This is a genomic window from Oceanobacillus sp. B139/18 (assembly GCF_055524595.1).
The window spans coordinates 865,072-980,414 of sequence record NZ_JBVFXI010000001.1; the positions used below are offsets into that span (position 1 = coordinate 865,072).

127 protein-coding genes and 1 other RNA gene (2 of these 128 only partly in view) are annotated in these 115,343 nt (G+C 38.9%); 100 read left to right on the plus strand and 28 right to left on the minus strand.

Going from position 1 to position 115,343, the window contains the following annotated elements:
* Positions 1-133: the start of a 3-ketoacyl-ACP reductase gene (locus tag ACZSMY_RS04145; protein WP_256704727.1), read on the minus strand. 590 nt of this gene lie to the left of the window's left edge; the window shows 133 of its 723 coding nt (coding positions 1-133); it begins with the start codon at positions 131-133; its stop codon lies off the left edge, out of view.
* A gap of 165 nt (positions 134-298) precedes the next feature.
* Here ACZSMY_RS04145 and ACZSMY_RS04150 point away from each other — a divergent pair, with 165 nt between their 5' ends.
* The 10 genes from ACZSMY_RS04150 (at position 299) to ACZSMY_RS04195 (ending at position 8,618) form a co-directional block, all read left to right on the plus strand.
* The gene (locus ACZSMY_RS04150; RefSeq protein WP_042534244.1) at positions 299-1,477 is read left to right on the plus strand and encodes a D-alanyl-D-alanine carboxypeptidase family protein; all 1,179 of its coding nucleotides are present in this window, start codon (positions 299-301) and stop codon (positions 1,475-1,477) included.
* Positions 1,478-1,671: 194 nt separating this feature from the next.
* Positions 1,672-2,025, plus strand: a complete 354-nt coding sequence (spoIIAA, locus tag ACZSMY_RS04155) for an anti-sigma F factor antagonist (protein ID WP_042534242.1) — start codon at positions 1,672-1,674, stop codon at positions 2,023-2,025.
* Positions 2,022-2,462: an anti-sigma F factor gene (spoIIAB, locus tag ACZSMY_RS04160; RefSeq protein WP_042534241.1), complete on the plus strand. Its 441-nt coding sequence runs from the start codon at positions 2,022-2,024 to the stop codon at positions 2,460-2,462. The genes spoIIAA and spoIIAB overlap by 4 nt, the downstream gene beginning before the upstream one ends.
* 10 nt (positions 2,463-2,472) lie before the next feature.
* A complete protein-coding gene (gene sigF, locus ACZSMY_RS04165) occupies positions 2,473-3,225 on the plus strand; it encodes an RNA polymerase sporulation sigma factor SigF (RefSeq protein WP_042534240.1) in 753 nt (250 codons plus the stop codon).
* A gap of 224 nt (positions 3,226-3,449) precedes the next feature.
* Positions 3,450-4,067 (plus strand): stage V sporulation protein AA, encoded by a 618-nt coding sequence (locus tag ACZSMY_RS04170; RefSeq protein ID WP_042534238.1) that lies wholly within the window; start codon positions 3,450-3,452, stop codon positions 4,065-4,067.
* Positions 4,045-4,473 carry a stage V sporulation protein AB gene (locus tag ACZSMY_RS04175; RefSeq protein WP_042534236.1) on the plus strand — a complete coding sequence of 143 codons (429 nt, stop codon included), beginning with the start codon at positions 4,045-4,047 and terminating at the stop codon, positions 4,471-4,473. Before ACZSMY_RS04170 ends, ACZSMY_RS04175 begins: the two co-directional genes overlap by 23 nt.
* Positions 4,474-4,594: 121 nt before the next feature.
* Complete coding sequence (locus ACZSMY_RS04180; protein WP_042534234.1) at positions 4,595-6,067, plus strand: spore germination protein; 1,473 nt, start codon at positions 4,595-4,597, stop codon at positions 6,065-6,067.
* A 219-nt stretch (positions 6,068-6,286) separates the two neighbouring features.
* Entirely contained in the window at positions 6,287-7,612 is a 1,326-nt protein-coding gene (gene lysA / locus ACZSMY_RS04185; RefSeq protein WP_042534232.1) for a diaminopimelate decarboxylase, read from the plus strand.
* Positions 7,613-7,666: 54 nt separating this feature from the next.
* Positions 7,667-8,098 carry a peptidylprolyl isomerase gene (locus tag ACZSMY_RS04190; RefSeq protein WP_042534229.1) on the plus strand — a complete coding sequence of 144 codons (432 nt, stop codon included), beginning with the start codon at positions 7,667-7,669 and terminating at the stop codon, positions 8,096-8,098.
* Between the two features lie 151 nt (positions 8,099-8,249).
* A complete protein-coding gene (locus ACZSMY_RS04195) occupies positions 8,250-8,618 on the plus strand; it encodes a GNAT family N-acetyltransferase (protein ID WP_042534228.1) in 369 nt (122 codons plus the stop codon).
* A gap of 48 nt (positions 8,619-8,666) precedes the next feature.
* Here ACZSMY_RS04195 and ACZSMY_RS04200 read toward each other — a convergent pair whose 3' ends face one another.
* Positions 8,667-8,759, minus strand: coding sequence for a YjcZ family sporulation protein (locus ACZSMY_RS04200; RefSeq protein ID WP_040981479.1), 93 nt, complete (start codon positions 8,757-8,759; stop codon positions 8,667-8,669).
* A gap of 167 nt (positions 8,760-8,926) precedes the next feature.
* On the opposite strand from ACZSMY_RS04200, the gene ACZSMY_RS04205 reads away from it, so the two are divergent.
* The 58 genes from ACZSMY_RS04205 to ACZSMY_RS04490 all read left to right on the plus strand — a co-directional run bounded on the left by ACZSMY_RS04205 (position 8,927) and on the right by ACZSMY_RS04490 (position 62,769).
* Positions 8,927-9,682, plus strand: coding sequence for a segregation/condensation protein A (locus ACZSMY_RS04205; protein ID WP_226894687.1), 756 nt, complete (start codon positions 8,927-8,929; stop codon positions 9,680-9,682).
* On the plus strand, positions 9,673-10,248 hold the full coding sequence (gene scpB, locus ACZSMY_RS04210; protein WP_193062193.1) for an SMC-Scp complex subunit ScpB: 576 nt from the start codon (positions 9,673-9,675) through the stop codon (positions 10,246-10,248). The genes ACZSMY_RS04205 and scpB overlap by 10 nt, the downstream gene beginning before the upstream one ends.
* 170 nt (positions 10,249-10,418) lie before the next feature.
* Complete coding sequence (locus tag ACZSMY_RS04215) at positions 10,419-11,444, plus strand: D-alanyl-D-alanine carboxypeptidase family protein (RefSeq protein WP_212928176.1); 1,026 nt, start codon at positions 10,419-10,421, stop codon at positions 11,442-11,444.
* The gene (locus ACZSMY_RS04220) at positions 11,437-12,027 is read left to right on the plus strand and encodes a nucleoside recognition domain-containing protein (RefSeq protein ID WP_042534221.1); all 591 of its coding nucleotides are present in this window, start codon (positions 11,437-11,439) and stop codon (positions 12,025-12,027) included. The genes ACZSMY_RS04215 and ACZSMY_RS04220 overlap by 8 nt, the downstream gene beginning before the upstream one ends.
* The gene (locus tag ACZSMY_RS04225) at positions 12,027-12,557 is read left to right on the plus strand and encodes a spore maturation protein (protein ID WP_042534219.1); all 531 of its coding nucleotides are present in this window, start codon (positions 12,027-12,029) and stop codon (positions 12,555-12,557) included. The genes ACZSMY_RS04220 and ACZSMY_RS04225 overlap by 1 nt, the downstream gene beginning before the upstream one ends.
* Positions 12,558-12,811: 254 nt before the next feature.
* The gene (locus ACZSMY_RS04230; RefSeq protein WP_042534217.1) at positions 12,812-13,546 is read left to right on the plus strand and encodes a pseudouridine synthase; all 735 of its coding nucleotides are present in this window, start codon (positions 12,812-12,814) and stop codon (positions 13,544-13,546) included.
* 66 nt (positions 13,547-13,612) lie between these two features.
* Positions 13,613-14,191, plus strand: coding sequence for a thiol-disulfide oxidoreductase ResA (gene resA, locus ACZSMY_RS04235; RefSeq protein ID WP_042534215.1), 579 nt, complete (start codon positions 13,613-13,615; stop codon positions 14,189-14,191).
* Positions 14,192-14,216: 25 nt separating this feature from the next.
* Positions 14,217-15,860 (plus strand): cytochrome c biogenesis protein ResB, encoded by a 1,644-nt coding sequence (gene resB / locus ACZSMY_RS04240; RefSeq protein ID WP_465147475.1) that lies wholly within the window; start codon positions 14,217-14,219, stop codon positions 15,858-15,860.
* A 36-nt stretch (positions 15,861-15,896) separates the two neighbouring features.
* A complete protein-coding gene (ccsB, locus tag ACZSMY_RS04245) occupies positions 15,897-17,087 on the plus strand; it encodes a c-type cytochrome biogenesis protein CcsB (protein ID WP_042534211.1) in 1,191 nt (396 codons plus the stop codon).
* A 196-nt stretch (positions 17,088-17,283) separates the two neighbouring features.
* On the plus strand, positions 17,284-18,000 hold the full coding sequence (locus tag ACZSMY_RS04250) for a response regulator transcription factor (protein WP_042534207.1): 717 nt from the start codon (positions 17,284-17,286) through the stop codon (positions 17,998-18,000).
* Entirely contained in the window at positions 18,000-19,754 is a 1,755-nt protein-coding gene (locus ACZSMY_RS04255) for an ATP-binding protein (RefSeq protein WP_465147476.1), read from the plus strand. The genes ACZSMY_RS04250 and ACZSMY_RS04255 overlap by 1 nt, the downstream gene beginning before the upstream one ends.
* Positions 19,755-19,959: 205 nt before the next feature.
* Positions 19,960-20,397 (plus strand): DUF4430 domain-containing protein, encoded by a 438-nt coding sequence (locus ACZSMY_RS04260; RefSeq protein ID WP_042534203.1) that lies wholly within the window; start codon positions 19,960-19,962, stop codon positions 20,395-20,397.
* A gap of 3 nt (positions 20,398-20,400) precedes the next feature.
* On the plus strand, positions 20,401-20,910 hold the full coding sequence (locus tag ACZSMY_RS04265) for an ECF transporter S component (RefSeq protein ID WP_042534201.1): 510 nt from the start codon (positions 20,401-20,403) through the stop codon (positions 20,908-20,910).
* 505 nt (positions 20,911-21,415) lie between these two features.
* The gene (locus ACZSMY_RS04270) at positions 21,416-22,150 is read left to right on the plus strand and encodes a YkgJ family cysteine cluster protein (protein WP_042534197.1); all 735 of its coding nucleotides are present in this window, start codon (positions 21,416-21,418) and stop codon (positions 22,148-22,150) included.
* Positions 22,151-22,190: 40 nt separating this feature from the next.
* On the plus strand, positions 22,191-23,228 hold the full coding sequence (locus ACZSMY_RS04275) for a YpbB family protein (protein ID WP_042536277.1): 1,038 nt from the start codon (positions 22,191-22,193) through the stop codon (positions 23,226-23,228).
* A 3-nt stretch (positions 23,229-23,231) separates the two neighbouring features.
* A complete protein-coding gene (locus ACZSMY_RS04280; RefSeq protein ID WP_042534196.1) occupies positions 23,232-24,770 on the plus strand; it encodes a RecQ family ATP-dependent DNA helicase in 1,539 nt (512 codons plus the stop codon).
* A 1-nt stretch (position 24,771) separates the two neighbouring features.
* Positions 24,772-25,338, plus strand: a complete 567-nt coding sequence (locus tag ACZSMY_RS04285; RefSeq protein ID WP_193062190.1) for a CPBP family intramembrane glutamic endopeptidase — start codon at positions 24,772-24,774, stop codon at positions 25,336-25,338.
* 10 nt (positions 25,339-25,348) lie between these two features.
* Positions 25,349-25,627 carry a hypothetical protein gene (locus ACZSMY_RS04290; protein WP_042534193.1) on the plus strand — a complete coding sequence of 93 codons (279 nt, stop codon included), beginning with the start codon at positions 25,349-25,351 and terminating at the stop codon, positions 25,625-25,627.
* Positions 25,628-25,895: 268 nt separating this feature from the next.
* Positions 25,896-26,483 (plus strand): genetic competence negative regulator, encoded by a 588-nt coding sequence (locus tag ACZSMY_RS04295; protein WP_042534191.1) that lies wholly within the window; start codon positions 25,896-25,898, stop codon positions 26,481-26,483.
* 152 nt (positions 26,484-26,635) lie between these two features.
* Positions 26,636-27,919, plus strand: a complete 1,284-nt coding sequence (locus tag ACZSMY_RS04300; protein ID WP_042534190.1) for a Glu/Leu/Phe/Val family dehydrogenase — start codon at positions 26,636-26,638, stop codon at positions 27,917-27,919.
* Positions 27,920-28,129: 210 nt separating this feature from the next.
* On the plus strand, positions 28,130-29,104 hold the full coding sequence (locus ACZSMY_RS04305) for a YpdA family putative bacillithiol disulfide reductase (RefSeq protein WP_042534188.1): 975 nt from the start codon (positions 28,130-28,132) through the stop codon (positions 29,102-29,104).
* 140 nt (positions 29,105-29,244) lie between these two features.
* A complete protein-coding gene (locus tag ACZSMY_RS04310) occupies positions 29,245-30,210 on the plus strand; it encodes an asparaginase (RefSeq protein ID WP_465147477.1) in 966 nt (321 codons plus the stop codon).
* 34 nt (positions 30,211-30,244) lie between these two features.
* Positions 30,245-30,922: a glutamic-type intramembrane protease PrsW gene (gene prsW / locus ACZSMY_RS04315; protein ID WP_042534185.1), complete on the plus strand. Its 678-nt coding sequence runs from the start codon at positions 30,245-30,247 to the stop codon at positions 30,920-30,922.
* A 426-nt stretch (positions 30,923-31,348) separates the two neighbouring features.
* Positions 31,349-32,107: a spore cortex-lytic enzyme gene (sleB, locus tag ACZSMY_RS04320; RefSeq protein WP_042536275.1), complete on the plus strand. Its 759-nt coding sequence runs from the start codon at positions 31,349-31,351 to the stop codon at positions 32,105-32,107.
* A gap of 16 nt (positions 32,108-32,123) precedes the next feature.
* Positions 32,124-33,467 carry a germination protein YpeB gene (gene ypeB, locus ACZSMY_RS04325; RefSeq protein WP_465147478.1) on the plus strand — a complete coding sequence of 448 codons (1,344 nt, stop codon included), beginning with the start codon at positions 32,124-32,126 and terminating at the stop codon, positions 33,465-33,467.
* 256 nt (positions 33,468-33,723) lie between these two features.
* Positions 33,724-34,410 (plus strand): (d)CMP kinase, encoded by a 687-nt coding sequence (gene cmk, locus ACZSMY_RS04330; RefSeq protein WP_042534179.1) that lies wholly within the window; start codon positions 33,724-33,726, stop codon positions 34,408-34,410.
* Between the two features lie 137 nt (positions 34,411-34,547).
* Positions 34,548-35,129, plus strand: a complete 582-nt coding sequence (locus ACZSMY_RS04335) for a lysophospholipid acyltransferase family protein (RefSeq protein WP_465147479.1) — start codon at positions 34,548-34,550, stop codon at positions 35,127-35,129.
* A 114-nt stretch (positions 35,130-35,243) separates the two neighbouring features.
* Positions 35,244-36,377, plus strand: a complete 1,134-nt coding sequence (gene rpsA, locus ACZSMY_RS04340) for a 30S ribosomal protein S1 (protein ID WP_042534177.1) — start codon at positions 35,244-35,246, stop codon at positions 36,375-36,377.
* Positions 36,378-36,569: 192 nt separating this feature from the next.
* Positions 36,570-37,466, plus strand: a complete 897-nt coding sequence (locus tag ACZSMY_RS04345; protein WP_465147480.1) for a YIEGIA family protein — start codon at positions 36,570-36,572, stop codon at positions 37,464-37,466.
* On the plus strand, positions 37,467-37,652 hold the full coding sequence (locus ACZSMY_RS04350) for a capping complex subunit for YIEGIA (RefSeq protein ID WP_465147481.1): 186 nt from the start codon (positions 37,467-37,469) through the stop codon (positions 37,650-37,652).
* Between the two features lie 177 nt (positions 37,653-37,829).
* Positions 37,830-39,140 (plus strand): ribosome biogenesis GTPase Der, encoded by a 1,311-nt coding sequence (gene der, locus ACZSMY_RS04355; RefSeq protein WP_042534171.1) that lies wholly within the window; start codon positions 37,830-37,832, stop codon positions 39,138-39,140.
* A 14-nt stretch (positions 39,141-39,154) separates the two neighbouring features.
* On the plus strand, positions 39,155-40,195 hold the full coding sequence (locus ACZSMY_RS04360) for an NAD(P)H-dependent glycerol-3-phosphate dehydrogenase (protein WP_042534169.1): 1,041 nt from the start codon (positions 39,155-39,157) through the stop codon (positions 40,193-40,195).
* 57 nt (positions 40,196-40,252) lie between these two features.
* Entirely contained in the window at positions 40,253-40,513 is a 261-nt protein-coding gene (locus ACZSMY_RS04365) for a stage VI sporulation protein F (protein ID WP_042534167.1), read from the plus strand.
* Between the two features lie 507 nt (positions 40,514-41,020).
* On the plus strand, positions 41,021-41,227 hold the full coding sequence (locus ACZSMY_RS04370) for a DUF2768 family protein (RefSeq protein WP_306432738.1): 207 nt from the start codon (positions 41,021-41,023) through the stop codon (positions 41,225-41,227).
* A 13-nt stretch (positions 41,228-41,240) separates the two neighbouring features.
* A complete protein-coding gene (locus ACZSMY_RS04375; RefSeq protein ID WP_084612976.1) occupies positions 41,241-41,963 on the plus strand; it encodes a hypothetical protein in 723 nt (240 codons plus the stop codon).
* A gap of 754 nt (positions 41,964-42,717) precedes the next feature.
* Complete coding sequence (gene spoIVA, locus ACZSMY_RS04380; protein WP_042534158.1) at positions 42,718-44,196, plus strand: stage IV sporulation protein A; 1,479 nt, start codon at positions 42,718-42,720, stop codon at positions 44,194-44,196.
* Between the two features lie 344 nt (positions 44,197-44,540).
* Positions 44,541-44,813 carry an HU family DNA-binding protein gene (locus ACZSMY_RS04385; protein WP_040981409.1) on the plus strand — a complete coding sequence of 91 codons (273 nt, stop codon included), beginning with the start codon at positions 44,541-44,543 and terminating at the stop codon, positions 44,811-44,813.
* A gap of 175 nt (positions 44,814-44,988) precedes the next feature.
* Complete coding sequence (gene mtrB / locus ACZSMY_RS04390) at positions 44,989-45,210, plus strand: trp RNA-binding attenuation protein MtrB (RefSeq protein ID WP_040981406.1); 222 nt, start codon at positions 44,989-44,991, stop codon at positions 45,208-45,210.
* A 397-nt stretch (positions 45,211-45,607) separates the two neighbouring features.
* Complete coding sequence (locus tag ACZSMY_RS04395) at positions 45,608-46,375, plus strand: heptaprenyl diphosphate synthase component 1 (protein WP_042534156.1); 768 nt, start codon at positions 45,608-45,610, stop codon at positions 46,373-46,375.
* 18 nt (positions 46,376-46,393) lie between these two features.
* Positions 46,394-47,101: a demethylmenaquinone methyltransferase gene (gene menG / locus ACZSMY_RS04400; protein WP_193062180.1), complete on the plus strand. Its 708-nt coding sequence runs from the start codon at positions 46,394-46,396 to the stop codon at positions 47,099-47,101.
* A gap of 39 nt (positions 47,102-47,140) precedes the next feature.
* Positions 47,141-48,112 (plus strand): heptaprenyl diphosphate synthase component II, encoded by a 972-nt coding sequence (gene hepT, locus ACZSMY_RS04405; protein ID WP_042534152.1) that lies wholly within the window; start codon positions 47,141-47,143, stop codon positions 48,110-48,112.
* A gap of 96 nt (positions 48,113-48,208) precedes the next feature.
* Entirely contained in the window at positions 48,209-48,655 is a 447-nt protein-coding gene (gene ndk, locus ACZSMY_RS04410) for a nucleoside-diphosphate kinase (protein ID WP_042534150.1), read from the plus strand.
* A 70-nt stretch (positions 48,656-48,725) separates the two neighbouring features.
* Positions 48,726-49,499, plus strand: a complete 774-nt coding sequence (locus tag ACZSMY_RS04415) for a CheR family methyltransferase (protein ID WP_465147482.1) — start codon at positions 48,726-48,728, stop codon at positions 49,497-49,499.
* A gap of 188 nt (positions 49,500-49,687) precedes the next feature.
* Entirely contained in the window at positions 49,688-50,857 is a 1,170-nt protein-coding gene (gene aroC / locus ACZSMY_RS04420) for a chorismate synthase (RefSeq protein ID WP_042534146.1), read from the plus strand.
* A complete protein-coding gene (aroB, locus tag ACZSMY_RS04425; RefSeq protein ID WP_042534144.1) occupies positions 50,858-51,934 on the plus strand; it encodes a 3-dehydroquinate synthase in 1,077 nt (358 codons plus the stop codon).
* Complete coding sequence (gene aroH / locus ACZSMY_RS04430; RefSeq protein ID WP_042534142.1) at positions 51,931-52,305, plus strand: chorismate mutase; 375 nt, start codon at positions 51,931-51,933, stop codon at positions 52,303-52,305. The genes aroB and aroH overlap by 4 nt, the downstream gene beginning before the upstream one ends.
* A gap of 3 nt (positions 52,306-52,308) precedes the next feature.
* Positions 52,309-53,403, plus strand: a complete 1,095-nt coding sequence (hisC, locus tag ACZSMY_RS04435; protein ID WP_042534140.1) for a histidinol-phosphate transaminase — start codon at positions 52,309-52,311, stop codon at positions 53,401-53,403.
* 13 nt (positions 53,404-53,416) lie between these two features.
* Positions 53,417-54,520, plus strand: coding sequence for a prephenate dehydrogenase (locus ACZSMY_RS04440; RefSeq protein WP_042534138.1), 1,104 nt, complete (start codon positions 53,417-53,419; stop codon positions 54,518-54,520).
* Positions 54,521-54,539: 19 nt separating this feature from the next.
* Positions 54,540-55,829, plus strand: coding sequence for a 3-phosphoshikimate 1-carboxyvinyltransferase (gene aroA, locus ACZSMY_RS04445; RefSeq protein WP_465147483.1), 1,290 nt, complete (start codon positions 54,540-54,542; stop codon positions 55,827-55,829).
* Between the two features lie 113 nt (positions 55,830-55,942).
* On the plus strand, positions 55,943-57,202 hold the full coding sequence (locus tag ACZSMY_RS04450) for a tetratricopeptide repeat protein (RefSeq protein ID WP_465147484.1): 1,260 nt from the start codon (positions 55,943-55,945) through the stop codon (positions 57,200-57,202).
* Between the two features lie 42 nt (positions 57,203-57,244).
* A complete protein-coding gene (locus tag ACZSMY_RS04455; protein WP_042534132.1) occupies positions 57,245-57,793 on the plus strand; it encodes a ReoY family proteolytic degradation factor in 549 nt (182 codons plus the stop codon).
* A 557-nt stretch (positions 57,794-58,350) separates the two neighbouring features.
* Entirely contained in the window at positions 58,351-58,809 is a 459-nt protein-coding gene (locus ACZSMY_RS04460) for a DUF2487 family protein (RefSeq protein WP_042534130.1), read from the plus strand.
* Positions 58,810-58,957: 148 nt separating this feature from the next.
* Positions 58,958-59,470, plus strand: coding sequence for a QcrA and Rieske domain-containing protein (locus ACZSMY_RS04465; protein ID WP_042534127.1), 513 nt, complete (start codon positions 58,958-58,960; stop codon positions 59,468-59,470).
* 6 nt (positions 59,471-59,476) lie between these two features.
* Positions 59,477-60,151, plus strand: coding sequence for a menaquinol-cytochrome c reductase cytochrome b subunit (gene qcrB / locus ACZSMY_RS04470; protein WP_040981375.1), 675 nt, complete (start codon positions 59,477-59,479; stop codon positions 60,149-60,151).
* Positions 60,152-60,166: 15 nt separating this feature from the next.
* Positions 60,167-60,946, plus strand: a complete 780-nt coding sequence (locus ACZSMY_RS04475) for a menaquinol-cytochrome c reductase cytochrome b/c subunit (RefSeq protein ID WP_042534122.1) — start codon at positions 60,167-60,169, stop codon at positions 60,944-60,946.
* An 88-nt stretch (positions 60,947-61,034) separates the two neighbouring features.
* Complete coding sequence (gene lhaT, locus ACZSMY_RS04480; protein WP_042536273.1) at positions 61,035-61,613, plus strand: lipoprotein heptaprenylglyceryl N-acetyltransferase LhaT; 579 nt, start codon at positions 61,035-61,037, stop codon at positions 61,611-61,613.
* Positions 61,614-61,784: 171 nt separating this feature from the next.
* Complete coding sequence (locus tag ACZSMY_RS04485) at positions 61,785-62,039, plus strand: sporulation protein YpjB (protein WP_042534119.1); 255 nt, start codon at positions 61,785-61,787, stop codon at positions 62,037-62,039.
* Positions 62,040-62,094: 55 nt separating this feature from the next.
* Complete coding sequence (locus tag ACZSMY_RS04490) at positions 62,095-62,769, plus strand: zinc metallopeptidase (protein WP_042534117.1); 675 nt, start codon at positions 62,095-62,097, stop codon at positions 62,767-62,769.
* Between the two features lie 549 nt (positions 62,770-63,318).
* On the opposite strand, the gene ACZSMY_RS04495 is transcribed toward ACZSMY_RS04490, so the two are convergent.
* On the minus strand, positions 63,319-64,185 hold the full coding sequence (locus tag ACZSMY_RS04495; RefSeq protein WP_042534115.1) for a YitT family protein: 867 nt from the start codon (positions 64,183-64,185) through the stop codon (positions 63,319-63,321).
* Between the two features lie 223 nt (positions 64,186-64,408).
* Here ACZSMY_RS04495 and ACZSMY_RS04500 point away from each other — a divergent pair, with 223 nt between their 5' ends.
* The 11 genes from ACZSMY_RS04500 to nth all read left to right on the plus strand — a co-directional run bounded on the left by ACZSMY_RS04500 (position 64,409) and on the right by nth (position 75,680).
* Complete coding sequence (locus tag ACZSMY_RS04500) at positions 64,409-64,762, plus strand: nucleotide pyrophosphohydrolase (protein ID WP_042534113.1); 354 nt, start codon at positions 64,409-64,411, stop codon at positions 64,760-64,762.
* Positions 64,752-65,549: a 4-hydroxy-tetrahydrodipicolinate reductase gene (dapB, locus tag ACZSMY_RS04505; protein ID WP_193062176.1), complete on the plus strand. Its 798-nt coding sequence runs from the start codon at positions 64,752-64,754 to the stop codon at positions 65,547-65,549. The genes ACZSMY_RS04500 and dapB overlap by 11 nt, the downstream gene beginning before the upstream one ends.
* A gap of 33 nt (positions 65,550-65,582) precedes the next feature.
* Entirely contained in the window at positions 65,583-65,984 is a 402-nt protein-coding gene (locus tag ACZSMY_RS04510; RefSeq protein WP_042534109.1) for a methylglyoxal synthase, read from the plus strand.
* A gap of 15 nt (positions 65,985-65,999) precedes the next feature.
* Positions 66,000-67,136, plus strand: a complete 1,137-nt coding sequence (gene bshA, locus ACZSMY_RS04515; RefSeq protein ID WP_465147485.1) for an N-acetyl-alpha-D-glucosaminyl L-malate synthase BshA — start codon at positions 66,000-66,002, stop codon at positions 67,134-67,136.
* A gap of 4 nt (positions 67,137-67,140) precedes the next feature.
* A complete protein-coding gene (locus ACZSMY_RS04520) occupies positions 67,141-68,328 on the plus strand; it encodes a CCA tRNA nucleotidyltransferase (RefSeq protein WP_042534106.1) in 1,188 nt (395 codons plus the stop codon).
* On the plus strand, positions 68,304-69,284 hold the full coding sequence (locus ACZSMY_RS04525; protein ID WP_193062175.1) for a biotin--[acetyl-CoA-carboxylase] ligase: 981 nt from the start codon (positions 68,304-68,306) through the stop codon (positions 69,282-69,284). The genes ACZSMY_RS04520 and ACZSMY_RS04525 overlap by 25 nt, the downstream gene beginning before the upstream one ends.
* Positions 69,285-69,315: 31 nt before the next feature.
* Complete coding sequence (dinG, locus tag ACZSMY_RS04530; protein WP_465147486.1) at positions 69,316-72,120, plus strand: ATP-dependent DNA helicase DinG; 2,805 nt, start codon at positions 69,316-69,318, stop codon at positions 72,118-72,120.
* 141 nt (positions 72,121-72,261) lie between these two features.
* Positions 72,262-72,777, plus strand: coding sequence for a hypothetical protein (locus ACZSMY_RS04535; protein ID WP_042534101.1), 516 nt, complete (start codon positions 72,262-72,264; stop codon positions 72,775-72,777).
* Positions 72,778-72,875: 98 nt separating this feature from the next.
* Positions 72,876-74,168 (plus strand): asparagine--tRNA ligase, encoded by a 1,293-nt coding sequence (asnS, locus tag ACZSMY_RS04540; RefSeq protein WP_042534100.1) that lies wholly within the window; start codon positions 72,876-72,878, stop codon positions 74,166-74,168.
* A gap of 161 nt (positions 74,169-74,329) precedes the next feature.
* Positions 74,330-75,022 (plus strand): DnaD domain-containing protein, encoded by a 693-nt coding sequence (locus ACZSMY_RS04545; protein ID WP_256704712.1) that lies wholly within the window; start codon positions 74,330-74,332, stop codon positions 75,020-75,022.
* Between the two features lie 4 nt (positions 75,023-75,026).
* Complete coding sequence (gene nth / locus ACZSMY_RS04550; protein WP_042534096.1) at positions 75,027-75,680, plus strand: endonuclease III; 654 nt, start codon at positions 75,027-75,029, stop codon at positions 75,678-75,680.
* A 62-nt stretch (positions 75,681-75,742) separates the two neighbouring features.
* Here the strand turns inward: nth and ACZSMY_RS04555 are convergent, their stop codons facing one another.
* Together ACZSMY_RS04555 and recU are read right to left on the minus strand one after the other, a co-directional pair.
* Positions 75,743-78,688, minus strand: coding sequence for a transglycosylase domain-containing protein (locus ACZSMY_RS04555; RefSeq protein ID WP_465147487.1), 2,946 nt, complete (start codon positions 78,686-78,688; stop codon positions 75,743-75,745).
* Positions 78,689-78,705: 17 nt separating this feature from the next.
* Positions 78,706-79,284: a Holliday junction resolvase RecU gene (gene recU / locus ACZSMY_RS04560; protein ID WP_042534094.1), complete on the minus strand. Its 579-nt coding sequence runs from the start codon at positions 79,282-79,284 to the stop codon at positions 78,706-78,708.
* Between the two features lie 715 nt (positions 79,285-79,999).
* Here recU and ACZSMY_RS04565 point away from each other — a divergent pair.
* The 6 genes from ACZSMY_RS04565 (at position 80,000) to ACZSMY_RS04590 (ending at position 83,344) form a co-directional block, all read left to right on the plus strand.
* Positions 80,000-80,215, plus strand: a complete 216-nt coding sequence (locus ACZSMY_RS04565; protein WP_042534092.1) for a hypothetical protein — start codon at positions 80,000-80,002, stop codon at positions 80,213-80,215.
* 117 nt (positions 80,216-80,332) lie between these two features.
* Positions 80,333-80,695: a DUF1798 family protein gene (locus tag ACZSMY_RS04570; protein WP_042534091.1), complete on the plus strand. Its 363-nt coding sequence runs from the start codon at positions 80,333-80,335 to the stop codon at positions 80,693-80,695.
* A 34-nt stretch (positions 80,696-80,729) separates the two neighbouring features.
* Positions 80,730-81,122: a cytidine deaminase gene (locus tag ACZSMY_RS04575; protein ID WP_042534089.1), complete on the plus strand. Its 393-nt coding sequence runs from the start codon at positions 80,730-80,732 to the stop codon at positions 81,120-81,122.
* Positions 81,123-81,334: 212 nt separating this feature from the next.
* Positions 81,335-81,649: a cell division regulator GpsB gene (gene gpsB / locus ACZSMY_RS04580; protein WP_042534087.1), complete on the plus strand. Its 315-nt coding sequence runs from the start codon at positions 81,335-81,337 to the stop codon at positions 81,647-81,649.
* A gap of 57 nt (positions 81,650-81,706) precedes the next feature.
* Positions 81,707-82,092: RNase P RNA component class B (rnpB, locus tag ACZSMY_RS04585), an RNA gene on the plus strand.
* A gap of 121 nt (positions 82,093-82,213) precedes the next feature.
* Positions 82,214-83,344 carry a THUMP domain-containing class I SAM-dependent RNA methyltransferase gene (locus ACZSMY_RS04590; RefSeq protein WP_042534085.1) on the plus strand — a complete coding sequence of 377 codons (1,131 nt, stop codon included), beginning with the start codon at positions 82,214-82,216 and terminating at the stop codon, positions 83,342-83,344.
* 72 nt (positions 83,345-83,416) lie between these two features.
* Here the strand turns inward: ACZSMY_RS04590 and ACZSMY_RS04595 are convergent, their stop codons facing one another.
* The 5 genes from ACZSMY_RS04595 to ACZSMY_RS04615 form a co-directional block, all read right to left on the minus strand.
* On the minus strand, positions 83,417-83,566 hold the full coding sequence (locus ACZSMY_RS04595) for a hypothetical protein (protein ID WP_175297064.1): 150 nt from the start codon (positions 83,564-83,566) through the stop codon (positions 83,417-83,419).
* Positions 83,567-83,584: 18 nt separating this feature from the next.
* Positions 83,585-85,258 (minus strand): b(o/a)3-type cytochrome-c oxidase subunit 1, encoded by a 1,674-nt coding sequence (locus tag ACZSMY_RS04600; RefSeq protein ID WP_413465434.1) that lies wholly within the window; start codon positions 85,256-85,258, stop codon positions 83,585-83,587.
* Positions 85,239-85,772, minus strand: a complete 534-nt coding sequence (locus tag ACZSMY_RS04605) for a cupredoxin domain-containing protein (protein WP_193062169.1) — start codon at positions 85,770-85,772, stop codon at positions 85,239-85,241. The genes ACZSMY_RS04600 and ACZSMY_RS04605 overlap by 20 nt, the downstream gene beginning before the upstream one ends.
* A gap of 18 nt (positions 85,773-85,790) precedes the next feature.
* Positions 85,791-85,901: a cytochrome c oxidase subunit 2A gene (locus ACZSMY_RS04610; RefSeq protein WP_084612974.1), complete on the minus strand. Its 111-nt coding sequence runs from the start codon at positions 85,899-85,901 to the stop codon at positions 85,791-85,793.
* A 487-nt stretch (positions 85,902-86,388) separates the two neighbouring features.
* A complete protein-coding gene (locus ACZSMY_RS04615; RefSeq protein ID WP_042534079.1) occupies positions 86,389-86,589 on the minus strand; it encodes a cold-shock protein in 201 nt (66 codons plus the stop codon).
* A gap of 439 nt (positions 86,590-87,028) precedes the next feature.
* Between ACZSMY_RS04615 and ACZSMY_RS04620 the strand changes: the two genes are divergently transcribed.
* From ACZSMY_RS04620 to cls, 12 genes are all read left to right on the plus strand, one after another.
* Positions 87,029-87,982, plus strand: a complete 954-nt coding sequence (locus ACZSMY_RS04620; RefSeq protein WP_465147488.1) for a thymidylate synthase — start codon at positions 87,029-87,031, stop codon at positions 87,980-87,982.
* A 36-nt stretch (positions 87,983-88,018) separates the two neighbouring features.
* Positions 88,019-88,510 carry a dihydrofolate reductase gene (locus ACZSMY_RS04625; RefSeq protein ID WP_193062167.1) on the plus strand — a complete coding sequence of 164 codons (492 nt, stop codon included), beginning with the start codon at positions 88,019-88,021 and terminating at the stop codon, positions 88,508-88,510.
* Between the two features lie 86 nt (positions 88,511-88,596).
* Entirely contained in the window at positions 88,597-88,800 is a 204-nt protein-coding gene (tatA, locus tag ACZSMY_RS04630; RefSeq protein WP_042534073.1) for a twin-arginine translocase TatA/TatE family subunit, read from the plus strand.
* A 35-nt stretch (positions 88,801-88,835) separates the two neighbouring features.
* Entirely contained in the window at positions 88,836-89,006 is a 171-nt protein-coding gene (gene tatA / locus ACZSMY_RS04635) for a twin-arginine translocase TatA/TatE family subunit (protein WP_040982187.1), read from the plus strand.
* 71 nt (positions 89,007-89,077) lie between these two features.
* Positions 89,078-89,833, plus strand: a complete 756-nt coding sequence (tatC, locus tag ACZSMY_RS04640; RefSeq protein ID WP_042534071.1) for a twin-arginine translocase subunit TatC — start codon at positions 89,078-89,080, stop codon at positions 89,831-89,833.
* Positions 89,834-89,845: 12 nt separating this feature from the next.
* Positions 89,846-90,070, plus strand: a complete 225-nt coding sequence (locus ACZSMY_RS04645) for a YozE family protein (protein ID WP_193062166.1) — start codon at positions 89,846-89,848, stop codon at positions 90,068-90,070.
* A 274-nt stretch (positions 90,071-90,344) separates the two neighbouring features.
* Positions 90,345-90,857 carry a VrrA/YqfQ family protein gene (vrrA, locus tag ACZSMY_RS04650; protein ID WP_212928186.1) on the plus strand — a complete coding sequence of 171 codons (513 nt, stop codon included), beginning with the start codon at positions 90,345-90,347 and terminating at the stop codon, positions 90,855-90,857.
* A 122-nt stretch (positions 90,858-90,979) separates the two neighbouring features.
* Complete coding sequence (msrB, locus tag ACZSMY_RS04655) at positions 90,980-91,939, plus strand: peptide-methionine (R)-S-oxide reductase MsrB (RefSeq protein WP_256704707.1); 960 nt, start codon at positions 90,980-90,982, stop codon at positions 91,937-91,939.
* Positions 91,940-91,981: 42 nt separating this feature from the next.
* The gene (locus tag ACZSMY_RS04660) at positions 91,982-92,185 is read left to right on the plus strand and encodes a DUF6501 family protein (RefSeq protein WP_042534067.1); all 204 of its coding nucleotides are present in this window, start codon (positions 91,982-91,984) and stop codon (positions 92,183-92,185) included.
* Between the two features lie 140 nt (positions 92,186-92,325).
* Entirely contained in the window at positions 92,326-92,565 is a 240-nt protein-coding gene (locus ACZSMY_RS04665; protein ID WP_017796848.1) for a 4Fe-4S dicluster domain-containing protein, read from the plus strand.
* 137 nt (positions 92,566-92,702) lie between these two features.
* Positions 92,703-94,220 carry an FAD-dependent oxidoreductase gene (locus ACZSMY_RS04670; RefSeq protein WP_276540056.1) on the plus strand — a complete coding sequence of 506 codons (1,518 nt, stop codon included), beginning with the start codon at positions 92,703-92,705 and terminating at the stop codon, positions 94,218-94,220.
* A gap of 162 nt (positions 94,221-94,382) precedes the next feature.
* Complete coding sequence (gene cls / locus ACZSMY_RS04675) at positions 94,383-95,840, plus strand: cardiolipin synthase (protein ID WP_042536270.1); 1,458 nt, start codon at positions 94,383-94,385, stop codon at positions 95,838-95,840.
* 43 nt (positions 95,841-95,883) lie between these two features.
* On the opposite strand, the gene ACZSMY_RS04680 is transcribed toward cls, so the two are convergent.
* Positions 95,884-96,159 carry an acylphosphatase gene (locus tag ACZSMY_RS04680; protein WP_042534065.1) on the minus strand — a complete coding sequence of 92 codons (276 nt, stop codon included), beginning with the start codon at positions 96,157-96,159 and terminating at the stop codon, positions 95,884-95,886.
* Positions 96,160-96,307: 148 nt separating this feature from the next.
* Here ACZSMY_RS04680 and ACZSMY_RS04685 point away from each other — a divergent pair, with 148 nt between their 5' ends.
* Positions 96,308-96,796: a GNAT family N-acetyltransferase gene (locus ACZSMY_RS04685; RefSeq protein WP_042534064.1), complete on the plus strand. Its 489-nt coding sequence runs from the start codon at positions 96,308-96,310 to the stop codon at positions 96,794-96,796.
* A gap of 173 nt (positions 96,797-96,969) precedes the next feature.
* Here ACZSMY_RS04685 and ACZSMY_RS04690 read toward each other — a convergent pair whose 3' ends face one another.
* The 10 genes from ACZSMY_RS04690 to ACZSMY_RS04735 form a co-directional block, all read right to left on the minus strand.
* On the minus strand, positions 96,970-97,347 hold the full coding sequence (locus ACZSMY_RS04690) for a hypothetical protein (protein WP_042534063.1): 378 nt from the start codon (positions 97,345-97,347) through the stop codon (positions 96,970-96,972).
* A gap of 4 nt (positions 97,348-97,351) precedes the next feature.
* Entirely contained in the window at positions 97,352-98,155 is an 804-nt protein-coding gene (locus ACZSMY_RS04695) for an LAGLIDADG family homing endonuclease (protein ID WP_212928189.1), read from the minus strand.
* Positions 98,156-98,274: 119 nt separating this feature from the next.
* Positions 98,275-99,360 carry a tyrosine recombinase XerS gene (gene xerS / locus ACZSMY_RS04700; protein WP_042534061.1) on the minus strand — a complete coding sequence of 362 codons (1,086 nt, stop codon included), beginning with the start codon at positions 99,358-99,360 and terminating at the stop codon, positions 98,275-98,277.
* Positions 99,361-99,718: 358 nt separating this feature from the next.
* Positions 99,719-100,117, minus strand: a complete 399-nt coding sequence (locus ACZSMY_RS04705; protein ID WP_465147489.1) for a VOC family protein — start codon at positions 100,115-100,117, stop codon at positions 99,719-99,721.
* 314 nt (positions 100,118-100,431) lie between these two features.
* The gene (locus ACZSMY_RS04710) at positions 100,432-100,593 is read right to left on the minus strand and encodes a hypothetical protein (RefSeq protein ID WP_175297063.1); all 162 of its coding nucleotides are present in this window, start codon (positions 100,591-100,593) and stop codon (positions 100,432-100,434) included.
* Positions 100,594-100,745: 152 nt separating this feature from the next.
* Positions 100,746-101,240, minus strand: a complete 495-nt coding sequence (locus tag ACZSMY_RS04715; RefSeq protein ID WP_465147490.1) for a hypothetical protein — start codon at positions 101,238-101,240, stop codon at positions 100,746-100,748.
* A complete protein-coding gene (locus ACZSMY_RS04720) occupies positions 101,241-101,534 on the minus strand; it encodes a hypothetical protein (protein ID WP_465147491.1) in 294 nt (97 codons plus the stop codon). It lies immediately after the preceding gene.
* Positions 101,535-101,567: 33 nt separating this feature from the next.
* Entirely contained in the window at positions 101,568-103,583 is a 2,016-nt protein-coding gene (locus ACZSMY_RS04725; protein WP_465147492.1) for an ABC transporter permease, read from the minus strand.
* Positions 103,576-104,343 carry an ABC transporter ATP-binding protein gene (locus ACZSMY_RS04730; RefSeq protein ID WP_465147493.1) on the minus strand — a complete coding sequence of 256 codons (768 nt, stop codon included), beginning with the start codon at positions 104,341-104,343 and terminating at the stop codon, positions 103,576-103,578. Before ACZSMY_RS04730 ends, ACZSMY_RS04725 begins: the two co-directional genes overlap by 8 nt.
* A gap of 123 nt (positions 104,344-104,466) precedes the next feature.
* Positions 104,467-105,225, minus strand: coding sequence for a sensor histidine kinase (locus ACZSMY_RS04735; protein ID WP_465147494.1), 759 nt, complete (start codon positions 105,223-105,225; stop codon positions 104,467-104,469).
* A 91-nt stretch (positions 105,226-105,316) separates the two neighbouring features.
* Here ACZSMY_RS04735 and ACZSMY_RS04740 point away from each other — a divergent pair, with 91 nt between their 5' ends.
* Complete coding sequence (locus ACZSMY_RS04740; RefSeq protein WP_455725395.1) at positions 105,317-105,985, plus strand: DNA alkylation repair protein; 669 nt, start codon at positions 105,317-105,319, stop codon at positions 105,983-105,985.
* 252 nt (positions 105,986-106,237) lie between these two features.
* Here ACZSMY_RS04740 and ACZSMY_RS04745 read toward each other — a convergent pair whose 3' ends face one another.
* Positions 106,238-106,792, minus strand: a complete 555-nt coding sequence (locus ACZSMY_RS04745; protein ID WP_465147495.1) for a cysteine hydrolase family protein — start codon at positions 106,790-106,792, stop codon at positions 106,238-106,240.
* Between the two features lie 162 nt (positions 106,793-106,954).
* Between ACZSMY_RS04745 and ACZSMY_RS04750 the strand changes: the two genes are divergently transcribed.
* A complete protein-coding gene (locus ACZSMY_RS04750; RefSeq protein ID WP_332093688.1) occupies positions 106,955-107,392 on the plus strand; it encodes an Lrp/AsnC family transcriptional regulator in 438 nt (145 codons plus the stop codon).
* A 119-nt stretch (positions 107,393-107,511) separates the two neighbouring features.
* Here ACZSMY_RS04750 and ACZSMY_RS04755 read toward each other — a convergent pair whose 3' ends face one another.
* The 6 genes from ACZSMY_RS04755 to ACZSMY_RS04780 form a co-directional block, all read right to left on the minus strand.
* On the minus strand, positions 107,512-108,711 hold the full coding sequence (locus ACZSMY_RS04755) for an alpha/beta hydrolase fold domain-containing protein (protein WP_465147496.1): 1,200 nt from the start codon (positions 108,709-108,711) through the stop codon (positions 107,512-107,514).
* A 491-nt stretch (positions 108,712-109,202) separates the two neighbouring features.
* Positions 109,203-110,234, minus strand: a complete 1,032-nt coding sequence (locus ACZSMY_RS04760) for an NAD-dependent formate dehydrogenase (RefSeq protein ID WP_212928196.1) — start codon at positions 110,232-110,234, stop codon at positions 109,203-109,205.
* 370 nt (positions 110,235-110,604) lie between these two features.
* Positions 110,605-110,967 (minus strand): Na-translocating system protein MpsC family protein, encoded by a 363-nt coding sequence (locus ACZSMY_RS04765; protein WP_042534049.1) that lies wholly within the window; start codon positions 110,965-110,967, stop codon positions 110,605-110,607.
* Positions 110,968-111,097: 130 nt separating this feature from the next.
* Positions 111,098-113,716, minus strand: coding sequence for a DEAD/DEAH box helicase family protein (locus ACZSMY_RS04770; RefSeq protein WP_465147497.1), 2,619 nt, complete (start codon positions 113,714-113,716; stop codon positions 111,098-111,100).
* A 120-nt stretch (positions 113,717-113,836) separates the two neighbouring features.
* Positions 113,837-114,934 carry a flavin monoamine oxidase family protein gene (locus ACZSMY_RS04775; protein WP_465147498.1) on the minus strand — a complete coding sequence of 366 codons (1,098 nt, stop codon included), beginning with the start codon at positions 114,932-114,934 and terminating at the stop codon, positions 113,837-113,839.
* Between the two features lie 134 nt (positions 114,935-115,068).
* Positions 115,069-115,343, minus strand: partial view of a TetR/AcrR family transcriptional regulator gene (locus ACZSMY_RS04780; protein WP_465147499.1) — the 3' portion only. Its footprint extends 289 nt past the window's final position; 275 of the gene's 564 nt are visible here — the last part of the coding sequence; its start codon lies beyond the right edge, outside the window; its stop codon occupies positions 115,069-115,071.

Here is a 115,343-nt window from a genome sequence, read left to right on the forward strand (position 1 = left end):
CCAGCTTTTCCTGGTTTCTGGCAATTAAACCTAGATGAACGCCTTCTTTTGCTAATTGGCGCGCAGTCGCTTTGCCAATTCCGCTGCTTCCGCCAGTTATATAAGCAATTTTTCCCCTGATATCTTGACTCATTTCCAAAACTCCCTTCTTTATCCCAATTCTCATCCTAGTATAGATGAGAGTTTGCTGAACAACAAAAAAGATGCTCTCTCCTTCATTTGTTAATCAAAAAAATAGTATGAAATAGCGTCAATATGGAAATCCTAACAGTATTATTGTAATTTGGAGGGAAGCAGTATGAAGAGACGAATCTTATGCATGATTGGATTACTTATTGGAACGATATTTTTTAACTATTCAACTGTTTTAGCGAATGAAGAGAACAAAGAAGAAACAAAGTTAGCTGAGGATGCGTTATCCAGTGTTTTAATCGAACAAAACACAGGCACCGTATTGTTTGATAAAGATGCGCATGAACAATTACCGCCAGCCAGTATGACTAAAATAATGACCTTGCTTCTTATTATGGAAGCTTTAGAAAAAGAGGAAATCTCCAAAGAAGACATTGTTGTCGTCAGTGAATATGCTGCTTCAATGGGAGGGTCACAGGTATTTTTGGAGGCAGGGGAAGAAATGTCAGTTGATGATCTGATAAAAGGAATCGCGATTGCTTCCGGAAATGATGCCAGTGTTGCCATGGCAGAGAAGATTGCTGGAACAGAAGAGGAATTTGTCCGGGCGATGAATAAAAAAGCGGAAGAACTTGCGTTAGAGAATACTCATTTTGCGAATACAACCGGGCTGCCGGCAGCCGATCATTATAGCAGCGCCTATGATATGGCAGTAATGACGAGAGAATTATTACACTTTGAAGATATCACAAATTATACATCCATTTACGAAGATTATTTACGACAGGGGGAGGAAAATGAGTTTTGGCTGGTAAATACAAATAAGCTGATTCGTTCATACCCGGGGGCAGATGGCATGAAGACGGGTTATACAAATGAAGCAAAGTATTGTCTTACAGCTACAGCCAAACGCGATGATATGCGGGTTATCGCTGTAGTTATGGGAGCAGAAACGCCTAAAGAACGTAACAAAATGATATCCGGATTAATGGATTATGGATTCCAAAGCTACAAAACAGAACAGCTTTTTGCCAAAGAAGAAACTGTGATGGAGCTCAACAAAATAAAAGCAGACCCGCATCATTTTGATATTGTTACTGAACAGAGTGTGCATACCCTGCAGAAAAAAGGGCAGGAAGAAGCAGCTGTCACAACAGAAGTTTCCATTCAGGATAATTGGGAATTCCCAGTTAAAAAAGGCACCGTGGTTGGAGAGCTCACCGTCAAAGAAAATGATGAGCCTGTATACGCTACCCCGCTTATTGTGAACGAGGATATCAGCGAAGCATCTGTTTTAGAATTAGCAAAACGTACCATGCAAAAAATGGTGAAAGCAGCCGATTAACACGGATTTCCACTTCTTTTGTCGAGTAGCAGGAAATAGTCATTTGTTTAGAGAATACACTAACTAAGGACGTTCCGAAAGTCTGTAAAAAGAGCTTGAGAAAGAAATTTCCTGTTCTCTTTCCCGGACTTTCTGAACATGTATTTTAAGCAAAAACACAACTATTTCACAACAAAGAGGAGGAGCATTTGCACATGGGATTACAAACAACATTTGAAGTAAGAGGCGATGTGCTGATTGTACGTATGGAAGGTGAGCTGGATCATCATGAGGCAGAAGGATTGAGAGATACGTGGAAGGATTGGATTTATATGCATTCCATTAAACATATCATCTTGAATCTAAACGGAGTTAGTTTCATGGACAGTTCTGGGCTGGGGGTTGTTTTAGGACGTTATAAAGAAATTGTTCAATTGGGAGGAGAGATGGTTCTTTGTTCTGTGTCTCCTTCACTGCATCGTCTATTTGATATGTCAGGCTTTTACAAAATTATACGTTTAGAAGAAAATGAAGAACGCGCACTTCAAGGCTTGGGGGTGACATCATGAGAAATGAAATGTCTTTTTCTTTTTCAAGTATCAGTGAAAATGAGGCTTTTGCCAGAGTTGCTGTCGCATCTTTTATCACACAGCTGGACCCGACAATGGAGGAATTAACAGAAATTAAAACCGTTGTTTCGGAAGCAGTGACAAATGCCATCATTCATGGCTATGGAAGCGAACCGCATCATAAGGTATATATTGACTGCGTTCTATACGATGGAGAAATAGAGCTGACCATCCGTGATGAGGGACAAGGTATTTTAAACATTGATGAAGCAAGGGAACCTTTATATACATCAAAGCCAGAAATGGAACGATCCGGCATGGGTTTTACGATTATTGAAAATTTCATGGATACCGTGGAAGTCATTTCTGCTCCTGAAAAAGGGACTTCCGTTTATATGAAAAAGCAATTATCCAAATCAAAAACGGTATATAATTAAGGTCTCTGTCGTGAATATTCATAAAACGGAGGAAAGAGAGCAGCTTTCCAATGAGCAGGTAAAGAAAATGATCCGGTTAAGCCAATCCGGTGATAACGAAGCAAGAGAAGAGCTGATCCGCCGAAATGTCCGGCTTGTCTGGTCTGTTGTGCAGCGATTTGTTAATCGGGGATATGATCCAGATGACTTATTTCAAATTGGGAGCATTGGGCTGATTAAAGCAGTGGATAAATTTGATTTATCCTATAATGTTAAATTTTCTACCTATGCCGTTCCCATGATTATTGGAGAGATACAACGTTTTATTCGTGATGATGGCAGTGTGAAGGTCAGCCGATCTCTGAAGGAGATGGGGAATAAAATCCGCCGCAAACGGGAAGAAATGTCGAAAGATTTAGGTCGTTCTCCATCTGTAAATGAGCTGGCAGAAGCTTTAGAGCTGGAACCAGAAGAAATTGTACATGCACAAGAGGCGGCAAAATCACCCCAATCCATTCATGAAACGGTCTATGAAAGTGATGGAGATTCCATTACTTTATTAGACCAAATCGCGGAGCAGGACTCCAGATGGTTTGAGAAATTATCCATTCAGGAAGCCGTACGATCGCTTACTGAACGGGAAAGGTTAATTATTTACCTACGATATTATAAAGACCAGACACAGACCGAAGTGGCTGAAAGGCTCGGAATTTCTCAGGTACAGGTATCTAGACTGGAGAAAAAGATTTTAGAGGATATGAAAAAAAATATGGATGCAGGCTAAGAGGAAAGCTTATTTGTGTGACTCACACAGATAAGCTTTTTTTCGTTCAATTGTATTTATCGCAGTGTAACTAGCTGGGACTAGGACTGCGATTATTCCTCACATCGAAGAACTTTTGTAAGACTCCCGCTGAGTAAAGCCTTGTTTTACATTTAAGGCTTATATTTTGTTCTCTTTTAACAAATACTATTGGTTAAGGAAATGAAGATAAGGGTGAGTTAACCATGGCAGAGCTTGTATATATAAGAATGCGGAAAAAAATAGTCCTAGAAACATGGCAGGAGCTCAAACTAAAAGATATTGCTTATATATCCACACAGTCAAACAAAAAGGAATTATTGGAAGATACGTCGATTTACCGCCTATCCAAAAAAGATAAAAATATCTTGGTAATTGACAGCTTTTTGGTAATTGATCACCTTACAAAGGAATATTCCGATATTGAATTTCAGCTGCTCGGACCGGAACAAACGCTGATACAAATTGAACCGCGTAAAAAAGCAACCCATCCTTTGGTTCTTACATTTGTCTGGCTGCTGCTGTTTGTCGGATCGGCAATGACTATTATGAACTTTCATTATGATGTAAGCATGCAGCCCGTCCAGCAAAAACTGCATTTTCTCCTGACTGGCACCGAAAATGAGTATCCTTTATGGATTCAGATTCCTTATTCATTAGGTCTCGGCGTAGGAACCATTCTTTTTTTTAATCACTGGTTTAAAAAAAGATTTAATGAAGAGCCAAGTCCGCTGGAAGTAGAAATTTTTAATTATCAGCAGGATTTACAGCAGTATATCAATACAATGGAAAATGAATTGAATGATCCAAGAAATTCTTCTTAATATCCTGCAAATTTTTATTGGCTTCAGCAGCGGGGTTGCAGTGGGTGCGGGTTTTGTTGCTTTTATTACGGTATTGGGGATTATTCCGAGACTGATTCAATTAAGCAAGACAGAGAAATACATCAAAGTTTATGGAGCGGCAGTTATTATTGGGTTATTAATCGGGACTTATTTCTCTTTTGCTCCTATTTCCACATCACAATCTGTGTTTGCATTGATGCTATGGGGATTATTTCATGGCATTTTTAACGGAATGCTTGCTGCAGCATTAACAGAAGTATTAAATGTTTTCCCGATTCTCTCACGGAGGATAGGTATGGACGGCTATGTGATTTTATTTATGATGGCCCTGATGCTGGGTAAAGTATTTGGTTCGCTGTTTCAGTGGGTTTATTTTGTCCGGTAAAATACAGCAGGTTTTTTATCCAAAATTATTAATTCTTGATAATTTAAGCTTCCAAACAAGAAGCTGAGACGCAAAACAGTTTTGCTTTTCCAATATAAGCTGACAAACAGAAGGTGATTACATGCAGACAGATAAAGAAAAAAAGAGCCCAATCTCTCCTCATATTGATGATATCTATGCGTATATGAAAAAGAGGGTAGGCTTAGAAAAATCGTATGATTTGGGCTACAGGGAGACAGTCGTCCTGAATCAGCGTATCCAGATGTACTATGTAAATGGTCTTACGGATACCTCCGTTGTACAACAGATTTTAAGAGTAATGGTTGAAATCAATGATAATGAATCAGAAAGTGACAAGATTGGAAAAATCATTGAAAACCGGCTGGTCCATCAGCAGGTAGAACATGTTCAAACAATGGATGAAGCAGTTGATGAAGTACTCAGCGGTCTGATAGCTGTATTTATTGATGGAAAAGAATATGCACAAATTATTGATGTGCGTAATTATCCCGGAAGAACTCCAGAAGAACCGGATACAGAGAAAGTCATTCGTGGATCAAGAGATGGGTATACAGAAAATATTGTAGAAAACACAGCGCTCACCAGAAGACGCTTGCGGGATGAAAGTTTGCGGAATGAAATGATGAAGGTTGGCGAACGTTCGAAAACAGATGTTTGTATCACCTACATTGAAGATATAGCTAATCCGAATTTAGTAAAGCACTTAAAAAATCTGATTGGAAAAATTCAGGTCGATGGTATGTCGATGTCTGATAAATCATTAGAAGAATTTTTACTGGTTAAAAAATGGAATATATATCCGCTGGTTCGATATACAGAGAGACCAGATGTAGCGACAAGTCATTTATTAGAAGGTCACGTCATTATATTTGTCGATACTTCTCCCAGTGCCATTATTATTCCAACAACTTTTTTTCATCACTTGCAGCATGCGGAAGAATATCGGCAAGTGCCGACAATCGGTACATGTATTCGTTTTATTCGCTTTCTTGCTGTGCTGGCTGCATTATTTCTTTTGCCGACCTGGCTTCTGTTTGCGGTTGAACCGTCTTTGCTGCCGGATAAATTAAGTTTTATCGGGCCCAATGATGAAGGGAACATTCCAATAACCGTTCAGATTATTATTGCAACGATAGGGATTGAATTCTTAAGAATGGCAGCGATACACACCCCGACTCCTTTATCCACAGCGATGGGATTAATTGCAGCTGTTTTAATTGGGGAAATAGCGATTGAGGTCGGATTGTTTTCGCCAGAGGTTATTTTATACATTTCAACGGCTGCTATTGGAAATTATGTGACACCAAGTTACGAGTTAAGTGTTGCGAATAAGGTAGTTACAATTATTCTGGTCCTTGCGGTAGGATTATTCGGTTTTCCCGGCTATATGATTGGAATCACCCTTTATATATTTTTTATTGTTCAGATCAGATCGATGAGAACGCCGTATATGTGGCCTCTGCTTCCTTTTAACTTAAATGCAATGAAACAAATTATATTTCGGATGCCGGTTCCGAATAACAAACATCGCCCGAGTATTGTACATCCTCGTAATAACTATCGCCGTCCTTGAAACGATTATTCAAAAAGACAGGGGCATGATCGGTTTCCAGTTACTTGCCGCCTGTAAAATGGAGGGACTGCGAAAAGGAAATACAGCAATCCCTCAACCTTTGTTTATGACAGCTTATTGATTGTTTCATCTCCTTCTGGCTGAAGTATTGTTTTTTGCTTTCATTATTTACTGTCTTGTGATAAAGTATTTAATTATTTAAACAATGGGGGAAAAAGAATGATACTTGATGCACACCCCTTTACCGTCAATACAAAGGGACATTTAGAAATTGGTGGTGTGGACACCATCGAATTAGCAGAAAAATATGGAACACCTTTATATGTCTACGATGTAGAAATGATCCGAAAGCATGCCAGAGCTTTTGTACAAGCATTTCGTGATGCTGGAATTACCGGAAGGGTTGCTTATGCGAGCAAGGCCTTTTCAACTATTGCGATGCTACAGGTTGCCAAACAGGAAGGACTATGTCTAGACGTGATTTCTGAAGGTGAATTATATACAGCACTTCAAGCAGAGTTTCCTGCTGAAAGAATTCATATGCATGGAAATAATAAGAATGAAAAGGAAATCGCGATGGCTGTGGAGCATGACATCGGCTGTATCGTGATTGATAATTTTCATGATATTGCACTGTTGGACCAAGAGCTTATCAAACAGGAGAAAACGATGGATGTGTTATTCCGGGTAACCCCTGGTGTGGAATCAAAGACGCATAAATACATTATGACAGGGAATGAAGACTCTAAATTTGGGTTCGACCTGCAAAATGGACAGGCAGAAGCTGCTCTTAAGAAGGTGTTGGGACATCCGAGAATCCACCTGAAAGGCCTTCACTGTCATATTGGTTCACAAATATTTGAAACAAATGGTTTTCGAGCAGCAACGGCTATCCTTTTTGCTAAGCTGGAAGATTGGAAGCAGAAATACAAATTTGAAGCGGATGTGTTAAATTTAGGTGGAGGATTCGGCATTCGTTATACCGAAGATGACCAGCCGCTTCCGCTGGCGGAATATGTGAAAGATATGATTGACAGCGTGGAAGAAAATTGCGATAAATATAAGATGAAATTTCCAGAGATTTGGATTGAGCCCGGCCGCTCCATTGTAGGCGATGCAGGAATTACGTTATATACAATCGGATCTAACAAAAAAATTCCTGGTGTGAGAGAATATTATTCCATTGATGGCGGGATGACAGATAATATTCGCCCTGCACTATACCAATCAAAATATGATGCGGTGATTGCAAATCGTCCGGAAGCCAGTCCGGAAAAAGAAGTTTCTATTGCAGGGAAGTGCTGTGAATCTGGCGATATGCTGATTTGGGACCTTCCAGTGCCGCGTATTGAAGATAAGGATATCCTGGCTGTATTCTCGACAGGAGCGTATAATTACTCGATGGCAAGCCATTACAATCGTTTGACCAAACCTGCTGTTGTGTTTATTGAAGAAGGGCAGGATCACCTTGTCGTCAAGAGAGAAACATATCAAGATATTGTTAAAAATGATCTGTCTTATGATGGGATAAAGAGCTTTACTTGAACGGAATAAGTGGTAAAATAAAGTATAATTGTTTTTAGAAGGAGATTTGCTGAAATGAAAAAAGGTTATATCGAAATGGAAAATGGAAATAAAATTGAATTTGAATTGTATCCAAATGAAGCGCCGGGAACTGTAGCTAACTTTGAAAAATTAGCGAATGAAAAATTTTATGATGGATTGACTTTTCATCGCGTAATCCCCGGTTTTGTCAGCCAGGGCGGCTGTCCAGTCGGTAATGGTACAGGTTCTGCGGGATATACAATCAAATGTGAAACAGAAGGGAATCCGCATAAACACGAGGAAGGCTCTTTATCTATGGCGCATGCCGGAAAAGATACAGGAAGCTCTCAATTTTTCATTGTTCATGAGCCGCAGCCGCATTTAAATGGCGTTCACACAGTTTTTGGAAAAGTGACCTCCGGTGTTGAGCTAGCAAAAGCAATGTCTAACGGAGATGTAATGAAAGAGATTCGTGTCGAAGGATAACATTATATTTCTCGCTTCATCGTTATCGTTGTTTTTACTTAAATTTTAAAATGGTGCTTTTCATTATATTGGAAATGCGTTATACTTTCAGAGTAAATACTGATTAAAATTTAAAAGGATTACCATACAAGAAATTTAATGAGGGGTAATTATGTTAATTCGCTTTAAAAGAAACTTAGAAAAAATTGCTATGGGCTTATTATCATTTATGCCTGAGGAAAAAGATGTAAAAAAATTGCAAGAAACGATTCGTGAATATGAAGAAAATGAAGATTTGCATTTACATTTGTGGAAAGAAGGCGATGATGTCCTCGGAGCAATCGGCGTACAAATCGTGGATGACAATCAATTGGTTATTAACCACCTTACCGTGAATCCATCTCATCGGGATCATGGAATCGGTTCACGAATGATTGCTGAGATTCATCGTATTTATTCAAATAAATACGAGATTGTGCCCTCTGAAAGTGTAAAAGCCTTTTACGAGAAAGCAAAGGATGATGATAAAAGCCAACCCTGATACGGGTTGGCTTTTCATTCGTTGCAAAGTCTATTTATTTCAAGTATTTTAGTACCAAGCTGCTCCTACAATTACTAATAAAATAAATAGTACAACGATTAAAGCAAATCCACCTGCGTAACCACCAGAATAACCACTCATTTTATTTCCTCCTTTTTAGTTCAATCCATAAATGTTTTGTGCTAACATTTATATTACGTTATAACTTATGTAAGCTGAGCAAATAGTGTATGGGCTTTTGCAATTAAATTATTACTTTTTAAAGTAAATGATGCATTGTTTTGGTCAGCTTGAGAGGAATTACAGCGATGATTCAAGGATATGAAGTTAAATTAGAAAAATTTGAAGGACCATTAGATTTATTGCTTCATTTAATAAATCACTATGAAATCGATATTTATGACATTCCGGTTGCTCAGATTACACAACAGTATATGGATTATATTCATACGATGCAGCATTTGGAATTAAATATTGCCAGCGAATATCTGGTAATGGCTTCTACCTTGCTGGCGATCAAAAGCCAGATGCTTCTTCCCAAGCAGGAATTCGAAGAGGAAGAGATGGATGAAGCATATATGGAGGATCCCCGTGAAGAACTGATGCAGCGTTTAATTGAATATCGAAAATATAAAGAAGCTGCGGAAGCATTAAAAGAAAAAGAGGCGAAAGAGCAGCAGGTCTATACGCGCTCGCCAGTTGTTTTTGATTTTAAAGATGTTCTGCCTGAAAATGTGAATGCAGGGAATGCTTCTGTTTTTGATATGATTGGCGCTTTGAAAAAAATGATGCAGCGAAATCAATGGAAAGAGCCGCAAGATACCGTTATCGAACGAACGGAAATACCGATAGAAAAACGGATGGATGAAGTACTGCAGCAGGTTAAAAGCAGTAAAAATGGCATTACATTCTATGCTTTATTTCCTGTTCCTACGAAATCATATATCGTATCCACTTTTGTAGCTGTTTTGGAATTAATGAAAAAAAGAGAAGTATATGCAATGCAAGAAAATCATTTTGAAGAATTATATGTTTATAGCATGGAGGAGTCATCGTGGAATTAGATTATTTAAAAGGGGTTGCGGAAGGCCTGTTATTTGCCGGCGGTGATGAAGGAATAACCGTGAGCGAGCTGAGCAATGTCCTTGATGTTTCCTTAGATGAGGTTCGTCAAATTGTAGATGAGCTTCAAACAGATTATAAAGAACAGAATCGGGGGCTGATGATTCTCAATGCTAATGGGATGCTCAGCTTAACAACCAAACCGGTTCACAGTGAATATTTTAAGAAATGGGTTATTCAGCCCAAGCCAAGCAGGATGTCTCAGGCTGCGTTAGAAACATTGGCAATCATTGCTTATCAGCAGCCGATCACACGGACAGAAATCGATGAGATACGGGGTGTCCGCAGTGAAAGACCTTTGCAAACCTTAGTATCCCGGATGTTAGTAGAGGAATGTGGAAGAAAAGAAACAGTCGGCCGCCCGACTCTTTTTAGAACAACAAAGGAATTTCTCACCTTTTTTGGTTTGTCTACGCTTGAAGAGTTACCGGAATTAGAAACCTCCTTAGACTCTGAAGCGGATGCATCCGATGTTGATTTATTTTTCGACCAGTTTCCGAACGAGTAAATAACAAGACCTTACAGATAAGTGATTCCCGCTTATCTGTAAGGTTTTTTCGTCCCCAATATACATAATAGCTTGTTCCTCACATATAAATAAACAAGAAGCATGTTATGACTGGCTGGCAGACAAGGAGTTAGAAATAATGCAGTGTTTAATGAGGAGGAGCCAAGCTGATGCGTTTGTTTATATGGATAATTGTCATTATCATTAGTTTTTTATCATTCCCAATTCATGGACATGCTGCGGTAAATGTATCCGCACAGCATGCTATTTTAATTGAACAGTCCTCAGGCAGAGTTTTATTTGAAAAAAATGCAGAGGAACCAGCTTCAATAGCAAGCATTACTAAAATAATGACTGCAATTATTGCTGTGGAGTCTGGAAAAATGAATGAACAGGCGACGGTTTCCAGAAATGCCATTTATACAGAAGGCTCATCAATTTATCTAGAGCAGGGCGAAAAGATGAAGCTGACAGATTTAGTGTATGGACTGATGCTCCGTTCAGGTAATGACGCTGCTGTAGCAATTGCGGAGCATGTTGGCGGAAGTGAAGAAGGATTCGTCTATTTAATGAATGAAAAGGCTAAATGGCTGGGGATGGAGAATACACACTTTGATAATCCACATGGGTTAGATTCTGATACACATTATTCAAGCGCTCATGATATGGCGATTCTCATGCAATATGCAATGGAAAATCCAATTTTTCAAGAGATAAGCGGGGAAACCAGTTATTTATCGGAGAACAGGACGTACCACTGGCAAAATAAAAACAAGCTGCTGACCTATTTTTATGAATATTGTACTGGAGGGAAAACAGGGTACACCAAGCAGACAGGCCGGACGCTTATTACCACTGCGGAGAAGGATGGAATGGAGTTAATTGCAGTAACACTGGATGCTCCAAACGACTGGCAGGATCATATTTCGATGTTTGAATGGGGATTTGACCAGTTTGAAATGAAAGAAATCGATATGAACGGGGAAACGATAACAAATAGGGAGACAACAAAAGATACTGTCCAGGTACCGCTTTATAAAAATAGGCATGATGACTGGGCAAAGGATGTTTATCTCGAACAAAACCGGCCGGCGCTTCAGACAAGTAATGCGCATCACGTGCATCATGAGGAAGATTTGTTGAGTGAGGTAATGCATGTATTTCATTCGATAATAAGGTGGGATGCAAATGATTAATTGGATTTGGATCTGCATGGCTGCCATTGGAATTATTTATGCAATGTTTTCAGGCAATATGGAAGCGGTGAATGAAGCTATTTTTGAAAGTGCCGCACAGGCGGTTACGTTGGCTATAGGATTGATTAGTATCCTGGTATTTTGGCTGGGCATGATGCGCATTGCGGAAGAAGCGGGTATTTTACGGGGACTTGCCAAAATTTTTCGTCCGCTTATTTCGAAAATATTCCCGGAAATACCTAAGGATCATCCGGCGTTGGGCTATATTTTATCTAATTTAACTGCAAATATGTTTGGGCTGGGCAACGCTGCTACCCCTTTAGGAATTAAAGCAATGGAGGAAATGAAAAAACTAAATAAGCATTCAGAAACAGCATCTCGTTCAATGATAACTTTCCTTATTTTAAACACCACCGGACTGACACTAATCCCCACAACGGTTATTGGTATCAGGATGCAATACGAATCTGCTTCTCCTACTGAAATTGTCGGAGTGACGTTATTGGTTACCTGTATTGGTACCATTGCCGGACTGATTATTGATCGGTTTTTTTATTATAAGAGTACGTGGAGGAAATCATGATGGGGTTTATCAGTGTAATTAGTATTTGGATGATTCCTTGTTTTATTTTGTTCATTATGATCGCGGCAAGCATGAAGAGATTACCGGCATATGATTTGTTTGTGGAAGGAGGAAAGGAAGGCGTAAAAACAGCTGTTTCTTTACTCCCTTTTTTAGTAGGAATGATTACTGCTATTTCGATATTGCGCAGCTCCGGGGCGTTAGATGCGTTTGTAGATATATTATCTCCTCTGCTAGCCTTTATTGGTTTTCCAGCAGAAGTTTTACCCCTTGCACTCATCCGCCCAATCTCCGGAACTGCAGCGTTAGGGATGACAACTGAAATCATTGCCACCTACGGGCCGGATTCTTTTATCGGGACAATTGCTTCGGTTATGCAGGGAAGCACGGATACTACCTTATATGTACTTACCATCTATTTCGGTGCAATCGGTATTAAAAAAATTCGTTATGCACTGCAGGCAGGATTATTAGCTGATTTAATTGCTATACTTGCAGCTGTATTTCTTGTTACAATGATGTTTGGGTAAATAATCAGCTGAAGTGGAAATACCTTTTCCCTAAAATTATACTTTCCTAACAGATAAAATAAGGCTATGATGAAGATATGTGAAAAAATATCTTTATCATAGGCTTTCTTATTTTTGTGAAAACAGCAGATTATTAGGTATAACAAGTGAAAATAGTATAATATAAGAAAGCGATACATGGATTGGAGCTCGGATATCAGTTACAGTATGTTATCCATTTTGGGGAAAATAAAAGAAAAAGATAGGAGATTTATATGTCAAAGCATGAAGAAAGATTACAAAAGGTTATTGCTCAAAGCGGAGTGACATCCAGAAGAAAGGCTGAGCAATTGATTCTTGATGGAAAAGTAAAAGTAAATGATCAAATCGTTACAGAGATGGGGGTAAAGGTAACCTCCCAGGATAAAGTAGAGGTAGATGGGGTTCCGCTAGAAAAAGAGGAATTTGTATATTATTTGCTGTATAAGCCTAGAGGGGTCATCTCCAGCGTGAAAGATGATAAAAATAGAAAAGTAGTTACCGATTTTCTTCCGGAAGTCGAAGAACGCATTTTTCCGGTTGGCCGGCTGGACTATGATACATCAGGAATATTACTGTTAACGAATGATGGGGAATTCGCTAATCAGCTGATGCACCCAAGTAAAGAGATTAATAAAGTGTATGTAGCAAAAATCAAAGGTATTCCTCATAAAAAGGAATTGTTAAAATTACGGAAGGGTGTTGTATCTGATGGAGAGAAATTAAAAGCCGTCGATGTTCATATGCTTTCCAATGACAAAGAAAAGAAAACTTCCATTATTGAATTGACGCTGCATGAGGGCAAAAACAGACAGGTGCGAAGAATGCTGGAAGCGATTGACTTTCCAGTAATGAAACTGAAGCGTGAGCAATATAGCTTTTTGACACTGCACGGATTAAATGCCGGTGAATATAGAGCACTCACGCCGAAAGAAGTCAATCAGCTTCGGAATATGTCCACAAAATTGTAAGATAATATTCAAATTTAAACGCTTTAGTCAATGTTATAATGAGTTGGGAAAGGGGGACGGAAAACTATGAGCAGGGAAGAAAGAGATATTCAAAAACAAAAAAAGAAACGAAATCGCTTCATTTTTCGTTCTTCTATATTAGTTGTGTTGGTTGGCGCAGTCATATTTGCACTATTTTCAAATTCAAAGGACGAGGATGAGATATACCGTGCAGGCGACGCTGCTCCTGATTTTCAATTGACTCAAGTAAATGACGCAGTTGATGAAGATGTTACACAGCTCAGCGATTTCGAAGGCAAAGGGGTTATGCTAAACTTTTGGGCAACATGGTGCGGACCGTGTAAAGACGAAATGCCGTATATGCAGGAATTATATCCGAAATACAAGGAAAAAGGCGTTGAAATTGTAGCAGTCAGTCTAGATGGAACCGAATTAGTTATTGATAATTTTATTGAAGATTATGGGTTGACTTTCGCTATTCCGCATGATACAAATTCGGATGTCAGAGACTTGTATCGAATCAGGCCGATGCCGACAACCTTCTTCATTAATCCGGATGGTACGATAAATGAGGTTGTCCAAGGAGCTTTGACATTAGAAAGATTAGAGGGGCATTTAGACGCAATCACACCGGATGCATCATGATAATCCATGAGAATGGGGGCAGACAATGAATAAAATAAAATGTGAATGCGGCCACATGAATCCTGAAGGTACCGTATTATGTGAAGCGTGCGGAAAACCGGTAGAGGGAAATCAGCATATCGACGGAAATGATGATAAAAAACTGTTGAATATGCGATATGATGGCAGTGCCCGCCGTTCACAAACATATCAGAAATCAATCATTGATAAGATTTGGAGTTTTTTCTCTTCTGTAAAAGTAGGGGTATGGCTGATTGTTTTAGCGTTAATTGCCTCGATTATGGGTACGATTTATCCGCAGGAACAATTTATCCCGCAGGATGCTGTATCAAGAGACCCTGCCATTTTTTATGAAGAAACGTATGGTATTTTAGGGTTGATGTATTATCAGTTAGGATTCCATCATATGTACAGTTCTTGGTGGTTTATCACTTTAATCGCGTTAATAGGTATTTCGCTGGTCATAGCCAGCTTAGACCGTTTTGTTCCGCTATACCGGGCATTAAAACATCAGAAGCCTAAAAAACACAAGAAGTTTTTATCCAGACAGCGATTATACAGTGAATCAGCTAATGCAGCTGATGCGGATGTAGACAAGCTGGTAAAGAGTTTAAAGAATTCCAGATATAAAATAACAGAAAAAGATGGCCATATATTAGCTGAGAAAGGCCGGTTTTCAAGATGGGGTCCTTACGTAAATCATATTGGTTTAATTATTGTATTAATTGCAGCTATTTTGCGTACGACACCTATCATGTTCTCTGAAGATTATATATGGCTTCGTGAAGGGGAGCAGAGAGTTATTCCCGGCACAGATAACCAGTATTACATAGAGAATAAAGACTTTATTGTGGAAACACACAATGGAGAAGGAGAAGACGGTTTTCAAGAGGGATCTGTTGATGATGAAATTGCAACGAATTTCCAGACCGATGTTGTTATTTATGAAGCAACGAATGCGGATATCGTTGGTGCTGAACCGGAGCTGGAGCCAATTCTTGATTACTCAATCCAAATGAATAATCCGGCAAAATTTGATGGATACACCTTATATCAACAAGGTTATCAGTTAAATGAATTTGAAAATATGACTTTTTATATTCATGAAGAAGATGATGAAACGCAAGAATCTCTAGGCTCTTTCACGATTGACTTAACTAATCCAGACCGGGTGTATGAATTAGACAGCGGTTTCCAGGTAGAGTTAACGAATTATTATCCAGATTATATTATGACGGAAGAAGGAACACCGGCTTCAGAAACAGACTATCCCAGAAATCCGGCATTTGTAGTGACTGTGTATCCTCCTGATTCAGAAGAAGGAGAGGTCAGCTTTCTTGGAATTGGCATGAATGTAGATGCTACAGGAGAGAACCAATACAAAGTAGCAATTGACGGTGTGGAATTCAGGGATGTCAGCGGTATTACAGTTAGTTCCGATCGGACGCTTCCTTTCTTTTTAATTGGTGCTATGATCTTTATGATTGGGGTTATTCAGGGAATGTACTGGCAGCACCGGCGTATTTGGATTAATAAACAAAAGGACAATACACTGCTTCTCGCAGCTCATACAAACAAAAACTGGTTCGGACTCAAACGTGATATTGAAAAAGCAGTAGAAGGTACGAATGTCACTATGGTGAAAGACCAGCAGGAGTTAGATGAGTAAAAATGAAATGGTTGAGAAAGGATTGGAGGTAAATGAATGGGTATATACAGTGTTAGCAGTACCGCCCTGCTTATTGCTTTTCTTTTATATTTGGTTGCCACCTTCTTTTTTGGAGGAGCAATTCGTCAAAATAAAAACGAGCGTCATCAGAAAACAAAAGCAGGGACTATCGGTTTAGTTATTACAATAATTGGTTTCGCTTCGCAGCTCGTATACTTTATAGCAAGATGGGTGATGACTGGTCATGCGCCGGTGAGTAACCTTTTTGAGTTTACAACCTTTTTAGGGATGTCGATGATTTTAGCATTTATTATTATTTACATCTACTATAAAACAGCGTTTTTAGGGGTATTTGCTTTACCTTTGGCTACGATTATTATTGCATATGCAAGTATGTTCTCGTCAGATGTGGCGCCATTGGTAGCGTCTTTACAAAGTTATTGGCTCCCAATTCATGTTTCGACAGTATCTTTGGCACAGGGCATTTTATTTATCAGCTTTGTTGCCGGATTAATGTATTTAATTCGGCAGATTGACCAAACCAGAGCAACACTGCGTAATACCATGCTGGAACTAGTTATTTATGGTATCTTTTTATTTGTTGGATTTATTGTCATGACAAGCATATTTAATGCTGTTTCGTATCAAGCAACCTTTGAAGTGGAAGGGAACGGACAGCAAACCGTTGCGGAATATCATCTTCCGCCTATTGCAGCCCCTCAGGACAGCACGTTATTATCGGAAAATGTTATGAGTCCGTGGTTTGAAGTGCCTGGCTGGATGCATGGTGATGATGCAGGCAGAAAATTTAATACGGTGATTTGGTCATTCTTTGGAGGAAGTATTATTTATGGAATTGCCTTTTTAATTTCCCGCAAACGAATCGGGAAAAGACTGCAGCCTCTTCTGAAAGGGGTCAAACCGGATATGCTGGATGAAATTATGTATCGTTCAGTGGCAATCGGTTTCCCTGTCTTTACTTTAGGCGGTTTGATATTCGCGGCGATTTGGGCCCAGATTGCCTGGGGAAGGTTCTGGGGCTGGGATCCAAAAGAAGTATGGGCATTAATTACCTGGCTTTTTTATGCAGCATTCCTGCATTTGCGGCTATCCAGAGGCTGGCATGGGGAAAAATCAGGCTGGCTTGCGGTTGTTGGTTTTGCCATTATTATGTTCAATCTGATTGTCGTAAACCTGGTCCTTGCCAGTCTGCACTCTTACGCATAATGTAAGTTGCAGAAGAATGCAGGAAGGGTGTGCGATAGAAAAGAGAATTGTTATCACAGAGCTGGTAGCAATTCTTTTTTCTATGGACATAAATTTAATAGGCGTCATAACAGAGAGGAATGCTCTTAATTCCTTAACTTTTCAAACGGGTTCGTTTATAATGCTAATTAGAGTTGATATGAGGAGTGAAATATAAATGAGTGAAGCACAGAAATTATTAGTGGTAGATGATGAAGAAAGAATTCGACGTTTAATAAAAATGTACTTAGAAAAAGAGGACTTTGAAATAGATGAAGCGGCAGATGGGAAGACTGCCTTGGAAATGGCTCTGCAAAATAATTACAGCGCTATTATTTTAGATATTATGATGCCGGAAATGGATGGCATCCAAGTATGTGAGGAGCTGAAAAAAGAAAAGGATACACCAGTTATTATGCTGACAGCTCGCGGAGAAGAATCGAATCGTGTGCAGGGATTTGAAGTAGGTGCAGATGATTATATTGTGAAGCCGTTCAGCCCGAGAGAAGCAGTATTACGGGTGAAAGCGATTCTGCGCAGAGTTTCTAACTTGAATTATCAGCAATCCGATACGACTGCCAAAAATCTATTAGTGTTTCCACACTTGACTATTGACCATGATGGACACCGGGTTACAGCAGATAATCAGGAAGTCAGCTTAACACCAAAGGAATATGAGCTGCTTTGTTTTCTGGCAAACTCTCCGGATAAAGTATTTAATCGGGAGCAATTATTAAAAGAAGTATGGCAATATGAGTTCTTCGGCGATCTTCGTACAGTCGATACACATGTGAAGCGTCTACGCGAAAAACTAAATTCTGTTTCTTCCGAAGCTGCGAAGATGATTGTGACAGTGTGGGGAATCGGCTATAAATTTGAGGTTGAACAAGACTGATGTTTTGGAAAAGCGTTGTCGGAAAATTATCATTAACGATTTTATTATTAGTATCCTTTGTGTTATGTGTATTGATGTTTTTTTTAATGCAGTTCTTTGAAAATTATCATATACAAGAAGCTGAAAATGATATGTCACAAATGTCTGAGAAAATTTCTTCGTTGGTAGATTCAGATTATGATACGGAATTTATTGAGGATGCAACAGAAATGCTGAGAGATCCTTCCAGCCGTGTTGTCATTTATTATGCTGATGAGGAACAGTGGATTTCGGGCACTGAGGATACGGATTTGGATTTTATTAATGAATCGTGGATAATAAACGATGCAGAAGCACAAAACTTGACCAGCCAGGTGGCATCACAGAGTTCACAAGGATTAGTCGTGGACGAAAATGAGGTTATTTCGGTAGGCTCTCCTCTAGAGGACGGCGGGGCAGTATTTGTATTTAAATCATTGGATATGATTAACGAAACAAGAGATCAGACAACCAAGCTGATTTTATTGAGCGGCGGAATTGCTATTCTCTTAACAACTTTTTTTGCCGTATTCTTATCATCCCGGGTTACAGCACCATTAATTAAAATGCGGGAGGCAGCTTATAATTTGACCCGCGGGGAGTTCAACACGAAAGTACCTGTGCTGACACGGGACGAGATCGGTGATCTAGCGATTGAATTTAACCGGATGGGAAGCCAGCTTAATTATCATATTCAAGCTTTGAGGCAGGAGAAAGAGCAATTATCAAGTATTGTAAGCTCCATGGCCGATGGTGTCTTTACATTGAACAGAGATGGTGAAATTGTTGTCATCAACCCGCCTGCGGAAGCGTATTTAGATAATTGGAATTATGAGCATAAACAGGGAGAACATAAAGAGAGACAGCTTCCGACAAAACTCAAGGATGCGCTTAATGAAGTGATAGCTGAAGAAAGAGCGGTTTTAAAGGAGTCTGTTCTACAAGGAAGGAACTATGTGATGCTCGTCACTCCTTTATATGATGAATCTCATGTCCGCGGCTGTGTTGCTGTTATCCGTGATATGACAGAAGAGCGCCGCCTTGATAAATTGCGCAAGGACTTTATCGCAAATGTGTCACATGAATTACGTACGCCTATTTCCATGCTTCAAGGGTATAGTGAAGCCATCGTTGATGATATTGCCGAAACAAAAGAAGACAAGAATGAGCTGGCTAAAATTATTTATGAGGAATCGCTCCGGATGGGCAGACTAGTTAATGAATTACTTGATTTAGCACGGATGGAAGCAGGGCAAATCCAGCTCCATGTTGATTCTGTTGCTGTTCAGGCCTTTGTAGAGCGTATTGTTCATAAATTTCAAGGTATCGTCCAGGATAACGAAGTGGAGCTCACCTTAACGTTAGATATGCATGAACAAATCGGGGAGATGGACGCGGATCGTATCGAACAAGTATTGACCAATTTAATTGATAATGCCATTCGTCATTCGGAAAAAGGCGGAAAGGTAGAAGTACATGCGCTTAGTAATTCCGATTTCCTTCATGTGGAGGTAGAAGACAACGGCAGCGGCATTCCGGAGGAGGATCTGCCATTTGTTTTTGAACGTTTTTATAAAGCGGATAAATCAAGAGTAAAGAAAGAGAAACAGGGAACTGGCCTGGGACTTTCTATTGCCAAAAATATTATTGAAGCCCATCAAGGGAAAATTCAAGTGAGAAGCAGACTGGATATTGGCACAACTTTTAGTTTTGAAATACCTATGAAACATTCCTAAAAAAGGAAAGATATGATAATATAACGGTATATTTAAATATCTATTGAGAGACGGGAAGGTCGCCTCAGTTGGCATGCCTTCTCTTTCTCCAGCTCTATATATTAAAATAAAGAAACGGCAGCGGACAGGGTACTGATATAGGTTCACAGCCGGTCAGACTTTCTTTACGAATAAGATGGAGCTGGCTATAGGGGGGAGATAAGAAATGAATAAGTGGCTGAAGTTTTTAAGTATTATGCTGTTATCCTTCGTTTTTCTTGCGGCATGTGGTAATGATGAGGGAGCTGAAGAAAATGAAAGCTCTAATACTTCGGTAAGCACCAATGAGTCAAGCGGAGAAGCTCAGGAACTTGCCGAAGATGAAGTACGTATAACGATAACGATTGATGAAGGAAACGAGAATGTATCAGAAGAGGTCGTACAAGTAGAAGAAGGAGATATTCTTTTGGATGTGATGAAGGATACTTTCTATGTAGAGGAAGACAGCGGCTTTATTACTTCTATTGAACGTGTATCAGATGATGCAGATGAAGGAAAATATTGGATGTATTTTGTAGATGGTGAAGCTGCAGAAGTCGGCGCTGGAGAATATGAATTGAATGGCGGCGAAGAAATTATCTTTGATTTACAATCGATGGAATAAGAAATGAACACATACAAGCTGACATTACTTGCACTCCTTGCAACACTGGCTGTTGTAGGCAGATATGCGTTTCAATTTATCCCTAATGTTCAGCCTGTTACCGCAATTATTATTTTAACAGGTATTTTCCTTGGACCAATGTCAGCTGTTATATTAGGAATATTAGTAGTATTTCTTTCTAATATGCTGCTTGGAATGGGAATTTGGACTGTCTGGCAAATTATTTCATGGTGTGTCATTGGCATAATCGCAGGTATCATGGGAATCACTTGGAAAAGAGTACCATTTATTTTTATAATTATTTTTTCTGTGGTCAGCGGTTATTTTTACGGATTTATTATTTCTTTAACCACGTATCAGGTAACAGGATATTTTTGGCCATATTATTTGGCAGGACTTCCTTTTGACACAGCACATGCAATTGGTAATGCAGTGTTTATCACTCTTTTATATCCATTGCTTCATGCATTATTTCAAAGATATGCCAAAAATAGATTTCGAATAAAGGATTAACCGGTAAACGATCGAAAAACTGCTAAACGGCAGCCTTTTCGGTCGTTTTATTGTTTATTTCTTTTCCTGTACCAGACAGATAGAACAATAATAAAGAAAATACATGTCGCTAAGCTGGCTATTGCGAAGAAAATGGAAGTTTGAAGTAAATTAGTGAAGGAGTAGAAAAAGCCCATTGCTATTAAAGCAATGAAAACATACGCTTTTTTCTTATCCTTTCCAGACACGCATTTTATCGAAGTGCAGCTGACTGCAAGGCTCCAATATCAAGAAAGAATGTAAGTGAAACTATCTGGCTGGGGAAAACATGGAAAGCGTATTGTTTTCGCCAACGGTGGCATTAATCTGACAAACTTAGTTAAAGTAGTCTCATTCAGCAGAGGTGAAAATCCGCTTGAAAGAAATATCATTTATCATCCTGCATATATAAACATCCATCCATTCGTGATATACTTTTCTATGAAATCAAATGAATTTTTATGATATAAAAACAGGAGTCAAACAAATGTCTATATTTTTAACCTATGAAGAAATTCTGCTCAAATGCGAGGAGATAAATGCAAAATATGAAATAAACCAGGAACGATTTGATGAAATTGTCGATGGCATCCTGGTTAAAGAAGATGTGTCAGCGGATGATAAAATTGCTCAAGCATTCGCTCAGCTGCTTCAGGCGGTAAGTGAAGAAATCAGTGATATGGAATCGACAGCTGATCTTATGCCAACATGTCAGATGGGCTGTGCTTTTTGCTGCTACTTTCCAATTATTACAAATAAGATGGAAGCCATGCTGATCAAAGATGCTATTTCTAAAATGCCTGCAGATCGAAAGCATTTTATTGAAAATCATCTTAGCGATTATTATCAAGTTTATGAAGAAAAAGTAGAGCAGCTAAGTGGCATCGATATCATTTCTGATCCAGATGCAAAATACAAATACAAAAAAGAGCAGCTCCCATGCCCATTTTTGAACTTGAAAACGAATGCTTGTATGGTCTATGAAGTACGCCCGCTGCCGTGCCGAACCTATGTGAATTATACGAATCCCAAAGTCTGTGCGGATAATATCATGCCTAAGGAAACCATCAGTTATGAATTTCTGTATCAGGAATATATGGGTGCAATGAATGAATTATTACAATACCTTTATGAAAATGACAGGATAGAGAAAATGGATTATCCTGGAGATTTGTATCAAGAGGGTTTATTAATCAATTGGATGAAAGAGTCTGTATTATAACTTTTTTAGAGAATGCTTTTGTATGAATGGTGGTGTCAGGATGCTTTTTCAAGGGATTCTTATTGAATGTTTCCAAAAAATAAATCAAGAGCGTACAACCTCCAGTGTTTACAATCTTTTAATCGGGAAAAAAGCCATTCAGACTATACAGGATGCCAGATTTTATCATATTGCTGACTACTACGGCATTTATCCTGATTTAACGAAAACAGACTATTATCAACAGCTGCAACAATTACTGGAGAGGAATTATTTGCTGGCGGATGACGAGCAGAGGCTGCAAATAACAAAAAAAGGACAGGAGTGGCTTACAGCCAATAAAACAACGCTTGCTGGATTTTATGGTTCGACTTACAAAAACATGATTGAGTCCTTCAAGCAGCGGTTTCTGCTTTTCATTCAGACCTTTACAAACATTGCTAAGAACGAATATCGATTCATTCCTATTACAGATAATCACGAAATCGAACAATTTGTAAAAGGCTTTTATAAACAATATAAGCATCGTTCCATGGTATTGCTTCAGCAGCTGTATAAGGAATTAGAACATGCCTTATCGATGGTGTCTGATTTAGAAGCCTCGATGTTTGTTGACCGTCTGACGAGTTTTTCTTCCTATGGAAGCAGTTTGCAGCAGCTTTCCCAGGATTATCAGCAGTCTATTCCAGATTGTTATTTAACCTTGCAGAAGGTGTTTTATCATTTATTATACGTACAGGAGTATGGCGAAGAATATTCAATGCTTAAGCTTTTCGCTAAAGACTTGGGTACTGCGGATACACCTTTAAGCCAAACAGCACAATTTACACGCCGGTTATTGAAAAAACAGCATACTTTTGAGGAAATCATTCAAATTCGCCGGTTAAAAGCAAATACGATACAGGATCATTTTGTGGAGATTGCCATGCATGAAGAAGCGTTTCCTTTTTTTGATTACTTAGATTCAACGATTTACGAAGAAATTAAAGAAGTTGTACATAAAAAGCAAACCTATCGTTTAAAAGAAATTAAAAATAATGTTCATCCGGATATCAGCTACTTCCAAATTCGCTTGGCACTGGTCTTATATAATAAATAGGGGGTGAGAATCATTCACTTAGAAGAAGCATTACATCAACATTTTAATTATGATTTCTTTCGTCAGGGACAGAAAGAAATCATTTCTGATGTCCTGCGTGGAGAGGATGTCCTCGGCGTATTGCCCACCGGCTCTGGTAAATCTATCTGCTATCAGCTGCCTGCAAAGCTGTTAGATGGCATCACCCTTGTTGTATCACCGCTTATTTCTTTAATGGTCGACCAAGTAAAGGAATTAAAAGCGGCTTCCTTTAAAGAAGTAATTGCTTTAAACAGTTTTTTACCTTTTCAAGAACAGCAGAGAATATTAAAAAATTTAGATGCTTACCGGCTTATCTATGTTTCGCCGGAGTGGCTGCAAAAAAGTGCACATTTAAATTATTTGAAACAGCTGCCTGTTAAATTGTTTGTCGTCGATGAAGCGCATTGTATCTCACAATGGGGACACGAGTTTCGGCCAGATTATCAGCGGCTGCATGAAGCAATAGCAGCATTAAATCATCCGCGGGTATTAGCGCTGAGTGCTACAGCAACTCCAGACGTGCAAAGAGACATTATCCAGAGCCTGCATAAACCGGATATGAAAAAGCATATCTATCCAATGGATCGGAAAAATATTGCTTTTTGTGTAGAGGAAGCAGAAAATGATCAAGAAAAATTAGAGCGCATTACAGAAATTATTGCATCGTATGCTGTTCCCACATTAATCTATTTTACAAGCAGACAGGCTGCAGAGGAGGTTGCTTTGTCTCTGGCCGCCAAGCATCCGGAACGAAATATTGCCTATTATCACGGAGGAATGGAAGCAGCAGAGCGCCTGCGGGTCCAACAGCAATTTATGAGCAATCATATTGATATCATCTGCTGTACAAGCGCATTTGGAATGGGAATTAATAAACCGGATATACGGCTGGTCATCCACTACCATCTTCCACTTCAGATAGAGTCATATATTCAAGAGGTAGGCAGAGCTGGGAGAGATGGAAAATCCAGTGTCGGTATGATTCTTTATCAGAAAGGTGATTTTCGTCTGTCGGCGAACATGGTGAAAAATGAACTGCCGGCGATAGAGAATATAGACCATCTGGTTTCGACGATTGTTGCCCTTCAGCGTCAGCATATGGATTTACCGTCTCCAGAACAGCTGCATATGCTTTTGGATATCAACGAAGGAGCAGCACGTTTTATTCAAAGACAGCTCCAAAAGCATGGGCTCCTTCGCGATAATGAATGGTTGATAGATGAAGAGAAGTGGAAGCAAGTTAGAGTTAGTGTCATGAACTATCTGGAGAAAAGACAATTATATAAAAACAAGAAGCTCAATGAATTGTATCAATGGATCCAGACAAAGAATTGTTTGCGGAAAACACTTTACCATCCTTTTCAAAATGGATTTGAGAAGCCGTCTGATCAATGCTGCAGCAATTGCGGATTTGATTGGAGTAAGTGGATGCCTTCATCGTCTTTCAAAACTGCAGAAGCCTCTTATCCTGTGAACTGGCGTAAAAAACTTCAGCGAATTTTACATTTGGAAGAGGTATAAGATGAAACAATATGACCTGTTAAAGCAAATGTCCGTCAAAGAGCGAAGGATTCAATTATTTTTTTCACAAGGTTTATTATTCCTGATAGCGATAATTATGAGTTTTTTCCTTTTTGATTCCTTTTTCGATTGGATGCACCTTTTCAAATGGGATACAAAAGAAATTTTCATCTTTGGTTTTTTATCTGCTGTTATAATTGTTTTAATTGAAATTGCTATCGTGTATACAATGCCAAAAAAGTGGTGGGATGATGGCGGAATCAATGAACTTATATTTAAAAATCAGCCGATTGGTTTTATTTTTATATTCACGCTGACGGTGGCCATTTGCGAGGAACTTCTATTTAGAGGTGTTGTCCAGACAACTTTTGGGTATGTATTTGCAAGTATTCTTTTTGCTGCTGTTCACATACGATATATTAAGAAGCCTGTTCTATTTTCCGCTGTATTAGCCTTAAGTTTTTATATCGGCTGGGTTTATGAACATACAGCTAATTTAATTGTACCTATTGTCATGCATTTTTTTATTGACTTTCTACTTGGTTTAGTTATACGGTTAAACAAATGAGGTGATGGCATTGAGTTCCAAACAAAATGATCAGGCAGAAGCATTAAGACAAGCTATTCAAGATATAACAGAACATAAACCGGAAGAAACCAGACAAGCAGGCTCAGATGAGGAAGAACAATTGGAACAGGCATCTGTTGAAATAGATATATTGAATCTTCCTCCAAGAAATGAAGTACATAAAGGCAACCATAAAATGCGCTGGAAACTGAATCTTCCATTACTGCGTTTTATTTTCATGGTTGTGGTTCTTCTGGCACTTGCCGGTGTCTTTCTTTGGTTTACTTAAATTAAGACAAGCATCATATCATTCAATAATCACATAAAATGTTATAATAAATGTACAAGCATAGGAAGAATATATATAATGAAACTTCATTCACCAGAAGTTTTTGCTTATCTCTGTGATAAACAGGTTTATATAATAAATAAACGCTATGCTCATTTATAACCCATTTTCAAAACGATACAAGCAGGTTATGTTCATCATTTGAAAATAGTGCATATATTAATATAAATACTTGTTGCAAAAGTGAAGAAGATAAGGGGGATGCAGTATGCGGATCGAACGAATTTCAACAGACCAGTTTAAAATTTTTCTCACGTTCGATGATCTAATAGAAAGAGGATTTACCCGTGAGGACTTGTGGCATGATGCATCTAATGTTCGTACGCTGTTTAGTGATATGATGTACGAAGCAAGCAGTGAACTGGGAATGGAGTTTGAAGGAATGTTACTTGTACAGGTGCATCTCATGCAAGCTCAGGGAATGCATATTTTTGTTACCCATCAATACGACGATGCCGATATTGAAATAGATGATGAATATATTGAAATGAAAGTGACACTTGATGAAAGCAAAGAGCTTATATTTTCATTTGATGACTTTGAAGATGTAATTGCTGTGGCCGGTTATTTACCGAATATGCATATCAAAGAATCGAATGTGTATTTTATGGAGAACCGTTATTTTATGATGCTGGATCCTTATGTGCAAACAGCCCGGCATAAGGAAAATATTATAGGACTGATGTCAGAATTTGCTCATCCAAGTATCTTAACTTCCCATCGTTTACAGGAATACGGCAAGATTATTTTTGAAAGCGACGCAATAGCTAAAATCAATCATTATTTTGCTTCCTAAAAGGATGGACAAATGGGGAAGCAGAAAGCCCCTTGTTTGATTAAAAACTTCTCATCCAGCCGGTCACCTCTTTCATTGCATATTTTGTATGAAAGTGTATACTAAACCATGAGTGAGTAAAACATTGATATAATGGTAGGGGGTAAATATTAATGGCAGGCGATAAAGCAGGAGATGCTTCCCAAGCTAAAAAACAAGAAAATACGGATGTGTTAAATTCAACGTTATCTATTGTGGAAACCGCATTAAATAAACTTGGTTACCCTGAAGAAGTTTTTGATTTATTAAAAGAACCTTTGCGTATGCTTACTGTTCGTATTCCAGTCCGTATGGACGATGGTAAGGTGAAAGTCTTTACCGGTTATAGAGCCCAGCATAATGATGCGATTGGTCCGACAAAAGGCGGCATTCGTTTCCATCCGGATGTTACGGAAACAGAAGTGAAAGCACTTTCGATATGGATGAGTTTAAAAGCCGGGATTGTAGATTTGCCTTATGGCGGAGCAAAAGGCGGTATCATTTGTGACCCGAGGGAAATGTCTTTTAGAGAACTGGAAGCTTTAAGCCGCGGGTATGTTCGGGCGGTAAGTCAGATTGTCGGTCCGACAAAAGATATTCCGGCTCCAGATGTATTTACAAATTCACAAATCATGGCATGGATGATGGATGAATATAGTAAAATCGATAAATTGAATAATCCTGGTTTTATTACCGGAAAACCAATTGTTCTCGGCGGGTCTCACGGCAGAGAATCGGCAACAGCTAAAGGGGTAACGATTGCTTTAAATGAAGCGGCGAAAAAGAAAGGCATCGATATCAAGGGAGCCCGGGTCGTTATTCAGGGATTTGGGAACGCAGGAAGCTTTCTATCAAAATTTCTGCATGATGCCGGAGCAAAAGTTGTCGCAATCTCAGATGCTTATGGGGCATTACATGACCCGAATGGTTTAGATATTGATTATCTGCTGGATCGCCGTGACAGTTTTGGAACCGTAACTAAACTATTTGATAAAACGATTACAAACAAAGAATTATTTGAGCTGGACTGTGATATTATTGTTCCGGCAGCGGTACAAAACCAAATTACAAGAGATAATGCACATAATATTAAAGCCTCAATTATTGTAGAAGCAGCCAATGGCCCGACGACAATGGAAGCAACGAAGATCCTTACCGACAGGGATGTCCTTATCGTTCCGGATGTTCTGGCATCAGCCGGGGGAGTTACAGTATCCTACTTTGAATGGGTACAGAATAACCAGGGCTTTTACTGGACAGAGGAAGAAATCGACAGACGATTACATGAAATCATGATTAATTCTTTTAACAATATATATCATATGGCAAAAACAAGAAAAATTGATATGCGGCTGGCAGCTTATATGATAGGTGTAAGGAAAATGGCTGAAGCTTCCCGTTTTAGAGGCTGGGTTTAATTCATAAGGAAATAAATAAAAAACTCTTCCATGATAAGAGTTTTTTATTTGTGTAGAAGAAAAGCTTTTGTATTGCGATGCAGTCTGCTTCGTTGTACGATAGTAAATGAAAAATTTTTACGTGATAATATAGAATAAATCAGCGATTGGTTCTCTGATTAATAGCGGATGAATCGTTTTTCTAAGTGATGGATGAAGGAAGGATAAGAAATGCTAGACGAAAAAATTATTATTATTGGAGCTGGACCATGCGGAATGGCGTGTGCTTTAGAGCTTCAGCAAAAAGGCGAAAACCCTTTATTAATTGAAAAAGGAAATGTTGTTCAGACAATCAGCAACTTCCCAACTCACCAAACGTTTTTTAGCTCAAGTGACCGTTTAGAAATTGGCGGTGTCCCATTTATCTCTGAAAATAAAAAGCCGGTGCGCAATCAGGCAATGGTCTATTATCGGGAAGTTGCCGAACGAAATGAACTGCGTATAAATGCGTTTGAAACATTAGTGTCTATTGAAAAAGATGAAGAGCATTTTTGCTTAAAAACTGTTAAAAATAATGGAAGTGAGAATGAATATCGTGCGGAAAAAGTAATTATGGCTACTGGATATTATAACCAGCCTAACTACTTAGATGTCCCAGGAGAATCATTGCCTAAAGTAACCCATTATTTTAAAGAGGCACATGAATTTTTTAATCAAAAAGTTGCTGTTATCGGCGGTAAAAACTCTTCTGTAGATGCAACGCTGGAACTGCATAAAGCCGGGGCAGATGTCACCGTCATTTATCGTGGAGATATCTATTCGGAAAGTATTAAGCCATGGATTTTGCCAGAGTTTGAATCACTTGCCAGAAATGGGAAAGTGGATATGGTTTTCGGCGCATCTGTAACAGAAATAACCGATACGCATTTAACTTATGAAAAAGAGGGGCAGGAAGTAACGATCGAGAATGACTTTGTCTTTGCTATGACAGGCTATCGTCCGGATTATAGCTTGTTAAAGCAAGCTGGTGTGGAGATTAATCTGGAGAATGGCAAGCCTGTTCATGATGAGAACACGATGGAAACAAATGTGAAAAATTTATATATTGCCGGCGTAGTAGCTGCAGGATATGATAATAACAAAGTATTTATTGAAAATGGACGTTTCCATGGAGAGCAAATTGCTGCATCTATCTGCTCCAGATAATGACATGCTTTGGAACAGATAAAGCGGGAGGCCTGTTCTTCCTCTCGCTGCCGCATGCAGCTTGAACTTTATTTCAGTAAAAATTATTGTGATATACTAATAGATGATGCAGATAACTAACCAATAAAGAAGGTAATAACATGAAAAAAGTGTTGATGATTGCAACAGGAGGCACCATTGCAAGTGATAAAAACGAGGAGAGCGGTAAACTGGCTTCTGGTGTATTAACTGGAGAAGATATTATTGAAAAATGTGATGTTCCCTCCTATATTCAGGTGAAGGTGGATTCTTTCTTTCAAAAAGCTAGTATGCATTTAAACTTTTCTGATTTAATAAAAATCAAAGAAAAGTTAGACGAGTACTTAAATGAAGAAGCTTTCGACGGGATTGTAATCACACAGGGAACAGATACACTGGAAGAAGCTTCTTATTTTATGCACCTTATTTCAAACTACCATATTCCAATTGTATACACCGGATCGCAGCGTTCACCTAAAGAGGTGGGGACAGATTCCTTTATAAATATTAAAAATGCAATTTTGGCAGCCTGCAGTGAAGATTTAAAGGATGTCGGTGTGACGGTTGTATTCAATGAGCGTATTTTCCATTCCCGTTATGTCCGAAAAGAGCATGCTTCGAATATCCAAGGTTTTAATGCTTTTGGCTACGGCTATTTAGGAATTATTGATAACAACACGGTTCGAGTATTCCAAAAGCCGACGTACCGGGAGCATTTAGAGTTAAAAAAAGAGCTCCCGACGGTAGATATTATTAAAGTATATATGGAAACTGACGGAAAATATATCCAAGCAGCGATAGACAATGAAGTAGATGGACTGGTTCTGGAAGGTGTCGGCAGAGGACAAGTATCTCAGGCTATGATGCCTGCGATTAAAGAATGTATCCGAAAAGGGATAAAAGTAGTAATTACGACCTCTGCTGTGGAAGGAGAAGTTTATCCTACCTATGATTATGAAGGAAGTACCTATGATCTTATGGAGAATGGAGTACTTTTGGGAAGAGATTATGATAGTAAAAAAGCAAGAATTAAACTTCTTGTGGGAATGGCAAGTAACGCGGAACTGGAACATTTATTTGATATATAATTGTTTACCGACTAAAGAAGAGGAGTAAGAATCAATGATAGCTGCTCTATCTGCTGGTATAGCCCCTGCTGTAGCTTTTATGACGTTTATTTATTTGCGTGACCGTATCACAGAGCCGCTTTGGCTGATAGTACGTATGTTTATCGCCGGCGCATTGATTGTGTTGCCGATTATGTTTATTCAGTATGGTATTCATGCGGAGCTGGACAATATCCCGATTGTTGCAGAAGCTTTTCTATTTAGTGCGTTTCTGGAAGAGTTCTTCAAATGGTTTATGTTCATGTTCTTAATTTATCAGCATGATGAATTTGATAACCATTACGATGGAATTGTGTATGCCAGTGCAATCAGTTTAGGATTTGCTTCCTTGGAAAATGTATTTTATTTATTATCAAATGGAGTTGAATTTGCATGGATGCGTGCACTGTATCCTGTTTCTTCACACGCTCTGTTTGGAATTATTATGGGATATTATTTAGGAAAAGCAAAAATGAAACCAAAAAACAAACACAAATACTTGACGATTGCCTTTGTACTTCCATTTCTGCTGCATGGAATATATAACTACATATTACTCGGATTAAATCAATTTATTATTATCCTGTCGATATTTTTAGCTGGTGTATGGTTTTTTGCGATTTATCGTTTAAAGCATGCCAGAATGTATGATATCCGTTTCCTCCCAGACAAAATGTATAAAAGTAATAGATAAGAAGCTGACGAAATAGTTGTTCGTCAGCTTTTTTTGTGGCAAAAAGACGATTAAAACCGGCATGAAACAGGACAGAAAATGTATCCGCGAGAAAGCAATTAATTCGATTTTCATTGTTTATGAATAAAAAGAGGAATTGCACAAAAAATAGACGTAGATAAAACGAAACTTCATTCAGCTTAAGATTATCTGCTGGATGTTAGTTGAGTGGTTCAGGGAGTTAGCGCCTGTTATCTCCAACCTCAATAAATATATTTTCACTCTCTATTTCGAGGCAGGAGTTTTACGGGCGGTTCTCCGTGAGAAAATTTCTCATTTGCCAATCTTTTGCCGGCTATCCCTTTAAATATTAGAAGCAGCTGGTATGAAAAGAAAGGTTTATAGGAAGAAAATGGAGGCATCAATATGAAAAGACATCGCAAGCCTATGATTTTTAGCTTTACCCTTTTTATATTTCTATCTGCATTTATTTTTGCAAAACCAGAACAGACAAGTGCATTTAGTGATCAAGTGATTCAACAAGGAGCAGTTGGAGATGACGTTATTGAATTACAAGCCAGATTAAAACATATCGGTTTTTATAATGGCAAAATAGACGGTGTTTTTGGCTGGGGAACTTACTGGGCTTTAAGAAATTTTCAATATGAATTTGGAATGGAAATCGATGGGCTGGCCGGGCAGGCAGCAAAGGATAAGCTGACGCAGGCGACAGAATTCGATAAAGAGAAGGTGAAGCAAGAAATGTATGGGACTGGCTCTGCTCCATCCGGAGGGAATAATGGAGGAGAAGAAAGTACCCCTACCAGCTCGGTAAATGTCCCGCAAGGATATTCTAATAATGATATCCAGCTAATGGCAAACGCAGTATATGGAGAAGCAAGGGGAGAGCCTTATGAAGGCCAAGTGGCAGTTGCAGCAGTTATCCTCAATCGGGTAAACAGTGAGCTGTTTCCTGATACAGTATCCGGAGTTATCTTTGAACCGAGAGCATTTACAGCAGTGGCGGATGGGCAGATATGGCTGGAGCCGAATGATCAGGCCCGAGAAGCAGTGCTGGATGCGATTAATGGCTGGGACCCCTCTGGTAATGCACTCTATTATTTCAATCCAGATACCGCAACTTCAGGATGGATTTGGACCAGACCACAGATTAAGACAATTGGAAAACATATATTCTGCAGTTAGAAAGGTGTGAAATGAAATGTATCGTTGGATTACCATTACATTGTTAACCGTAGCCCTTATTTCTGTTTCCATTTGGGGCTACCAGACAAATAAACAAAAAAATGATTTATACGTTCAAGCAGAAAATGAATATCAGAGATCCTTCCATGAACTCACCTACAATATGGATGTGTTAAACGACCAGATTGGGACCTCACTGGCAATGAATTCGCCAGATAAATTATCACCGCAGTTTGTCGATATTTGGCGAATCAGTTCCAATGCACATGCCAATACCGGGCACTTGCCAATGGGATTGTTGCCAATTCATAAAACAGAGCAATTTCTCTCAGAGTTAGGAGATTTCACTTATCAGACGGCTGTTCGTGACTTGGATAACGACCCATTAACAGAGGAAGAAACAGCGCAGCTGGAAGAATTCTATCAACAATCTGGAGAAATACGGGATGAACTCAGAGAAGCGCAGCATCACTCCTTAAGTGATGGTTCGAAATGGATGGACGTAGAACAAGCATTATTAAATACAAATGACGAAAAAGATAATGATATGGTCAATAGCTTCCAAGCGGTAGAAGAAACTTTTGATACCTCTACGGAGGAAACGCCTGAAAACAGTACAACCAGTACAGAAACGGAAGAACATTCTTATAAAAATATAGCAGGTCACGATCTTTCAGAAGAAGAAGCCATGAAGGAAGCCGAAAAGCTTTTTGGCAAAGAAGACGGAACCGATTGGACGGTTACAAAATCTGGGGACGGGGCATTAACGCCAATGTATAGTGTCTCCTATGATGAAAATGGGGAAAGAGGCTACGCAGATTTAACTGTGCAGGGCGGCCATCCGCTTAACTTATTAGTTTCAAGAGAAATAGGCGGCAAGCAATTAAGCTTGAATGAAGGGTTTGAAATAGCAAAGGATTACCTTTCAGAGCTGGGATTTGATGAAATGGAGCTTTTCCAGAGCAGTGAATATGATCAAGTCGGTATATATTCTTTTGTCTATGAAGATGATGGAGTTCGAGTTTTTTCGGATGCTGTCGAGGTGAAGGTAGCTTTAGATAATGGAGATATTACCGGTCTGACGGCAAATAATTACTTTAAAAATCATACAGAACGGGATATACCAGAACCGGCTATTTCAGAAGAAGAAGCACGTGATGCAGTAAATCAGGGTGTGAAAATTCAAGAAAACCATCTAGCGATTATTGATGATAATCAGGGTGAAGAGATTCTCACCTATGAATTTTTAGGAACCAGAGATGACGCGACGTATCGCATATTTATTAATGCTGAAACAGGGGAAGAAGAAAAAATTGAGAAAATGACAGATGCGGAAATTAATTACAATTCTGTAATATAAGTAAAAACATTCTTAATAGTAACCGCCTTCGAGAATTTATTTTATACATTTTCGAAGGCAATTTTCTTTGTTATTCTTACAAATAAGAAGTCTTATGGAGCGTCTGACTTTAGAATCCTGAAAGCAGAGATATAGAAATGTTCAAGAAAAATTGCAGGTGTTCTCGACTGTTTAATAAATTGGGAATATGTTATGATAGAGTAGTGTAGAACTCGCTTGGCAATTGTCAGGCTTTTTAATGGCAGGAGTGAAGAGAATGGAGCTTATTTCAATTGCAATTGACGGTCCGGCAGCAGCTGGAAAGAGTACGGTTGCTAAACAGATTGCAAAAAAGCTGGGTATTATTTATGTGGATACTGGAGCGATGTATAGGGCGCTTACTTATCAGACCCTGCAGGAGAATATTGATCTGGAAGATGAAAAAGCGGTCATGGAAATTTTAAATAAGATTGATATCAGGCTTGCACAGGATAAAGAAGGACAGCGTGTATTTATCAATGAGAAGGATGTCACGGAGGCAGTACGCTATCCGGATGTTACAGCGTCCGTTTCGGTTATTGCGAAGCATCCATTGGTTCGAAAAAAAATGGTGGCTGCTCAGCAAGAGCTTGCACAGGATAATAGTGTTGTCATGGACGGACGCGATATAGGATCGCATGTTTTGCCGGATGCGGATGTGAAAATATTTCTTATCGCTTCTGTAACAGAACGAGCCAAGCGCCGCTTCGAGGAAAACAGGCAAAAAGGCATCCCCGCTGATTTACATACACTGGAAAAAGAAATAGAAAAGCGGGATGAACTCGACTCTACCCGTGAGGCATCCCCGCTGGTCAAAGCGGAAGATGCGGTTGAATTGGATACTACTTCCTTATCCATTGATGATGTGACAAATAAAATTCTCGAGATATGCCAGCCATTCATTGAAAAACTTGGCATTCGCTAACGTGTTGCTTTTTTGGAATACCTTGGACTCTGAAGGGTAAGCTTGTTAACGAATACCTTCGTTGTTAATTGTATGTGAATGGGGGAATAACCTTCCCCTGTTCCATGCAAAAGTTTAAAAACCGGAGGCGGGCCTCCATGCTGTATTATTTGGGTAAATTTTTAATAAGTATTCTTTTTTATCCGTTATTTCGAGTTAAAGTGACTGGCAGACAGCATATACCGAAAAAAGGACCAGTCATTATTTGTTCCAATCATACTTCTAACCTTGACCCGCCTGTGGTAGGAATGACAGCATCTAGAACAATCCATTTTATGGCAAAGGAAGAGCTTTTCAGCGGAAAAATCTTAGGTGGTATCTTAAAAAGGGTCCACGCTTTTCCGGTCAATCGGGGACTGGCTGACCGGAATGCTTTAAGAGGCGGCCTGAAAATTTTAGAAGAGGGAGGAAAGCTCGGCTTGTTTCCGGAGGGGACAAGAAGTAAGGATGGCAAACCGGGAAACGCATTGCCTGGAGTCGGCTTTTTTGCACTCCGATCACAAGCGGAAGTCGTTCCCTGTGTCATTATGAGTGATTATAAATTATTTCGTCGGACGAAGGTTGTTTATGGAAAACCAATGGATGCAGAAGCTTTTCGAAAAAATAAATCTTCTGCAAAAGAAATGTCAGAGGGAATTATGGAAGAAATCAGAAATTTATACGAAATTCATAAAAATTAATTGACTTTACTTGACAAATAAAACTAATTATTAGAAGTTATAGGTAGAACATATGAATAATCTTTTTCTATTCGAATGTGTGAATAGGCGAACTGTAACTAGGAGGCTAAGGATATGAGTGAAGAAAATAAAGACCTTCAAGCATTAGAAGTTGGTGCTACAGTGACGGGAACAGTTGTAAAATTAGAAGAAAAACAAGTTCTTGTTGATATCGGATATAAAACAGAAGGTATTTTACCGATAAGCGAACTTTCCACGCTCCATGTAGAGTCTACAACTGATGTGTTAGCTGAAGGGGAAGAAGTCACTTTAAAAGTAAAGAAAATCGATGATGATGAAGTTGTATTATCAAAAAAAGCTGTAGATGCAGAACAATCCTGGGAAGAGCTTGAAAGAAAATATGAACAGGGTGAGACTTTTGAGACAACAGTGAAGGAAGTTGTTAAAGGCGGACTAGTTGTGGATGTAGGAGTACGCGGCTTTATTCCTGCCTCTTTAGTTGAAACCTATTACGTGGAAGATTTCAGTGATTATTTAGATCGTACGTTAAAAGTGAAAATCACGGATATGGACCGGACCCAAAACCGGGTGATCTTATCCCATCGTGCGATTGTAGAGGAAGAAGAAAAAGACAGAAAAGAAAAAGTTCTGCAATCATTAAACCCTGGTGATGTAATTGAGGGTGTCGTACAACGTATTACCAATTTTGGTGTATTTGTTGATTTAGGAGGAGTTGATGGGCTTGTCCATATCTCCCAATTAGCGCATGAGCATGTTGAAAAAGCTTCAGATGTTGTTTCTGAAGGAGATAAAATCAAAGTAGAAGTTATTTCTGTCGATTTAGACAGTGAACGTATCTCTTTATCTCATAAAAATACGCTCCCTGGACCTTGGGCAGAAGTAAGTGAAAAAATTAAACCTGGTTCCACTGCAGAAGGTGTTGTCAAGAGACTGGTCAGCTTTGGAGCATTTGTTGAACTATTGCCTGGTGTTGAAGGCCTTGTTCATATTTCTCAAATTGCCAACCGTCATATCGGCACACCACAGGAAGTCCTTGAAATTGGACAGCCTGTTACAGTGAAGGTATTAGATGTGAATGAAGAAGAACAGCGCATTTCTTTAAGCATCAAAGAATTGGAGCAGGAACAAGAAGAAAAAGAATACAAGCAATATGAAAAATCCGATGATCAGCCCGGCTTTCAGCTTGGTGATGTGATTGGAAATAAATTAGATAAATACAAAAAATAATAACAATAATCATTAGAAAACGAAGAATGCCGCCCAGAGTTTTGGTGACATTCTTCGTTTTTTCTTTACTGCTAAAAAGCTGCATATCAATGTGCAGCTTTTTTAGTACAATAAGGCCGAGTGAATAGGGGTTTTATAAATAATCCGTTTAAAAAAAGCCATACTAACACATAAGAAAAAGAGGTGGTTTGTATGGAAATTGAATATTACGCACAAGCAATTTTATTTGGAGTGGTTGCGGGGACACTGGCCAGATTAATCACATTACGTAGTGATTATAGGCAGTATCCCACCTATCTGCATGGCAGGATTATTCACTTATCATTAGGATTTATAGCTGCGTCACTTGGTGCATTGGCAATTCCTGCTTTATTGGAAATGGAATTTACAGCCGTAACCTTCTTAACGGTAGCCGCAACTCAATTTAGAGATGTCCGGAATATGGAGCGAAATACGTTAACAGAACTGGATCAATTCGAGCTGGTCTCCAGAGGCAGCACTTACATTGAAGGGATTGCTATTTCTTTTGAAGGAAGAAATTATCTTGTTATGTTTGCAGCCTTTTTAACAACGTTTGCTTATATAAATTGGGGATGGTTTCCTTCCACCGTTGTTGGTGTATTAACCATCGTTGCAGCGCTTAGCTTTATGAGCGGGTCTTCGTTAAGAGATATTGTTGAAATAGAAGAATCAGATATCTCCTTTGACGGGGCCGGCTTGTATGTTGATAATATTTACATCATGAATATCGGGATAGAAGAGAGGCAAAAAGAGCTTTTAAAGTATGGAATGGGATTTATACTGACACCCAAAAACATTAATGTAATCACGACAATCAGTAATCTGGGGCAGCAGCAGGCCATCTTACATGATGTTTCTGCCACATTAGGAGTTTATAAAGATGCAGGGACTCCTGCATTAACGCCATTAATAAAACGTGATTTAGATGATGGCAGGCTGGGTGTTTTCATTTTGCCGCTTGTTCGGGACGCGGAGCTGGCTAAAAAAGTAATCGGATCCGTTCCAGTATTAGAAAATGCGATTAAGATGCCTTCGGAAGCTACATTTTTAAAAGGGGGTAAAAAGTAAATGATTGTGGAAAAAGCGATTTTAGCTGTCATCACCACAAAAGAAGAGCAAGTTGGAGGAGGGGCTCCTATCTTTATCTGTTCCTCGAATGAGGAGCTTCAATTATTTTCAACCAATCTGGAAGCGATTATGGATGGCATTGCACATCGTTTGAGTGATGAGGTCTATATTATTGTAAAACATTAAAAGGAGGGGACTGCTTCAAATAAAATCATTTTAAACAAGCGCTAATATATTTCGTTGTGGAACTTTCCTACTTTTGCTAGAATAAAGACTGAGATGCAGTGAGATTGTGTATTACTGGATCGTATAACCTGCTGATATTTTAGAAGGAATTTTGAAAAAAGAGAGGATGTTCCTTACGTGAGGAAATCTGTAGTAGCGATTGTTGGTAGACCAAATGTTGGTAAATCAACGATATTTAATCGATTAGTTGGAGAAAGAATTTCTATCGTGGAAGATACACCTGGTGTAACCCGCGATCGTATTTATTCGGAAGCAGAATGGTTAAATCAAACATTTAACATAATAGATACTGGCGGTATTGAAATGGTCGATGAGCCATTATTAAATCAAATGAGACAGCAGGCTGAAATTGCCATTGATGAAGCAGATGTTATTATTTTTATGCTTAACGGCAGAGAAGGTATTACTGCAGCCGATGAAGAGGTTGCAAAGCTTTTATTCAAATCCAATAAGCCGGTTGTTTTAGCCGTGAACAAGATGGACAACCCCGAAATGCGTGAAATGGTGTATGAGTTTTATGCCTTGGGATTTGGACAGCCGTTTCCTATTTCCGGAACACATGGTCTCGGGCTGGGAGATATGCTGGATGAAGTAGTGGCTCACTTTCCGGAAAATGAGGAAACAGAAAAAGAGGACGATACGATTTACTTTAGTTTAATCGGCCGACCAAATGTAGGAAAGTCCTCCCTGGTAAATGCTTTATTAAATGAAAATCGCGTGATTGTAAGTGAAATAGAAGGCACAACCAGAGATGCTATCGATACGAAATTACGTAAAGATGACCAAGATTTTGTGATTATTGATACAGCTGGAATGCGTAAACGCGGTAAGGTTTATGAAAGTACAGAGAAATACAGCGTTTTAAGGGCGCTGCGGGCGATTGAACGCTCAGACGTGGTCTTGGTATTAATTGACGCAGAAACGGGCATCAGAGAGCAGGATAAGAAGATTGCGGGTTATGCACACGAGGCAGGCCGGGCAATTGTTATCGTTGTAAACAAGTGGGATACGGTGGACAGTGACGAAAAAGCAATGAAGGATTTTGAAACAAAAATCCGGGCGCATTTTCAGTATTTAGATTATGCACCAATTGTATTTTTGTCTGCAAAAACAAAAAAACGGCTTCATACGCTGATTCCAATGGTTCAATTAGCAAGCGAAAATCATTCGAAGCGTGTTCAGACAAATGTTCTCAATGACGTGATTATGGATGCCATTGCAATGAATCCGACGCCAACATTGAAGGGGAGAAGGCTGAAAGTGTTATATGCGACACAGGTAGCTGTGAAACCGCCTAGCTTTGTCGTGTTTGTGAATGACCCGGAACTCATGCATTTTTCTTATGAACGATTTTTAGAGAATAAAATTAGAGATGCTTTTGATTTTGCAGGAACTCCGATAAAAATATTTGCACGGCGGAGACAGTAAAGGGGAGAGATACGATGCGTAAGGTTGCAGTACTTGGAGCAGGCAGCTGGGGAACAGCACTTGCAATAGTTTTAGCTGATAATGGGCATGAGGTGCGATTGTGGGCACATCGACAGGAGCATGTAGACGAAATCAACCAAACTCGCCGGAATAACAAATACCTGGACGTTGATATTCCCGACGCTATAACTGCATTTCATGACATGAAGGAAGCTGTAAAAGATGCAGATGCAGTTGTTATCGTTGTTCCGACAAAAGCAATTCGTGAGGTTTGTCAGCAGTTAAAAGATGATATTCATTCAAGCACACAGATTATCCATGCGACAAAAGGGATTGAGCCCGGTTCGTTGAAACGTGTATCTGAAATGATTTCGGAGGAGATTCCTGATTTCCCTTATGAGAACATTGTGGTGTTATCCGGACCGAGTCATGCAGAAGAGGTGGCATTGCGTCATCCGACGACAGTATCTGTATCAGCAGTCAATCTGGACAGGGCCCGTCAAGCGCAAGATTTATTCAACAGTGAAAATTTACGTGTTTATACAAGCGATGATATTTTGGGGATCGAAGTCGGAGGAGCTCTCAAAAATATTATTGCATTAGGAGCCGGTATTTCAGATGGTCTCGGCTATGGAGATAATGCAAAAGCAGCTTTGATTACACGCGGTTTAGCCGAAATTGCCCGCCTTGGTACATCCTTGGGAGCTAATCCATTAAGCTTCCTTGGTCTGTCAGGTGTAGGAGATTTGATTGTTACCTGTACAAGTGTCCACAGCAGAAACTGGAGAGCTGGAAACCTGTTAGGTAAGGGGATGAATCTCGACCAGGTTTTAGAAGAAATGGGCATGGTGGTAGAAGGTGTCCGGACAGTGCAGGCAGCACACCAATTTGCGGAAGAGCAGGGTGTTGAGATGCCGATTACCCAAGGAATCTTCCAAGTGCTTTTTGAGGATAAAAAACCAAAGGACGTTGTAGACGAATTAATGAGCCGGAATAAGCGTCAGGAAATGGATGATATAAGCAATCTTTTAAAAGAACGTTATTCGGATAAGTAACACATAACTTTCCTTCTTGCATATACTGTGACGAATGAACTGCAAGGAGGAAATCATGTGAATAATTTTCAAAAAGGTATGTTTGATAAGATACAAAAGAACACAAACATTCGTCCTGAGGAAGTCTATAAAGTAGCTGATTCGGTAAAGCATGCAAATTTTTCGGATGAAAAAACCGTTCGAAATCTTGTGAAACAGCTTTCACAGATGGCAGGTAAACCCCTTTCAAAAGAAAAAGAAGACAAAATTGTACAATCCATTGTCAAAAATAAAATGCCTGGGGATGTCAATTCGTTAAATAATTTATTTAAGAAATAGGTTTTTATCACAGTATAACTGGCTGTGCAATTCCCGTGTCACGAAAATGAGAGAACTCGAAAATTCTATGCGGGAATAGTGGCAGCCAGTAGCGGCCTGATACATCGGGTCTGCAGGATGTATGCTACAAAGGCGCCCAAGATAACATTTTACGATGGGGCGAGTAACCGCGGTCCTAGCCTTTGTTCTTTATTCAGCGGGGATAAAAAAATCTCCGCTGAATAAAGTTTCACTTTATAGGCAGTTGAGTATACAGATTTTCAAAATACTGCATAAGATAAATCGCACCAGCATTCAAGGAATAGAGTTGCTGAGGATATTATTTAGTCAACCTGTGGTGAAGATACCCCCTTTGCCGCAGGTTTTTATATGAAGAAAAGACAATTTCAACTGAATGCGAAAGAAAGCGTTTAAAATGTTCAATGTTTCGTCAGTTATCTTAGAGTACATCGCCCAGAAGTTATGTTATAATAGCATCTGGTAAAATGTATTTTGATTGAAATAGGGGTGAACGCTTTGTCAGTATCCATGTTAATGATGTATATATCCTTTGTCGGGATGTTTTTATTAATCTTAGCTACAGGCTTGATTGTCTGGAGCAGAACAAAGCTGCGAGGCTGGTTTGGCAGTATTATTACATTTTTAGCTTATATAAGTCTCGTCAGCGGTGCTTTGATTATTTTATATGTTACATTTAGTGGACCAACAAGATAGGAAAAGGAGTTTCATGATGAAATATACATATTTATTGACGATACCCTTTATGTTCTTGCTTTTAAGCGGCTGTATGTATCCTCAAAGCGAGCGGTCGGAAAATCAGATTCCGAATGAAGAACAGTTAGCTGTTGTCCAGCAGGCAGTTGAAACCTATAGAGAAGAGGAAGATGGTTTAGTGCCGATTCAGACGAAAGACAGCGACACACATATCTTTGAAAAGTATTTGATTGATTTTAAGCAGATGCTGGAGAAAGGTTATTTGTCTGAACTGCCTGGAAACTCTTTTGAAGAGGGCGGCGTCTATCAGTATACGATTATTGACCCGGAAGACGATTTGCAAGTCCGCCTTATTGATTTACAAACCACGGAGCAATTGCGAAGCGTCAATGTACGATTAGACGTTTACAGGCAAGAGCACACATATCCAGCTTACGGACAGCAGATCACAGATCAAATATACACGGTGGATTATGAAAAGCTCGGATTAAGTGAACCGCCGACTGCGAAAAGTCCTTATTCGCAGGCTGATTTGCCGATTGTGATGGATTTAGACGGCAAATTATATATTGATTATTCTTATGATTTGAATCAGGCGCTGGAAGAGGATAATCATGGCTATGAAGAGGGCGATGATATCCGTTATCTTTTAGTGGATAATTATCCGTTTGTTCCAGCATATTCCCTGCCTTATACCGTAGAAGATGGACAAGCCGTATTTATGGAAGAAGACTAAATAGAAAAGCCATGCAGTTTCAATAATTGAACTGTATGGCTTTTTTTGAAGAATAAAAATGTTTATAAAAATAGCCGCTCCGGAAAAACACTACGCTTTCCATGGGCTTGCGCTCAGCTTCCTCGAAAAAAAGAAGTTCACTTTTTTCTGCGGTGTCTTCACACTGGGACTGGGACTGCGATTACTCGTCCCATCGAAGAGCTTTTGCGATTACTTGCCCCACCGAAGACCATTGCGCTTTCCCATAGGAGTCTCCGTGTTTTTCCACCGCTAGAATCAGCTTCATTTCTTTGAAAGAAAGCAAATAAAACATATTTCTTCAAAGATGGGAGCGGAGGGAAGTCGACTCCTGCGGGAAAAGCAACAGGTGAAGACCCCGCAGGAAGCAGTTTTCTTCCGAGGAGGCTGAACGTTGCCCGCGGAAAGCGACTTCCCGCAGCGGACATCGCTTCGGCGAGGACACCGGTGATTTAAAGACCAACCAATATTTTTGGTTTTCTTTGTCGTCTTCAAACAAAACAGAATAAATAGATTCATGCTGCATATACATGAGATATAAAGTTTGTTTATAAACACCTGTGTTTTATTTGTAGCTTGCTTAGAGGACCTTTTAAAGTCAAATATGACGTCTGATGGACGTGTGATAAAAATGTGTAAAACTTAGTCATAATCTAATAGGACAACGTCATAGACTGTTAGTGTCCAACTATTACGGGTGATGTATATCAAAGTACGGAGATCGGGAGGGGATCTTTTGGAAAAAACAGATATTTTTAAGGATATATCGAAACGTACAAATGGCGACATATATCTTGGAATCGTCGGAGCAGTCCGTACGGGAAAGTCCACCTTTATTAAGAAATTCATGGAGTTGGTTGTACTTCCTAATATTGAAAGTGAAAGTGAAAGAGCAAGAGCACATGATGAATTACCGCAGAGCGCAGCAGGAAAAACCATTATGACAACAGAACCAAAGTTTGTTCCGAATCAGGCTGTTCAAGTAAATGTGGAAGATGGATTAGATGTAAATGTCCGTCTTGTTGATTGTGTTGGATACGCTGTAGAAGGGGCGAAAGGGTTTGAGGACGAAAATGGCCCGCGTATGATTCATACACCGTGGTACGAGGACCCTATCCCGTTTCATGATGCAGCAGAAATAGGAACCCGTAAAGTAATTCAGGAGCATTCTACCATTGGCGTTGTCGTGACAACAGACGGTACTATCGGTGAAATAGATAGAGAAGACTATATTGAAGCTGAGACAAGAGTGATTGAAGAGTTAAAAGAGGTTGGCAAGCCATTTATTATGGTAATCAATTCTACAGAACCGCACAGTCAAAAAACAACTTTGCTTCGGGAAGAGCTGACGGAGCAGCATGATATTCCGGTATTAGCGATGAGCGTAGAAACAATGACAGAACATGATGTCTATAGTGTACTGCGTGAAGCATTATTCGAATTTCCGGTACTTGAGGTAAATGTAAACCTGCCTAGCTGGGTAATGGTTTTAAAAGAAGATCACTGGCTTCGTCAAAATTATCAGGAGGCCATTCAAGATACCGTAAAGGATATAAAACGCTTGCGTGATGTCGACCATATCGTTGGCCATTTCAGAGATTATGAACATATTGAAGGTGCCAATTTAGCAGGGATGGAGATGGGCGAGGGTATTGCCGAAATCGACTTGCATGCCCCTGATCAGTTATATGACCATGTTCTGAAGGAGATTGTCGGGGAGGAGATTCGAGGTAAAGACCATTTATTAGAGCTAATGCAGGATTTTGCCTATGCGAAAAGAGAGTATGATCAAGTTTCAGGTGCTCTGCAAATGGTAAAACAAACCGGCTATGGTATTGCTGCTCCCAGTTTAGAGGATATGCAGCTGGATGAACCGGAAATCATCCGTCAGGGCTCCAGGTTCGGTGTCCGTCTGAAAGCTGTTGCCCCGTCTATTCATATGATTCGGGTCGAAGTAGAATCTGAATTCTCTCCTATTATCGGAACCGAAAAACAAAGTGAAGAGCTGGTCCGTTATCTGATGCAGGATTTTGAAGAAGATCCGCTGTCTATCTGGGAATCAGATATTTTTGGCAGATCGCTCAGTTCGATTGTCAGAGAAGGTATTCAAGCTAAAATCTCGTTAATGCCAGAGAATGCAAGATATAAATTAAAAGATACCCTAGAGAGAATTATTAACGAAGGGTCAGGCGGTTTAATCGCTATTATTTTATAAAAAAACACTTCTCGATAAGCAGCTAAATTGATAGCTGTTTATTTTTTTTATAATTTTTTTGTCAGAACGGCTAAAAAATCTGCAAAACACCGTATAGATTTATGGAAAGGTGACAATGCTTGTTGCATAAGAGTTTAGCCTGTTTCTCTTAAGAAAAAGGAATTTTTATGTAAAATCTCAATAAATTCTAGAGAAATCGATAGTTTTTGTTGAATTTTATTCCAAACTCGTTTATTATAAGCCTTGTCATCACATATTAGGGTGACTTTGATGAAACAGACCATGGGATAGGCAGACTAACTAGCCTATTTGTCTAAAGAACATCCTGGGAGGAGGTGAATGTCATGAATAAAACAGATTTAGTAAATGCTGTGGCTGAGAAGAGCGATCTTTCAAAAAAGGATGCAACAAAAGCTGTGGATGCAGTATTTGATGCAGTCATGGATTCACTGAAGAATGGTGAAAAAGTACAACTAATCGGTTTTGGTAACTTTGAAGTTCGTGAACGTTCTGCACGTAAAGGACGCAATCCACAAACAGGAGAAGAAATCGAAATTCCTGCAAGCAAAGTTCCTGCTTTCAAACCAGGTAAAGCTCTTAAGGATAGTGTAAAATAATATTTTACATATCCGGACAGGAGTGTACAAAAGGGAGGGATACGTTGATAAACGTGTCCCTTTCCTTATTTCTGCATGAGAAAAGCATCAAGGGGCTGAACAGCCTATTAAAGCAAAGATGTTATTTAAATAGATTTATTTTACATAAAGAATTCCATTTAAGGAGGAGTAATGTATGAATGATCAGAACGCAAAAGCAGATTATTTCGTTATTAAAGCATTAGAAGACGGTGTTCATGTTATTGGCCTGACGCGTGGAAGCAATACAAAATTCCATCATTCTGAAAAACTGGACCAAGGCGAAATTATGATTGCTCAATTCACAGAACATACTTCTGCTATTAAAGTTCGCGGTAAAGCACTTATTCAAACAAGTCATGGCGAAATAGAAAATTAATATAATAACATCCCCTTATTAGTATTTTACGAAGTGATCCATAGCCTCGCTCAAAAACAACTCCACCTGAAGAAAGTTAGGAAACAGCTGGAAGGTTATTTGTTTTCCAGTCCATGTGAGATAAAGACTTGTTCATTTCTGTGAGCAGCGGCGATGTTTCGATGCCGAAAAATATTCTGGATATTGTTTCTCTGACAGAAGCAGTTGGAATAGGGGTTTTTATTTTTTTGCACGATAGGACAGGATAAGAAAGGCTGTGGATTCGCTGAAAAACAAGCGAATGCGAGGTTTTCTAAGACCAAGCCTATAATAGAATAAGTTCTTTCGTTTTTATAACATTTAAAATGTGCTATAATAGCTAGAGCAAAGAAAGGCTGAAAGGGTCCGGGTGATAGTGTTGACTACATTTATTACAACAGATAGAGGTTATAGAAAAATACTGGAAAATAAATTATATGATTCTTACATTCATAAGCATATACGTTATCCAGTGATCGATGAAGAAAAGTGGAATTTATTGCTATTTCTTGTTGAACAACATAAATCATTAACTCCTTTGCAGCGTGAAAAGTATATTATTTCAACCATGCTTGTTCAAATCGCCCTGGATACACATGATTTTGTTCCGGTCAAACAACATGCTGATACAGAAAATGAAATGATTGAGAAGCAGCTTCAGGTCCTCTCAGGAGATTACTATAGCGGACTGTATTATTTATTGCTTGCAGAAGCGGGGGAAATTCAGTTTATCCAGATACTCGCGAATGCGATTCGTGAAATAAATGAACTAAAAGTTACTTTATACTATGAAGAACAATTACCGCTTGAAACCTGGTTAAATATCAAAATGAAATTAAATGCATCCGTGCTGGTACATGTTGCTAAATATCTGCATGATCCTGAATTAGAATCGATTATTCAAAACTGGCTGATGTATCGCCGTTTAGATACAGAAGAAGCAGATAACGGATATACTTTACTGCGCAAAGAGTGGGAAGCACGTAATAATAAAGCAACTTCGATTCCGCTGATTGACGGGAAATTGATTCGGGATTTTGAAAAAGCTGTTTACCGTGATGTTTCGGAATTATCCAGCTCTAGTTTATTTATGGAGCAATTTATTTATTCCCGGGAAACGAAAGAAATAAGAACGTCAAGACTTTAAAAGGAAGTGTAATGAATTATGGGTTTTTCATCCAAGGAAGAACGTGTCCATCACGTCTTTGAGAGAATATATGAAAACTACGATTCCATGAACTCGGTAATTTCGTTTAAACAGCATACGCTATGGCGTAAAGATGTTATGAAACGAATGCACGTATCGCCGGGAGACAGTGCATTGGACGTATGCTGCGGTACAGGAGACTGGGCTATTTCCTTAGCGAAAGCTGTCGGAGCTGAAGGAAAGGTCATAGGGCTTGATTTCAGTGAGAACATGCTGTCTATTGCCAGAGAAAAAGGAAAGCAGGAACAGCTGGATGAGATTGAATGGATGCATGGCAATGCGATGGAGCTTCCTTTTGATGACAATCAGTTTGATTACGTAACAATTGGCTTTGGCTTACGAAATGTTCCTGACTATATGGCGGTTTTAAAAGAAATGTACCGGGTGGTTAAACCGGGAGGAATGGTGGTTTGTCTGGAAACCTCTCAGCCTACACTGATTGGCTATAGGCAGTTATATTATTTTTATTTCCGTTTTATTATGCCGCTTTTTGGAAAAGTATTTGCGAAAAGCTATCAAGAATATTCCTGGCTGCAGGAATCCGCAAAGGATTTTCCAGGGAAGGACAAATTGAAGCAAATGTTCTTTGATGCAGGCTTCAAGCATGTCGATGTCAAAATGTATGCCGGTGGCGGTGCTGCGATGCATATGGGGCATAAATCTTAAAATAAAGAATGAATTTACTAGTAAAATAAGGTGACGTACATGAGACTACCAAAGATTTATGGATTTTTAACAAAAGATATGGACACTATTGAAAAAACATTACAGAAGAGCATTCAGGCTGAACATCCCGTACTTCGAGACGCTTCTACAGCATTATTGAAAGCAGGAGGGAAACGCATTCGTCCTGTTTTTGTTTTGCTTTCATGTCAAATAGGGGATTATGACTTTGAAAAAATACAAAAAGTTGCTGTAACGCTAGAGCTTATTCATATGGCAACGCTTGTTCATGATGACGTGATTGATGAAGCTGAGCTGCGTCGCGGGAAACCGACAACCGCTTCTCAATATGGAAACCGGATTGCAATGTACACAGGCGATTTCATTCTTGCAAGAGCTCTGGAAGAAATAACAAAAATAGATGATCCGAGAATACATACTTTATTATCCAAAACACTTGTTGAAGTATCCATTGGGGAAATTGAACAAATTCAATTTAAATACCAATGGAATCAAAATTTTCGGGACTATCTGCGCCGGATAAAACGGAAAACGGCATTACTGATAGCGTGCAGCTGCAAACTGGGTGCGCTCGTCGGCGGGTTAAGTGAACAGGATGCAAATAAAATGTATCGTTACGGCTATAATGTCGGCATGTCTTATCAAATTATTGACGATATCCTAGATTTTACATCTACTGCAAAAGAACTTGGGAAACCGGCAGGAAATGATTTATTACAGGGTAATATCACGCTCCCTGTTCTATATGCAATGGAGGATCAGGAATTAAGAAATCAATTGGTGACATTGATCAACAGCAATCAGGACATTGATGAAAAAACAATGCAGAAGCTGATTGCCTGCTTAAAAAATACAGATGCTATTCAAAGAAGTTATGCAGTCAGCGACCTTTATCTGCAAAAAGCGTTGAAATCTTTAGATGGCCTGAAATCGTCCAGGGCAAAGAAAAGTTTACAAGATATTGCTACTTTTATTGGAAAAAGGCGTTCCTGATTAAATAAAGATATTGTTATTTGTCTGATAATTTGTTACTATTTTAGAGGCTACATTTTTCATTTATTATAATTACATAGGGGCAGGGTGATTTTAATGGAAAGAACTTTTTTAATGGTAAAACCAGATGGTGTGCAGCGTAACTTAATTGGAGATATTGTTGCACGATTTGAACAAAAGGGGTTTAAATTAGCCGGAGCTAAATTAATGACAATATCTACAGATTTAGCTGAAACACATTATGGCGAGCATAAGGAGCGCCCATTCTTTGGGGAACTGGTTGATTTCATTACTTCCGGACCAGTTTTTGCCATGGTATGGGAAGGCGAAAATGTCGTTGCTTCTGCTCGTACCATGATGGGGAAAACGAATCCATCAGAAGCACTCCCGGGAACAATCCGGGGCGACTACGGCATTAATGTTGGCAAGAATATCATTCATGGTTCGGACTCTTTAGAAAGCGCTTCAAGAGAGATTGACCTCTTTTTTGACGAGAAGGAATTGAATTCTTATAACAAACAACAGGATGCGTGGATTTATTAAACTGAAAGCGTTGTCGAAACCTCCGTTAAATATACGGGGGTTTTTGCGTACAAGCAGAGGAGGTTAACGAATGAAAGATGATTATGATTTAATGAAGCAGAAGGTGCATCAATCACTTAAACTGAATTTGAGCTTATATAAAGAAGCGCAGATGAAACGAAGAATCACGACTTTAAGAGATAAACATGGTTTTAGAAGCTACATAGATTATTTTTCAGCCTGTCAAAAGGATACCAAGTTATTGGAAGAATTCACAGAGAAATTAACTATAAACGTATCGGAATTTTACCGGAATCCAAATCGATGGGATGTTCTGCAAAAAAAGATTATTCCAGAATTAACAAAAAATAAAAGAAAAATTACGATTTGGAGCGCTGCCTGTTCTACTGGGGAAGAGCCATATACTCTCGCAATGATGCTGGAAGAATACTTTCCGGGTTTACGTTACCAGATTCGTGCTACAGATTTTGATCAGGCTGTTTTAAGCGCAGCAAAACAAGGAAACTATCAAGAGCGTTCTTTAAAAGAACTCCCGGCTGCTCTGAAGAAAAAGTATTTTACATCACAGGGGACCATTTTTCAAGTTGATCCGTCTTTAAGAAAGCATATTCGTTTTGAACGCCATAATCTATTAGAAGATACTTACCCTAGAGATGTAGATCTTATCGTCTGTCGAAATGTATTGATTTATTTTACCGATGAAGCAAAAAATAATATATTCCATCATTTTAATAAAGCATTAACGAAAGGAGGCTGCTTATTCGTCGGCAGTACAGAACAGATATTTAATGCAGAACAGTTTGGTTTTTATTTAGAAGACAGCTTTTTTTATCGGAAACAATAATTTATACTACCCGAAACGGGCTTTTATATGGTATAGTAATTAGAAAACTTTCAACTATTTAAAAGGGTAAAGTATATTCGATATTATCTAAAAAATATGACATGTTCATATTGCAAAATGTATGGATAATAACAACGTTTATACGTATCTTATTTTAATAGCTTTATAAAGATAAAGGAGAATGTGTAGTGCGCTACTTAACAGCTGGAGAATCACATGGAAAACAATTAACGACAATTATCGAGGGCCTGCCTTCACAGATGGAATTAAAGGCAGAAGATATTAATGAGAGCCTGCGCAGAAGACAAGGCGGGCATGGCAGAGGCAAGAGAATGCAAATTGAAAAAGATACGGTAGATATTACAAGCGGAGTACGTCACGGATATACATTGGGATCTCCTGTGTCACTGGTGATACATAATGATGATTTTAAGCATTGGACAGATATTATGGGAGCAGATCCGCTGGAGGACGGAGCCAAACTGCGCAGAGTCGTAACAAAACCTCGTCCGGGACATGCAGATTTAAATGGCGGTCTGAAATATGGGCATCGTGATATGCGTAATGTATTAGAACGCTCTTCTGCAAGAGAAACGGGCGCTCGAGTTGCTGCAGGTGCAGTGGCAAAATCACTTTTAGAGCAATTGGGTATCTATGTTACTGGATATGTGAAAGAAATCGCAGGGATTCGGGCAGAAGAAAAAAATGATTTAACAGCGAAAGAACGCGCTGAAATTTCTGGGGATTCTCCTGTAATGGTATTAGATTCTAATGTGGAACAGCCAATGATGGATGCAATAGATGAAGCGAAAAAAGTTGGCGACTCTATCGGCGGTATCTGTGAGGTTTATGTAGAGGGCCTGCCTGCCGGAATCGGTTCTTATGTGCATTATGATCGAAAGCTGGATAGCAAAATTGCAGCGAGTGTTGTCAGCATTAATGCTTTTAAAGGTGTGGAATTTGGAATCGGTTTTGAAGCAGCCCGCTTAAACGGCAGCGAAGTACATGATGAAATCGCATGGAATGAAGAAGATGGATATCATCGGACAACGAATCGTCTTGGCGGTTTGGAAGGCGGAATGAGTACAGGGATGCCAATCATTGTTCGCGGGGTAATGAAGCCTATACCTACATTGATGAAGCGCCCATTACAAAGTGTGGATATTGAATCCAAAGAACCATTTAAAGCAACAGTGGAAAGGTCCGATGCTTGTGCAGTACCGGCAGCTTCTGTGGTGATGGAGCATGTTGTCGCGTTTGAAATTGCAAAAGCCGTCACAGAACAATTTTCAAGTGACCGATTCCCGCAATTAAAACAGGCAATTGATCAGTACAGAGAAGAAATCAGGTGCTTCTAAATGAAACAATTAACAATCCAGTCCAGCCAGCGTAGCTATCCTATTGTGATGGAAGCTGGATTACGGTTTCACGTAAAGAAGTGGTTAAAGAAGGAATACAGCTCTATTTTGGTGATAACAGACGATAAAATAGCTGATAAATATTTACAGGATGTTGTAAGCAGCCTGGAGGGACAACACGTTTATTCTTACATTGTTCCAGCCGGGGAAGCTTCTAAAAACATGGATCAATATTACAAATTGCAGACAAAGGCAATCGAGAGCGGTTTAGATCGTAAATCGCTCATCATTGCTTTGGGCGGCGGTGTTATAGGTGATTTAGGCGGATTTGTTGCTGCAACCTTTATGCGTGGAATCGATTATATTCAAATGCCGACGACTATTTTAGCACATGACAGCAGTGTGGGCGGCAAAGTAGCTATCAATCATGAATCCGGTAAAAATCTGATTGGCTGTTTCTATCCTCCGGCAGCTGTTTTATATGACACAGAAACACTGGCATCTTTACCATACCGTGAAATTCGGAGTGGCTATGCTGAAATTTTAAAAGAAGGATTTATTTCTGATATTCATCTGACAGAAGAATTATTGTCGCTGTCTTTACAGCAGGTTACCACTGCGCAGCTGGAAAATCATTTAGAGGCTGGTATAAAAGTAAAAGCAGCTATCGTAGAAGATGATGAAAGAGAATCTGGTGTCCGGAAATATTTAAACCTCGGTCATACATTGGGACATGCGTTAGAAGCTAGATTGGGGTATGGAACGGTAACTCATGGAGAGGCCGTTGCGAATGGAATGCTATTTGCGCTTCATGTAAGCGAGGATATGTCAGGGGAAGAGCTCCCTTTTCATGAACTGCACCATTGGATGAAAATAAATGAATATCCTGTTATCGACATAGAAGAAAAGCGTATCGCCGAGCTCGTCAAAAGCATGAAGGCAGATAAAAAGTCCGTTTCCGGACATATTCAGATGGTATTACTGAACCAAGTGGGCGAGCCGACTGTCGCAAACTTACATGATTCCTCTGTGGAGGCTTATATCAGAACATATATAGAGAGGATGAACAAGCTATGACAAGAGGCGTGCGCGGTGCTACAACCGTAGAAAATAACGAAGCAAATGAAATTATTGAACATACCAGGGCACTGGTTCAGGAAATGGCAGAGAAAAATAATATTCAGGCAGAGGACGTTTCCCATGCTTTTATTTCAGTGACAAAGGACGTGAACGCAGCATTCCCTGCGAAAGCCTTACGTGACATTGAGGGATGGAAATATGTCCCAGTTATGTGTATGCAGGAAATCGATGTCCCCGGCAGCCTGCCCAAATGTATTCGAATTATGATGATTGTCAATACCGATAAACAGCAAAAAGAGGTTGAGCATACATTTCAAAGAGAGGCTGTAAAGCTGCGTCCGGATCTTTTAGAAAGAAAGGATAGTTAAGTAATGAGAAGCAAAGAAGTATTAAAACAGCTTAGTCCATATAAACAAGGGAAGCAGACAAAGGATATTCAAGAAGAATTCGGTCTTGATTATATCGTTAAATTGGCTTCTAATGAGAATCCTTATGGATTTTCAGATAAAGTGAAGGAAGTCTTCCAGATAAATGAGCCTGTATTTAATATCTATCCGGACGGCTATACATCTGAACTCCGCTATCTGATCAGCGAAAAATTAAATGTAAGACCGGAATCGCTTATTTTCGGAAGCGGTTCGGAGGAAATTATTCAGATGCTTTGCCGTTCTTATCTTACTGTAGGGGATCAGGTTATTATGGCAACACCGACATTCCCGCAATATAAGCATTATGCTTTAATCGAAGGTGCAGAAATCATAGAGCATCCTGTAAATGAGGATGGAAGTCATCCGCTTGATAAGATGCTTGACTCGGTTCAGGATAATACAAAAATTATCTGGATTTGTACACCGAACAATCCAACAGGCACTGCGCTTTCCAAAGAAGAGCTGGAGGACTTTTTAAATAAATGCCCTTCAGATGTACTTATTGCTTTAGATGAGGCATATGTTGAATTTTTGCAGCCTGAGAAGGATTTAAATGCTCTGAAACTGTTGGATAAATATCCAAACCTGATTGTTTTACGTACATTTTCAAAAGCTTATGGACTGGCAGGACTGCGTATTGGCTATGGAATCGCCGATCCATTGATTGTGGAAACCTTAGATAAGGTCCGTGGTCCGTTTAATACAACGTCTGCAGCACAGCAGGCTGCTGTTATTGCCTTTTCAGACCAGGATTTTATTCAGCATACGTATCAGAAAAATAAAAAAGTATTAAAGCAATTTCAATCCTTTTTAACTTCCATCGGCTGGGATTATTATGAATCAGAAGCGAATTTCTTACTTGTGAAAACACCGGAAAGCGGAATGGATGCTTTTGATTATTTAATCAAGCATGGTTTTATTGTCCGACCTGGAGAATTATTAGGTATTCCAAATACCATTCGTGTTACGATTGGAAAAGAAGAGGATATGAAGGTATTGGAGAACGTACTAAGAGATTATCAAGAACAATTAAATTAGGTAAGGTGAATGTATGAAAAAGCAGCAGGTATTGATAGCTGGACTCGGCCTCATAGGCGGGTCCATTGCTAAAGCGATTAGAAAAGAGTCCGAACATTACATAATCGGTTTTGATGTAAACGAAAATACACTCCATTTTGCTTCGAATCATGGTATCATTGATGAAGCTTTTACCACTTTTGAAGAAGCTGCATTAAAGGCGGATATTATTATTATTTCTGCACCTATTTCAGAGACGATTCAGCTTGTTTCCAGACTGGATGACATTCCTTTCGAAAAAGATGTGATTGTCTCTGATACAGCGTCTGTAAAAGGTTCTGTACTTATTGCTGCAAATGGTTTAAGCAATAAAGCCATCCGTTTTATCGGCGGGCATCCAATGGCGGGCTCCCATAAGAAAGGGATTGAAGCGGCGAAGGAACATTTATTTGAGAATGCCATTTATGTTTTATCCCCTCTTGATAATGCAACTGAGGAGAATGTAGATACATTAAGAGACGTTTTATCTGCAACCAAAAGCAACTTTGTTGTATTGCAATCTGATGAACATGACGAAATGACAGGAGTTATTTCTCACTTTCCGCATCTTATAGCATCATCACTTGTCCATCAGGCGAGAAAATGGGAGAAAAAACACTCCTACCTTCCGAAGCTTGCAGCAGGCGGATTTCGGGATATTACCCGGATTGCCTCCAGTAACCCGGTGATGTGGCAGGATATTTTTTATCACAATCAATCGAAAATGTCTGCCATGCTGGATGATTGGATTGTTGAAATGGAGCAGCTGAAAAAGCTGATTGAAGATAATGAAAAAGAAGAGGTTATTACGTATTTAGACAGCGCCAAAAATTACCGTGATGGATTAAATGAAGGCGGACGCGGTGCAATTCCGGCGTTCTACGATGTTATCGTTGATATTGCAGACCAGCCGGGTGCCATAGCTGAAGTGGCGCTTATTCTGGCAAATGCATCATTAAGTATTAAAAACATTGAAATCCTTGAAGTACGGGAAGGAATTACTGGTGCACTGCGCTTGAGCTTTTACACAAAAGAAGCGCAAGAAGCCGGTCAGAAGATATTAAAACAACGTGGATTTGAAACGATGATCCAATCTTAACGGCAAGGAGGAGAACGTATTGTCGCATGTTCAATTTGAATACACCTCACCAAGATTAGAAGGTGAAGTTATCGTTCCTGGAGATAAGTCGATATCACATCGTTCTATTATTTTCGGGAGTATTTCACATGGAATTACAAAAATATCAAATTTCCTTGACGGGGAGGATTGTCACAGAACGATTGATGCTTTTCGGGAGATGGGAGTACAGATTGAAAAAGAAGGAAGCTCCGTACTCGTTCATGGGAATGGGTTAGAAGGATTAAAAAAGCCTGCTGGAGCATTCGATTTTGGTAATTCAGGGACCACGACCAGATTAATGCTGGGTCTATTATCTGGACTGCCATTTGAAACGAAGATTTTTGGGGATGCTTCTCTTACAAAGCGTCCGATGGATCGTGTGGTTACGCCATTAAGAGAAATGGGTGCTGCAATTCATGGGCAGGAAGATGGAAAATATCTCCCGATTACCGTTCATGGAGGCGCCTTAAAAGGAATTACCTACCGCCTTCCGGTGAAAAGCGCTCAAGTAAAATCAGCTGTTTTATTGGCAGGCTTGGTTGCAGAAGGAGAAACTGTCGTACAAGAAGACACTGAAACAAGAAACCATACAGAAGTTATGCTTCAAGCCTTTGGTGCTGATTTAAAGCAGAAGGAAGAAGGAATTGTCGTTACAAACAAAGGGAAGCTGACAGCTTGTGACGTGGAAGTCCCCGGCGACATTTCCTCAGCTGCTTTCTTTTTAGCTGCCGGAGCAATTGTGCCCGGAAGTACAGTTACGTTAAAGAACGTCGGTTTAAATGCGTCCCGGACGGGCATTTTAGATGTAGTCAAGCAAATGGGGGCAGCTATTACTGTTTCTAATGAGCGCACTACAGGCGGTGAAAAAATTGGTGATTTAACCATTAAATATACTGCCTTAAAAGGGACGACAGTAGAAGGGGAAGTCATCCCCCGCCTGATTGATGAAATTCCAATACTTGCCTTGCTGGCAACACAGGCAGAAGGAAAAACGGTAATCAAGGACGCCGAAGAACTGAAGGTAAAAGAAACAGACCGCATTGAAGCAGTGTGTAAAAATTTAACAACACTGGGAGCAAATATCACACCGACCGAGGACGGAATGATTATTGAAGGACCAACCCGTCTAACAGGCGGCACCATTTCCTCCTATATGGATCACCGGATTGCCATGATGGGTGTTATCGCAGCGCTCGTATCAGAAAGCCCGGTAAAAATGGATGAAAAAGACAGTATCAATATATCGTATCCGACATTTTTTGATGACCTGGAAGCAATTTTGCAATAACATTTTCGTATATTTAAATTCTGGCTACAGTTCTAGTTATTTGAACTGTAGCTATCTTTTTTGTATGATAAATTGGAAGCAAAAGAAACACAAAAAGAGAGGGGTTCTTTTAAATGAACACCATTCAACAAGCAATCGAACTGGCTGAAAAAAATGAAACAGAAAAGGCGTTAGCATTATTAAGTGATTACCAAAAAAACGCAGATGATGATTCTCTGTTTCAAATAGCTGAACTATACCTGCAGTGGGGATTTCTAATTGAATCTAGAACCATCCTCGAACAATTGATTGAAAAATATCCTGAAGAAACGTCGCTGAAGCTTACCTTATCTGATATTTTTATTGAATCCGAAGAAGATGAGCTGGCGATTACGATATTAAATGAAATTCCGGAAGAAGATGAAGGATATATTCAGGCGTTGATCCAACTTGCGGATTTATATCAGGCTCAGGGATTATTTGAAGTTTCGGAGCAAAAGCTGTTGGAAGCAAAGCATATCGACCCTCAAGAGAGCGTTATTGACTTTGCGCTCGGAGAATTATTCTTTTCTATCGGCGAATACCTAAAGGCTATCAACTACTATGAGCGCGTCTATGCGAAAGCAAAAGAAATAGGGAATGTTGCTATAGAAGACCGGCTTGGAGAAGCATATGCTGCTGCTGGTGAATATGAGAAAGCACTTGAATTTTACAAAGAAGAGGAAGACCCGGAACCGGATAATTTATTTAAATATGGAATCACCGCCCATCAGGCTGATCGTAATGACATCGCTATAAAAGCTTGGGAGCATGTGTTGGAAATCGATCAAGACTATTATGCGGCGTATACCCAGCTTGCCAATGTATATAAGGAACAAGGGACGCTGGAAGAAGCTTATAAAGTTGCGGAACAAGGTTTGGAAAGAGACTCCTATCAAAAAGAACTCTATTTCCTGGCTGGAGATATTGCTCACCAATTAGGGAGAAATGCGGAAAGTGAAGAGTATGTCAGGCAGGCTATCGCTTTAGAGCCGGATTATAAGGAAGCTGTCTTATTTTTGATTGAACTGCTTAAAGCAAGAGAAGCATTTGATGAGATTGTTGAATTAATCCAAAGTATTAGAAACTCTGGTGCAGAGGATGCACTCTATGATTGGGAACTGGCCAAAGCTTATGTTGAAATAGAATCGTTTGGTGATGCATTAAATAGCTATCAGGAAGCATATACTAGTTTACAGCATGACAGCGACTTTTTAAAAGAGTATGGCTATTTCCTGACCGAGGAAGGAAGACTGCAAGAAGCCATTCCAGTCCTGAAAGCATATCTCGGCCAGCAGCCTATTGATGAAGATGTGCGTGAGCATGTGGAACGCTTGGAACAAGATTTATTGTAGGTGACATGTCTAGCTTTTAGAGAGGAGAGAGGGGAGAGCGGAATGCTATCATCTGTAACTGCAAAAGATAAGAAGGACTTCATCCAGTGGTTTTTAAACCATTACCGCTTAAAAAAACGGGAAAGTGTATGGATACTTAATTACTTAGTAAACCATATGGATATTTTAGAACATGTGCATTTTGTTAGAGATGTAAAGTATTGTCCTAGAGGCGTAATGATTTCCAGTCGCTGTTCAGAGAAAATACCATTTCGATTTTACAAAAATCATCTGGTAACAACGGACGCAGAGAAAACTTTTCATGACATCCGGTTAAACAAACAGGAAGCGTTATTTATCCAATTAAATTTTCATCAGGCAAACCAAAGCGCTTATTATGCTGCTGTATTAGAAGAAAACCCATTCTTGCCGGATGATTACTATTTAACAAAAGATGACAAACAGACCACATCTGAATTATTGGATCAGCTCCTGATTAATCAAAAACAGGAACGTTTGCGGGAAGCGATTGATGAGGCTTTAGATTCGGGAAATCATACGAAATTTTTAGAGCTGACAAAAGAGTTAGAGAAACTGCTGAATAAATCATAAAGAGCAAGCTTAAAAACGTATAAATCAAATGATAATGTTTAAAAGCAACCTATATTTTTATGGGTTGTTTTTTTTCGTAACTCAAGTTTCATACATTAAAAAGTAACTTCATTTCCATAGAAACAGGAGTTACGGCGTTCCGTTTTGCTTTCCGACGTCCTGGGGCTGCGATTACTCGTCCCATCGAAAACATTTGTATGTCGGAAAGCGGAGTGGTTGGTTGCAGGAGCTATGGACCATCACCAATTCCAAAAAGGCCGGATATTTAATCAAAAAGTAAGCATGTAATGGAGAACATATTCATCCGGGAATAGCAAGATATATATGCTTATTCTTAGGTGTGAAAATTGAATTTGTAACAAATAGATTAAATATTATTCATCATGGATAGAATAAGAAAGATTGGCAAATAAGCTTGGAATCGCGAAAAAGAGACCGTGTTTGTCATGGCCTGGGCCTGTCTGTCTATCAGTTGTATTTGCTGACAATTTATCCTTTCCTATATGTGTGAAAAATTGTTACAATATAGGCAAGTATTTTGGAAGGGAGGATTGTTTATGAAATGGACAAGGGTTGATTTGCAGAAATATGAACAAGCGAAGGAGTATATTGATACAGTGATTGTACCGTTAGCACCTTTTCAAATTGGTGCTTTAGATGCTACTGCTAAAAATGCAGATCAGTATGAGATTTTAACGCTTTTTGCCAGAGAGCTGGAGAAAGAATTAATGGGCAGAATTATGCTTACTCCGACTTATACATACATCAACTCGGCAGAGAGGTCCGAAGAGGCAGAGCGATTAAATCAGTGGACAGCTCATTTTAACGAACAGCCTTTTAAACAGGTGCTCTATATCAGCTTTGATCCGTCTTGGCGAAAAATAGCCAATGATTTAGAAGGAGAATTTATTTGGCTTCCAACTATTCCTTTAAAAGATGCCGAACCAGCTGCAATAAAAGACATGATAAGAGACCAGACTATGCAAACAGCAGAATTAGTCAAGTCCTTTTGGTAGAGTAAAACAAAATTATCAAAACATTTACAGTTAACCTAGGATATATATTGACCGAACCAATAGTTTACGCTATCATTATTAGTGTCCTAGTAATCTGATTTTATCTTAAAAATGTCCGTGACTATTTGAACACAGAGGGGGGAAAACCATGAGTGATGAAAAACGCGATATATCCCGCAGACAATTTTTAAATTATACGCTTACAGGCGTAGGGGGCTTTATGGCTGCCGGTTTGCTGATATCACCTGTTCGGATGGCAATCGATCCTGTATTGAAGTCCGGTGAAGGCGGAGATTTTGCAAATGTTGGACTAGAAGTTTCTGAAATCACTTCTGATCCACAGCGTGTCGATTGGACTGTCGATCAGGTAGATGGCTGGTATGAATCAGAAGTAAATCAAACAGCCTGGGTATATCGAAATGATGATGACGAAATTGTTGCCTTTTCCCCAGTTTGTAAACATTTAGGTTGTTTTGTTTCTTGGGAAGGAAATGACGACTATCCAGAGGAGTACTTCTGTCCTTGCCACAATGGCCGTTATTACAAGAATGGGGTGAATGTTCCTGGAACACCGCCATTGCAACCGCTTGATGTTTATGAACAGGAAGAAAGGGATGGCATGCTGTTCCTAGGTAATATTAGACCACATGAGGAGGCGTAATAAACAATGTTACAGAAGATTTATGATTGGATCGATGATCGCATTGATATTACGCCAATATGGCGAGATATTGCCGATCACGAGGTTCCAGAGCACGTTAATCCAGCGCATCACTTTTCCGCATTTGTATACTGTTTTGGCGGATTAACATTCTTTGTAGTAGTAATCCAAATTCTTTCCGGTATGTTTTTAACAATGTATTATGTGCCGGATATTGAAAACGCATGGCAATCTGTTTACTACCTGCAGACAGAAGTAGCACATGCTCAAATTGTCCGCGGTATGCATCACTGGGGCGCTAGTGTCGTTGTCGTAATGCTATTATTACATACTTTACGGGTATTTTTCCAAGGGGCATATAAAAAACCTCGTGAGCTTAACTGGATGGTAGGAGTTCTTATCTTCTTTGTTATTCTGGGACTAGGCTTTACAGGCTACCTGCTTCCTTGGGACAACAAAGCGTACTTTGCGACTCAAGTGGGACTAGAAATCGCGGAACAAGTACCATTTATTGGAGAAGCTCTTAAAACGCTTCTAGCTGGGGATGCTACTATTGTTGGTGCACAAACCCTGACACGTTTCTTTGCAATCCATGTCTTCTTTTTACCGGGAGCATTGTTTGCATTATTAGCAATTCACTTTATCTTAATCCGTAGACAAGGTATTTCCGGACCACTATAAAAAGGAGGGCAACCAATGCATAAGGGTAAAGGTATGAAATTCGTTGGTGATTCTCGGATCACAGCGGAAAGAACATCAAAAGTACCAAAAGATTATTCCGAGTATCCTGGTAGAACAGAAGCTTTTTGGCCCAACTTTTTATTAAAAGAATGGTTGGCCGGAGCAGTTTTCCTTGTAGGGTTTTTATGCTTGGTGTTGGCACACCCATCTCCGCTTGAAGGAATGGCTGATCCGACAGATGCAGCATATATCCCGCTGCCAGACTGGTATTTCTTATTCTTGTATGAATTATTAAAGTATCAATTTGCAAGTGGTAATTGGATTATTCTTGGAATTCTTGTTATTCCGGGAATTGGGTTTGGAGCGCTATTCCTTGCTCCATTCTTGGACAACGGTCCTGGGCGCCGTCCGCGTCACCGTCCAATTGCTGTTGGGATGATGCTTTTAGGACTAGCGTCCGTTATTTGGTTAACGTATACTTCTGCAGCACCAGTTGACTGGGAAGAGCGTGCCGAGCAAAACAAACCAATTCCTCCAGGCGAATCTATTGTTGATGAGAGTCACCCTGGATTTGCAGCGTATGAAACAAGCTGTCTAAGCTGTCATGGCGGAGAATTGGAAGGTGGAGCAGGTCCTGCGTTAGTCGGAGGAAATGAGCACACCAAAGAAGAAATTATGGATATTGCTGTCAATGGTATTGGTTCCATGCCTGCCGATCAGTTCCAAGGAACGGATGAAGAACTGGAACAATTAGCAGATTTTATCATTGAAACCAATGAAGCAGCAGCAGAATAAAGAATAGTCAGAAGCACCTTTGTCCACAATAAGGCAAAGGTGCTTTCTCTATTGATGATAATGACAGAAGGGAGAAATTGAATTGAAAATGCTGTCATACATATTATTAGATAAAAAATTTTTGATCCTGCTTTTCATGATAAATTTCCTGGGGACCATCTATGGTTATTACTGGTATGGATCACAATTAGAAATAACTCCGCCGATATTTATTCCGTTTGTCCCGGACAGTCCGACAGCCAGTCTGTTCTTTACGATTTTCCTGTTGTTTTTTATTTTTGGGAAAAACATACCCTACATCGAGGCATTAGCAATTGTTTCTTTATTTAAATACGGCGTCTGGGCCGTCGTTATGAATTTATTAACCGTGGCAACTGGTGGAAATATTGGCGAAGCAGGCTACATGCTGATTGCATCCCATTTAGGAATGGCTATTCAAGGATTGCTTTATGCACCGTATTACAAAATAAAGCTGCGGCATTTAACACTTGCCGGGATTGTTGTGTTACATAATGATATTATTGATTATGTCTTTGGCCAAATGCCTATTTATTCCGATTTAACAGAGTATATGAATGAAATTGGTTATTTTACATTTTGGTTAAGCGTGGTGTCTGTTCTGCTTGCTTATTACCTGACGGTTCACAAGAAACAACGGCATATATAAGAAGCTTCCTGAAGTTAGAGCCCTCAGAATTTCGGGCAAGATATAGCTATTTCCAAAGTATTTATGTTACTATTTCATCTATTCTTACTAATCAGAAAAACCTGACCGTCATACCAAGTCGCCTCTCATCATAAACTTAGAATATACATCAAAAGATCAGAGGTGATCTCTATGGCAGAGAAACTGCTTCGTGTGATGACAATCGGATTCATAGGGATGTTTTACCATGCAAACGATGTTCATGCTGCCTCTATTCCATCAGGAAACATTTACTATAACAGCTTAGCGCCGTCTCCGTTTATTTTAGGTGTCATAATTGTAGGCGGTTGCATTATTGTTACATTATCTTATGTAAGTTGGAAAAAATACAAAGGGGAAAATGCAGGGAATAAGCCGGTCCGCAAAAACGACAAATCAGTTGACTAAAATAGAGATACTGACTAAAATTGACCTTATGATACAGTAATGGGGGTATTAAGAAATGGTCGCTTATTTGATTTATTTTGTCTTATTAATGATTGTACCGATGCTTGCATCAGGAAAAGTAAAAAGCACGTATACAAAGTACTCTAAAAAACCAACATCTTCCGGAATGACGGGCGCAGACGTTGCCAGGAAAATTTTAGATGATAATGGTTTGCATGATGTACAGATTGGAATGGTTAAAGGGGAATTAACAGATCATTATGATCCACGTAAAAAGCAAGTAAACCTTTCTGAAAATAATTACAACGGCAGATCGATGGCTTCTTCTGCTATCGCAGCACATGAAGTAGGCCACGCGATCCAGGATCAGGAAGAGTATGCATTTTTACGCTTTCGAAGTGCTTTAGTTCCAGTAGCAAACTTCGGCTCTAATATTTCTATGTTCTTAATCATTGCGGGTATGCTTATGCAAGCAAGTAATATGCTGCTTCTTGGAATTATCTTCTTCGCAGCTGCAGTGCTTTTCCAATTAGTGACACTGCCAGTTGAGTTTGATGCTTCAAATCGGGCGATGACCCAGATGGTTTCAGCGGGTATTATCCGTAACAATGAAGAACGGGAAACAAAAAAAGTATTAAATGCCGCCGCAATGACCTATGTTGCTGCAGCATTGGTTGCCGTTGCTGAGCTTATCCGCTTTATTCTTATCTTTGCGGCAAATAGAGACTGATATGTAAAAAAAGATGATCCGAAAGGGGTCATCTTTTTTTAGCTAAGGAATAAATATAAATAAAACCAAAAAAATCACTAGTTCTTTAAAATATTGGTATTCTTGCCGGGCAGATGTCCGCTCCGGGAAGCCGCTTTTCGCTGGCAACGTTCAGCCTTCTCGAAAGAAGCCCACTTTATGCGGGGGCTTCACCTGCTGCTTTTCCCGCAGGAGTCGACAACATCCGCTCCCATCTATGTGGAATTACATTTTTATTTGCTTTTTTACAAAGAAATAACACAAATTCTAGCGATGGTTTTGATGGGGCAAGTAATCGCAATCCCAGTGTGAAGACCCCGCAGAAAAAAGCGAACTCCTTTTTTCTACCCACAGGGCATAAGTGTGACTTTACTTCTGTCTATGCCTATAGGCTTGCCAATCAGCAGGTCTTCTTTGAAGGAGATGAGCTCGGGGCCCACGGAAAGCGTAGTGTATTTCTTATTAGCCAATCATTCAGCTATGTAAGAGAAAGGAGCTAAGGATAATTTCCTAAGCTCCTTTTTATCTTGCCTAATCATTTAACGGCTTTTTATTCTCATCCAATGTGAAACCTTCTCCCATCACCTCATGCACGGTTGTCATCGAAACAAAGGCAGAAGGGTCTGTCTGATTAATGATGTTTTTCATCCGGACAATTTCATTTCGTGCGACTACACAGTAGAGCACATTCCTTTTCTCTTTGGAAAAGCTCCCCTGACCATTTAAAATTGTCACGCCCCGTTCCATTTTTTCCATAATCTGTTCTGCGATTTCTTCACTTTGATTTGAGATGATAAATGCTCCTTTTGCAGCGTATGCGCCTTCCTGAATAAAATCAATCACCCGCGCGCCAACAAATACAGCCAGCAGAGTGTACATTCCTTCAGACAGCTCAAGGAATGTCAGAATAGAAGTGATAATCACAAGAAAGTCAAAGACAAACATCGCTTTTCCGATACTCCAAGAAGTGAATTTGTTAATGATGCGGGCGATAATATCCACTCCGCCGGTTGTCCCGCCAAAGCGGAAAATAATTCCTAATCCAATACCGATAAACACACCTGCAAATAAAGCGACAAGTGTCATATCATCCTCTAATCCAATTTGAATCTGATAGATTTGAAAAATCCAGAGAAAAAGAGACACGGATAAAGTTCCAACCATGGTATAGACAAACGCATTCCTGCCTAGTATTTTCCATCCAATAAAAAATACCGGAATATTAAGGACAATATTCGAGATTGCCGGGTCGATATCCCATAAGAAGAAAAGCAGCAGGGTGATACCTGTAAAACCGCCTTCTCCTAGATTGTGCTGCATATTAAAATGGACAAGTCCAAAGGAAAAGATGGCTGCTCCTATTAAAATAAATACAATATTTTTTACTCGAACCTTCAACTTATTATGCCTCCTTATGTTCACGTTTCAACCGTAAAGCTGACGATGTGCCTATGTATGCAATTCCTAGTATTTACAGCTTGTTTATAGCCAATATCTATTATAGCCAATATAAAATCAAGTAACAATCCGCATACTGTACCAATTAGTTGTCAAAATCCTTGCTTTTAGCTAACATGAAAGAAGAGAAAAAAAGTATATTGATTTTAAAGAGGTGTCAGAAATGGAGAATACCAGCCATACATTAAAAGATGTCCAAAAACGTGTGGATCAATACATATCTCAATTTAAGGAAGGATATTTCTCTCCGCTTGCTTTGATGGCAAGATTATCTGAGGAGACAGGAGAATTAGCAAGAGAAATTAATCATTACCATGGTGAGAAGCCAAAGAAAGCAGAAGAGAAAGAAAATACAGTGGAGGAAGAAGTCGGCGATATGCTTTTTGTATTGGCCTGTTTAGCTAACTCGCTGGATTTTGATTTGTCGGATTCCTTCGAGAAATCGATGCAAAAATTTGAAACAAGAGATAAAAATCGCTGGACAAGAAAAGAGGAGGAAAATAATCATGGCAATTAAAATAATCGTAGCAGGTCCGAGAGGAAGAATGGGAAAAGAAGCAGTCCATATGATTTATGACACAGCTGATTTTGAATTGACCGCTTGTTTAGACCATAAAAATGACGGAAAGAAATTAAGTGATTTAGAAGGCTTTTCAGGTGATTTTAATGCCCCAATCTACACAGACATCGAAAAATGCTTTTCCGAGCAGCAGGCTGATGTATTTGTTGATTTAACGATACCTGAAGTCGGTTATAAACATACAAAAGCAGCTTTGAATCATGGCATTCGTCCAGTGGTAGGAACTACAGGATATACAAATGAGCAGTTAGAAGAGTTAAAACAGCTGACAAAAGAAAAACAAACCGGGTGTATTATTGCGCCTAATTTTGCTATCGGAGCTGTGTTAATGATGAAATTTGCAAAAATGGCAGCTGCCTATTTTCCGGATGTGGAAATCATTGAAAAGCATCATGATCAAAAATTGGACGCGCCATCCGGTACGGCGAAGAAAACCGCGGAGCTTATTCAGGAATCCAGAAAATCGAAAAAGCAAGGTCATGCCGATGAAGAAGAAACCATTAAAGGTGTCCGCGGGGGAGATTTTGATGGCATGCGTATTCACAGTATGCGTCTCCCTGGTCTGGTAGCTCATCAGGAAGTGGTGTTTGGCGGTGCCGGACAAACGTTAACCATCCAGCATGATTCGATGAACAGAGCCTCCTTTATGGACGGCATCAAAGAATGTGTCCACCAGGTCATGGATTTGGACGAGCTTATTTATGGTTTAGAAAATATTTTATAAGAAATAACAGATATAAATAAAGGGGGAGCCGTCATGAATGTTGCATTAATTGCGCACGATAAGAAAAAAGAAGATATGGTCGAGTTTACAACTGCTTATACACATGTACTAAAGAATCATCACTTATTTGCTACAGGAACAACAGGGACCCGGATTATGGAGTCAACAGGTCTTTCGGTCCATCGTTTTAAATCTGGTCCGCTTGGCGGCGATCAGCAGATAGGCAGTATGATTGCAGAGAATAAAATGGACATGGTTATTTTCTTTCGGGATCCGTTGACTGCCCAGCCGCATGAGCCTGATATCAGCGCGTTAATGCGGTTATGTGATGTGTATCAAATTCCTTTAGCGACCAATATTGCCGGCGGGGAAATTTTCATGCACGGGCTGAATCGGGGCGATTTTCAGTGGAGAGAAATCGTGAAGGAAGATTAAGAAAGAAGGGGAATTGTGAAGAAAATAGGAATTACATGCTATCCAACCATTGGCGGTTCAGGAGTAATCGCTACAGAATTAGGTAAGAAATTAGCGGAAAAGGGTCATGAAATACATTTTATCACCTCCAGTATGCCCTTTCGTTTAGAAAAAGTGTATGTGAATGTGTATTATCATCAGGTAGAGATGAGTCATTACCCTGTATTTCAATATCCGCCTTATGATTTAGCTTTAGCTGCCAAGATGGCAGAGGTGATCGACCGCGAAAAATTGGATATTCTTCATGTTCATTATGCGATGCCGCATGCTATTTGCGGTATTTTAGCAAGAGATATGGCGAAGCACCCTGTAAAAATTGTCACTACCTTACATGGAACAGATATTACTATACTGGGCATAGATAACACGTTAAAGCCTATTATCCGTCATGGTATCGAACAATCCGATGCAGTTACCGTTGTTTCAGAAAGCTTGCGTAAACAAACTGTAGACATGCTGGATATCCAGAAAGAAATGGATGTAATTTATAACTTTATTAATGAAAATGAATACTACCCCCAAAAAGGGGCGGAGCTGCGCAGCCAATTTCAGATAAATGCTTCTGACAAAATTATGATTCATATCTCGAACTTTCGGAAGGTAAAACGGGTCCAAGATATCATAGATACCTTTAAAATAGTTAATGAAAGCATTCCTTCCAAATTATTATTAATTGGTGACGGCCCGGAATATTCAGATATGGTTCAGCATGTTAATGAATTAGGGCTGAAAACAGAAGTACATTTTCTGGGGAAACAAAATAATGTCAGTGATATACTGGCAATGGCAGATGTAATGCTGCTTATGTCTGAAAAAGAGAGCTTCGGGCTAGTATTATTAGAAGCGATGGCTTGCGGCGTGGCTGGGATTGGAACCAATGTCGGCGGTATTCCTGAAGTATTGACCCATGATAAAACAGGGTATATTGTAGAGCTTGGAGATATCGAACAGGCTGCATCATACGCTATTGAGCTTTTATCAGATCCGGAGAAGCAACACCAATTTTCAGAAGCAGCTATCGAGCATGTGCGGAATCTTTTTGCATCCGCAAAGATTGTTAACCAATATGAAGCTTTATACGACAAGGTTTTAGAAGAAGGGAAAAGAGGCTAGAAGCATGCTACCATCTATTTTCCATAAGGCAGCAAACATAATTTCCATCATAGAAGAGCATCATTACGAAGCATACTTCGTCGGCGGCTGTGTACGCGATTATATTATCGGCCGTCCTATTCATGATGTAGATATTGCATCATCAGCTTTCCCTTCGGAAATACAAGCAATTTTCCCGAAGGTCATCCCGGTGGGAATCGAGCATGGTACTGTGATTGTCCGGTATGAACAGGAATCTTTTGAAGTAACTACTTACCGGACAGAAGGGACCTATACAGATCACCGCCGGCCGGATGAAGTTCATTTTGTCCGCGATATAAAAGAAGACTTAAAACGCAGAGATTTTACCATGAATGCCATTGCCATGGATGCCAATGGCAAGGTATTAGACCCTTTTGGAGGAAGAGAGGACATTGCCGGCAGACGAATCCAGACGGTAGGTGATGCAGCAGACCGGTTCAAAGAGGATGCTTTGCGCATTATCCGTGCGCTGCGTTTTTCCAGCCAACTAGGGTTTTCCATTGAAGTTAATACAAAAGAAGCTATGAAAAGCTGCAGAGCATTAATAGATAAATTAGCAGTGGAACGGTTAACCGTTGAATTAGAAAAATTATGTGCTGGTGCTTATTTTAGCAAAGCAGTGGAGTATATTTTTGAATTAGAGCTCTATCACCACCTGCCTATTTTTAAAGACACTCCGCTGCTGTTAAAGGAAATAGAACCTGTTGCTTCGCTTGCTCCTGTTTTTGCCTTTGTCGAGCTAAATAGTGAGTCTATCACAGCAGCAGACTGTACCAAGGCCTATAAATGTTCCAATCAATTAAAGCAGCAAGCAAACACGCTTGTAGATGCATATCATCGCTATAAAGAGAATGGAATAGATGCCTGGTTTGTCTATCAGCTGCCAAGGAAACAGTGGGACTTTTTCATATACTTAGTAAAACAGACAGATAAGAAAATCATCGATATAGAAGTATTTTATTCTATCCGGAAGAAGCTTCCTATTTTATCTAAAAAAGAGCTTTGCGTGAATGGATATGATTTAATGAAATGGTTTCCTGAACGTCCAAAAGGTAAATGGATAAAGCAGCAATTAGATGCAATAGAATATCAAATTGTTACCTCCAAGCTGGCAAATGAAAAATCGAAAATAAAGGACTGGATACAATGGAATCTACCCGTTCAAGATTAATCAAACTATTATCCGAAAATAAAATGAGCTACATCTCTGGCCAAGCGCTCTCTGAACAATTAGGCATTTCCCGGAATGCAATCTGGAAGCATATGAAGGATTTGGAAAGTGATGGCTATCATATTGATGCGAAAAGAAGTCAGGGCTACCGGATTGTTTCGTTTCCGGATAAAGTCAGCAGTAATACGATCCGCTGGGGTTTGGAAACAAAATGGATGGGGCATCATATTATTCATAAAGAGGCAACACCGTCGACTCAAATCATTGGACACGAAGCAGCACGGGACAATGCTCCGGATGGCACGATCATCATTGCAGAGGAACAGACAGCAGGCAGAGGAAGAATGAAAAAGAATTGGTTTTCGGATAAAGAAGGTTTATGGGCGACCCTCCTGCTCAGACCGCCTATTCCACCAAATAAAGCTTCCGAACTGACGCTGTTAACAGCAGTTGCTTTAAGAAAAGCACTCCATCAGCTGACCGGATTACCCATCGGTATCAAATGGCCGAATGATTTATTGATCGGAGATAAAAAACTCTGCGGTATTTTAACAGAAATGCAGGGAGAGCAAGACCGAATCAATTATGTTTTAATTGGTATCGGCTTAAATGTGAATCAGGATGAAGCGAGCTGGGATGCTTCCATTCGGGATATTGCAACCTCCTTAAAAAGAGAGTCCGGGAACAGCTGGGATAAGATTAAAATCGTTCAGACAATATTAAAGCATTTTGAAAATACATATGAGATGTATTTAAACTATGGTTTTAAAGCTATTAAATCGGAATGGGAAGAACATGCCTTTAAAATAGATGAAAATATTAAAATCAAAACATTTCATGAAGAGTGGACCGGCCGATTTTTAGGGATTACTGACGAAGGAGCCCTGATTGTGGAATCAGCGGAAGGCAGTCCTGTAACGCTCTATTCTGCTGAAATCACATGGTTTGACCGCTAGAAAAAATAAAAATTAGATTGGAGGTGATCTGTTGCGATATGTTGTGATTGACCTGGAGACGACCGGAAATTCTCCGTCAAAGTCGGGAAAAATAATTGAGATAGGCATGGTTGCGATTGAAAATGATGAAATTAAAGAAACAAAGACGACCTTATTAAATCCGAATCAGCCTATCCCTCCATTTATTTCTCATCTGACAGGGATTCATGATGAAGAAGTAAAGGACGCCCCGTTATTTAGCGATGAAGCGGAAGAAATCACCCGGATTTTAAAGGACAGTTATATTGTTGCACATAATGCCGCCTTTGATGTCGGCTTTCTCAATATGGAATTAACGTCGAACGGTTATCCCGAATTAAAAAATCAGGTTCTGGACACAGTGGAGCTGTCGAGAATATTATTCCCGAGTATATCCAGTTATAAATTGAGTCATCTGGCTGCGCATTTCGAGCTGCATCATGACGATCCGCACCGTGCTTTATCAGATGCGTATGTAACGGCAAAGCTATTTATGAAGTTAAAAGAGAAATTAGATCATCTCCCATATGAAACGTTATTTAAACTAAAAAATCTCGAAGAAAAACTGCAATCCGACTTAGCGGCTATCCTGGATAACCGCCTGGAAGAAATAGCATTCCGAGAGCATCCGGATAAGCAAATAAAGCATTATCAGGGTCTTGCTTTTCGTATGTCTGAAAAAGAGATGAAATCTGATGCGCAGATAGACATATCGTTCGGAGAATACTTAGATGCCGTTTATGAAGAGCAGGGATCGCTTTCGAGAGCCTTTTCTTCCTATGAGCCAAGGAAAGGGCAGCGGCAAATGTCAGAGACGATTTATGATGCCTTTTCTGCAAAAAAACATGCGTTTATCGAAGCGGGCACCGGCACAGGAAAATCTTTAGCTTATTTATTGCCAGCTGTTTACCAGGCTGTTAACCAACGTGAACGCCTCGTCATCAGCACGTATACAACTCAATTGCAGAGCCAGCTGCTGGAAGAAGAAATTCCTTTATTAAGGAAAATTATCACAAGCCCTTTTAAAGTGGCTTTAATGAAAGGAAAAAATCATTACTTAAATTTAGAGAAGTTTCTTTATGAGCTTGATTACGGTCCAAAGGATAATTATGATTTTGTCCTGACAAAAGCGATATTACTTGTATGGATCACGGAGACAGAAACAGGGGATATTGATGAGATTCAACTGCCGGCAGGGGGCTATATTTTCTTCCAGAAGGTTTCTGCTGATGTAGAGAAAATAATGAACCCAAAATCGCCCTGGTTTCACCATTCCTATTATCAGCTGGCCAGACGAAGGGCACAAAAAGCTGATGTTGTCATTACCAATCACGCCTTGCTTTGTACGGATATGTTTAATGACTATGCTTTTTTACCAAGCTATCAAAAGGCCATTATCGATGAGGCGCATCATTTTGAAGAAACAGCATCCCATCATTACGGGCTAAAATTGGATTACATACAAATGCAATTTACATGTAATTATTTAGGGACAGCTGATGAGGATAAACAATTCAGTTCCGTTCTGAAAGCTTCTGATATAGGACAAAGAGAAGCATTAGCTCATAAATGGAATACAGCTATCAGAGAAGCGAAGTATGATATTGACGAACTTTTTCATCTGATTGAGCGCTTTGTCAGGTCACAGCAGAAGAACGATAAAGCAACCAGTGATTTGGGAAGAGTCCAATATCGTATCAAGCCGGAAACCTATCAGCAGGATTCCTGGCAGCTTGCTCAGGATATGGCGGCACGATTGCGTATGCATTTTCAGAGGCTGTTGGAAGTTTTATCTCAATTAATGGATGCATATTCCGTGGACAATGGAGATGAAAAACAATTTCTGGAAGATATCGGTCAAATGCAGGATGCGTTAGTAAAATATATAGAAGATTTAAAAGTGATGTTCCAGGAACAAAATGAGGTAGCATTGATTAAATGGGCTGAAGTAGATTTAAAAGGAAAGCATCATAGTGTATTCCTTTACAGTGAGCCGGCGGATATCGCGCCGATACTGGCTGAAGAATTTTTCTCCCAAAAAGAGAGTATCATCTTCACCAGTGCGACATTAACAATGGGAAGCTCCTTTACATTTATAAAAGAAAGATTAGGTGTAGCTGAGCAAGATTTATTAACAGAGCAAATTGCTTCCCCGTTTCAGTATGATAAACAGGTGCAATTGTTGATTCCAACTGATTTTCCAGATATTAAATATGGAAACATTGCTGATTTTGTTTATGCTGTATGTGAAGCAATCTTGTCGCTGGCAGAGATTACTTCAGGCAGAATGCTTGTCTTGTTTACCTCCTATGACATGCTGAAAAAGGCAAATGATTTGTTAAAGGAAATGATGACAGAGCAGCAATACGTCATTATTGCCCAGGGAGTGACAAGCGGAAGCCGAAGCAGGTTAAAGAAAAATTTTCAATCCTATGATCAGGCAATCCTGCTTGGAACAAGCTCTTTCTGGGAGGGCGTAGATATACCAGGAGAGGATTTATCGGCGCTTGTAATGGCAAGGCTGCCTTTTCAGCCGCCAAACCATCCTGTTTTTGAAGCGAAATCGCATCAGATGAAAGAAGAAGGAAAAAATCCGTTTATGAACCTGTCCTTGCCACAGGCAGTTATTAAATTTAAACAAGGTTTTGGGCGGTTAATCCGTTCCTCAGAAGACAGAGGAATTGTATTTATTTGCGATGGACGGATTAAAACAGCTAAATACGGGAAATACTTTTTGGAATCCATCCCCTCCGTAACTGTTCATTATGAAGCAACACGGCATTTGATAAGTAATGCCGAAGAATGGTTTCATCAATAAATAAGAACAGCTGCTCATCAGCGGGAATATTTCCTCCCCGCTGATGCAAAGTTATTTTTTAACGGTATTTGTTTACAGAAACCGCACATCTAGGTATAGTAAATGATGAAAGATAATCTTAGAAGAAACGGATGGAATGACATGAGGGAATCAAAAAATAGATGGGTATTATGGACATTGATTATAATCACAGTCCTCTTGCTTATCGGAATAGGCTACAGCATTTATTTATATCAAATAATCAACGATAGCCGGACAGCAGGATTTGATAACACGAAAAATCAAATAGAATCGCAGACCTCTTATCAAAATGTTCATTCGATACAGGGCTACTATGGGGAAAATAATTACCACGTATTTTATGCGAGTAATGAAGACAATGAGGAGCGTCTTGTTTTTCTCCCGTTAGAAGGGGAGGAACGTGAATTAATTGCGATTGATACGGAGGATATGATGAGTGAAGAGGCTATCATAGATGCCTGGTCATCCAGCTGTGATACATGCCGCTTTGCAGATATCAGCCCTGCCTATGAAGATGGTCAGGCTCTGTGGGAAATTACGTATCATGATAAAGATAATCGGTTTGTCATGGATTATTATTCGATTGATGGACAGAGTCTGGAAGAAAGATACACGTACGATAAAATGTTCCCATAAGCGGATGAAGCTGCCGGAAAACAGTAAAAGAATCATCTTTTTTAGCAGAAAGACACAACAAATAAGAAACGTTTAATAACAAGTTGGAGGATTTTAAGATGAAGATAACAATTCAAGAAGCACCGAAACACGTAAACGAGGAGGTAACCATTGGCGGCTGGCTGGCAAATAAACGATCAAGCGGCAAAATTGCTTTCTTACAGCTTCGTGATGGTACCGGATTTATGCAAGGTGTGGTTGTGAAAAGTGATGTTTCGGAGGAAGTATTCTCAGATGCTAAAAATCTGACGCAAGAGACATCTTTATATGTTACCGGAAAGATTGTAGAAGATACGCGCTCTGATTTCGGCTATGAAATGCAGGTAAGTCATCTGGAGGTTATTCATGAAGCAACAGATTACCCGATTACGCCAAAAAATCATGGCACGGAATTCCTGATGGATCATCGTCATTTATGGCTTCGTTCTAAAAAGCAGCACGCCGTTATGAAGATTCGCAACGAGATTATCCGGGCTACCTATGAATTCTTTAATACGAACGGTTTTGTAAAGGTGGACCCGCCTATTTTAACCGGTTCCTCTGCTGAAGGTACAACCGAGCTTTTCCATACGAAATATTTCGATGAAGAAGCCTATTTATCTCAAAGCGGACAGCTTTATATGGAAGCAGCGGCAATGGCATTAGGGAAAGTATTTTCATTTGGGCCGACGTTCCGCGCAGAAAAGTCAAAAACAAGAAGGCATTTGATTGAATTTTGGATGATTGAACCAGAAATGGCATTTATGGACCACGAAGACAGCTTGCAGGTACAGGAAAACTATGTCAGCTTCATTGTACAGTCTGTGTTAGCGAACTGTAATTTAGAACTGAAAATATTAGAAAGAGATACATCTAAACTCGAGAAAATCACAGCTCCATTCCCGCGTATCAGCTATGATGATGCAGTAGAATTCTTAAAGGAAAAAGGCTTCGATGACATCGAATGGGGAGAAGATTTCGGTGCGCCGCATGAAACAGCAATTGCCGAAAGCTATGATAAGCCTGTTTTCATTACAAATTACCCGAAAGACATCAAGGCTTTCTATATGAAGCCGGACCCGGAACGTTCCGATGTTGTGCTATGTGCTGACTTGATTGCTCCGGAAGGCTATGGAGAGATTATCGGCGGATCACAACGTATTGATGACCTGGAATTAATGGAGCGCCGTTATGAAGAGCATGGACTTACTGGACCAGCGTATGCATGGTACTTGGAACTTCGCAAATATGGCAGTGTTCCGCACAGCGGATTCGGCTTAGGCCTGGAAAGAACGGTAGCCTGGTTATCCGGAGTAGAACATGTTCGCGAAACGATTCCATTCCCAAGACTGCTGAATCGTTTATACCCTTAAAAAAGCTTTAAGTGTCATATCAGAGGCGTTGGAACCTCTGTTTTACAAATACGCAATCCCTGGATTACGTTATGATTATCCATAAATCCCTTGCTCGTAAGCGAGGGGTTTTTCCTATCTTCATTATGAAAAAATGCTATACTGTTATCTGAGGTGCTAGAATGAATAAAAAAATAAATTACCAAGAAATTATCCAAGATCAAATGACTGTATCCAAAAAATTGCTAACAACTTATTACGAATTAGGTCTAAATGAAACAGAACTTATTTTACTCATACAGATTACCCGTTTTGCTGATGAAGGAAACCATTTTCCAACCCCTTTTGAATTGGCCCAATCAGGGAGTTTTTCAGAAGAAGAGGCGGCCCGTATGCTGCGAAAATTAGTACAGAAAGGGTTTCTGTCTATTGAAAAAAATGATTCTGAGCAGACGCCTATCAGTGAATCATATTCTCTAGAACCATTAATGGAAAAATTATATGAGGAAGATGCCGCTGTAGTTAATCGTGATGAAGAAAACATAGGGAATATCTTTATTTTATTTGAACAGGAATTTGGAAGACCTTTGTCGCCATTTGAAATAGAAACTATTAACAGCTGGCTGGATGAGGACGGAATAGAACCATCATTAATAAAAGCAGGGCTGCGTGAATCGGTACTTATGAGCAAATTAAATTTCAAATACATTGACCGTATTTTAAGAGAATGGAAGAAAAAAGGGATCCACACAGTACAGGACGCCAGAAAAGCAAGTCAGCAATTTCATCAGGGCAAATCAGATAATAATCATCAAACCAATACACGTCCTAAAAGAGATACATCCTTTTATTATAATTGGCTGGAAGGAGATTGAGTTTATGCTGAATAATACACAAATTAGAGAATGTTTAGATGCCATGGCAGAAATGTTTCCAGATGCAGAGGGGGAGCTTGTGCATTCTAATCCCTTTGAGTTAGTTATTGCTGTTTTGCTTTCTGCACAATGTACAGATAAATTGGTTAACAAGGTAACAGCAGATTTGTTCCAAAAATATAAAACACCGGAGGATTATCTTGCGGTGCCATTAGAAGAAGTGGAAAATGATATACGTTCTATTGGTTTATACCGGTCCAAGGCAAAAAATATCCAAAAGCTTTGCCGGACATTAATTGATAATTATAATGGGGAAGTCCCGAAAACGAAAGACGAATTGGTTAAACTTGCCGGTGTCGGCAGAAAAACAGCAAATGTCGTTGCTTCTGTTGCTTTTAATGAACCGTCAATTGCCGTGGATACCCATGTGGAACGGGTATCCAAGCGCTTAGGTATCTGCAGATGGAAGGACAGTGTTGTAGAAGTAGAAAACACACTGATGCGCAAGGTCCCAAGAGATGAATGGAGTGTCACACATCATCGGATGATTTTCTTTGGGCGCTATCATTGTAAAGCCAGGAATCCCAATTGTCCCGAGTGTCCATTATTGTATCTCTGCAGAGAGGGAAAAAAGCGGATGAAGAAAATAGAGGTATGAGCTCCTTAGAAAAAACAATAAAAAATAATCCCGGCCCATCAAAAAGGACCGGGATTATTTTTTTATTCCTCTGTGTTTTCTTCATCATTGCCATTGTTGTTGTCTGATTCGTTCTGAGGTGCAGGGTCATCCGTGCTTTCCTCATCGGAATTGCTTTCTTCCTGCGGCGCTTCCTGATTATCTGAATCCCCGTTGCTGTCACCATTATCGGAGGAATCATTATTTTCTTCTTCATTCCCATTATTTGAATCATTATCATCTGTATTCGTATCTTCGGATGAATCCGATTCAGAGTCAGATCCCGAATCGGAGCCAGAGTCAGATTCCGATTCTTCCCCGTTCTCATCTTCTGGGGGCTCTTCCTCTTCCGTTTCTTCTTCGTCTTCTTCCTCTTCTGCTTCAGGCACAGTCACACTTGTAGATGAAGAAGGGCCGCGAAGATCGCTGTTTTCTTCACTTATTGGCGTGACGGAAATATTGTAGTCGCCTGGGGTAACTCCGCTTATGTTGATACTATTTGAGCCTACATTTTCAGTATCTCCATTTACGCTTACTTCAAAGTTAGCGGATGGGCCATCATAGCTCCATGAAACATTAATGGTTTCATCTCCGTCATATTCAGCGGAAAGACCGCTCACTTCTGGTATTTCCTCTTCTTCTTCCTCTTCTTCGTCATCCTCGCCGCCAGGTACTTGAACACTTGTTGTAGCCGGGTCGCTGCTTAATGAGCCTCTTTCGGCTATAACCTGTATCGTATACTCTGCGCCTTCTTCCACATCCGAAATTTCCATGGATGTGTCACTGGTAGAAGAGAGGGACTGCATACTGCCGCCATCAATGCTGGCACTTACGTCGAAATTAACGTCTTCTTCCGAATCAGTATCATAATCCCAAGAGACTTCAATGGAATTATTGTCTTCATTATAGCTTCCAGACAGTCCGCTTACTGCGTCCAGCTCTTCATAGCGTTCAGAAACCTGACTCGGTTCCGTGCCCTTGACAAATAACTCTGTTACTTTGTTATCACTTGGTGTACTGTCACTTGCTAAGGCAGCCGGATTCGTTCCTTTTTCAATCGTCAACTCAACAACAGAATCTGGACGCGTAAAGTCAGGTGTATCCATTCCTTCTGATAAATGACTCATTGTCTGTCTGAACATTTGCTGAGACAGGGTAGTATCCTGGAGTGGTACACGGCCGCTGCCTTCTGAATCATAACCGCCAGTCCACGCTGCTATCGTATAGTTGGTCGTGTAACCGACAAACCAGGCATCCCGGCTTCCTTCTTGACCATCCATTGTCGTTGTTCCGGTCTTACCAGCAACGTTCACTCCAGGCACTGCTGCATTTGTGCCCGTACCAGAGCTGACAACAGATTTTAGCATATCCGTTACCATATAAGCCGTGTAATCTTCCATCACTTGTTCAGATTCCGGTGTTAAATCAATTTCCCGGCCATCTGAGAATTCTACTTTGGTTACAGCGTATGGCTCTGTGTAATTCCCTTCATTCCCAAATGCGCTATATGCTCCAGCCATTTGCATCGGGGTAACTTCTGTTTCTGTCCCGCCAATTGCTTCACGGAGATCAAGGTTATCTGAATCAAATTCAAAGCCCAGATTTTCAGCAAATTCCTTGGAATTTTCAGGACCGACTTCTTCCATCAGTTTTACTGCTGGGACATTTAGCGATTGCTGCAGTGCATATCTCGCAGTTACCCAGCCGTTATAGGTTCTAGTGGCATTCCTTATTGGATTCGAACCTTCAATTTCATAAGGGCCTTCATCATCTAACTGATGGTACGTTGACATTTGATTATATTCAATCGCCGGTCCATAAGACATAATCGGTTTTGCAGTGGAACCAGCCTGTGTTGTACCTCTTGTAGCATAATTAAAACCGCCTTCGTTATTCAGACTGCCGCCGATTGCTTGGATAGCACCGGATTGTGTATCTAATACAACCATGGCTCCCTGTGTATTATCAGGATAACTGATTGACGATTCTTCTTCATCAAGCAGGCTTTCAACATATGGCTGTGCATCGGGATCAAGCGTTGTATATACTTTCAACCCATCCGCATCAAGCTCTACATCGTCTAGTTTTTCGTCGATTTCTTGACGAACCTGATCAATAAATGCATCGTATGGTGTCGGATCAGGACGGTCTTCTGTTAATAGAGAAGTAACATCGACACTTCTTGCCTCATCTGCCTCTGCTTCTGTAATCTTGCCATGGCGCACCATTAAATTTAACACGGTGTTCATTCGTTCTTCCGTCAATTCCGGATTTTCAAATGGGTTATAGGCTGTCGGCCGTTGCGGCAAACCAGCTAAAATAGCAGCTTCCGGCAAAGTAAGATCATTTAAATCCTCTTTTCCAAAATAGGTTTCTGCTGCCTGAGCAACACCATAGGAATGACTGCCGTAAAAAATACTGTTTAAGTACATTTCCATGATTTCTTCTTTGCTATATTGTCTTTCCAGCTTCATCGCCATCCACATTTCCTGGACTTTAATGCTTACTTTTTTCTCATTACTTAAAAATGCACGCTCTACCACCTGCTGTGTAATGGTACTTGCACCCTGAGAGCCAAATCCGCCGGTAAAGTTTCCACGGATTGCTCCGCCGATACGTCTGACATCGATTCCGTTATGGTCAAAAAAGCGGACATCCTCTGTCGCTGTTACAGCATCGATTAGTAAATCCGGCAGTTCTTCAAACCTTACTTCCTGTCTTTGTTCATCTGAACTTAAATTGGCAAATTGATCGCCATTTTTATCATAAAGTGTCGAAGCAAAAGGAACTGTTAACTGATCTTCATCAATATCCGGTGCGGTTGCAATCCAATAGGCACCAACAGCAGTTCCGCTTAAGAATAAAATCAATAATAATAACAAAGTAATTTTAATGATTTTTTTCAAAATCGGCTGTTTCTTTTTCTTCTTTGTTTTCTTTCCTTGCTGCTTTCTTCTAGCAGCTCTTGTTTGGCTCGTTTGATCTGCCATTTTTTATACCTCCATATCTATAGGTAGAGCTTATCAACAACAGATAAAAAATCAACTTTTTTCTGGTAATGAAAGGGGACAGGGTGTCCCAATTGTTTTACATGATTATAAGAAATTGATTTCTTACCACCATCAAATTGCTCCTCCCAGCAAACAAATAAATCTTTTGCATCGAATAGATAAGTTTCTTCATAAGCTCTAAACCGTAAAATAATAAAGCTGATTCCACCGTGCTTTATTACTTGCTGCATGTGATGAACTTGATGTTCATGGATATTGGCAAGCGGAAAGGATGTTTTATTTTTCGTTTCCTTTGCCTCAAAATCAATATACTTTCCTTTATAAATGCCGTTGTAATCAGTAGTTGATGCTTGTTTAAAGTATGCTTCGGTAATTACTGCAGCACTCCGTCTTGGGTAATGGACATTTACAATTTGCACGGGTGTCGGTTTTTTATGAATAACTGCCTGTCCTTGTATTCGATAAAAATCAGTGGTTTCATTTATTTCTTCTTCAAGCGTCATTCCTCTCCTGCTAAAACTTGTTTGCTTTGGTTTTATGGTTAGTGGTTTCCGCTGACCATTTGGATAATTCATTTTGCCAAGCCTCCTAACACTCTATCCTAAATGAAAAACAGCAATATTGAAACATTACTGTTTCGGGCAGGATACATATAAAACCAGTACACCATATATTATAATATAAATTCAAGAAGGAAACGAATTATAGCGTGCGAAATCTGAAAAGATATGGACAAAATATGGAGAAATCAAATCATGTACTTTCCTTTGCCTCAGCCTTACATAGTCTACGCAAAAATGCATCTATTCATAAGGGTTGAAGCTTAAAAAATAACCTAATTATATTTCGCGGGCAGGGTGCACCCGCAAAATAAAATTAGGTTATTTGCTGAAAATACTTTTTAACTTAAGTGGAAGGACGGTCAGGACCTGCTATTTTTTTATCTCTTGTTTTCTCATTGTTATTCTTTTTGTTATTTGCATTCGTTTTTTGCTGTCCTTTTGACGGTTTCATGAATATTAACCTCCTTTTTCCTTGTAAATAGCTGCTTTCGTTTATTTACTGTATTCCTCTTGAAGGAAGAGTTGATGAAACCTCCAGCAGCATAAGGCTTCAATATATAGCTTGTCTAATTTTGTGCAAATCATTACAGTTTTGCACTAGTTTTGTTTTGATTATTCTAGTTTTGTCGAATGGGAAGGAGGTTTCCCTTCTCACGTGGAATAAGTAGCGCATCCACTTGTAGAAACGAACGATTTTATTTTTAAATATATAGGAGGAGAATAAAATATGTTACTTTCAAAATCTGCCCTTCCCGAAGAAAATAAAGGATACAGCAAAAAGGATATGGAAGCACAAATAGAACAAATTCAGGAACAGCTTGCATTAATTCATTTTAAGTTAAAAGCAAAAGTAGATAGTGAAGTATGGGTGCAATTTCAAACAAAAACAAATAGTTTAAAACAAACCGAACTGGAATTTCAAAGACTAAAACAGCTATTATAATCATTTACAGGTGATTTTATGTGTTGTTCATGACTTTTCTATCTATTATATGATAAAATTTATTTAACGATTTTATATAAAAGCATGCAGTTTGAAATTGAAGGATGACTATTTAAAATGAAACTCAGCGAACAAACAGAGAAGTTAAATCACCATTTAGAAACACTTCGGGAGAGGTTTGAGAAAAGCGAAGCTCCCAGTGACCGAAAAGACCGTTCATTTTTTAATATGGTAAAAGCAGAAACAGCTCCTATCTATGATTTATTAGAAAGCTGGGAGAGAGATGCTTCAGCCGCAGTAAAAGAAAGAAAAGCGTCCGTTCACCCAAATCAAGTTCAATCAACAAGGGAGAATATGGAATTATTGTTAATGCATAGTTATTATTTGGATGTCAGAAGAAAAAGATATATGGAATTATATACATCCATTCGATATGTTTTTGATTTACTGCTGGATACCTTGGAAGAAGAAGATAAATAAAGAGAGATGCGAAAGCGTCAGGAGGAACATTCACATGAAAGAAAAATTACTCGAAGAAGCAATTCAAATCAGAGCTAGAGCGTATGTACCCTATTCCGAATTTCCGGTAGGTGCCGCACTGTTAACAAGCTCAGGGAAAATCTATACGGGATGCAATATCGAAAATGCTGCCTATCCATCTACCTGCTGTGCAGAACGGGTTGCTATTTTTAAAGCTATTTCGGACGGAGAGACAGAATTTACAGAGATGGCTGTTGCAGCAGATACAAAACGTCCAGTGCCTCCATGCGGGACGTGCAGGCAGGTGATGAGTGAATTTTTTGCTCCTGATATGACCATCCACTTAACTAATTTAAACAAAGATGTACAGACGCTAACTACAGATCAATTATTACCTTTTTCATTCCAAAAGGAAGATATGGATTAAAAAGCCTTTGCGTTTATCAGAAAGCGTCAAACCGGCAATGATAAACTTTTTTTAAATGGAAATATTGGAGAGATTTATAAATTTTAGAAGGAGACTGATATTCAGTTTCCTTTTTTATGTTATAATAGCTTTAATAAATATAGAATAATGTTAAAATAAAAACACATGATGAAAAATGATAAGTAATAGTATATTTCAGAGGTGATTTGGTAATGAGTATTGATCGCGTTCAACTTAATGGAAAGAAAATTTTAGAAAAAGATTTTAAAACAGGAATCAGAGGGTATTCTCAGGAAGAAGTAGATGAATTTTTAGATATCATTATTCAGGATTATGATAATTTCAAACAGGAAATTGATCGTCTAAACGAAGAGATCGAAAAATTGAAAAGCAATCGTCCAGCAGCAGAAACACCTAGAGCACGTTCTACACAGCAAAGCTCACAGGTTAATTATGACGTGTTAAAACGCTTATCCAATCTTGAAAAAGCTGTATTTGGAAAAAGATACGCTGATTCAGAAGAATAACTGAAGAGATGATTGATTTTTTTAAAGAACTTTGCTAAACTGTTTTAGGCTGCTTAAATGTCTATGTAATCGCTATGTCCATTTTTGGATGTAGAGGAAAGTCCATGCTCACACAGGCTGCGATGCCTGTAGTGTTCGCGCTTGATGAAATCATAAGTCAAGGTAGTTTTTAATAAACTAACGGCAGACGAGCTGTACTAAGTCACTTTTTGTGATATGTCAGCTCTCTTGAAAGTGCCACAGTGACGTAGCTGGTTTGGAAACATACCAGGTGGAACGAGGTAAACCCCGCGAGTGAGCAACCCAAATAATGGTAGGGGCATCCTTTAGTAGGGAATGGAACCGAACAAGGGACAGCAACAGCTGTAGATAGATGATTACAACCGGCGTACAAGGCTTGACCACCGTTTGCAGTACAATGGAACAGAACATGGCTTACCGGACATTTAAAGGTCGTGCTGATGAACAAACAGATTCTATTTCCAATTAAATGAAATAGAATCTTTTTTTCTTTTAATGATAAACCTATTAATAATGACTAATGACCGAGAGGAATATTTAAAAATGAAACAAGTAACTTTAATTGCTACAGCAGCGATGGGACTTGAATCAATTGTTGCAAAAGAAGTAAGAGATCTTGGATATGAAGCCACAGTAGAAAACGGAAAAGTTATCTTTGATGCGCCAATTTCCGCTATCCCAAGATGTAATTTATGGTTAAGAACCGCTGACCGCGTAAAAATTCTTGTCGGCAAATTTCAGGCCAAGACATTTGATGAATTATTTGAACAGACTAAGGCGCTTCCCTGGGAAAGTTATATTGATGAAACAGGGCAGATACCTGTATCAGGCAAATCTGTCAAATCGACGCTATACAGTGTGCCAGATTGTCAAGCCATTGTGAAAAAAGCAATTGTAGAACGAATGAAATTAAAATATGGACTCATAAATAAGCTGGAGGAATCCGGAGCGCTCTACAAAACAGAAATTGCTCTATTAAAGGATGAAGCAACACTGACGATTGATACTTCCGGGACAGGCTTACACAAGCGAGGATACCGTGTCGGGCAAGGGGAAGCTCCTTTAAAAGAGACACTTGCAGCAGCGCTTGTTCAATTAACCAACTGGAAGCCTGACCAGCCCTTAATCGACCCATTCTGCGGCTCTGGAACGATTTTAATCGAGGCTGCACTCATCGGCCAAAACATTGCACCCGGATTTAATCGTGAATTTGCTTCAGAGGAATGGAGTTTTGTAAAACAGAAGCATTGGGATGCGGCTTTTGGAGAAGCAGAAGAGGTAGCGAACTATGACCAGCCTTTATTTATCACTGGTTCGGATATCAGCCATCAGCTGATTGAAACAGCACAGGCAAATGCGCTGGAAGCAGGGCTTGGTGATTTGATTGAGTGGAAGCAGATGCAGGTCAGCGATCTTACAATCAAGCAAAAGGACGGGTATTTAATCACGAACCCGCCATACGGAGAACGTTTAAGCGATAGGGAAGAAGTAGAGAAAATGTATCAGGATCTGGGGACTATCATGCGTCATCATCCATCCTGGAGCGCATACATTATTACGGCGTATGAGCAATTTGAAAAAGTATTTGGTAAACCAGCTACAAAGAAACGTAAGCTGTTTAATGGTTTTATCCAGACGAATTATTATCAATATTTCGGGCAGAAAGAGGATTAGAACCCCTCGTAATCATGCATTAAAGACGGCAGCAGGTAATCATGGAAAACGATTACCTGCTGCCGTCTTTTATTATTTTTCAAATGAATTCTTTTTGTCCTGTTCAGACACGTGCTTTTCTGCAATCCATTTAAAAAATTCTTTTTCAATTTCCGTTAACTCACGGTCCAGCTTATGCTTAAAATCAGTTTCGAGATGTTTATATATTTTTCTGTTCATCATTTATTGAATTTCTTCCCCTTATAAAATACCGTCAAATGGAGGAGATCCTGGCGGTGCATTTTGAATAATATCTATCATCGGAATCGTATATGCAAATAATATCAAAGCAATTGTGATTCCAATCCACAGCTTCCAATTTTCCATCCATTGCGGTGTAGGCTGTGCATCCTCTTCTTCTTCCGCAATAGGGTATTCTTCTTCCCCTTTAGGAGCAAATGCGATTAAATCCACAAAAATGTATACCATCAGTACAATACCGATAAATAAGAGGGTGCCTCCAACAGCCTGTGCAGTCTGATAACCAACCCATTCTGCCGCTTGCTCGGTACCGCCGTATTCGGAGAAGGAGGATCTTCTTGGTCCTCCTAAAAGTCCTTGAATATGCATTGCCCCAGACATAATCAGCATCCCGACAGCCCAAATAATGGTTTGATAAATTCCCAGCTTATGAATCTTTGGCGTCAGCTTTCTGCCTGTTAAATGCGGTATTAACCAGTATGCAATCCCAAAGAAAGTGAGGAGTACTGTCGTTGCAATCGTTAAATGAAAGTGTCCTGTTACCCAAATCGTATTATGAACAAGCGTATTCAATTGGTGAGATGCGTTAATAATACCGCCTGCTCCGCCAGGTATAAACGCAAGCATTCCGACAAACGGAGCTACAAAACGGACGTCCTTCCAAGGCAATTTTTTAAACCAGTCAAACAGTCCGGTTGCACCCTGTTTTCTGCCTGTAGTTTCAAACATAGCAAACATTGAAAATGCAGTCATTAAACTTGGTACAATAACCATAAAGGTAAGAACTACCTGAATAAACTTCCATGTTGGATCAATTCCAGGCTCTGTAAGCTGATGGTGAAAACCAACAGGAATGGAGAAAAATAAGAATAAAACAAAGGAAAGCCTTGCTAACGAATCACTGAATATTTTTCCGCCAATAATCTTTGGTATAATCGCGTACCATGCCATATATGCAGGCAATAACCAGAAATAAACCAGCGGATGGCCAAAATACCAGAATAATGTCCGGCTTAACAGAACATTAATCGTCTCTGCATACCCTAATGACCATGGGATAAATTGGACCAGCACTGCGACTGTCACACCAATGGAACAAATAACCCACATAATCATATTAATCGTAACCATAAATGCTAACAGCGGTGTTTTCTGACCTGGATGCGCTTTTTTCCAAACATAGACCTGATGCCAATTTACAAAAGCCGCAATCCAAGAGCCAACGACCACAAGCGCAAGCCCGATATAAAAGATAGGGTGTGCTTTTAATGGCGCATAGAAGGTATATAGAACATTTGCTTCTCCCAGTAAAATGGCTGTTCCTGTTAAAGCTGTTCCTATCGTCATCGTCCAAAAAGACAGCCAGCCCAGCTTCCGTTGTTTATCGGACATTCCGACGGTTTTACCTAATAAGGAATATTGAAAGCCGATAATGAAGAAGGTAGTCAGTACTAATGCCAGGATAACGCCGTGTAAAGTAAGAATTTGATAATAGCCGATACCAAGCGGAAGTTCAAAATCGCCTGAACGCACCAATACTTGTAATAACCCCATTAATCCTCCAATAAATAAGGAAATAAATGCAACATACATAAAGGAAAGATATAATTTCGCTTCCGGTTTTGTAATCGGTAAGGGTGTTACATTAATTTCTTCATTCGGCTGCTGTTTCATTGCCAGACTCATCGTCGACCACCTCCACTGTCGCAAACATCATATGGTGTCCTACACCACAATATTCATTACATACTAATGTAAATTCTCCCGTTTGATTAAGCTCTACTTCCAAGCTGCTGATATATCCGGGCTCCACCATCATATTGACGTTGGTGCCGGCGATATTTAATCCATGGATAACATCGGTTGTAACTGCCTGAAATAAAACGGTTGATCCTTTAGGTATTTCAATGTGAGATACCGCGTTACCTTCCCCGTCATCACCTAAATCGTAATTGAAGGTACTCGCAACAATATTAACAATATATCTATCATCATCTACTTGTGTCAGTCCGAGGTTTTCTCTCTCGAAGGCCTCGTTTGCTTCTACATTCTCAGGGTCAATGGTCGCACCGTGACTTTGCGGATGTGTACCTAAATAGAATGCCCCGAATCCAAGTATCAGCAGAAATAATACAAGTGCTCCGCCGCCGAAGATAAGCCATATCTTCTCGTATTTGTGTAAGTGCATCTTCTTTCTCCTCCTTCTTTATCGCGATAAAAATAATAAAAATACTGCAAACCAGCTGATAAGAATAACAACCCCTATAGTGATAACGGAAAAAAATGTACCCTTTAAATTAGGTTCAGGTTTTTTCATGTGATTCACCCCTTTTGTAACTTCTTGCCTATATGACTATCATATCGAAAATAAGTCTTGTGTACGTTATCAAATCGCACTTTTCACAATTCGTTCACTTATTCACAAATAAGGTGATTTGACTATTTTACAAACTTTTTGGTTAGAAAAGTTTATGTCTTTTTGGTGAACAAATAAAGAAAATCATTGACAAAATGTAATAGTACGGATTCAAAAAGTATGGTCCATTTTATAGGGTTTTTGCCTATCTCCTTATGAGGGAAGCATTGCATCATGCATGATATAAAAAGGGGACGGAGGGTTGGACTGGTTTGTTTAAAGCAATGAGATTTTCTATGTTTCCTGCAAAAGCAGGCAAGGCAATTCGATTATTCACTTCGATGGCATCCGCAGCAAAGGTGAGACCTTACCTGAAGGAATCATTCTTGATTACCAATAAAAAAAGCAGAACCCCTCTCAAGGATCCTGCTTGCATCTATAATAGTTTTTATTTTTTCTCAACGTTTGCCGCTTGTGGACCGCGTTCGCCTTCCACTACATCGAAGACAACTTCTTGTCCTTCTTCTAATGTTTTAAAGCCTTCTTCTTGAATAGCAGAATAATGTACGAAAATATCATTCCCTTCCTCTAATTGAATAAACCCGTAACCTTTTTCTGCATTAAACCATTTTACTACTCCGTTTTCCATGTTAAATTTCCTCCTAAATACTTCCACGTAAAACGCGTGTGATTACAAAGCAGAAGAACGAAATATGAAAAAGGCAGCCTCCGATAGAAGAACGGGATCATAATCATCCACTTCTGTCTATCGAAGCTGCCTTTACTTTCTAATGATTCCGTGCTATCTTCTTTGCTTGTACCCATATTAGCTTAAATTTTTTTCGTAGTCAAGAAAACCTTACCATTTTCTATAATAATCAAAAGGTTTTGAATATATATGATTTATTTTCTTTTCTCTAAATGGATTAATTTAAAGTTGAGAAACATATAGGCCATGAATTTCTGTTATAATAGGGTTGTTTAAAAACCTGAGGATAGATAAAGGGAAATGAAATAATATAGTCAATATAAGCTCTTGCTAAAATATTTTAAGTTCAGGAGACATATTATATAGAGGAGGATTATAAATGCAGGGAGAACAAGGCTACTTAGATTTATGCCGTAAAATATTAGCTACGGGAGAGAATCGTGATGATCGGACAAACACAGGTACTTATTCCATTTTTGGCCATCAAATCCGATTTGATTTACAGAAGGGGTTCCCGTTGTTAACTACAAAAAAAGTTCCGTTCCGATTGGTTGCTACTGAATTATTATGGTTTATCAAAGGAGATACAAACATCCGTTATTTACTGGAACATAATAATAATATCTGGAACGAATGGGCTTTTGAGAAATGGATTAAAAGCGCGGAGTATACAGGCCCGGATATGGCAAACTTTGGGATACGCAGCCAAGAGGACGCTGCCTTTAAAAAAGAATATGACCAGCAAATGGAGCTGTTCAAAGAGAAAATACTCCAGGATGATACCTTCGCTCAGACGTATGGCGATTTGGGTTCTGTCTATGGGAAACAGTGGAGAGATTGGAAAACATCTAAAGGAGAATCCATCGATCAATTAAAAGAAACAATTGAAGCAATTAAAAACAACCCAAACTCCAGACGCCACATTGTATCTGCTTGGAACCCGGAGGATATTCCGACGATGGCCCTGCCTCCATGTCATACGCTGTTTCAGTTTTATGTAGCGGATGGAAAATTATCCTGTCAGCTCTATCAGCGCAGTGCGGATGTGTTTATCGGTGTTCCGTTCAATATTGCCAGCTATGCACTGTTAACGCATTTAATTGCACATGAATGCGGGTTAGAAGCGGGCGAGTTTGTTCATACCTTTGGAGACGCACATATCTATTCCAATCATATAGAACAGGTCAACCAGCAGTTAGAAAGAGATATCCGGGAGATGCCGGCATTAAAGATAAATGCCTCTGGAAAATCGATTTTTGATATTGAAATAACGGATTTGGAAATCGAAAATTATCACCCGCACCCAGCCATTAAAGCGCCAATCGCCGTTTAAATAATGAAGCATACACAACTGAATGGAGGCTAACGCATGATTTCATTACTATTTGCCGCTAGCAGGAATAATGTGATCGGCTATCAAAATGGGATGCCCTGGCATTTGCCGCAGGACTTAAAATTTTTTAAAGAGAAGACAACAGGAAATACGATTATTATGGGAAGAAAAACATTAGAATCGATGAACGGGCCTCTTCCGAAGCGGCGTAATGTTGTGCTGACCAGAAATAAAGATTTTGCACTCGACGGGGTAGAAATTATTCATGACTTATCTGATGTAGAGCGCTGGAACGAAGCACACCCAGAGAAAGAATATTTCATCATCGGCGGCGGAGAGATTTATGAACAGGCATTGCCTATCGCTGACCGCATGTATATTACACGGATTGACGAAGAATTCCCCGGCGATACATTTGCGCCGGATTTTGATGAAGCGGCGTGGGAGCTGACGGAAAAGGAAAAAGGCATAAAAAATGAGAAAAATCCGTATGACTATTATTTTCTGCAGTACGACCGCAAAAATTAACTTGTCTAACGATTTCTAAACATGCTATGATGGAAAGAGATTATGTTCTATTAGAGGACACAATATGAATAAAGAGGGTGTCAATGATGGGTATTGCAAGTATAGGCGTTCCAGGACTTATATTAATCGTGATATTAGCCCTTATTATCTTTGGACCTAATAAGCTTCCGCAAATAGGGAAGGCTGCCGGACAAACGCTGAAGGAATTTAAAAGTTCTACACGTGATTTAACGCAGGATATCACAGATGAGACAAAAGAGGTTAAGTCGATTGTGAAAGAAGAAAAATGAGTTTAGTCTCATATACGGAGTGAAGGATAATGAACATATTTTCAAATATCGGATTTCCCGGTTTAATTTTAATCATTATTGCTGCTTTAATTGTCTTTGGTCCAAATAAACTTCCTGAAATCGGAAGAGCGCTTGGAACAACATTAAAAGAGTTTAAAAATGCAAGTCAGGATATTTTAAATGACAATCCTAAAAAGAAACAATAATCAAATGCAGAGGTGTAGGGATTATTCCTTGCATCTCTTTTGTGTCATCAGTTAAAAAGGTGGGGTGAACTATGTCTGAACCAGAAGAGCAGATACCTGGAGAAAAAGAAATGAACGTTGGAGGACATTTGACAGAACTCCGAAATCGTTTAATTGTTACAGCGATTATATTCTTATTGTTTTTTATTGTCGGTTTTATTAATGTGAAAAGCATTTATCAGTTTTTTGTAGATGATATTGATATGCAGCTGACAGTCATCAGCCCAGCTGAGATTATTTGGATCTATTTTTCCATCGCAGGATTACTTGCCTTTGCCGCAACGATACCTGTTATCGTATATCAGCTTTGGGCATTTGTCAGTCCCGCTTTAACCGCAAAAGAAAAGCGAGTATCCTTAGGGTACATACCGGGATCATTAATTTTATTTGTACTGGGGCTTGTCTTTGGTTATGTGGTATTTATTAAATTGATTTTTCCATTTTTATTATCTTTGAATGATGATATGTTTAATATTATGTTTACCGTGGATCGCTATTTTGGATTTTTATTAAAAATAACACTGCCATTCGCCTTTTTATTTGAGCTTCCGGTGGTAACCATGTTCCTGACAAGCCTGGGGATATTAACTCCGGCATTTATGGTGAAAAACCGTAAATATGCTTATTTTATTTTAATTGTTGTCGGGGTATTGATAACACCGCCTGATTTTTTTCTGCAGATTGTTGTAGCAATACCGTTAATCGTTATTTATGAACTGAGTATCCAATTATGTAAGATGGTATATCGAAAGAAACAAGCACAACATGAAGCCTTTATGAATGAATAGGGGAGGGGAACTATGCGTCAATCTTTTTATCAATTCTTATTAACACATCGCGGGAAATTGAAGCAGGATGATTATTCTCAACTAGCAGATTGGGCATTCTACGATCATCATTTCCCGAAATACGCTGAAACGTATGATGAAATCAGCGAATACCTTGAATGGAATAGTCCATTTCCTGGTGCATTGGCAGCGTTTGATGCACTTTGGTCGGAATATGAATGGAAACACAGCAGCTGAAACAGGCTGCTTTTTTCATGGAGAAATCATATTAGTTCATCGCAAAAGCTTAAAGTAAGAAGTTAAACAAACGTTTGATTAATGACTTTTTGACGAATATCGGATGATTTCGACATTCTTTTGGCTTCCCAGCTGTTTAATTGGTGATTCCTGCGGTTTCCCGGGAAATGATTGCATGAATACGGGGGAATGTCTACACAGTTATATGGCTTCCGCATATTCTATAGCAGAACACAAAAAAGAGTAAATATGGATGGATAAGGGGTGGATAGTGATGGTTTTTCCACGCAGAAATCAAATGCCTCGTTCGCCGCAGCCCCCTTTTCGTAATGGACGCCATGATTTGAGGGGAATCCCGAGAGAAATAAGAAACACAAACGGAGCTGTAAATACAAAAGGCGAATCAAGAGGATTAGCAAGTTTATTGTCCGGGTCGGGAGGCGGAGGTGTCACGCAAAGCCTGGCTCAATCAGGAGGCGTTTCTACGCTTTCTAAAACGTTGGGAGGGGTACAGCAGGTTCTGGGTGTTGTACAATCAACAGCACCCTTAGTGCAAGAGTATGGACCGATGATTAAGAATCTCCCTTCGATGTACAGGATGATGAAGGCTTTTAAAACATTCAGCAAGGAAGACAGTGAGGAAATATCAGAGGAAGAGCGTATTCCTCCAGAACGTCCAAATCAAACAGCAGAAATCAATAAGCAGCCGGAGCAGACGGCAAAAATTAAAGAAGAACCTGTACAAAATAGAGAAAAGGGTGTTTCTACACCGAGATTATATGTTTAAGTCAAGCAGAAGGCTGAAATTATGATTAAAATAAGCCTTCTGCTTGATTTTTTTTTATAAAAAAGGAAAAATAGGGGGAGAGTATAGAAAAGAAGGAAAATAGCGATTGGAGGAAAAAAAGTATGTCACAACAAAAAGAACTCGCCACTTTTGCAGGAGGATGTTTTTGGTGTATGGTAGAGCCGTTTGATGAACGTCCCGGGGTAATCAGCATTCGTTCCGGATATACTGGCGGTCACGTAGAAAATCCAACCTATGAGCAGGTTTGCTCCAATACAACAGGACATGTTGAAGCGGTTCAAATAGAATATGACCCAAGCATTATGCCATATGAAGAGCTTGTAGAAACATTTTGGCAGCAAATTGACCCGACTGACGCAGACGGCCAATTTAATGATCGTGGTGAATCCTATCAAACAGCTATTTTCTATCACGATGAAGAACAGAAAGAAATAGCGGAGCATTCCAAAGAATTGCTGCAGCAAAGCGGAAAATTTAAAAAAGATATTGTTACGCCGATTCTTCCGGCTAAACCATTTTATGAAGCGGAGGAAGAGCATCAGGATTATTATAAGAAACGCTCTTTTCATTATAGAATGTATAAAAAAGGATCTGGACGAGAAGGATTTATCAAAGAGAATTGGCAAAATAAGCCTTCTGCAGAAGAATTACAAGAAAAGTTGACACCGCTGCAATACCATGTCACGCAGGAAAATGGGACAGAGCGTCCGTTTGACAATGAATATTGGGATAATAAAGAAGAAGGTATTTACGTCGATATTATTTCCGGCAAGGTTCTTTTTTCATCAAAAGATCAATACGATGCCGGCTGTGGCTGGCCAAGCTTCACCAAGCCAGTTGACCCGCAGCAGGTTACAGATGTGACGGATACTTCTCATGGTATGATCCGTACCGAAGTACGCAGTAAACAATCTGATTCGCATTTGGGACATGTTTTTGAAGATGGACCAAAAGAAGCGGGAGGATTACGCTATTGTATGAACTCTGCTGCAATGCGTTTTATTCCAAAGGACAAAATGGAAGAAGAAGGGTATGGAAACTTTTTATATCTATTCAAATAGATTATAATATTATTATGTAAACAAGAGAAGGGGAACAAAAGAATGATTCATAAAGACTGGGAGAACAGCGAAACTATTAAACAAATCACATGTGTACATGCTAATGCCAAGAAATTTATCGTTGACCGTAAGCTTACACCGGGGAAGGTGTATGATGTAAAAAATGAAACAGAAGAGTTTTACTTTATTATTGACAATAGCGATCGGATAGCAGGATTCAGAAAAGATTACTTTGAAGAAAAATAAAGCAAAAAATAGCATGAGATAAGCCTTCTGCTTTGGAGAAAGTCTTATCTCATGCTTACATAAAGCGTTTCTTTTTATTTTAAAATGCGTTATAATGATTTAATATGTCAATAATATTGGTAAAGAGGAGGAGAATCTCGTTGGCTTTCATTATTACTTCACCATGTAAAACAGAAAAAGCGGGGGAATGTGTAGAAGTTTGCCCTGTTGATTGTATAGAAGAAGGCGAAGATATGTTCTATATCGATCCGGATATTTGCATCGATTGCGGTGCATGTGAGGCAGTTTGTCCAGTAGAAGCAATCTATATGGAGGATGAAGTGCCGGAAGAGGAGAATGAATATATTTCATTGAACCGGTTATTTTTTGAAAATCGTTAATTATACAAAGGCTGCTTCCTATTATAGAAGCAGTCTTTTTCTATATCCTCATATTTATTCTTTTCTATTTCTGTTGAGTAATGATTACGTGAACAGGAGATACTAAAGAAAATATGTAAATGTGAGGTGCATTAAATATGGATATAAAATCAATTTGGCAGGCAGACACCGCATTCCAAGACTTTCCCAAGCTCGATGAATCAAAGAAAACAGAAGTTTGCATCGTCGGGGCCGGATTAACAGGAATCACTGCTGCATATCTGCTCTCGAAAAAAGGCATAAAAGTTATCCTGATAGAAGCTGACCGTGTGCTGAGTGGTGTGACTGGACATACTTCAGCAAAAATCACTGCCCAGCATGGTATCATTTATTCAGAACTGATTGAAACCATGGGCGAGAAAAAAGCAAAACAATATTATCAGGCCATGCAAGAAACCATGCATTTTATAAAAAATGAAATCAAGGAAAACCAGATTGATTGTAATTATGAAGAACAGGATGCGTTTCTATATACAAATGATAACGCTTATTTAGCGCAATTAGACAAGGAAGCAGAAGCATATAAGACCTTAGATATTCCAGGAGAGCTTACCTCAGAGATGCCGCTGGAGATTCCTTTTAAAAAAGCGTTAAAAATGACTGGACAAGCCCAATTTCATCCTTTAAAGTATTTACAATTTATGCTAGAGGAAGCTGTAAAAAACGGCACAGAGGTTTACGAGCAAACTGTTGCAATGAAGCTGGAATATAATAGACAGCATACGGTCTTAACAAAGGATAAGCACCGTGTTGCATGTGATTATCTGATAGCAGCTACTCAATTTCCGTATATTGATCATCAAGGTCTCTATTTTGCCAAAATGTATGCAGAGCAATCTTATATTGTATCAGGAAAATACACAGGTAAATACCCGGGCGGAATGTATATTAATGTAGAAAATCCAACCCGTTCTATCCGGACAGCTACGTTAAATAATAAAGATACCTATCTTCTTATTGGCGGCGAAAACCACCGCTCAGGAGAAAGCACGGAGGAGAAATTATGCTATGACAATTTAAAGGCGTTTGCTAAAGAGCAATTTGAGATAACGGACATTTCTTATCAGTGGTCTGCACAGGACTTTACCACGCTGGATAAAATGCCATACATTGGCCCTATAACTGACGATGATCCTTCTATCTTCATTGCTACAGGCTATCGAAAATGGGGGATGACCAATGGCACATTAGCTGCAAATATTATAGCAGATAGTATTGCTGAAAAGGATGAAAATCCATACAATGAATTATTTTCTCCGGCACGTTTCGCTTCAAAGCCGATGCTAAAGAATCTATTCAAATTTAATATGGAGGTTGCCGCAGAGCTTTTAAAAGGTAAGCTGGATTTTATTCCGCCAGGGACAATAGATGATTTAGAAATAAATGAAGCCGTCATCACAAGGGTAAAAGGCTCTCGCGCTGGTGTTTATAAGGATATGGAGGAAAAACTGCATGTTTTGGATACGACTTGTACGCATCTAGGCTGTGAGGTCAATTGGAATGGTGCTGATAAAACATGGGATTGCCCTTGCCACGGTTCTCGTTATCATTATGACGGCGAGGTGTTGGCAGGACCTGCGAAAGAACCCTTAAGAAAATTGTCTCTGGATGAGTAATACAGAAAAGGAACACTCTTTTTTCAAATAAAAGTGTTCCTTTTTTTATGCAGCAATCATTGACTTAACTTTTAATCCCATTTAGTGTAATATGGATGAATCTAATAAATTTGGATAAAAAAATAGTTCAAATTTAGAAAAAAGCAGGTGATCATATTGGAAATGGAAATAGGTAATATTATTACGATGATTGGTTCTATCGTCATTTTTATTAATTTATTACTGGCACTAGGTGTGCTATTTTTTGAAAAAAGAGATGTCGGCTATACCTGGGCATGGCTGCTTATTTTATTTTTCTTGCCCATTGTTGGATTTTTAATTTATATCTTTTTAGGCCGCAGTCTAAAACAGAATAACTTTTATGGCTTAACAGCAGAAGAACAAAAACTGCTTAAAGAAGAAGTAGACACACAACTAAAACTGATAGAGGAAGAAAAACGGGATGATATCCCATGGTTAAATCAGTACAATGACATTGTCACCATGAATTTACGCTCTTCTCACGGCAGATTATCAGAGGACAATGAAATTTTCATATTTAAGGATGGCCATAAAAAGTTTGATGCTCTGCTGAATGACATCAAGGAAGCGAAACAAGAAGTCAATGTGCAATATTATATAATTCAGCCCGATCAACTGGGGAAAAGATTAAGAGACGCATTAATTACTAAAGCAAAAGAAGGCGTAAAGGTCCGCGTTTTATACGATGAAGTAGGATCAAAAAAGTTGCCATCCCGATTCTTTGATGACTTAAAAAAGGCGGGAGGAGAAGTGCGTGTGTTCTTCCCATCCTTCTTAAAGCTGATTAACTTCCGAATCAATAATCGAAATCACAGAAAAATGGTCATTATTGATGGTGAATTCTCCTATATTGGCGGCTTCAACGTCGGCGATGAGTACCTTGGAGAGGATAAAAAATTCGGTTACTGGCGCGATACGCATTTAAAAATATACGGAAATGCTGTCAACGACATACAGGTCCGATTTATTATGGACTGGCACCAGGCTGGAAAGGATAAGCTTCATGATGATTATAAGAAGTTTTGCTTCCATTTAGAGAAGCACCATGGAACAAGCCCGGTGCAAGTTGTTTCCAGCGGTCCAAACTCTGAGACGGAGCATTTAAAGAATATGTATATTAAGATGATTCTCTCTGCAAAAGAGAGTGTCTGTATTCAAACGCCGTATTTTATACCGGATACGAGTTTCATGGATGCTTGTAAAATGGCGCTTTTATCAGGAGTAGACTTACGAATCATGATTCCTTGCAAGCCGGATCATCCGTTCGTGTATTGGGCTACATGGGCATATGCAGGAGATCTATTAGAATATGGAGCGAAAATATTGCTTTATGAGAATGGCTTTCTGCACGCAAAAACCATTGTAGTGGATAAGAAAATGGCTTCTGTCGGAACAATGAATATCGATTCCCGAAGCTTCCGGTTGAATTTTGAAGTAAATGCGATTACGTATGATGAAGCCGTTTCTAATGAATTGCACAATATATTTGAAGAAGATTGTAAGTTAAGCTCAGAGTTAACACTTGAACGCTACCATAAACGATCCTTATGGATTAAATTTAAAGAAGATATTTCCCGTTTGCTTTCACCAATTCTATAAAATAGAACGGGCACAGCTTTATCACGCTGTGCCCGTTCTATTTTTAATATTTAACGTTAAAAGAGGTATACTCCGGATCTCCGGAAAGCTTATTGACATCCATCTCATTTACTTTTGCAAATCGAGAGGGGCCTTTTTTAATTTCTTCAAGAAAACGGTCTACATTATTATCTTCTCCATATGCTTCAAAGGCTACTGCACCGTCATCTTCATTTTTTACCCAGCCGACAATATCATGATTCATCGCAGCATGTTGGGTAAAGTACCGAAACCCGACTCCTTGCACACGTCCTTGAACTCTAGCAGATACATACTTCATAGAAAATCACCTCTTAATAGATATGATAGCATAATTTATTTATCAATTTACAGTAAAGTGATATAATTACATACATAAATATTCTGAAAATTATAAAATGAAAAGAATAATTAATCAAAGTATCTGAGCAAGGAGGGAGGGGACGTATATGGAATGGATGATTAGAAATATTAATATGGAAGAGATAGACCAATTTGCATCGATTTTAAAAGAAGCCGCCGAATGGTTAAAGAGAACAAATAAGGAAATGTGGTATACTAGCGAACTTACCAAAGAAGCATTATTAGAAAAGTATGCACTGAATGAACTGTTTATTGGGTTTTTAAATGGGGAATCTGCTGGAACAATAATTGTTCAGGAACAGGATCACATATTTTGGCCGCATGAAAATAAAAATGACGCTTTATATTTGCATAAAATCGCTATACGCAGAAAGTATGCTAAAGAAGGCGTTTCTGTTAACCTGATAGATTGGGCTAAGCAGCAAGCCAAAATGCAACTGAAAAAATATATAAGATTGGATTGTGCAGCTGACAGACCTAATTTATGTTATTTTTATGAGTGTCAGGGATTTCAGCAAGTCGGCCAAAAGACGGTTGGTGAATTTTTTGTAGCTCTTTATGAATATCAGGTTTGAGATTAATAAATCATTTTGATTTAGCCGTATGAATGAACAATGGAATATAAAATCAAAAGTGTTAAAAATTTAATTTTGTCTCACTATCTAAAGTATACTTGGTTGTGAGATAGATTGTTTTATTAGTTCTCATAATAAATATTATGTAGGGGGCGTTATAGGAAATAAAAAAATTAAAGCTTTTCAATTCGATATTTATAGCTTCTCTTCTTCACAGAGTTAAAATCAATAAAATGAACACTATATTCTAGCACATCATTGGCGCTTAATTTATGTGCTTTTGCAAAATCCTTTATTTCAAGTAATAACTCTTTATCATAGGTTGTTTTATATTGAATACGATCTTTAGGGCGAGATTTTTTATCAAACTGAATAACTCCTTGCTTTAAAACCGCTTGTAAGCCTGATTCTAATAAATAATTTGGGTGTGTATCATATTGAATGGCCAATGTATTTAATTGATCAATAATCGATTTGCTAACATTTGTTCTAAATTTTACTCTCGATGTATCTGTTGTCTGAATCAGCTTTCCATCAATTAATTTCCACATTATATTACTCCTTTATTATTTGATTATGTGCTTTTGAATGAAGCCTTAAGTAATTTTCTTTATAGGATTCATAATGCTCTATTTCGTCATTGTATATAATATCTGCCAGTCTGGGAAGATACAATTTACCTTTTACCCAAACCCGAAAAACTGGATTACCAGATTGAGTAATTTCTTCAGTTATTTCACTACGCAGCTTCCATGTTTGAAAAACGAGTAGAAGTCCTTCGGCAAAGCTAAAACTGGCTGTAGTAATATTCATCACATAACCTTTCTTTTGAACCCAGCCATCACCATCTACAACTCCTCTAATAAAAGAGGGGAGGAACTCATCTGGCACCTCAGGAAATTGTACAGATAATGACTTATTAGGCAGTACTCCCAACTTCGCTAAATCATTCTTAATTTCTTTTGAATTAATAACCAATGTTGCTGTTGTTCTTGTTTTATATTTTTTCGATAAAATATAATCTGCACCCATATATCTCGCCACTTGACGAAGTATTGTTTGATTTTTTTGAGTTAAGGAAACACTAGAGATGCTCTGATTGATACAACCATCAGTTATAAACAACCCCAAAACCCACGCCATTTCATGTGACCACGTTTTAAAGAAATTTTCATTAACTTTATGCTTTCGCGGCTGCCCTGAAGATTGCTCTCTGTTCATTTTAACTCCATGTTTATAGATTACATTGCGAATAGCCCGATCAGAGATACCGACTCGTGCAACCATTTCTTTATAAGGCATACCGCTTTTATACATTCTAATAATAGCTTCGTCCGTGACCCCTGGGTTTCTAGGCATTTTTTTATCTCCTTTTGTTTGGTTTCTCTAATTATACAAACAAACGTTCGTATAATCAAGTGGAAACCTAGGAGAATTTAAAAATTTATCGTATAGTGAATTGGATAATACGCTAGTAATCACTCATCACCTTTAGGCATATCCATTTTATCTACAGCATTTTTCAAATCATCATTGTTAATATGCGTATAAATCATCGTCGTTTGTATCGATGAGTGGCCGAGTTGGCGCCTTAACTTCGGTACATCATTAATTTCATTGTGATACCTCGTAGCAAAAGAATGTCTTAGTTTGTGAACGGATAAGGATGGTTTTCCGAAAGCATTCGCGTATTTTTCGATTAACTTTTCAATAGAACGCGCAGTTAGTCGTCTTGGTGTGCCTTTTGGTCCCATTGCAGCAGCGATAAATAAAGCTTTGTTTGTTTTCTCAACATGATAGCGTTTTGCTCTGATTTGTAAATATTCATCTAAATCATCCATCGCTTGCTTGCTGAAATAAACATATTGTTCTTTGTTTCCTTTACGAATAACACGTGCAGTAAATTTGCTGTGATCAATATCATCTAAATCCAGGTTCACAACCTCTGAAAGTCGTAATCCAGAGCCTAAAATAAGCGAGACAACCGCTGTATCACGTTCACGATTTAGGCGGTGAAAATTTGCAAGCTTTTTGTTGTCTTTATAAAGCTCACCATAATCATGGGCAACAAATTGGCGAAATCGTTCATATTCATCACCAATTAAGATTTTTCCTTCCATTTTATTTGCAGTTGTTTCCATACTTTCTTTGATGTCGTTGAATTCAAGCTTTGCCATCACATTACGTTTTAAATATGGCTGTAAATCACGTGTTTCAGCAATGTTTTGCAGGTAGTTGAAAAGCGATTTTAAAGCAGATAACTTGCGATTTATTGTGAGTTCCTTGTTATGTAATTGGTATTTAAGAAAGGTCAAAAATCGTTCAGCTTCCTGAACAGTTAGTGATTCAAGCGACTCAAGGGGCAGATCTTTCAATTCACCAGAATAAAAATTTTCGGTCACGAGCCAATTGAAAAAAATTTTATAATCGTGTGCGTAATTGAGTAATGAAGCTGCTGATAATTTTCTTTCTTTATGATTGATAAATTCCTCGACATACCAAGGAAGTTCCTTAAGAAGCGTTTGAAGTTTATTGTAAAGTTGCTGTTTTGAATGATTTGCCATTAGATCACCTCATAGATAAATTTTACAGGACTGTAATCAGAATTGCAATTATTACGTCAAATTTATATTTTACGTAATAATCTATTTGGATGATATTTTATATACACCAATAAATAAATCTTCTTTCTCTGCCTGCCCCCTATTTGTTCATGTTGATATTCTCTCTTGAATAAAATACCGGATTTATTCAAAGTAATAATTCAAAGAATAAATCCAACTGAAAAATAATCGCCAGTTGGATTGGATCGAGTTACGTATAGATCTAATTGAATAATTCACTTAATATCTGTTTTTTAATTTTAACTTCTAAACCAATAGCATATATCTTTCACAGACTTATTTCAAACTCATTCCATACCTATTGCTTCATCCACATCGGTTCTAGCATATTTCCATCAATATCAGACACCTCTAAGCCATACATTTGTTCTTCCGGCATCCCCATGTCGACATGATAAGCATCACCGCCGTTTACTTTCGCTAATCGGCCGAATTCTTTGACTGCTTCAGCACTTTCTAAGCTAAAGCAGATTAAAACAGCATTTTCTTTTTGAGTATCGGCAATCTTTTTACCTTGGAGAAACTGTTGATAGAAAGCATGCTCTAAAAGCATAATATAAAAATTTTCGTCCCATACCATACAGCTTGCATGGGTATCAGAGAAGTCATCGTTCTTTGTAAATCCTAGTTTTTCGTAAAAATCAGTGGCATTAGCAACGTTCTTGACTGGAAAGTTAACAAAAATCATTGCACTCATTAAAACGCCTCCTTTTCATCAGTTTACTATAAATGGATTATAAAAGCTTCTTCTCGATTGCTCAAATTTTTTTCTCTACGTGACATAAATGTAAAAAAACGCTATCTGTCGGGAATTAACGTATTAATATTTTTTCGCCTGCTTTATATTTTCAGGTAAAAAAATTACGATGAACTCGAAACCAGCATTCGAGCCATCGCAATAGAATATTTCATTCCAAAAATGGTTCCAATCATTTCATTAAAAACAATGACCAGAACCATTTTTAAATTGATTGTGACTGGTGTTATATCCCAGCCTCAGTTATTTTCGTTTTATCTGCTCTTATTATTAAAATGGTGAATTCCCCGATTGTTTTCTAATTGATCCTCAACCACTCCGCTTTGATAACTTTCATTCAATTGATTTTGCACAGCTTGAACGCCTTTGTTATCTTCAAATAGCTGGTTTTTCTTATTTTTATTCTTTTTGCTCATTACTGCCACCTCCTTATCTTTTAGTATGTACAAAACGTTGTAATAGCATGGCGATAATTACTTCCAAATAGTGGTTGTAGAACGACCTGTTCTCTTATCTCATCCGATGAAGCTATAGCTGCCATACTGCTAAATTTGATTTACCAATCCTTTTATTCAATCTTTACCCGAATATCTGCTTCCAGTTCATCCCCTTCCAAACTGAGATATTCCCAGCCGCCTTGTAAACTGACGGTTTCTGTATGCTCTCCGTGGCCTTCAAACAATAATTTCTTCTCTGAATCAGCGGTATTCCAAAATACTTCTGCTTCTCCGCTTTCGATGTTTCCGTTATAGGTAATTTGAATCACCTTTCCTTCACTTCCATCAAGTGATACCCCGCCAAATAAATTTTCTGTGCCTGAAAAATGTTGATATACCGCTTCATACGTTCCTGTATAATCATCTTCTCCAAATGCTCTTTCTCCTTCTAATGATTTATCTTTTGTTAAGGAGGGTTCACCAAAAAAACCGGTAAGTTTATCGCCTGCTTTTCGTATACTTTCACTAAAAAAGTTTTCATCATCATTTGATCCGGAGGAACTGCACCCAACAAGTATAATAAAAGTAGTAGTAAAAGCGACTAAAATTAATAATTGTTTTTTCATCTATACTGCTCCTTTCTCCCTGCGTTTTTTCATATTCCAACGGCAAATAAAATAAATCACCAACAAAACCAGCGCAGGAATATTTTGAGCAATGAACATATAAGCTTTCATACTGAATGTCATATCGGAAAAGAAATCTGATTTTAAAAACATATATATGGAATACCCGAAGGATACGATCGGAAATAAAAGCCCCATGAATCGATTCTTTCTGGTCGATAAATAAAACTGGATTCCTAAAATCAAAACTCCTCCAGCAAAGATAAGCAGCAGCTCCATTAGACTTAAATGCATAACCTGTCCCCTCTTTCATACATATAACATAACTTAATGAACAATTTTGTAATAAACGCGTGCCGTTATTCGGTAGATGACCACATAAACAATCAGGAAAACCAGAAAAGCGATCAGCACACTGATTGGGAATAAGTTCACCTGATTAATCATGACCAGAATCATTAATTTCCTCATGAGGAGGAAAATCGCTAAAATATGGATTCCTGTTACGACGACAGGAAGAAAAAAGACGGTTAAAATCTGAGATTTAATGGCTTTTTTAATTTCCGATCGATTCAACCCGATTTTTTGCAGGATAGAAAAACGCTCTTTATCGTCATAAGCCTCAGAAGTTTGTTTATAATAAATAATCAGTACCGTCATTAATAATAGTAAGACAGCTAAATTCAAAACAATGAACAAAACACCACTTCGGAGGGCCTGTAAGTCACTTGCTGCTTCTGATCGTGTGTCTACAACGACAATATCCATATCTTCCTTTTTCATATTTGAGCGCAGCTGTTCTCCAAATGCTATTTCCTGATCGTCATTTACTCCTTGTTCCAAGCTGATTTGTGTAGAAACGTTTGTGCTTGCAGCATAGTCACCCAATATTTCTTTTTGCTGCTGCTCTATTTGTCGAAGGGTTTCTATATCATCAACAATCATGTAATAGGTGTCACTAATTAAACTTGTCGTTTCATTGTCCAGCGAGAATTCTTCCATATCCTCCATAACGTTGACGGAAAATTGAAAATCCATCAGTGAAAGCGTTTCATTTGTATATTCATCCCCTGTTCCATGTACATATACTTCATTTTCATCAAGCGACAGGTTATCTCCAGTTAACTGATTATAGCTTTCCTGATCGGTCAAATATAAACTGACCGGACTCTCATTCGCTAACATGGAATAGGCATCTTTTGTGACTTCGAAGCCATCGCCCGCAGCAAGTGTTACAAAATTTAGATAGGTATAAGAAGATGAACCGGTAACGGTATTGTTGGTTTCAGAAGCTGTTTGATCAATCAGCTCACTTAATTTTGCTTTGATTTCTTCCCCTGTTTCATCTGTTTCCTCTGGTAATCTTACCTCTGAAATCACATTACCTGAATAGGTTGCATCATCACTTTCAGATACAATATATAAGGAAACCGCGATAGAAAGTAAAAGAATGACACCGACAGATAAGATGGTAATATTCCCAAGACCTACTGCATTCTTTTTCATCCGGTAAAGCATGCCGGAAACAGGGATAAAATGGTTGGTCTGATAATAATAGTTTTTATTATTTTTTAAAATTTTGAGTACAGCAATACTTCCGGTGGTAAATAAGAGATACGTACCGGCAATAATCAATACTGCTGCAAGAAAAGCATAAGGCATACCACTAATGGGCGATTGCAGGGTTAACACAATATAATAACCCCACCCAGTTAATAAAACACCAAGAATCGAAAAGAAGATTTTGGTTTTTGGCTCTTTTTCACCGACATTTCCGCTTTTTAAAAGCTCTATCGGGTTGGCTAATCGAATTTGAGAGATGTTCCCCAATAAAATCAATAGAAAAATGATGCTAAAGAAGTTTAGTGTCCATATCACCGCTTCGGAAGAAAACTCAGACCCAAGAGCTACATCCGCACCCATCATTTGGCGAATCAATAATACACAAACTTTATTAAGGATGGTGCCTGCAACAAATCCTACGACCATGCTGCATACAGCAATATATAAGGTTTCGTAAGCAAGCATTTTCATGATATGCTTTTTATCCATGCCTAAGATATTGTATACACCAAATTCCCTTTTTCTATTTTTCATTAAAAAGCTGTTCATATAAAATAGAAAAATCGTTGAAAATATAATTAATACAAAATACCCCATAGAAAGAATTGTTTTTAAGTTCTCTCCACCCGGAATTTCCGAAAGGCCCGGATTGGTCGATAATGCCTGAATGATATACGTCATCATAATCGTACTGATACAGGAAATGATAAATGGAAAATACATCTTGCCATTTTTACGTATACTGTCTGCCGCCATTTTTAAATAAAAGCCATTACGCATTTCCATCCTCCCCTGCAGCTAAAACAGCAAGTGTATGAGAGACTTTTTGAAACATTTCTTCATTGGATGTATCTCCTTTATACAATTCATGAAATACATTTCCATCTTTAATAAACAATACGCGTTCCGCGTGACTTGCTGCCTTAATACTATGCGTTACCATCAAAATCGTTTGTCCCTCTTTATTAATTTGTCCGAAATGCTCCAGCAATTCATCTGTAGATTTGGAATCCAAAGCGCCAGTCGGCTCATCTGCCAATATTAATTCCGGATCGGCAATCAATGCTCTGGCAACTGCCGCTCTTTGCTTTTGACCGCCTGATACTTCATACGGGAATTTAGTCAAGATATGCTCGATGCCAAGTTTCTTTGCTATCGGCATTAGTTTCTGCTCCATTTCCTTATGCTTTTTTCCGGATAAAACAAGTGGAACAAAGATATTATCCTGTATCGAGAACGTATCTAAAAGGTTGAAATCCTGAAATACAAATCCGAGGTTATTACGCCGGAATGCAGAAATTTCTTTTTCAGGTATCTGCACAATATTTTTCCGGTTCAGCAATACATTACCGCGTGTTGGCTTATCCAATGCCGCCAGAATATTTAATAACGTCGTCTTACCGGAGCCGGATTCCCCCATAATAGCTATATAATCTCCTGCGTCCACGCTGAAAGAGACATCAGAGAGTGCTTCTACTTGATTTCCTCCAAACCTGGTTGTATAGACCTTTCTTAAATGTTGAACTTGTAAAAGTGTCATGGTACATCTCCTTTCTTCCAACAACTTTCTTGTTGATAGGTAAAGAATAGCAAAAAAGAGAAATGTCAATCTACAGTTCTATCTGACATTTCTCCTTTGTTTCTAACATTTTTGTTAGATTGGCTATTCTGTTGTCATTTGTTTATCGTCAAACACGATAGAAACCTTCGTTCCTTTTTTAGGCTCCGATTCAATTTTTATTTGATGCCCCAATTTCGTCAGGATTTGCTTGGAAAGGTAAAGTCCAATTCCACTGGCGCTCTTATGCTCGCGTCCTGTAAACCCTGTGAAATTTCTTTCAGCTACACGAGGGATATCTTCTGGGCGAATACCGATGCCTGTATCCTCTATCACGACAGCATTTTCTTCCAAGTAAATAGAGATGGCTCCTTCCTTTGTATATTTCAACGCATTGGATACAATTTGTTCGAGCACAAAGCTCAGCCATTTTGAATCGGTAACGATGCGTTGATCTATTTTGTCATAATGGACTGGAAGTTTTTTCCGAATAAAGACAGAAGCATATTTTTTGAGGCTTTCACGAATCATGGCATCCAAGTCCACTTTTTGAAAATGATAATCCGTCGAAGTGCTTCCTAAACGTACATACTGTAATATCAATTCGACGTATTGATCGATTTTGAATAACTGTTCCCTCATTTCTTCCATCACTTCCCTATCCTCATCTTGAAGAATTAAATGAAGGGCAGAAATCGGTATTTTTATCTGATGGACCCACATGGTGAAATAATCTAAAATCTCCTGCTCTTTTTCCGCTTTTGTATTTTCCAGATGAGAATGTGCTGCGCTCAATTTTTCCAGTAAATCCTGATAGTCACTTTCTATTAAATTACCCGGCAGCGGTAATTGCTGTATCTCCATATGCGTTTGCTTTTGATGAAAGGTGGGGAGAAATGTATAATCAAATTCATAAATAAATTCACGAAAATATACAATCAAGGAGATGTATAAAATGGATGAAAAAATAACTGGAGAAATAAAACGTTCTTCAAAAGCAGAAGACATTCTAGCTCAAATTAATAGTAAAACGAAGCTGGGAGACTTACGAAAAATCGCAAAGGAGATAAAAAAAGATCATGAACTAGCTCTGGAGCTTTGGTCGACCGAAGCATTTTTACCCAGACTATTAGCCATCTTAATTATGGATAAAAAGCTTCTTTCAGAAGATGTGCTTAATAAGCTTGATGAGGATATGCAAATTCACACGTTTGATGAACGAAATAACTTAATGGACTGGTTAATGGCTAATCAGCTTACCAAGGACAAAAAGAGAATTGCATTGATGCAGTCATGGGAAAATAGCCCCCGCGCTCTCCAAAGGCGAGCTTTCTGGTATTATCAAGCGCGCTTGAGATGGATCGGACAAGCACCGCCTGATAATACTGCAGAGCTGCTAGCTGCATTAGAAGCTAATATTATGCAGGAAGAACCGGAAGTTCAATGGGCTATGAATTTCACAGCAGGCTGGATAGGTATTTATGATGAAAAAAATCGTTCACGCTGTATGAAACTTGGCGAGAAAACGGGCCTTTACAAGGATGAAATAGTAGCAAAAGGATGTACTCCCAGCTATTTGCCGGAGTTTATTACGATTGAAATTAACAAACGACATCATATTTAATCACCTTTAATTTACTACTTTCGCGTTACAATTCTAATCCGTCTAAAAATAGTGGACTAGAATAATAAAAGGAGCGCTTCTTTTATAAAAGAACCAGCACCTCTTTTACTATCGATAAGCAATATTGGATCCAATATTGCTTATCGATAGTTTTGCGTTTGAGAGTAAATATCATATTAATTTTAGATTAACAGCTTTTCAAAACAACTCTTCTTCATATTGTCTTTTTCACACCTGCAATTTATAGTGTCTTCACAGCACTGATTCAATAAACTGCTGTGCAGTCAACACACTAGCAAATTCATCATGAATCGTTGCCAGCGACAAATGATGGATGGTATCTGCATCTATGAATTTACCATGATGATCTTTCATTCCAAACGCAGCAGTGGCATCTGAAAGCAGATACGTTTTATACCCTAAATTCCCGCTCATTCTTGTCGTGGTAGATACGCAATGCGGTGTGGTTAAACCAGCAATTGCAATGGTATCAATATGACATGCTTGCAAATATTCATCTAAATGCGTTCCAATAAAAGCACTGTTCACTCTTTTTGTTATTACTTTTTCTTGTTCCAAAGGAGCGACCGTTTGTTTAATAGGAAATCCCTTTCCTTTATAATAAAATACAGACTCCGGATTATCTGAAATGTGCTGAATATGAATAATCTCCCATTGATGTTCCCGACATCGATCTAATACCTTCTTCATATTTTCTTCTGCATCAAAGTTATTCCGCTCTCCCCACTTTTTGTCATCAAACGCCTTTTGAACATCTATTATGATTAATGCTTTATTTCCTTCCATAACGTCACCCCTTCATCTTTTATGCCTTCCCCCTTCTATTATCTTATTTTATATAACAATAAAAAGCTTTTACATAGTCTTAAAAAGGAAATTAGAGTATTTATCTTTTCATAATTAGGAATTTAAGTTATTCTGTTTTATAAAAAAAGGTTGAGGTATTATATGAACCAAATCGATAGAGAAATTTTGAGGATATTACAGGAGAATGCGAAAATCTCCATGAAGGAGTTAGCAAAAGCCGTTCACTTAACCTCCCCGTCCGTCATAGAAAGAGTACGAAGATTAGAAGAGCAGCAAATTATCGAAGGTTATCATGCGCATGTCTCTTTGAAAAAGCTGCATCGTCCCATTATTGCACTTGTCATGTTTAAATCTACTGATTGTAAAGCGTTATCGAACTTTTGTAATAATCATCCGGATGTGCTTGAATGTTATCGAGTTGCCGGAGAAGTGAGCTATATTGCCAAATTGGCCACACATTCAGTGGAAAGCTTAGAACAATTTATCGATGAGACGATGCAATATGGAACGCCATCAACAAATATTGTGCTGTCTTCCTATGAAAAGAAAGTAATTGATGCGTTTGATATGGAAGAATAAAAAATGAGGGGATTATATAATCCCTCTCATTTTTGTCATTCATTTCCAAATCTCTTTCAAAGACATTATAATCAATATATTTTTAAATTGATAAGAGCTTCCCCCTTACGTAATAAATACTAGTTGTATTTACTTAAAAATTTTTCTATTTTTTGTCTGGTTGTTTGATTAGCTATACTTTCCCAGTTAGTGTCATAACTATGATCAGAAAACGGAAAATAATAAGTTTGGTTGTCTATATTATTTTCTTCGAGTTTTTCATGCAGTATCTCTATTTGCTCTTCAGGTATTACTTTATCTTTTAGACCGACAAATGAAATCGTGGGTGCAGAAGTTTCATTTACATACTGGATAGGAGACATTTGAAGATAACGATGTTTGATTTCTTCTGTTTTTGGCTGGCCATCCATGAGCTGTTCAAGCAGTGGCTGAATAAATTCTTTACTATTAGTATCATCATAGAGCTGTAATAAATCCGATGGCCCATATAGATTAATAATAGAATTTATTTCCACGGTGGAATCGGAATCCGTTTCTCTGGGAGCAAGGCTGTTTTCCTTTAAATCCGTATACCCTGTTAACAATGCTAAATGGCCCCCGGCAGAAGATCCTATTAAATTAATTCTGTTTATATCTAAATGATATTCATCCGCATGTTCAACAATCCAGTTTAACACATCATGTGTATCTGAAATTTGTTTTTGCCACATATCGGGTCCATTTTGACTGTATTCCACATTAAATACAACATATCCCTTCGAATTAAACCATTTACTCCATGAGGAAACCTCACTTTTATCCCCGCTGCTCCATCCTCCGCCATGAATATTTACGATAACAGGACGATTTTCATCATTCACTTTTGTATTCCATACATCCAGTAATAAATCTCCATCTTCCGCAGTTTTATAAACAACATCTTCTTCTAAATCGGAATACGTATCTGTTCCAGAAAAAGAGAATGTATAGTTATCCATCAATGCAGTTTCTGCGTCAATACGATCTGCATAATATTGGTTTTGAATCCCAGATAGGAGCGCGATTCCTAAAAAAGAAATACAGTTGACCGCCCAAATCATTTTTAAAAATAATGCAGATTTTTTCCAAATAAGAAAGAGTAAAATAATGAAAGCTGCTACACCTAAAATGAATAATGCTACAGGAAATGTGAGCAGGTAAAATGAAATTTGGCCTGAATAGGAACCATATCCATTAGCAAAAAATGAGCGCCAAAGCAAAACACACACGCCAGTTAGCACGAGTAAACTAGCAATAATACCAATTTTGTTGAAAATAGATTTAAATTTTGTAAATGTCATTTCTTTTCTCTCTTTCGTTAGTATGTCTGAATAGCGGTACCCTGAAAAGAGATTTTTGAAACTAAAACCTGTTTGTCAGACTACTTTAAATACGCTAATGTTCATTACATTTATGATTTTTGAAATAAAATAAACCCGACTAAATCAATGTTAGTCGGGTTGTAGCTTGATTACTATTAAATAAATGAAGTGTTGCTTTATGGCAACATCTATTTTCAGTAAGCTCCAAAGTAACAGAATATATTTCATTCATACTCTATAGCTTTTCCGCCCCTTTACAATCAGAAATTTGTACAAATTCAATTTCAGTACTATTTTACACGGACTATTATAAAGGGTTTATATCACTTCAGTAATCCATCTGATTTTTAGAAATATATTTTGCTGTTATTAATCTAAATTAGTTAGAGATTTCTTTTAAATTATCTCTGTAAAACTGTAGAGTTTAGCTTCTTTCCTAAAATGAGAGACATACATTTACGCTAATGCGCTTATTTATTTTTGTTTGTCTGATAACTTTGGTGGGAAACTTTATTTTTGTCTACAATAATATATTCATCTCTTATTGGTGTATTCTCCATTAAATTCGTTAACATCTCGATAACGCCTTTTTGAATTCTTTCCTGCGCCTCTACGGTCATACCAGAATAGTGTACTGTTAATCCTGTTTGTTTAAGAGAACGCCATGGATGATCTACTGGAGCTGGTTGTGGATACCAAACATCGCCGCCATATCTGATACGACCATCATTGACCGCATGAACAATTGCATTTTTATCTACAATTGCACCGCGAGCACAGTTAACAAGTACAGCATTTTCTTTCATTTGACTTATTATTTCCTGGTCGAATTTATTCTCAGTATCTGCAGTTAAAGGTGATTGAATAATCACTACGTCAGAGCTTTTAATTAGTTCACCGAACGTAACATATTCGACTCCGATTCTTTCTTCTGCATCTTTCTTTCTAAACGGATCATTATATTGCAATTCTACATTAAAAGCTTTTAATCGTTCTGCTGTTAATTGACCAATTCGGCCAAAGCCAAAAATGCCGACTTTTTTATTTAATAGCTCATTGGCACCAGAACCTACTCTTGGCAGATCCCATTCACCTTCTTCCGCTTGCCTGTGCCCCTCTTCATAATTTCTTAAGAGCAGCAATGTTTCCATTACATTTTGCTCCGCAACACTTTCGTTATTACTGCCAGTTACCTCGGCTACCGTAATCCCTTTTTCTGCTGCTGCTTCTATATCGACATGGTCAGAACCAATTCCTGCAGTAATTGCCAGTTTAAGATTTTTTGCTTTTTCGACACGTTCTTTTGTAATATATGCCGGTAAAAAAGGAGATGATATAACAACATCCATATCTTCAATATGTTGATCGATTTCTTTATCATCAGTTATCAATACTAACTCATCTTCTGTGCCGTTCAGAAAATCTCTTAAGCCTAAAGATGCCTCTTTAGTTAGAAGTTGTGAAGAACCTGTTGACGCTGGAAATAATGCAACGATTTTCATTATAATCCTGCTCCTTTTCATTATAAATTTTCTTACTTCTCTCTTCAGGGTCTTTTTATTTACTTTAGCTCTCCATATAACACCCCCTTTATATAGAAAAAACCACCATCTTATAAAAATCGAAAGCGATTTTACAAGATAGTGGTTAGTAATTAGCACATAAGGTACCATAGACCAATCCGCCATTTATTTCTATATTAAATTCAAGTTATTTAACAACAATAAGCAATTTTGTTCTCAAGCATTAATCGGATACAAACCGAAACAATTTATTTATTTGATAACATAGCTGGATATCAATATCATGACCGTAGTTAGTAATCAGCACCTATGTACCATTGGCTAAGCTACCTAAAATAGTGTAATAGCTTTACAGTCTATCTATTGGTTTGTCAAATATAAATATTGAAATAGCTTCATCATCTTCCACATTAATATCCGCAAATAGTTTTAAAAATTTTGCACCAACTAATTCTTCTAAATCTGAAGGCCGTACTTTTTCATACAGTTGCTTCACCATTTGTGTCCTGGCTTGCCAGATCATTGTATGCCCTTCCTCGGTTTGAGCGATAAACTTTTCTACAGGACTAAGGCTCCCATTCATATAAGCAATAGCCCAAGTACCATGAAATGAGACTTTTATTTTCTCGGGGCCTTTTCCGATATGCTGTTTACGATAGGACCGAACTAGATTGGCAAACTGCTGTTCGACTTTATGAATAGTTGTGGACATGTATAAATCCTCTTTCATAAATAGTATTAATCTAATCTCAAAAATAATTATACCACTTTTTTTACATTAATCAAATTAAACCAATCAAATTAAACCGAAACACTAGATTAAAAATTATCTTTAGCCCCCGCTACTTCCATACGGATATTTGCTCCGATTTAGATACAAACTGCGCAGACATGGCTTTTGCTCTCGCTTGAAGCAATACTTGCCTTCCCTCCGGAGTTCTCGTATATACCAGTTCCGCTTTACCTAAGTGCTTTTCCCAACAAGCCAGGAAAAGTTCTGCCATTTCCTTATTTTGTGCCAGTATCGCAGGAACAGCATGGTAATCGATACGGTTCCACCATAATGTCCGCTGTTTTCGGACAACTATATATCTGGGACTCTCAAGTGGATCCAGTACCTCGCGCAATGCCTCCACATATATTTTTTGTTCATAGATGGGGGCATTCTCTAACCAGCAAGTAATGACGCCATTTTCTTCTTCTGTCTGAATGAGGGAAACAGCTGGCTTTGTCTCTATCCAACTTGACTCAAATAAGGCCTGATATACGATAGTTCCAACTTCACTCATGCTTTTCTCGACACTAATATTACGAAATAAGATTTTAAGTAATCTCCAAATGAATGGAGAAGCAATAATAAGAGCAATAGCTATAATAATAACAACCACCCATAAAAAAGCACGAAAATTATCTTCCAAAATGCGGAAATTCGTTATTTCACCAAGTACATTATCTACAAAGAAAAAAATGATAGAAAGTATCGCGAGAATCAAGGCCTTGATGGTATTCGTAAATAATAATGGACGCGGCACCTGCTGTTTTTTGGCAGATATCTCTTCCTTTAAAGTCCCATCTATTTCAACTGCCGACTTCCAGCGCCGGAAAAGCTGCCCTCTCTCCCTTGCCAAATCACACATCTGCCGGTTGGACTGTTCCTTATCGATGCTGTAAAAGGGAGGTTCGGCCAATGATAGTCGACCAATCCCTGTTTGAATCACATTCTTCTGATGCCCTAGACCAATCAAGGCCTTAAAACGTCTTTTCAATGCAAGGTAATCCTCCCCGCCTTCTGTATTGGTAGCATCCAAGCAAACAAGATGCCATATATTGGCTGTTTTTTGCGGATTGTTTTTCTCTACACGAATGGCTCTTCCTCGCATCTGATTGGACAGCATAAAAGAACCAACATAAGAAGCAAGGACTAATGAATTAATAAACGGTGCATCCCAGCCTTCTCCAAGTAATGCAGCTGTACCAATTAATACAGTGATTTCGCCACGTTCAAATAATTTTGTCATCATTTGCACCATTCGATGCCGTGCACTGGTATTGATAGTGATTTCTACATAAGATGCATCATAGGACAGTTCCGCTGCTGTTATAGCAACATCCCATTGTTCGGCTAAATCTTCACAGGCTGCCAATACCTTCTTGGGAATAATAACAATCGATCCAGTTAAAACCCCAAGCGAGACATCCAATTCCCTGCGGCGCAATTGTTCAAAAACAGGTATAGCTCCCAAACGCCGGAGATCCTGCTCATCTTCTGCTTTCTTAGGCAAATCTTCTCGTCTAATATAATCTGTAAGAATAACCTGGCGCAGCTCTGTTCCTAATTCCTGTGCCTCAAAGGCTGTCACTTGCTGGATGCTGTTTAATTTCGACGGGCTCTGCACCAATAAACGGTTGATTCGATCATTCGCTGTTAAGACCACCCTGCGCTTTTCAACAGCTCCGAGACGTTGAAGGTAAGACTGTATTTCTTTTCGTACCGGCTCCTCTTCATCCATAATATGCTTATCTTGATATAGAAGATGTGTCAGCATGAGTTCCAGCCATTCCAAACTCCACTCCGGAATTTGTTTTTTCTTCAAGCCCATTATCGGAAGCGGCTTTGTCCAAGCAGTACTTTCCACTTCCTTTAAGAAAATAAGCATACTGGACAAATAAGCCGGCTCCGACAGAATTTCTTCTGCATATGTATCCGGATCGGTGATCCATGGATGTGCTTCTATTTTATCAATAAGTGCTGGGTTGTGACGTATGGATTGTTGAAATGCTATGACCTGACTTCGAAATTGGTTGATCTCCTCCTGCTCCTCATGGAGGGGGTCGGATATCCAGACATAATCTTGAAACGGAGCGAGCTCTGCTTCTCGTACCAGCTCTGCTATGCTTATTTCAGCATCAATCTCGCCGCACAGCTCCAAATAGCGGTTCCATTCTTGGATGGATACATCATATGGCGGAGTAGCTGTCAAAGCTACAATAGCTGGGTTAGTAAGATTTTTTCTAAAAGAAACAGCAGAACGCCACCATGCAGTGCGTAAATGATGTGCCTCGTCCAGTACCAATGTCTTTACATAAGAAGCAAGCTTTTCCTGTACTTCTTCCTCCTGAGCAGTCATCCATTGATGAAACCCTTGATAGGTTGCGACTGTAACCAAAGCCTTTTCCTTTAAATCTGTTGTCATCCATTCCGGCTGATTACCGCTCTGATCAAATAATTCTACAAAACGGGCCACCCATTGGTCGCGGATGGCGATAGTCGGTGCCAGTATTAATGCAGGCTGATTAAAACGCAGCATCATCTCCAATCCGATAACTGTTTTTCCTGAACCTGGAGGAGCTACTAAATGTAAATGACGTTTATTCAGATAGGTGTCCATATCATCTATGATAGCTTGTTGATAAGATCTCCATGAATATTTAAACTGTAGGTGTTCGGGAAAGCTCTCCATATCTGTCTCCTCATTTCCTTGCTCTCTACTCTATTCATTCACATTATACGATTCAAGTGGAGAAACTGTCTATTACAGCTTAGAAAAACCGATTCAATTCACTGCTTTAAACATGTTCACTTAAAAAAATTTAATCATCTCATAAACTGCCCTCTCAGCCGACCGAAGCGCTCCTTCCAGATGACCTCCAAATTGAGAATCACTTTCTGTACCAGCAAAAAATAGCTTATTCTGCCATTGTCCAGTTACTCTTTCCAGGCCGTATACCGGAAAATTTCTAAGTGGCTCCCAATCCTCCTCAACAGCAGTTTCGATATCCTTTGACCAATCCTTATATAAAATTGCTTCTGGGTTTTGTGCTTCCTCCCCGAAAAGCCGGCTTAACTGGTCCATAATCATTTCTTTCATTTCATTTTCTCCAAGTTCCCATCGAATGTTAGCTGGTATTCCAATAAAACCGAAAAGTGCTCCGCAGCCAGTTTCTGGAGAAGCATCATGGATTTCCTGCAGAGGTCCGACTCTGCTGGATACAAATCCGGAAAGATCGGATTCTCTCCAAAATGGACGGTCATAGAGTATAACTGCCTTTGCCTGTCCTGCCATCCAAGTAGCTTTATCTAATAGCGCACTTTGAAGATTTGGAGACAAGGAAGGGGAAAATTCGATGTGTTTGGCTATAATCCGAGGGGGCAATGCCAGAATAACAGCACTTGCAACTATTTTATCTCTTTTTCCATCCGTACGTTCTGATTCAACAGTAATCGTATCCTCTGTATCGATTTGAATTGCTTTTACTTGTGTATTTAGATCAATCACTCCTGGAGGAATTGTTTCTGCTATGGCATTAATAAGTGATTGAACACCGCCCCTAAAACGCATCGATAGAGCATTGGGATTATCCGGCAGCACAAATCGTTTTGGCGCTTCATGATGAGATTGTTCTGCCAGCATGGCACCTTTCGTATATTGAGGAAACGTTTCTAAATGGAGTTGTTTAACTAGATTGACGATTGTATTTTCATATTGCGGCCAAAACCAGGTTGCACCAAGGTCAAATTTCCCTAAATCCGGTCTATTTGAACCTGCAGTACTTAAGGTTCTCCCTCCTATCCTGTCTCTTGCCTCCAGAACCCTGCATGGAATTCCTTCTGCCGTGAGTTTAGATGCAGCATGTAAACCAGATAAACCCGCACCGACGATAACAATAGGATGTTTCATATTCCTGCCTCTTTCCATAAAGTTATTTTAAAAGCTGCTTATCTATAAATAAATAAGCAGCTTTGTTCGTTATATGATAAATGACATACTTCCCGAATATTCCGCCAAGCTATGTCAAGAGACTCCAGCAATCCTTAAGCTGAAATAATAGAATGAATCTCTTTGGAAACGATGGAATCAAAATAAGAGATGTCTCTGGAACTTTGCGTAATCAATTGCGCTCCTTGAACCACTACAAATAGATGATTCGCCATCGTACTTGCCCGTTCTTCGGTAATGTGAAATTCCTCTAATTTTTGTTGAAGCCATAATACATTTTTATTAAAGAATGCATTGATTTCTTGCTGCAATTCATTATCTAAAGAAAAAGATTCCATGGATAGCATCGAACATAAACATACTTGATAAT

What these genes read in the sequence shown, in the direction of transcription:
- ACZSMY_RS04150 (WP_042534244.1), top strand. Translation starts at nt 299, where the DNA reads ATGAAGAGACGAATCTTATGCATGATTGGATTACTTATTGGAACGATA.
- spoIIAA (WP_042534242.1), top strand. Translation starts at nt 1,672, where the DNA reads ATGGGATTACAAACAACATTTGAAGTAAGAGGCGATGTGCTGATTGTA.
- spoIIAB (WP_042534241.1), top strand. Translation starts at nt 2,022, where the DNA reads ATGAGAAATGAAATGTCTTTTTCTTTTTCAAGTATCAGTGAAAATGAG.
- ACZSMY_RS04170 (WP_042534238.1), top strand. Translation starts at nt 3,450, where the DNA reads ATGGCAGAGCTTGTATATATAAGAATGCGGAAAAAAATAGTCCTAGAA.
- ACZSMY_RS04175 (WP_042534236.1), top strand. Translation starts at nt 4,045, where the DNA reads ATGATCCAAGAAATTCTTCTTAATATCCTGCAAATTTTTATTGGCTTC.
- ACZSMY_RS04180 (WP_042534234.1), top strand. Translation starts at nt 4,595, where the DNA reads ATGCAGACAGATAAAGAAAAAAAGAGCCCAATCTCTCCTCATATTGAT.
- lysA (WP_042534232.1), top strand. Translation starts at nt 6,287, where the DNA reads ATGATACTTGATGCACACCCCTTTACCGTCAATACAAAGGGACATTTA.
- ACZSMY_RS04190 (WP_042534229.1), top strand. Translation starts at nt 7,667, where the DNA reads ATGAAAAAAGGTTATATCGAAATGGAAAATGGAAATAAAATTGAATTT.
- ACZSMY_RS04195 (WP_042534228.1), top strand. Translation starts at nt 8,250, where the DNA reads ATGTTAATTCGCTTTAAAAGAAACTTAGAAAAAATTGCTATGGGCTTA.
- ACZSMY_RS04200 (WP_040981479.1), bottom strand. Translation starts at nt 8,759, where the DNA reads ATGAGTGGTTATTCTGGTGGTTACGCAGGTGGATTTGCTTTAATCGTT.
- ACZSMY_RS04205 (WP_226894687.1), top strand. Translation starts at nt 8,927, where the DNA reads ATGATTCAAGGATATGAAGTTAAATTAGAAAAATTTGAAGGACCATTA.
- ACZSMY_RS04215 (WP_212928176.1), top strand. Translation starts at nt 10,419, where the DNA reads ATGCGTTTGTTTATATGGATAATTGTCATTATCATTAGTTTTTTATCA.
- ACZSMY_RS04220 (WP_042534221.1), top strand. Translation starts at nt 11,437, where the DNA reads ATGATTAATTGGATTTGGATCTGCATGGCTGCCATTGGAATTATTTAT.
- ACZSMY_RS04225 (WP_042534219.1), top strand. Translation starts at nt 12,027, where the DNA reads ATGGGGTTTATCAGTGTAATTAGTATTTGGATGATTCCTTGTTTTATT.
- ACZSMY_RS04230 (WP_042534217.1), top strand. Translation starts at nt 12,812, where the DNA reads ATGTCAAAGCATGAAGAAAGATTACAAAAGGTTATTGCTCAAAGCGGA.
- resA (WP_042534215.1), top strand. Translation starts at nt 13,613, where the DNA reads ATGAGCAGGGAAGAAAGAGATATTCAAAAACAAAAAAAGAAACGAAAT.
- resB (WP_465147475.1), top strand. Translation starts at nt 14,217, where the DNA reads ATGAATAAAATAAAATGTGAATGCGGCCACATGAATCCTGAAGGTACC.
- ccsB (WP_042534211.1), top strand. Translation starts at nt 15,897, where the DNA reads ATGGGTATATACAGTGTTAGCAGTACCGCCCTGCTTATTGCTTTTCTT.
- ACZSMY_RS04250 (WP_042534207.1), top strand. Translation starts at nt 17,284, where the DNA reads ATGAGTGAAGCACAGAAATTATTAGTGGTAGATGATGAAGAAAGAATT.
- ACZSMY_RS04255 (WP_465147476.1), top strand. Translation starts at nt 18,000, where the DNA reads ATGTTTTGGAAAAGCGTTGTCGGAAAATTATCATTAACGATTTTATTA.
- ACZSMY_RS04260 (WP_042534203.1), top strand. Translation starts at nt 19,960, where the DNA reads ATGAATAAGTGGCTGAAGTTTTTAAGTATTATGCTGTTATCCTTCGTT.
- ACZSMY_RS04265 (WP_042534201.1), top strand. Translation starts at nt 20,401, where the DNA reads ATGAACACATACAAGCTGACATTACTTGCACTCCTTGCAACACTGGCT.
- ACZSMY_RS04270 (WP_042534197.1), top strand. Translation starts at nt 21,416, where the DNA reads ATGTCTATATTTTTAACCTATGAAGAAATTCTGCTCAAATGCGAGGAG.
- ACZSMY_RS04275 (WP_042536277.1), top strand. Translation starts at nt 22,191, where the DNA reads ATGCTTTTTCAAGGGATTCTTATTGAATGTTTCCAAAAAATAAATCAA.
- ACZSMY_RS04285 (WP_193062190.1), top strand. Translation starts at nt 24,772, where the DNA reads ATGAAACAATATGACCTGTTAAAGCAAATGTCCGTCAAAGAGCGAAGG.
- ACZSMY_RS04295 (WP_042534191.1), top strand. Translation starts at nt 25,896, where the DNA reads ATGCGGATCGAACGAATTTCAACAGACCAGTTTAAAATTTTTCTCACG.
- ACZSMY_RS04300 (WP_042534190.1), top strand. Translation starts at nt 26,636, where the DNA reads ATGGCAGGCGATAAAGCAGGAGATGCTTCCCAAGCTAAAAAACAAGAA.
- ACZSMY_RS04305 (WP_042534188.1), top strand. Translation starts at nt 28,130, where the DNA reads ATGCTAGACGAAAAAATTATTATTATTGGAGCTGGACCATGCGGAATG.
- ACZSMY_RS04310 (WP_465147477.1), top strand. Translation starts at nt 29,245, where the DNA reads ATGAAAAAAGTGTTGATGATTGCAACAGGAGGCACCATTGCAAGTGAT.
- prsW (WP_042534185.1), top strand. Translation starts at nt 30,245, where the DNA reads ATGATAGCTGCTCTATCTGCTGGTATAGCCCCTGCTGTAGCTTTTATG.
- sleB (WP_042536275.1), top strand. Translation starts at nt 31,349, where the DNA reads ATGATTTTTAGCTTTACCCTTTTTATATTTCTATCTGCATTTATTTTT.
- ypeB (WP_465147478.1), top strand. Translation starts at nt 32,124, where the DNA reads ATGTATCGTTGGATTACCATTACATTGTTAACCGTAGCCCTTATTTCT.
- cmk (WP_042534179.1), top strand. Translation starts at nt 33,724, where the DNA reads ATGGAGCTTATTTCAATTGCAATTGACGGTCCGGCAGCAGCTGGAAAG.
- ACZSMY_RS04335 (WP_465147479.1), top strand. Translation starts at nt 34,548, where the DNA reads ATGCTGTATTATTTGGGTAAATTTTTAATAAGTATTCTTTTTTATCCG.
- rpsA (WP_042534177.1), top strand. Translation starts at nt 35,244, where the DNA reads ATGAGTGAAGAAAATAAAGACCTTCAAGCATTAGAAGTTGGTGCTACA.
- ACZSMY_RS04345 (WP_465147480.1), top strand. Translation starts at nt 36,570, where the DNA reads ATGGAAATTGAATATTACGCACAAGCAATTTTATTTGGAGTGGTTGCG.
- ACZSMY_RS04350 (WP_465147481.1), top strand. Translation starts at nt 37,467, where the DNA reads ATGATTGTGGAAAAAGCGATTTTAGCTGTCATCACCACAAAAGAAGAG.
- ACZSMY_RS04360 (WP_042534169.1), top strand. Translation starts at nt 39,155, where the DNA reads ATGCGTAAGGTTGCAGTACTTGGAGCAGGCAGCTGGGGAACAGCACTT.
- ACZSMY_RS04375 (WP_084612976.1), top strand. Translation starts at nt 41,241, where the DNA reads ATGATGAAATATACATATTTATTGACGATACCCTTTATGTTCTTGCTT.
- ACZSMY_RS04385 (WP_040981409.1), top strand. Translation starts at nt 44,541, where the DNA reads ATGAATAAAACAGATTTAGTAAATGCTGTGGCTGAGAAGAGCGATCTT.
- mtrB (WP_040981406.1), top strand. Translation starts at nt 44,989, where the DNA reads ATGAATGATCAGAACGCAAAAGCAGATTATTTCGTTATTAAAGCATTA.
- menG (WP_193062180.1), top strand. Translation starts at nt 46,394, where the DNA reads ATGGGTTTTTCATCCAAGGAAGAACGTGTCCATCACGTCTTTGAGAGA.
- hepT (WP_042534152.1), top strand. Translation starts at nt 47,141, where the DNA reads ATGAGACTACCAAAGATTTATGGATTTTTAACAAAAGATATGGACACT.
- ndk (WP_042534150.1), top strand. Translation starts at nt 48,209, where the DNA reads ATGGAAAGAACTTTTTTAATGGTAAAACCAGATGGTGTGCAGCGTAAC.
- ACZSMY_RS04415 (WP_465147482.1), top strand. Translation starts at nt 48,726, where the DNA reads ATGAAAGATGATTATGATTTAATGAAGCAGAAGGTGCATCAATCACTT.
- aroB (WP_042534144.1), top strand. Translation starts at nt 50,858, where the DNA reads ATGAAACAATTAACAATCCAGTCCAGCCAGCGTAGCTATCCTATTGTG.
- aroH (WP_042534142.1), top strand. Translation starts at nt 51,931, where the DNA reads ATGACAAGAGGCGTGCGCGGTGCTACAACCGTAGAAAATAACGAAGCA.
- hisC (WP_042534140.1), top strand. Translation starts at nt 52,309, where the DNA reads ATGAGAAGCAAAGAAGTATTAAAACAGCTTAGTCCATATAAACAAGGG.
- ACZSMY_RS04440 (WP_042534138.1), top strand. Translation starts at nt 53,417, where the DNA reads ATGAAAAAGCAGCAGGTATTGATAGCTGGACTCGGCCTCATAGGCGGG.
- ACZSMY_RS04450 (WP_465147484.1), top strand. Translation starts at nt 55,943, where the DNA reads ATGAACACCATTCAACAAGCAATCGAACTGGCTGAAAAAAATGAAACA.
- ACZSMY_RS04455 (WP_042534132.1), top strand. Translation starts at nt 57,245, where the DNA reads ATGCTATCATCTGTAACTGCAAAAGATAAGAAGGACTTCATCCAGTGG.
- ACZSMY_RS04460 (WP_042534130.1), top strand. Translation starts at nt 58,351, where the DNA reads ATGAAATGGACAAGGGTTGATTTGCAGAAATATGAACAAGCGAAGGAG.
- ACZSMY_RS04465 (WP_042534127.1), top strand. Translation starts at nt 58,958, where the DNA reads ATGAGTGATGAAAAACGCGATATATCCCGCAGACAATTTTTAAATTAT.
- qcrB (WP_040981375.1), top strand. Translation starts at nt 59,477, where the DNA reads ATGTTACAGAAGATTTATGATTGGATCGATGATCGCATTGATATTACG.
- ACZSMY_RS04475 (WP_042534122.1), top strand. Translation starts at nt 60,167, where the DNA reads ATGCATAAGGGTAAAGGTATGAAATTCGTTGGTGATTCTCGGATCACA.
- lhaT (WP_042536273.1), top strand. Translation starts at nt 61,035, where the DNA reads ATGCTGTCATACATATTATTAGATAAAAAATTTTTGATCCTGCTTTTC.
- ACZSMY_RS04485 (WP_042534119.1), top strand. Translation starts at nt 61,785, where the DNA reads ATGGCAGAGAAACTGCTTCGTGTGATGACAATCGGATTCATAGGGATG.
- ACZSMY_RS04490 (WP_042534117.1), top strand. Translation starts at nt 62,095, where the DNA reads ATGGTCGCTTATTTGATTTATTTTGTCTTATTAATGATTGTACCGATG.
- ACZSMY_RS04500 (WP_042534113.1), top strand. Translation starts at nt 64,409, where the DNA reads ATGGAGAATACCAGCCATACATTAAAAGATGTCCAAAAACGTGTGGAT.
- dapB (WP_193062176.1), top strand. Translation starts at nt 64,752, where the DNA reads ATGGCAATTAAAATAATCGTAGCAGGTCCGAGAGGAAGAATGGGAAAA.
- ACZSMY_RS04510 (WP_042534109.1), top strand. Translation starts at nt 65,583, where the DNA reads ATGAATGTTGCATTAATTGCGCACGATAAGAAAAAAGAAGATATGGTC.
- ACZSMY_RS04520 (WP_042534106.1), top strand. Translation starts at nt 67,141, where the DNA reads ATGCTACCATCTATTTTCCATAAGGCAGCAAACATAATTTCCATCATA.
- ACZSMY_RS04525 (WP_193062175.1), top strand. Translation starts at nt 68,304, where the DNA reads ATGGAATCTACCCGTTCAAGATTAATCAAACTATTATCCGAAAATAAA.
- ACZSMY_RS04535 (WP_042534101.1), top strand. Translation starts at nt 72,262, where the DNA reads ATGAGGGAATCAAAAAATAGATGGGTATTATGGACATTGATTATAATC.
- asnS (WP_042534100.1), top strand. Translation starts at nt 72,876, where the DNA reads ATGAAGATAACAATTCAAGAAGCACCGAAACACGTAAACGAGGAGGTA.
- ACZSMY_RS04545 (WP_256704712.1), top strand. Translation starts at nt 74,330, where the DNA reads ATGAATAAAAAAATAAATTACCAAGAAATTATCCAAGATCAAATGACT.
- nth (WP_042534096.1), top strand. Translation starts at nt 75,027, where the DNA reads ATGCTGAATAATACACAAATTAGAGAATGTTTAGATGCCATGGCAGAA.
- ACZSMY_RS04555 (WP_465147487.1), bottom strand. Translation starts at nt 78,688, where the DNA reads ATGGCAGATCAAACGAGCCAAACAAGAGCTGCTAGAAGAAAGCAGCAA.
- recU (WP_042534094.1), bottom strand. Translation starts at nt 79,284, where the DNA reads ATGAATTATCCAAATGGTCAGCGGAAACCACTAACCATAAAACCAAAG.
- ACZSMY_RS04565 (WP_042534092.1), top strand. Translation starts at nt 80,000, where the DNA reads ATGTTACTTTCAAAATCTGCCCTTCCCGAAGAAAATAAAGGATACAGC.
- ACZSMY_RS04570 (WP_042534091.1), top strand. Translation starts at nt 80,333, where the DNA reads ATGAAACTCAGCGAACAAACAGAGAAGTTAAATCACCATTTAGAAACA.
- ACZSMY_RS04575 (WP_042534089.1), top strand. Translation starts at nt 80,730, where the DNA reads ATGAAAGAAAAATTACTCGAAGAAGCAATTCAAATCAGAGCTAGAGCG.
- gpsB (WP_042534087.1), top strand. Translation starts at nt 81,335, where the DNA reads ATGAGTATTGATCGCGTTCAACTTAATGGAAAGAAAATTTTAGAAAAA.
- ACZSMY_RS04590 (WP_042534085.1), top strand. Translation starts at nt 82,214, where the DNA reads ATGAAACAAGTAACTTTAATTGCTACAGCAGCGATGGGACTTGAATCA.
- ACZSMY_RS04595 (WP_175297064.1), bottom strand. Translation starts at nt 83,566, where the DNA reads ATGATGAACAGAAAAATATATAAACATCTCGAAACTGATTTTAAGCAT.
- ACZSMY_RS04600 (WP_413465434.1), bottom strand. Translation starts at nt 85,258, where the DNA reads ATGAAACAGCAGCCGAATGAAGAAATTAATGTAACACCCTTACCGATT.
- ACZSMY_RS04605 (WP_193062169.1), bottom strand. Translation starts at nt 85,772, where the DNA reads ATGCACTTACACAAATACGAGAAGATATGGCTTATCTTCGGCGGCGGA.
- ACZSMY_RS04610 (WP_084612974.1), bottom strand. Translation starts at nt 85,901, where the DNA reads ATGAAAAAACCTGAACCTAATTTAAAGGGTACATTTTTTTCCGTTATC.
- ACZSMY_RS04615 (WP_042534079.1), bottom strand. Translation starts at nt 86,589, where the DNA reads ATGGAAAACGGAGTAGTAAAATGGTTTAATGCAGAAAAAGGTTACGGG.
- ACZSMY_RS04620 (WP_465147488.1), top strand. Translation starts at nt 87,029, where the DNA reads ATGCAGGGAGAACAAGGCTACTTAGATTTATGCCGTAAAATATTAGCT.
- ACZSMY_RS04625 (WP_193062167.1), top strand. Translation starts at nt 88,019, where the DNA reads ATGATTTCATTACTATTTGCCGCTAGCAGGAATAATGTGATCGGCTAT.
- tatA (WP_042534073.1), top strand. Translation starts at nt 88,597, where the DNA reads ATGGGTATTGCAAGTATAGGCGTTCCAGGACTTATATTAATCGTGATA.
- tatC (WP_042534071.1), top strand. Translation starts at nt 89,078, where the DNA reads ATGTCTGAACCAGAAGAGCAGATACCTGGAGAAAAAGAAATGAACGTT.
- ACZSMY_RS04645 (WP_193062166.1), top strand. Translation starts at nt 89,846, where the DNA reads ATGCGTCAATCTTTTTATCAATTCTTATTAACACATCGCGGGAAATTG.
- vrrA (WP_212928186.1), top strand. Translation starts at nt 90,345, where the DNA reads ATGGTTTTTCCACGCAGAAATCAAATGCCTCGTTCGCCGCAGCCCCCT.
- msrB (WP_256704707.1), top strand. Translation starts at nt 90,980, where the DNA reads ATGTCACAACAAAAAGAACTCGCCACTTTTGCAGGAGGATGTTTTTGG.
- ACZSMY_RS04660 (WP_042534067.1), top strand. Translation starts at nt 91,982, where the DNA reads ATGATTCATAAAGACTGGGAGAACAGCGAAACTATTAAACAAATCACA.
- ACZSMY_RS04670 (WP_276540056.1), top strand. Translation starts at nt 92,703, where the DNA reads ATGGATATAAAATCAATTTGGCAGGCAGACACCGCATTCCAAGACTTT.
- cls (WP_042536270.1), top strand. Translation starts at nt 94,383, where the DNA reads ATGGAAATAGGTAATATTATTACGATGATTGGTTCTATCGTCATTTTT.
- ACZSMY_RS04680 (WP_042534065.1), bottom strand. Translation starts at nt 96,159, where the DNA reads ATGAAGTATGTATCTGCTAGAGTTCAAGGACGTGTGCAAGGAGTCGGG.
- ACZSMY_RS04685 (WP_042534064.1), top strand. Translation starts at nt 96,308, where the DNA reads ATGGAATGGATGATTAGAAATATTAATATGGAAGAGATAGACCAATTT.
- ACZSMY_RS04690 (WP_042534063.1), bottom strand. Translation starts at nt 97,347, where the DNA reads ATGTGGAAATTAATTGATGGAAAGCTGATTCAGACAACAGATACATCG.
- ACZSMY_RS04695 (WP_212928189.1), bottom strand. Translation starts at nt 98,155, where the DNA reads ATGCCTAGAAACCCAGGGGTCACGGACGAAGCTATTATTAGAATGTAT.
- xerS (WP_042534061.1), bottom strand. Translation starts at nt 99,360, where the DNA reads ATGGCAAATCATTCAAAACAGCAACTTTACAATAAACTTCAAACGCTT.
- ACZSMY_RS04705 (WP_465147489.1), bottom strand. Translation starts at nt 100,117, where the DNA reads ATGAGTGCAATGATTTTTGTTAACTTTCCAGTCAAGAACGTTGCTAAT.
- ACZSMY_RS04710 (WP_175297063.1), bottom strand. Translation starts at nt 100,593, where the DNA reads ATGAGCAAAAAGAATAAAAATAAGAAAAACCAGCTATTTGAAGATAAC.
- ACZSMY_RS04715 (WP_465147490.1), bottom strand. Translation starts at nt 101,240, where the DNA reads ATGAAAAAACAATTATTAATTTTAGTCGCTTTTACTACTACTTTTATT.
- ACZSMY_RS04720 (WP_465147491.1), bottom strand. Translation starts at nt 101,534, where the DNA reads ATGCATTTAAGTCTAATGGAGCTGCTGCTTATCTTTGCTGGAGGAGTT.
- ACZSMY_RS04725 (WP_465147492.1), bottom strand. Translation starts at nt 103,583, where the DNA reads ATGCGTAATGGCTTTTATTTAAAAATGGCGGCAGACAGTATACGTAAA.
- ACZSMY_RS04730 (WP_465147493.1), bottom strand. Translation starts at nt 104,343, where the DNA reads ATGACACTTTTACAAGTTCAACATTTAAGAAAGGTCTATACAACCAGG.
- ACZSMY_RS04735 (WP_465147494.1), bottom strand. Translation starts at nt 105,225, where the DNA reads ATGGAGATACAGCAATTACCGCTGCCGGGTAATTTAATAGAAAGTGAC.
- ACZSMY_RS04740 (WP_455725395.1), top strand. Translation starts at nt 105,317, where the DNA reads ATGGATGAAAAAATAACTGGAGAAATAAAACGTTCTTCAAAAGCAGAA.
- ACZSMY_RS04745 (WP_465147495.1), bottom strand. Translation starts at nt 106,792, where the DNA reads ATGGAAGGAAATAAAGCATTAATCATAATAGATGTTCAAAAGGCGTTT.
- ACZSMY_RS04750 (WP_332093688.1), top strand. Translation starts at nt 106,955, where the DNA reads ATGAACCAAATCGATAGAGAAATTTTGAGGATATTACAGGAGAATGCG.
- ACZSMY_RS04755 (WP_465147496.1), bottom strand. Translation starts at nt 108,711, where the DNA reads ATGACATTTACAAAATTTAAATCTATTTTCAACAAAATTGGTATTATT.
- ACZSMY_RS04760 (WP_212928196.1), bottom strand. Translation starts at nt 110,234, where the DNA reads ATGAAAATCGTTGCATTATTTCCAGCGTCAACAGGTTCTTCACAACTT.
- ACZSMY_RS04765 (WP_042534049.1), bottom strand. Translation starts at nt 110,967, where the DNA reads ATGTCCACAACTATTCATAAAGTCGAACAGCAGTTTGCCAATCTAGTT.
- ACZSMY_RS04770 (WP_465147497.1), bottom strand. Translation starts at nt 113,716, where the DNA reads ATGGAGAGCTTTCCCGAACACCTACAGTTTAAATATTCATGGAGATCT.
- ACZSMY_RS04775 (WP_465147498.1), bottom strand. Translation starts at nt 114,934, where the DNA reads ATGAAACATCCTATTGTTATCGTCGGTGCGGGTTTATCTGGTTTACAT.